Annotated in this window: 114 protein-coding genes and 1 riboswitch (2 of these 115 running past the window's edge); of the genes, 70 read left to right on the top strand and 44 right to left on the bottom strand. The window is 59.6% G+C overall.

Features of this window, described 5'->3' with window-relative positions:
* The 11 genes from G505_RS20170 to ubiE form a co-directional block, all read right to left on the bottom strand.
* A protein-coding gene (locus G505_RS20170) for a hypothetical protein (protein ID WP_035384939.1) crosses the window boundary here: on the bottom strand, positions 1-1,480 show its 5' portion. The gene continues 1,166 nt to the left of window position 1, outside the view; only the first 1,480 of its 2,646 coding nucleotides appear in the window; it begins with the start codon at positions 1,478-1,480; the stop codon falls past the left edge of the window.
* An 83-nt stretch (positions 1,481-1,563) separates the two neighbouring features.
* A riboswitch (cyclic di-GMP riboswitch) is annotated at positions 1,564-1,643 on the bottom strand.
* 194 nt (positions 1,644-1,837) lie between these two features.
* Positions 1,838-2,377, bottom strand: coding sequence for a thioredoxin family protein (locus G505_RS0100800; protein ID WP_051215769.1), 540 nt, complete (start codon positions 2,375-2,377; stop codon positions 1,838-1,840).
* A 164-nt stretch (positions 2,378-2,541) separates the two neighbouring features.
* Positions 2,542-3,513 (bottom strand): porphobilinogen synthase, encoded by a 972-nt coding sequence (hemB, locus tag G505_RS0100795; RefSeq protein WP_425402164.1) that lies wholly within the window; start codon positions 3,511-3,513, stop codon positions 2,542-2,544.
* Between the two features lie 152 nt (positions 3,514-3,665).
* Positions 3,666-4,442, bottom strand: coding sequence for a TatD family hydrolase (locus G505_RS0100790; protein ID WP_028107854.1), 777 nt, complete (start codon positions 4,440-4,442; stop codon positions 3,666-3,668).
* Positions 4,439-4,951, bottom strand: a complete 513-nt coding sequence (locus tag G505_RS22210; protein ID WP_051215768.1) for a hypothetical protein — start codon at positions 4,949-4,951, stop codon at positions 4,439-4,441. The genes G505_RS0100790 and G505_RS22210 overlap by 4 nt, the downstream gene beginning before the upstream one ends.
* A gap of 40 nt (positions 4,952-4,991) precedes the next feature.
* Positions 4,992-5,744, bottom strand: coding sequence for a twin-arginine translocase subunit TatC (tatC, locus tag G505_RS0100780; RefSeq protein WP_028107853.1), 753 nt, complete (start codon positions 5,742-5,744; stop codon positions 4,992-4,994).
* 2 nt (positions 5,745-5,746) lie between these two features.
* Positions 5,747-6,139, bottom strand: coding sequence for a Sec-independent protein translocase protein TatB (gene tatB, locus G505_RS0100775; RefSeq protein WP_028107852.1), 393 nt, complete (start codon positions 6,137-6,139; stop codon positions 5,747-5,749).
* A 6-nt stretch (positions 6,140-6,145) separates the two neighbouring features.
* Positions 6,146-6,373 carry a Sec-independent protein translocase subunit TatA gene (gene tatA, locus G505_RS0100770; RefSeq protein WP_028107851.1) on the bottom strand — a complete coding sequence of 76 codons (228 nt, stop codon included), beginning with the start codon at positions 6,371-6,373 and terminating at the stop codon, positions 6,146-6,148.
* Between the two features lie 65 nt (positions 6,374-6,438).
* Positions 6,439-8,073, bottom strand: coding sequence for a ubiquinone biosynthesis regulatory protein kinase UbiB (ubiB, locus tag G505_RS0100765; RefSeq protein WP_028107850.1), 1,635 nt, complete (start codon positions 8,071-8,073; stop codon positions 6,439-6,441).
* Complete coding sequence (locus G505_RS0100760) at positions 8,070-8,672, bottom strand: ubiquinone biosynthesis accessory factor UbiJ (RefSeq protein ID WP_028107849.1); 603 nt, start codon at positions 8,670-8,672, stop codon at positions 8,070-8,072. Before G505_RS0100760 ends, ubiB begins: the two co-directional genes overlap by 4 nt.
* Before the next feature lie 12 nt (positions 8,673-8,684).
* A complete protein-coding gene (gene ubiE / locus G505_RS0100755; RefSeq protein WP_028107848.1) occupies positions 8,685-9,437 on the bottom strand; it encodes a bifunctional demethylmenaquinone methyltransferase/2-methoxy-6-polyprenyl-1,4-benzoquinol methylase UbiE in 753 nt (250 codons plus the stop codon).
* A gap of 158 nt (positions 9,438-9,595) precedes the next feature.
* Here ubiE and G505_RS22930 point away from each other — a divergent pair, with 158 nt between their 5' ends.
* Positions 9,596-10,261 (top strand): transglutaminase-like cysteine peptidase, encoded by a 666-nt coding sequence (locus G505_RS22930; protein WP_035384938.1) that lies wholly within the window; start codon positions 9,596-9,598, stop codon positions 10,259-10,261.
* On the top strand, positions 10,258-12,183 hold the full coding sequence (locus G505_RS0100745; RefSeq protein ID WP_028107847.1) for an EAL domain-containing protein: 1,926 nt from the start codon (positions 10,258-10,260) through the stop codon (positions 12,181-12,183). Before G505_RS22930 ends, G505_RS0100745 begins: the two co-directional genes overlap by 4 nt.
* Here G505_RS0100745 and G505_RS0100740 read toward each other — a convergent pair.
* Positions 12,146-13,207, bottom strand: coding sequence for a formimidoylglutamase (locus G505_RS0100740; RefSeq protein WP_028107846.1), 1,062 nt, complete (start codon positions 13,205-13,207; stop codon positions 12,146-12,148). The genes G505_RS0100745 and G505_RS0100740 overlap by 38 nt on opposite strands.
* 2 nt (positions 13,208-13,209) lie before the next feature.
* Positions 13,210-13,695: a ribonuclease E activity regulator RraA gene (rraA, locus tag G505_RS0100735; RefSeq protein WP_028107845.1), complete on the bottom strand. Its 486-nt coding sequence runs from the start codon at positions 13,693-13,695 to the stop codon at positions 13,210-13,212.
* Between the two features lie 342 nt (positions 13,696-14,037).
* Here rraA and G505_RS0100730 point away from each other — a divergent pair, with 342 nt between their 5' ends.
* The 3 genes from G505_RS0100730 (at position 14,038) to G505_RS0100720 (ending at position 16,054) form a co-directional block, all read left to right on the top strand.
* The gene (locus G505_RS0100730; RefSeq protein WP_028107844.1) at positions 14,038-14,286 is read left to right on the top strand and encodes a YgjV family protein; all 249 of its coding nucleotides are present in this window, start codon (positions 14,038-14,040) and stop codon (positions 14,284-14,286) included.
* Between the two features lie 174 nt (positions 14,287-14,460).
* Positions 14,461-14,979: a phosphatase PAP2 family protein gene (locus G505_RS0100725; RefSeq protein WP_028107843.1), complete on the top strand. Its 519-nt coding sequence runs from the start codon at positions 14,461-14,463 to the stop codon at positions 14,977-14,979.
* Between the two features lie 13 nt (positions 14,980-14,992).
* On the top strand, positions 14,993-16,054 hold the full coding sequence (locus G505_RS0100720) for an MJ1255/VC2487 family glycosyltransferase (protein WP_028107842.1): 1,062 nt from the start codon (positions 14,993-14,995) through the stop codon (positions 16,052-16,054).
* A 320-nt stretch (positions 16,055-16,374) separates the two neighbouring features.
* Here the strand turns inward: G505_RS0100720 and G505_RS0100715 are convergent, their stop codons facing one another.
* The 7 genes from G505_RS0100715 to priA all read right to left on the bottom strand — a co-directional run bounded on the left by G505_RS0100715 (position 16,375) and on the right by priA (position 24,173).
* Positions 16,375-16,764: a gamma-butyrobetaine hydroxylase family protein gene (locus tag G505_RS0100715; protein ID WP_028107841.1), complete on the bottom strand. Its 390-nt coding sequence runs from the start codon at positions 16,762-16,764 to the stop codon at positions 16,375-16,377.
* A 17-nt stretch (positions 16,765-16,781) separates the two neighbouring features.
* Positions 16,782-18,107 (bottom strand): ATP-dependent protease ATPase subunit HslU, encoded by a 1,326-nt coding sequence (gene hslU, locus G505_RS0100710; protein ID WP_028107840.1) that lies wholly within the window; start codon positions 18,105-18,107, stop codon positions 16,782-16,784.
* A 5-nt stretch (positions 18,108-18,112) separates the two neighbouring features.
* Complete coding sequence (hslV, locus tag G505_RS0100705) at positions 18,113-18,643, bottom strand: ATP-dependent protease subunit HslV (RefSeq protein WP_028107839.1); 531 nt, start codon at positions 18,641-18,643, stop codon at positions 18,113-18,115.
* Between the two features lie 224 nt (positions 18,644-18,867).
* Complete coding sequence (locus G505_RS0100700; protein WP_051215766.1) at positions 18,868-19,464, bottom strand: tRNA-uridine aminocarboxypropyltransferase; 597 nt, start codon at positions 19,462-19,464, stop codon at positions 18,868-18,870.
* Positions 19,465-19,510: 46 nt separating this feature from the next.
* Positions 19,511-20,062 (bottom strand): SPOR domain-containing protein, encoded by a 552-nt coding sequence (locus G505_RS0100695; RefSeq protein ID WP_028107837.1) that lies wholly within the window; start codon positions 20,060-20,062, stop codon positions 19,511-19,513.
* Between the two features lie 3 nt (positions 20,063-20,065).
* Positions 20,066-21,817 (bottom strand): arginine--tRNA ligase, encoded by a 1,752-nt coding sequence (argS, locus tag G505_RS0100690; RefSeq protein ID WP_028107836.1) that lies wholly within the window; start codon positions 21,815-21,817, stop codon positions 20,066-20,068.
* 160 nt (positions 21,818-21,977) lie between these two features.
* Positions 21,978-24,173 (bottom strand): primosomal protein N', encoded by a 2,196-nt coding sequence (priA, locus tag G505_RS0100685; RefSeq protein ID WP_028107835.1) that lies wholly within the window; start codon positions 24,171-24,173, stop codon positions 21,978-21,980.
* Positions 24,174-24,415: 242 nt separating this feature from the next.
* Here priA and rpmE point away from each other — a divergent pair, with 242 nt between their 5' ends.
* The 3 genes from rpmE to G505_RS0100670 all read left to right on the top strand — a co-directional run bounded on the left by rpmE (position 24,416) and on the right by G505_RS0100670 (position 27,094).
* Positions 24,416-24,631, top strand: coding sequence for a 50S ribosomal protein L31 (gene rpmE / locus G505_RS0100680; protein WP_028107834.1), 216 nt, complete (start codon positions 24,416-24,418; stop codon positions 24,629-24,631).
* Between the two features lie 523 nt (positions 24,632-25,154).
* Positions 25,155-26,402, top strand: coding sequence for a malic enzyme-like NAD(P)-binding protein (locus G505_RS0100675; protein WP_028107833.1), 1,248 nt, complete (start codon positions 25,155-25,157; stop codon positions 26,400-26,402).
* A 152-nt stretch (positions 26,403-26,554) separates the two neighbouring features.
* Entirely contained in the window at positions 26,555-27,094 is a 540-nt protein-coding gene (locus G505_RS0100670; protein ID WP_028107832.1) for a porin family protein, read from the top strand.
* A gap of 62 nt (positions 27,095-27,156) precedes the next feature.
* Here G505_RS0100670 and metJ read toward each other — a convergent pair whose 3' ends face one another.
* Entirely contained in the window at positions 27,157-27,474 is a 318-nt protein-coding gene (metJ, locus tag G505_RS0100665; RefSeq protein WP_028107831.1) for a met regulon transcriptional regulator MetJ, read from the bottom strand.
* Between the two features lie 181 nt (positions 27,475-27,655).
* Between metJ and metB the strand changes: the two genes are divergently transcribed.
* The 5 genes from metB (at position 27,656) to G505_RS0100640 (ending at position 35,735) form a co-directional block, all read left to right on the top strand.
* A complete protein-coding gene (gene metB, locus G505_RS0100660) occupies positions 27,656-28,810 on the top strand; it encodes a cystathionine gamma-synthase (RefSeq protein WP_028107830.1) in 1,155 nt (384 codons plus the stop codon).
* Positions 28,807-31,176, top strand: coding sequence for a bifunctional aspartate kinase/homoserine dehydrogenase II (gene metL / locus G505_RS0100655; protein WP_028107829.1), 2,370 nt, complete (start codon positions 28,807-28,809; stop codon positions 31,174-31,176). Before metB ends, metL begins: the two co-directional genes overlap by 4 nt.
* Before the next feature lie 31 nt (positions 31,177-31,207).
* Positions 31,208-32,089 carry a methylenetetrahydrofolate reductase gene (gene metF, locus G505_RS0100650; RefSeq protein ID WP_028107828.1) on the top strand — a complete coding sequence of 294 codons (882 nt, stop codon included), beginning with the start codon at positions 31,208-31,210 and terminating at the stop codon, positions 32,087-32,089.
* Positions 32,090-32,373: 284 nt separating this feature from the next.
* Complete coding sequence (locus tag G505_RS0100645) at positions 32,374-33,948, top strand: methyl-accepting chemotaxis protein (protein ID WP_028107827.1); 1,575 nt, start codon at positions 32,374-32,376, stop codon at positions 33,946-33,948.
* Between the two features lie 212 nt (positions 33,949-34,160).
* Positions 34,161-35,735, top strand: a complete 1,575-nt coding sequence (locus tag G505_RS0100640) for a methyl-accepting chemotaxis protein (RefSeq protein ID WP_028107826.1) — start codon at positions 34,161-34,163, stop codon at positions 35,733-35,735.
* Positions 35,736-35,783: 48 nt separating this feature from the next.
* Here the strand turns inward: G505_RS0100640 and G505_RS0100635 are convergent, their stop codons facing one another.
* The gene (locus G505_RS0100635; protein ID WP_051215765.1) at positions 35,784-36,821 is read right to left on the bottom strand and encodes a DcaP family trimeric outer membrane transporter; all 1,038 of its coding nucleotides are present in this window, start codon (positions 36,819-36,821) and stop codon (positions 35,784-35,786) included.
* 598 nt (positions 36,822-37,419) lie between these two features.
* On the opposite strand from G505_RS0100635, the gene G505_RS0100630 reads away from it, so the two are divergent.
* Entirely contained in the window at positions 37,420-38,811 is a 1,392-nt protein-coding gene (locus G505_RS0100630; RefSeq protein WP_028107824.1) for a multiheme c-type cytochrome, read from the top strand.
* 60 nt (positions 38,812-38,871) lie between these two features.
* Here the strand turns inward: G505_RS0100630 and G505_RS20155 are convergent, their stop codons facing one another.
* Positions 38,872-39,825 (bottom strand): RluA family pseudouridine synthase, encoded by a 954-nt coding sequence (locus tag G505_RS20155; RefSeq protein ID WP_051215764.1) that lies wholly within the window; start codon positions 39,823-39,825, stop codon positions 38,872-38,874.
* 132 nt (positions 39,826-39,957) lie between these two features.
* Positions 39,958-41,574 carry a methyl-accepting chemotaxis protein gene (locus tag G505_RS20150; RefSeq protein ID WP_051215763.1) on the bottom strand — a complete coding sequence of 539 codons (1,617 nt, stop codon included), beginning with the start codon at positions 41,572-41,574 and terminating at the stop codon, positions 39,958-39,960.
* 590 nt (positions 41,575-42,164) lie between these two features.
* On the opposite strand from G505_RS20150, the gene G505_RS23165 reads away from it, so the two are divergent.
* Positions 42,165-42,605 carry a CAP domain-containing protein gene (locus tag G505_RS23165; RefSeq protein ID WP_169628177.1) on the top strand — a complete coding sequence of 147 codons (441 nt, stop codon included), beginning with the start codon at positions 42,165-42,167 and terminating at the stop codon, positions 42,603-42,605.
* Between the two features lie 6 nt (positions 42,606-42,611).
* Here the strand turns inward: G505_RS23165 and G505_RS0100610 are convergent, their stop codons facing one another.
* Positions 42,612-42,872 carry a hypothetical protein gene (locus tag G505_RS0100610; RefSeq protein WP_028107822.1) on the bottom strand — a complete coding sequence of 87 codons (261 nt, stop codon included), beginning with the start codon at positions 42,870-42,872 and terminating at the stop codon, positions 42,612-42,614.
* A 334-nt stretch (positions 42,873-43,206) separates the two neighbouring features.
* Between G505_RS0100610 and G505_RS0100605 the strand changes: the two genes are divergently transcribed.
* The 3 genes from G505_RS0100605 (at position 43,207) to G505_RS22925 (ending at position 46,935) form a co-directional block, all read left to right on the top strand.
* Positions 43,207-44,451 (top strand): beta-barrel domain-containing protein, encoded by a 1,245-nt coding sequence (locus G505_RS0100605; RefSeq protein WP_028107821.1) that lies wholly within the window; start codon positions 43,207-43,209, stop codon positions 44,449-44,451.
* A complete protein-coding gene (locus tag G505_RS20145; protein WP_051215761.1) occupies positions 44,451-46,628 on the top strand; it encodes a peptidase domain-containing ABC transporter in 2,178 nt (725 codons plus the stop codon). Before G505_RS0100605 ends, G505_RS20145 begins: the two co-directional genes overlap by 1 nt.
* Positions 46,629-46,713: 85 nt before the next feature.
* A complete protein-coding gene (locus tag G505_RS22925) occupies positions 46,714-46,935 on the top strand; it encodes a hypothetical protein (protein ID WP_157508939.1) in 222 nt (73 codons plus the stop codon).
* A 799-nt stretch (positions 46,936-47,734) separates the two neighbouring features.
* Here the strand turns inward: G505_RS22925 and G505_RS0100590 are convergent.
* Positions 47,735-47,992, bottom strand: coding sequence for a hypothetical protein (locus tag G505_RS0100590; RefSeq protein WP_051215760.1), 258 nt, complete (start codon positions 47,990-47,992; stop codon positions 47,735-47,737).
* A 100-nt stretch (positions 47,993-48,092) separates the two neighbouring features.
* The gene (gene uvrA, locus G505_RS0100585) at positions 48,093-50,927 is read right to left on the bottom strand and encodes an excinuclease ABC subunit UvrA (RefSeq protein WP_028107819.1); all 2,835 of its coding nucleotides are present in this window, start codon (positions 50,925-50,927) and stop codon (positions 48,093-48,095) included.
* Between the two features lie 213 nt (positions 50,928-51,140).
* Between uvrA and G505_RS0100580 the strand changes: the two genes are divergently transcribed.
* The 3 genes from G505_RS0100580 (at position 51,141) to ssb (ending at position 53,948) form a co-directional block, all read left to right on the top strand.
* Positions 51,141-52,502: an MFS transporter gene (locus tag G505_RS0100580; protein WP_028107818.1), complete on the top strand. Its 1,362-nt coding sequence runs from the start codon at positions 51,141-51,143 to the stop codon at positions 52,500-52,502.
* 23 nt (positions 52,503-52,525) lie between these two features.
* Complete coding sequence (locus tag G505_RS0100575; RefSeq protein ID WP_028107817.1) at positions 52,526-53,227, top strand: type IV pilus assembly protein FimV; 702 nt, start codon at positions 52,526-52,528, stop codon at positions 53,225-53,227.
* A 64-nt stretch (positions 53,228-53,291) separates the two neighbouring features.
* Positions 53,292-53,948, top strand: coding sequence for a single-stranded DNA-binding protein (gene ssb / locus G505_RS0100570; protein WP_028107816.1), 657 nt, complete (start codon positions 53,292-53,294; stop codon positions 53,946-53,948).
* A gap of 67 nt (positions 53,949-54,015) precedes the next feature.
* Here the strand turns inward: ssb and G505_RS23420 are convergent, their stop codons facing one another.
* Entirely contained in the window at positions 54,016-54,330 is a 315-nt protein-coding gene (locus G505_RS23420; protein WP_028107815.1) for a hypothetical protein, read from the bottom strand.
* A 28-nt stretch (positions 54,331-54,358) separates the two neighbouring features.
* On the bottom strand, positions 54,359-54,562 hold the full coding sequence (locus G505_RS0100560; RefSeq protein WP_035384937.1) for a hypothetical protein: 204 nt from the start codon (positions 54,560-54,562) through the stop codon (positions 54,359-54,361).
* A gap of 101 nt (positions 54,563-54,663) precedes the next feature.
* Here G505_RS0100560 and G505_RS0100555 point away from each other — a divergent pair, with 101 nt between their 5' ends.
* From G505_RS0100555 to G505_RS0100380, 35 genes are all read left to right on the top strand, one after another.
* Positions 54,664-55,989, top strand: coding sequence for a hypothetical protein (locus G505_RS0100555; protein ID WP_157508936.1), 1,326 nt, complete (start codon positions 54,664-54,666; stop codon positions 55,987-55,989).
* Between the two features lie 464 nt (positions 55,990-56,453).
* Entirely contained in the window at positions 56,454-56,873 is a 420-nt protein-coding gene (locus G505_RS0100550) for an organic hydroperoxide resistance protein (RefSeq protein ID WP_028107812.1), read from the top strand.
* Positions 56,874-57,106: 233 nt separating this feature from the next.
* Complete coding sequence (locus G505_RS0100545) at positions 57,107-59,020, top strand: EAL domain-containing protein (protein ID WP_028107811.1); 1,914 nt, start codon at positions 57,107-57,109, stop codon at positions 59,018-59,020.
* Positions 59,021-59,288: 268 nt separating this feature from the next.
* Positions 59,289-60,014 (top strand): type IV pilus biogenesis protein PilM, encoded by a 726-nt coding sequence (locus tag G505_RS0100540; protein ID WP_028107810.1) that lies wholly within the window; start codon positions 59,289-59,291, stop codon positions 60,012-60,014.
* On the top strand, positions 60,004-60,606 hold the full coding sequence (locus G505_RS0100535; RefSeq protein WP_028107809.1) for a PilN domain-containing protein: 603 nt from the start codon (positions 60,004-60,006) through the stop codon (positions 60,604-60,606). The genes G505_RS0100540 and G505_RS0100535 overlap by 11 nt, the downstream gene beginning before the upstream one ends.
* Positions 60,603-61,274, top strand: a complete 672-nt coding sequence (gene gspM, locus G505_RS0100530; protein ID WP_028107808.1) for a type II secretion system protein GspM — start codon at positions 60,603-60,605, stop codon at positions 61,272-61,274. The genes G505_RS0100535 and gspM overlap by 4 nt, the downstream gene beginning before the upstream one ends.
* Positions 61,225-61,542 carry a hypothetical protein gene (locus G505_RS20140; RefSeq protein WP_157508931.1) on the top strand — a complete coding sequence of 106 codons (318 nt, stop codon included), beginning with the start codon at positions 61,225-61,227 and terminating at the stop codon, positions 61,540-61,542. Before gspM ends, G505_RS20140 begins: the two co-directional genes overlap by 50 nt.
* Positions 61,543-61,559: 17 nt before the next feature.
* Positions 61,560-63,221 (top strand): pilus (MSHA type) biogenesis protein MshL, encoded by a 1,662-nt coding sequence (gene mshL / locus G505_RS0100520; protein ID WP_028107807.1) that lies wholly within the window; start codon positions 61,560-61,562, stop codon positions 63,219-63,221.
* Positions 63,222-63,225: 4 nt separating this feature from the next.
* The gene (locus G505_RS20135) at positions 63,226-64,143 is read left to right on the top strand and encodes an ExeA family protein (protein WP_035384934.1); all 918 of its coding nucleotides are present in this window, start codon (positions 63,226-63,228) and stop codon (positions 64,141-64,143) included.
* Positions 64,140-65,342: a tetratricopeptide repeat protein gene (locus G505_RS0100505; protein WP_035384933.1), complete on the top strand. Its 1,203-nt coding sequence runs from the start codon at positions 64,140-64,142 to the stop codon at positions 65,340-65,342. Before G505_RS20135 ends, G505_RS0100505 begins: the two co-directional genes overlap by 4 nt.
* Positions 65,339-67,093, top strand: coding sequence for a GspE/PulE family protein (locus G505_RS0100500; protein ID WP_028107804.1), 1,755 nt, complete (start codon positions 65,339-65,341; stop codon positions 67,091-67,093). Before G505_RS0100505 ends, G505_RS0100500 begins: the two co-directional genes overlap by 4 nt.
* A gap of 1 nt (position 67,094) precedes the next feature.
* Positions 67,095-68,315, top strand: coding sequence for a type II secretion system F family protein (locus G505_RS0100495; protein ID WP_028107803.1), 1,221 nt, complete (start codon positions 67,095-67,097; stop codon positions 68,313-68,315).
* Positions 68,315-68,791 carry a hypothetical protein gene (locus G505_RS0100490; protein WP_028107802.1) on the top strand — a complete coding sequence of 159 codons (477 nt, stop codon included), beginning with the start codon at positions 68,315-68,317 and terminating at the stop codon, positions 68,789-68,791. Before G505_RS0100495 ends, G505_RS0100490 begins: the two co-directional genes overlap by 1 nt.
* A gap of 99 nt (positions 68,792-68,890) precedes the next feature.
* Positions 68,891-69,487: a prepilin-type N-terminal cleavage/methylation domain-containing protein gene (locus G505_RS0100485; RefSeq protein ID WP_028107801.1), complete on the top strand. Its 597-nt coding sequence runs from the start codon at positions 68,891-68,893 to the stop codon at positions 69,485-69,487.
* A gap of 31 nt (positions 69,488-69,518) precedes the next feature.
* A complete protein-coding gene (locus G505_RS23415) occupies positions 69,519-70,025 on the top strand; it encodes a type II secretion system protein (RefSeq protein ID WP_035384932.1) in 507 nt (168 codons plus the stop codon).
* 92 nt (positions 70,026-70,117) lie between these two features.
* Positions 70,118-70,591, top strand: coding sequence for a prepilin-type N-terminal cleavage/methylation domain-containing protein (locus G505_RS23410; RefSeq protein ID WP_028107799.1), 474 nt, complete (start codon positions 70,118-70,120; stop codon positions 70,589-70,591).
* A 19-nt stretch (positions 70,592-70,610) separates the two neighbouring features.
* The gene (locus tag G505_RS0100470; RefSeq protein WP_028107798.1) at positions 70,611-71,090 is read left to right on the top strand and encodes a pilus assembly FimT family protein; all 480 of its coding nucleotides are present in this window, start codon (positions 70,611-70,613) and stop codon (positions 71,088-71,090) included.
* Positions 71,080-71,568 (top strand): type II secretion system protein, encoded by a 489-nt coding sequence (locus G505_RS20130; protein WP_051215759.1) that lies wholly within the window; start codon positions 71,080-71,082, stop codon positions 71,566-71,568. The genes G505_RS0100470 and G505_RS20130 overlap by 11 nt, the downstream gene beginning before the upstream one ends.
* The gene (locus G505_RS20125; RefSeq protein ID WP_028107797.1) at positions 71,568-71,930 is read left to right on the top strand and encodes a PulJ/GspJ family protein; all 363 of its coding nucleotides are present in this window, start codon (positions 71,568-71,570) and stop codon (positions 71,928-71,930) included. Before G505_RS20130 ends, G505_RS20125 begins: the two co-directional genes overlap by 1 nt.
* Positions 71,927-72,286, top strand: a complete 360-nt coding sequence (locus tag G505_RS0100455) for a hypothetical protein (RefSeq protein WP_028107796.1) — start codon at positions 71,927-71,929, stop codon at positions 72,284-72,286. Before G505_RS20125 ends, G505_RS0100455 begins: the two co-directional genes overlap by 4 nt.
* Positions 72,276-72,707 (top strand): hypothetical protein, encoded by a 432-nt coding sequence (locus G505_RS22205; RefSeq protein ID WP_051215758.1) that lies wholly within the window; start codon positions 72,276-72,278, stop codon positions 72,705-72,707. The genes G505_RS0100455 and G505_RS22205 overlap by 11 nt, the downstream gene beginning before the upstream one ends.
* A gap of 12 nt (positions 72,708-72,719) precedes the next feature.
* The gene (locus tag G505_RS0100445; RefSeq protein ID WP_157508929.1) at positions 72,720-75,437 is read left to right on the top strand and encodes a DUF6701 domain-containing protein; all 2,718 of its coding nucleotides are present in this window, start codon (positions 72,720-72,722) and stop codon (positions 75,435-75,437) included.
* Between the two features lie 204 nt (positions 75,438-75,641).
* Positions 75,642-76,682 carry a rod shape-determining protein gene (locus tag G505_RS0100440; protein WP_028107794.1) on the top strand — a complete coding sequence of 347 codons (1,041 nt, stop codon included), beginning with the start codon at positions 75,642-75,644 and terminating at the stop codon, positions 76,680-76,682.
* Between the two features lie 18 nt (positions 76,683-76,700).
* Entirely contained in the window at positions 76,701-77,549 is an 849-nt protein-coding gene (mreC, locus tag G505_RS20115; protein WP_035384931.1) for a rod shape-determining protein MreC, read from the top strand.
* Positions 77,542-78,024: a rod shape-determining protein MreD gene (mreD, locus tag G505_RS0100430; protein WP_028107793.1), complete on the top strand. Its 483-nt coding sequence runs from the start codon at positions 77,542-77,544 to the stop codon at positions 78,022-78,024. The genes mreC and mreD overlap by 8 nt, the downstream gene beginning before the upstream one ends.
* A gap of 2 nt (positions 78,025-78,026) precedes the next feature.
* Positions 78,027-78,590 (top strand): Maf family protein, encoded by a 564-nt coding sequence (locus G505_RS0100425; protein WP_035384930.1) that lies wholly within the window; start codon positions 78,027-78,029, stop codon positions 78,588-78,590.
* 33 nt (positions 78,591-78,623) lie between these two features.
* The gene (gene rng, locus G505_RS0100420) at positions 78,624-80,096 is read left to right on the top strand and encodes a ribonuclease G (protein WP_028107791.1); all 1,473 of its coding nucleotides are present in this window, start codon (positions 78,624-78,626) and stop codon (positions 80,094-80,096) included.
* On the top strand, positions 80,093-83,998 hold the full coding sequence (locus G505_RS0100415; protein WP_028107790.1) for a YhdP family protein: 3,906 nt from the start codon (positions 80,093-80,095) through the stop codon (positions 83,996-83,998). Before rng ends, G505_RS0100415 begins: the two co-directional genes overlap by 4 nt.
* Positions 83,999-84,006: 8 nt before the next feature.
* Complete coding sequence (locus G505_RS0100410) at positions 84,007-84,819, top strand: carbon-nitrogen hydrolase family protein (protein ID WP_028107789.1); 813 nt, start codon at positions 84,007-84,009, stop codon at positions 84,817-84,819.
* 25 nt (positions 84,820-84,844) lie between these two features.
* Positions 84,845-86,293: a metalloprotease TldD gene (gene tldD / locus G505_RS0100405; RefSeq protein ID WP_028107788.1), complete on the top strand. Its 1,449-nt coding sequence runs from the start codon at positions 84,845-84,847 to the stop codon at positions 86,291-86,293.
* Between the two features lie 169 nt (positions 86,294-86,462).
* Entirely contained in the window at positions 86,463-87,830 is a 1,368-nt protein-coding gene (locus G505_RS20110; RefSeq protein ID WP_051215757.1) for a TolC family protein, read from the top strand.
* Complete coding sequence (locus tag G505_RS0100395; protein ID WP_028107787.1) at positions 87,827-88,801, top strand: HlyD family secretion protein; 975 nt, start codon at positions 87,827-87,829, stop codon at positions 88,799-88,801. Before G505_RS20110 ends, G505_RS0100395 begins: the two co-directional genes overlap by 4 nt.
* Complete coding sequence (locus G505_RS0100390; protein WP_028107786.1) at positions 88,798-89,871, top strand: ABC transporter permease; 1,074 nt, start codon at positions 88,798-88,800, stop codon at positions 89,869-89,871. Before G505_RS0100395 ends, G505_RS0100390 begins: the two co-directional genes overlap by 4 nt.
* Positions 89,868-91,022: an ABC transporter permease gene (locus G505_RS0100385; protein ID WP_028107785.1), complete on the top strand. Its 1,155-nt coding sequence runs from the start codon at positions 89,868-89,870 to the stop codon at positions 91,020-91,022. The genes G505_RS0100390 and G505_RS0100385 overlap by 4 nt, the downstream gene beginning before the upstream one ends.
* Before the next feature lie 36 nt (positions 91,023-91,058).
* The gene (locus G505_RS0100380; RefSeq protein WP_028107784.1) at positions 91,059-91,913 is read left to right on the top strand and encodes a TonB-dependent receptor; all 855 of its coding nucleotides are present in this window, start codon (positions 91,059-91,061) and stop codon (positions 91,911-91,913) included.
* Between the two features lie 53 nt (positions 91,914-91,966).
* Here the strand turns inward: G505_RS0100380 and yjgA are convergent, their stop codons facing one another.
* Positions 91,967-92,491 carry a ribosome biogenesis factor YjgA gene (gene yjgA / locus G505_RS0100375; RefSeq protein ID WP_028107783.1) on the bottom strand — a complete coding sequence of 175 codons (525 nt, stop codon included), beginning with the start codon at positions 92,489-92,491 and terminating at the stop codon, positions 91,967-91,969.
* Positions 92,492-92,611: 120 nt separating this feature from the next.
* Between yjgA and pmbA the strand changes: the two genes are divergently transcribed.
* Positions 92,612-93,952 (top strand): metalloprotease PmbA, encoded by a 1,341-nt coding sequence (gene pmbA, locus G505_RS0100370; protein ID WP_028107782.1) that lies wholly within the window; start codon positions 92,612-92,614, stop codon positions 93,950-93,952.
* 95 nt (positions 93,953-94,047) lie between these two features.
* On the opposite strand, the gene G505_RS0100365 is transcribed toward pmbA, so the two are convergent.
* The 11 genes from G505_RS0100365 to G505_RS0100315 form a co-directional block, all read right to left on the bottom strand.
* Complete coding sequence (locus tag G505_RS0100365; RefSeq protein ID WP_028107781.1) at positions 94,048-94,320, bottom strand: HPr family phosphocarrier protein; 273 nt, start codon at positions 94,318-94,320, stop codon at positions 94,048-94,050.
* Complete coding sequence (rapZ, locus tag G505_RS0100360) at positions 94,298-95,164, bottom strand: RNase adapter RapZ (RefSeq protein WP_028107780.1); 867 nt, start codon at positions 95,162-95,164, stop codon at positions 94,298-94,300. The genes G505_RS0100365 and rapZ overlap by 23 nt, the downstream gene beginning before the upstream one ends.
* Entirely contained in the window at positions 95,161-95,607 is a 447-nt protein-coding gene (ptsN, locus tag G505_RS0100355; protein WP_028107779.1) for a PTS IIA-like nitrogen regulatory protein PtsN, read from the bottom strand. The genes rapZ and ptsN overlap by 4 nt, the downstream gene beginning before the upstream one ends.
* A 2-nt stretch (positions 95,608-95,609) precedes the next feature.
* Entirely contained in the window at positions 95,610-95,897 is a 288-nt protein-coding gene (hpf, locus tag G505_RS0100350) for a ribosome hibernation promoting factor (RefSeq protein WP_028107778.1), read from the bottom strand.
* A gap of 23 nt (positions 95,898-95,920) precedes the next feature.
* Positions 95,921-97,372, bottom strand: a complete 1,452-nt coding sequence (locus tag G505_RS0100345) for an RNA polymerase factor sigma-54 (protein ID WP_028107777.1) — start codon at positions 97,370-97,372, stop codon at positions 95,921-95,923.
* Between the two features lie 67 nt (positions 97,373-97,439).
* On the bottom strand, positions 97,440-98,171 hold the full coding sequence (gene lptB / locus G505_RS0100340; RefSeq protein WP_028107776.1) for an LPS export ABC transporter ATP-binding protein: 732 nt from the start codon (positions 98,169-98,171) through the stop codon (positions 97,440-97,442).
* Entirely contained in the window at positions 98,168-98,710 is a 543-nt protein-coding gene (lptA, locus tag G505_RS0100335) for a lipopolysaccharide transport periplasmic protein LptA (protein ID WP_028107775.1), read from the bottom strand. The genes lptB and lptA overlap by 4 nt, the downstream gene beginning before the upstream one ends.
* A complete protein-coding gene (gene lptC, locus G505_RS0100330; RefSeq protein ID WP_028107774.1) occupies positions 98,697-99,251 on the bottom strand; it encodes an LPS export ABC transporter periplasmic protein LptC in 555 nt (184 codons plus the stop codon). The genes lptA and lptC overlap by 14 nt, the downstream gene beginning before the upstream one ends.
* Positions 99,248-99,796, bottom strand: coding sequence for a 3-deoxy-manno-octulosonate-8-phosphatase KdsC (gene kdsC / locus G505_RS0100325; protein WP_084643723.1), 549 nt, complete (start codon positions 99,794-99,796; stop codon positions 99,248-99,250). Before kdsC ends, lptC begins: the two co-directional genes overlap by 4 nt.
* Positions 99,797-99,801: 5 nt before the next feature.
* On the bottom strand, positions 99,802-100,776 hold the full coding sequence (locus G505_RS0100320) for a KpsF/GutQ family sugar-phosphate isomerase (protein ID WP_028107772.1): 975 nt from the start codon (positions 100,774-100,776) through the stop codon (positions 99,802-99,804).
* Between the two features lie 17 nt (positions 100,777-100,793).
* Positions 100,794-101,756 (bottom strand): calcium/sodium antiporter, encoded by a 963-nt coding sequence (locus tag G505_RS0100315; RefSeq protein WP_028107771.1) that lies wholly within the window; start codon positions 101,754-101,756, stop codon positions 100,794-100,796.
* A 295-nt stretch (positions 101,757-102,051) separates the two neighbouring features.
* Here G505_RS0100315 and G505_RS0100310 point away from each other — a divergent pair, with 295 nt between their 5' ends.
* The 9 genes from G505_RS0100310 to G505_RS23405 all read left to right on the top strand — a co-directional run bounded on the left by G505_RS0100310 (position 102,052) and on the right by G505_RS23405 (position 108,610).
* Positions 102,052-102,855 carry an ATP-binding cassette domain-containing protein gene (locus tag G505_RS0100310; protein ID WP_028107770.1) on the top strand — a complete coding sequence of 268 codons (804 nt, stop codon included), beginning with the start codon at positions 102,052-102,054 and terminating at the stop codon, positions 102,853-102,855.
* Complete coding sequence (mlaE, locus tag G505_RS0100305) at positions 102,852-103,634, top strand: lipid asymmetry maintenance ABC transporter permease subunit MlaE (RefSeq protein WP_028107769.1); 783 nt, start codon at positions 102,852-102,854, stop codon at positions 103,632-103,634. Before G505_RS0100310 ends, mlaE begins: the two co-directional genes overlap by 4 nt.
* A 1-nt stretch (position 103,635) precedes the next feature.
* Entirely contained in the window at positions 103,636-104,103 is a 468-nt protein-coding gene (gene mlaD / locus G505_RS0100300) for an outer membrane lipid asymmetry maintenance protein MlaD (protein WP_028107768.1), read from the top strand.
* Positions 104,104-104,114: 11 nt separating this feature from the next.
* A complete protein-coding gene (locus G505_RS0100295; protein ID WP_028107767.1) occupies positions 104,115-104,753 on the top strand; it encodes an MlaC/ttg2D family ABC transporter substrate-binding protein in 639 nt (212 codons plus the stop codon).
* Entirely contained in the window at positions 104,750-105,037 is a 288-nt protein-coding gene (locus tag G505_RS0100290) for an STAS domain-containing protein (protein ID WP_028107766.1), read from the top strand. The genes G505_RS0100295 and G505_RS0100290 overlap by 4 nt, the downstream gene beginning before the upstream one ends.
* A gap of 19 nt (positions 105,038-105,056) precedes the next feature.
* Positions 105,057-105,308 carry a BolA family protein gene (locus G505_RS0100285; protein ID WP_028107765.1) on the top strand — a complete coding sequence of 84 codons (252 nt, stop codon included), beginning with the start codon at positions 105,057-105,059 and terminating at the stop codon, positions 105,306-105,308.
* A gap of 16 nt (positions 105,309-105,324) precedes the next feature.
* Complete coding sequence (gene murA, locus G505_RS0100280) at positions 105,325-106,584, top strand: UDP-N-acetylglucosamine 1-carboxyvinyltransferase (protein WP_028107764.1); 1,260 nt, start codon at positions 105,325-105,327, stop codon at positions 106,582-106,584.
* A 131-nt stretch (positions 106,585-106,715) separates the two neighbouring features.
* Positions 106,716-108,140: an AlkA N-terminal domain-containing protein gene (locus tag G505_RS0100275; protein ID WP_028107763.1), complete on the top strand. Its 1,425-nt coding sequence runs from the start codon at positions 106,716-106,718 to the stop codon at positions 108,138-108,140.
* The gene (locus tag G505_RS23405) at positions 108,137-108,610 is read left to right on the top strand and encodes a methylated-DNA--[protein]-cysteine S-methyltransferase (RefSeq protein WP_028107762.1); all 474 of its coding nucleotides are present in this window, start codon (positions 108,137-108,139) and stop codon (positions 108,608-108,610) included. The genes G505_RS0100275 and G505_RS23405 overlap by 4 nt, the downstream gene beginning before the upstream one ends.
* A 32-nt stretch (positions 108,611-108,642) precedes the next feature.
* Here G505_RS23405 and degS read toward each other — a convergent pair whose 3' ends face one another.
* The 3 genes from degS to G505_RS0100255 form a co-directional block, all read right to left on the bottom strand.
* A complete protein-coding gene (degS, locus tag G505_RS0100265) occupies positions 108,643-109,719 on the bottom strand; it encodes an outer membrane-stress sensor serine endopeptidase DegS (RefSeq protein WP_035384927.1) in 1,077 nt (358 codons plus the stop codon).
* A 97-nt stretch (positions 109,720-109,816) separates the two neighbouring features.
* Positions 109,817-111,178 (bottom strand): Do family serine endopeptidase, encoded by a 1,362-nt coding sequence (locus G505_RS0100260; RefSeq protein WP_028107760.1) that lies wholly within the window; start codon positions 111,176-111,178, stop codon positions 109,817-109,819.
* A gap of 76 nt (positions 111,179-111,254) precedes the next feature.
* Positions 111,255-111,644 carry a Z-ring associated ZapG family protein gene (locus G505_RS0100255; protein ID WP_028107759.1) on the bottom strand — a complete coding sequence of 130 codons (390 nt, stop codon included), beginning with the start codon at positions 111,642-111,644 and terminating at the stop codon, positions 111,255-111,257.
* 139 nt (positions 111,645-111,783) lie between these two features.
* Between G505_RS0100255 and zapE the strand changes: the two genes are divergently transcribed.
* The 4 genes from zapE to petA all read left to right on the top strand — a co-directional run.
* A complete protein-coding gene (gene zapE / locus G505_RS0100250; RefSeq protein ID WP_028107758.1) occupies positions 111,784-112,893 on the top strand; it encodes a cell division protein ZapE in 1,110 nt (369 codons plus the stop codon).
* Between the two features lie 238 nt (positions 112,894-113,131).
* Positions 113,132-113,560, top strand: coding sequence for a 50S ribosomal protein L13 (rplM, locus tag G505_RS0100245; RefSeq protein ID WP_028107757.1), 429 nt, complete (start codon positions 113,132-113,134; stop codon positions 113,558-113,560).
* 16 nt (positions 113,561-113,576) lie between these two features.
* Positions 113,577-113,969 (top strand): 30S ribosomal protein S9, encoded by a 393-nt coding sequence (gene rpsI / locus G505_RS0100240; protein ID WP_028107756.1) that lies wholly within the window; start codon positions 113,577-113,579, stop codon positions 113,967-113,969.
* A gap of 284 nt (positions 113,970-114,253) precedes the next feature.
* Positions 114,254-114,255, top strand: partial view of a ubiquinol-cytochrome c reductase iron-sulfur subunit gene (gene petA, locus G505_RS0100235; protein ID WP_028107755.1) — a 2-nt sliver only. The gene runs 589 nt beyond the window's last position; a 2-nt sliver of its 591-nt coding sequence is all that appears in the window; the start codon is cut by the window's right edge — 2 of its three bases fall inside, at positions 114,254-114,255; the stop codon falls past the right edge of the window.

Raw genomic sequence — 114,255 nt, 5'->3', positions numbered from 1 at the left:
AGACCATCTTCGGCTCTGCGCTATTGGCATCGTTCATCAGTTCGGCCAGGGTCTGGACCGGACCGGTTGGCAGAACCACCTGGTTGCACCACTGAACTGTGGCGTCACACTGCGCCCGGTAGGGCAGCATGGCACGACTGTCGAGTTGTTTGAAGGTCATCTGGTAACCACTGGCGCCCTCAGGGAACAGCTGATCACCACTGAATTGTGTCTTCCACTCATGCTCGCCCTGGGCGTAGCGCTTCAGCTTCAGGTCGGCAAGATCCAACTGCTGAGACCAGACCTGCTGGCGACCATCCATATCGGAACTGACGATGACGGAGCCATCCTCCTCCTGGGAGACCACCTCCACCTGGTCGCTCATCTCTGCCCAGGCGTCCCCTTTCCACACCAGCATGTCGCGCTCTTCCTCTTCGGTCACCTCGACAAAGCCGGCATCGGGGCCATCGTAACGGAAGCGATTGAAGGTGATCAGTGACTCCACTTTCTGGATCTGCTGGTAGCCCAGCTCCCGCTCCTTGATGCACTGGTTGGTGCTGGCGTCGAAGAACACCTCGGAGTGACCATCCAGTTCGAACATGCCACCGTCAGATTCGAGCAGGGTCAGCAGACTGGCCTCTTCGAGGTCGCCGCGCTCACGCTTGCGCTCCACCCTGTCCTGAACCTCGTCAGGATCCAGGGGCAGTTCGCCGGCAACTTCGTCGGCGATGGTGTCGGCGTCGGGTTCCTGGCCATTGGCCTCGGCTTCATCGACCCGGTTCACCAGGCGCTCCAGGTTTTCGGTGAGGGTCTCGGCGATGGCATCCGCCACCTCGTTGTCTTCGGCATCACCGCCGGTGCCGCCATTCTGTTCGACGGCGTGCTTCGCCTTGGCAGTGACCCGGGCGACCACCTGGGCGACCCGGTGCAGTCGTTTGTAGCCGTCGCCATTGGCCTGTTGCTGCTTGCCGGCGATGTAATCTTCCACCAGGCTCAGATCTGAACCCAGTATGCCCAGGGTCTGTTCCAGGGCTGCTGCTGCGGTCTCCTGGTCCACACCGGCTCTGTCCATCTCGGAGGCGAGCAGGGTGGTCAGCGGGCTGACAAACTCCACCACACCGGCCGGTGCCGTCATGGTGTAGCCCTGGGTAAGGACCTCGCCTGGGTTGTCTTCATCCTCGGTCTGGCCGGCGATCACCTTCACCAGCATCTGCACCTGGCTGAGATCCAGGTCCGCATCCAGATTCTCGAAACTGTACTGGCCTCCGGCCTGGGTCAGGGTGCTGGGCTCGTCGGCATCGCATTCGCCGTTGCGGTTGAGGTCCAGACACACCTGGGCGTTGACCAGATAGCCATCGGCGGTGGCACCGGAGAGGCTCTGGCCTGGCTGGGGTTCGGGTTGAGGGGCCGGGGCGGAGTCAGAGGAGCCGCCGCCGCAGGCGGTGAGTTGGGTCAGGGCCGCTGTCAGCGACAGGGCGATAAGGTGGCGCTTGAACTGCATAAATCTACCATCTCCAATGGTTGATCCTATCCAAACGCTGTCTTTGGCTGTATGGAGCCCCAAAAACAAACAGGGGGCCCTCCGCTGGAAACCCCGCTATCTCGCTTGGGCGAGACCGGAAGCTTTGCGTCCCAACCTCGCGGTTGGTTTGCCATTGTCAGCGTAACGAAAATCGAACCCAAGGCTCGGTTTTATCTTGGGTCGGGTCCATTAGAGCATGGTGGAGTGAGGGTGTCAGCGGGTGTACTTGATGCTGAGATTAAGTGACGAGCGCCTGTAAATATTATCTTTACAAATCAATGCATTGAAGTGGGGCTAAGAGGCCGAACCAGTTGAGCTGATTCGGCCTGAGGGGGGCTATTTGAGGATCTTGGCCAGATCCTGCTCCAGGGAGTGCTCAGGGGTCTCGACGATGCGGCCGATCTCCTTGCCATCCTGGGTCACCATAAAGGTGGGGATGCGTTTGAACTCGTAGGCGGCGGCCAGGTTCTGTGGGTCCGACTTCTGGCGGTCGACACCGATGTAGCGAACCGACAGTTTGTCGTTGTTCACCAGCTCCATCAGCTTGGCGAAGCGTGGGGTTTCGCGGTGGCAATCGGGGCACCAGGTGCCGATGATCACCACAATTTCGGTGGGGGTGTCCACCGTTTTCAGGGCATCCACCCAGCTGGCGTCGGGTGCGTAGCTGTCGAAGTTCTCTCCGTAGCCGGGGATCGCTTCCATAATATCGGCCATGGCCAGTTCACCGGTCAAAATCACCTCCTGTTTCTCCTCTTGGGTGCAGGTGGCGAAGGGACCTTTCTGGCCCTCTTCGAAACCACAGCCGGAGTTTGCCACAGCGGAGGTACTCATCAAAGCGGGGGCCAGCATCATAGCCAGCAAAGTTGTCTTTTTCATGGTGCTCTCATTCTCTCTATCCTGCTGTTCAGTCTGACTCAGAATTGCCGGCTATGTTCTTCCAGAATTGTGGAAACGTGACCGGGATCGGTGAAAACCGACCGGAAGCGAGCCAATGAAAAAGGGGAGCCGAAGCTCCCCTTGATGCGGTCAGGCCGTCAGCCTTACTTCTCGTTCAGCCACTGGGCCACACGCTTGGCGAAGTAAGTCAGGATGCCATCGGCGCCGGCTCGCTTGAAGCACAGCAGGGACTCCATGACGATCTTGCGCTCGTCCAGCCAGCCGTTCTGGATGGCGGCCATGTGCATGGCGTACTCGCCGCTCACCTGGTAGGCGAAGGTGGGCACCTGCAGCTCGCTCTTCACCCGGCGGACGATGTCCAGGTAGGGCATGCCGGGCTTCACCATCACCATGTCGGCGCCCTCTTCGATGTCCATGGCCACCTCTTGCAGGGCCTCATCGGAGTTGGCGGGATCCATCTGGTAGGTGTGCTTGTTGCCGCCTTTCAGGTTGCCGGCGGAGCCGACCGCGTCGCGGAAGGGACCGTAGTAGCTGGAGGAGTACTTGGCGGAATAGGCCAGGATCTGGGTGTTGACGTGACCCGCCGCTTCCAGGGCGTCACGGATGGCGCCGATGCGGCCATCCATCATGTCGGAGGGGGCCACAACGTCTGCGCCGGCTTCTGCGTGAGACAGGGCCTGCTTCACCAGCACTTCGGTGGTGATGTCATTGAGGATGTAACCCTCGTCGTCGATGATGCCGTCCTGACCGTGGGTGGTAAAGGGATCCAGCGCCACATCGGTGATCACCCCCAGCTCGGGGAACTCACGCTTCAGGGCTCGGACCGCTTTCTGCGCCAGACCTTCAGGGTTGTAGGCCTCTTCCGCGCCCAGGGACTTCTTCTCCTGGGGAGTCACCGGGAACAGGGCGACGGCAGGCACACCCAGCTCGACCAGTTCACGGGCTTCTTCGATCAGCAGATCGATGGAGAGACGCTCGACGCCGGGCATGGAGTCGACCAGTTCTTTACGGGCATTGCCCTCCAGAACGAACACCGGATAGATCAGATCGTTGACGCTCAGCTGGCTCTCGGCCATCAGGCGGCGGGAGAAGTCATGGCGACGCATCCGACGCATACGGCGGCGGGAAAAAGGTCCGGTTACAACGGTCACTTGCAGCTCCTTATAATGGGGGGTATCGCCAAAGACCGATCACAGTGTGACGGGGGTCAAAGCCGATATGACGGCGTCAATATTAGCAAACTCTACTCCTTAAGGCAGGAGCTTAATCACACTTGAAACAGGCGCTTGGCATTCTGTAGACAGTGTTGGGACAGCGTATCCACACTTTGGTTGCGCAGCTCGGCCACTTTATTGGCAATGTGCGGCAGCCATCTCGGTTCATTGCGCCGGGTCTTGGGTTTGGGACGGATATCCCTGGGGATCAGGTAGGGGGAGTCGGTCTCCAGCAGCAGCCGATCATCCGGGATCTGTGGCACCAGTCTGGCCAGCTCAGCGCCCCGGCGCTCGTCACAGACCCAGCCGGTGATGCCGATGTAGAGATCCAGTTCCAGGGCCTGCTGCAGTTCCTGTTCGTTGCCGGTGAAGCAGTGCAAGACACCGCCGCTGAGGTCCCCCCGTACTTCACCGACCATGGCGGTAAACTCGTCTCCGGCATCCCGGCAGTGCATCAGTGCCGGTTTGCCCAGGTCGCAGGCTAGCCTCAGTTGGGCCTCGAAGGCGCGACGTTGGTCTGCCCTGGGGGAGAAGTCCCGGTTGAAGTCCAGCCCACACTCCCCGACGGCAACCACCTTGGGGTGGCGGCACAGCGCCTCGATCTGCGGCAGGCTGGTGGCGTCGAAGCGGCTGGCGTAGTGGGGATGGATGCCGGCGGTGATGGCGATGCCTGGGTAGTGGTCGGCCAGCGACTGGAGCCGTTGCGCCTCCTCCAGGTCACTGGCCAGGCCGATCAGGGTGTCCACCCCGGCGTCCCGGGCCCGGGCCAACACCAGTTCAAGGTCGTCCCTGAACTGGCTGGAGGTCAGATTGACGGCGATGTCGATCATTGCAGGCGTTTCACCCGGGCGCTCTTGCTGCTGCCCTCCTGGCTGAGCATAAAGGAACCAAGCGAAGCCTTCTTGATGGTGATCGGTTTGTCTTTCTTCAGGCGGAAGCGCTTGGAGTCGATCTGCTTCCACACCTGGCCGTTGTCCAGGGTAACGATGAACTTGCCGTACGGATCCTGCTGCAGCTTGCTGACGGCGGCTTCGATCGCCTCCGGCTCTTCGGGGCGCTTATCGCTCAGACCAAAGCGCTCGTCGGTCGCGTCAGGCGACGCGGCCTGGGGGGCGGCTGGCTTGGTGGGGGTGCCGGCCCGGACGGGCTTACCCAGTTGGTCGAAACACACCAGGCGGTCCAGTTTGTCTGTCTGGCTGGCGCAGTTGACCACGGCCTCGGCGGCCTTGTCATAGCAGGCCAGGCGTTGGATCTGGTCTTGGATGGCGTGGCAGGCCGCATCGGCGGCGGAGACAGTTGCTGGGGCTAGCAACAGGGAGAATACGGCGGTCTTTAGCATAACTGGTCCTTGATTAAACGTAAGGACCGCCGTGACTGGGCTACTCTTCGGTAGGCTCCTCTTGAACGTCTTCTTCATCGTCCTTGGGTTGGTAGAGACGGGAGAAGAACACGCCACCCTCAAACAGCAACAGCATGGGCAGGGCCAGCATGGTTTGAGAGATGATGTCCGGCGGCGTTAACAGCATACCAACAACGAAGGCGCCGACAACAATATAGGGGCGATTTTTCTTGAGGTCGTCCGGGGTGGTCATGCCGGTCCACACCATCAGGATCACCGCCACCGGAATTTCGAAGGCGAGGCCGAAGGCAAAGAACAGCTTGAGGACGAAGCTCAGGTAGCTGTTGATGTCCGTGGCCACCTGCACTCCTTCCGGAGCAACGCTGGTGAAGAAGCCGAACACCACGGGGAACACGATGAAGTAGGCAAATGCGATGCCGCCGTAGAACAGGATGGAGCTGCTGAACAGCAGAGGGAAGACCAGCTTCTTCTCATGCTTGTACAGACCCGGGGCGACAAAGGCCCACACCTGATACAACACGTAGGGCATGGCGATGAACAGCGCCACAAACATGGTCAGCTTGAACGGGGCGAAGAAGGGGGACGCCACGTCCGTTGCGATCATGGAGGCGTTCTCCGGCATCACCTCCAACAGGGGCAGCGACAAGAAGTTGTAGATGTCGTTGGCCCAGTAGGCGAGGCTGGCGAACACGAGCAGGATGCCGCCTATTGCGTGCAACAGGCGGTTTCTCAGCTCGAGCAGATGACTGATTAGGGGTTGCTGCTCGGACATACTTACTCTGCGGTTTTACCCGGTTCAGCGGCTTTCTTTTCGCTGATCTCGGGTTGTGGCGAGACAGTGGGGGTGGATGCGTCGGGCTTGCCTTCGTCTGTCTGGTAGGGGCGGTTCACCGATTGCGCGGCGGAACGAAGCTCCTCGATAGACTGTTTCAGGCCGGGATCCAGAGACTCGAGCCCTTTGGACTCCGCCTTCTTCAGATCCGACTGCAGCTGCTCGATCTTCAGCTCTTGCTCGAGCTCATCCTTCACCGAGTTGGCCATGCGCTTGATGGTGCTGACCCAGCGGCTGATGCTGCGCACCGCCACTGGCAGACGTTCGGGCCCCAGAACCACCAAGCCCAGAACGGCAATCAGGACCAGTTCAAACAGGCCGATACCGTCGATCATAGTGGTTTAGGCCTGTTCTTTGTTTTTCTGCTCGGCAGTGGTGTTGTCCTCTGCTTTGCTCTCTTCGATCGCTTTCTTTTCTGCCGCGCCCTTGTCTTCGTCGCCCATGGCTTTCTTGAAGCCCTTTACAGCGCCGCCCAGATCAGAGCCCATGCCGCGCAGCTTCTTGGTACCGAACAGCAGTACCACGATGAGTGCGATGATAAGAAGTTGCCAAATGCTGATGCCGCCCATGTTGTCTCCGGGGTTTTTTACAGGTCAATAAACGATGTTCAATGTAACAAGTATCGGCGACATTTTCACTGGTTGTTAAGTCGCCACCCTTTGGCCCAACAGGCCAGCCCGGTCAGGGCAAGGGTTATAGAAGGCCAGATTGTACTGAATTTCCCTATCAATAGTGTGCCCGAGATCAACAAAACCGAGCCAATAATGAGGAAGTAGTGACTATTGTGAATTGTTCGACGCTGATTTATGTAGCGCTCCATCAAACCTTGCGGATGTCGCAATAGCGCCTTGCTCAACTGTAAATTGTCGTGGATGAGATCCGGCATCTCCGGAAGCTTCTCCAGCCAGAAGGGCAGGGCCTCTTTTACCCGCTTCATTTGGGCCGATGGCCCCAGCTGTTCCGCCATCCATTGTTCGAGGAAGGGCTTGGCGGTTTGCCACAGATCCAGCTGAGGGTAGAGCTGACGTCCCAGCCCCTCGATGTAGAGCAGCGTCTTCTCCAGCAGCACCAGCTGAGGCTGCACCTCCATCTCAAATTCACGGGCACAGCGGAACAGCTCCACCAGCAGGTGGCCGAAGCTGATCTGTGACAGCGGTTTGTTCTCGAGAGGCTCAAGCACCTTACGCAGCGCCTTTTCAAACTCCACCGGATTGGTGTCGGCGCTGATCCAGCCGGAGTCGATGTAGACCTGGGACAGGCGTGAGTAGTCCTGATTGAAGAAGGCCAGGAACACATCCGCCAGGTAACGCTTGTCGTTTTCGGTGAGACTGCCGACGATGCCGCAGTCGATGCCGATGTACATCGGGTCATCCGGGTGCTCGCGGCTGACGAAGATGTTGCCCGGGTGCATGTCGGCGTGGAAGAAGTTGTCCCGGAACACCTGGGTGAAGAACACCTCGACCCCACGCTCCGCCAGCAGTTTCATATTGGTGCCCTGAGCCTTGAGGGCCTCGATGTCGGTCACCGGGATGCCATGAATCCGTTCCATCACCAGCAGCTTGCGTCGACACAGCTCCGGATAGACCCGGGGAATGTAGAGGGCGGGGGAGCCGGCAAAGTTGTCCCGCAGACGGCGGGCGTTGCTGGCTTCCTGCACCAGATCCAGCTCCGCCAGTATGGTCTTGCGGTAGTCTTCCACCACCTCTATGGCGCGCAGAGGCTTTCCTTTACGGGTGTTGTTAACCAGCCGGGCACCCGTCTCCATCAGGGTCAGGTCTGCCAGGATCACCGCTTCGATGTCCGGGCGCACCACCTTGAGAATCACCTCATCTCCGGTACTGCGCAGGGTGGCGGTGTGCACCTGGGCCACCGAGGCGGAGGCCAGAGGGGTGATGTCGAAGTGATCGAACAGGGTAGAGATCTCATGCCCAAGGGCAGACTCGATCTCCGCCTTGGCCAGCTCGCCGTCGAAGGGGGGGACCTGGTCCTGAAGTTGGGCCAGGGCATCGGCGAACAGATCCGGCAGCAGGTCGCGTCGGGTGGACAGCATCTGGCCGAACTTGATGAATACCGGCCCCAGGCTCTGAAGGGCCAGCCGCACCCGTACCGAGGGGTGGGCATCCAGGGACTTGCGCCCGACCCAGAACAGGCTCGCGTCCATCAGCTTCAGGGGCAGGGGACGACGCTGCTCCGGCAGCAGTTCTATCAGGCGGTACTGGCGGAAGGTGCGGGCCACCTGATAGGCCCGCTTGATGGCGCCCCAGCTCATGAGCGGGACTCCAGCGCCGCCAGCCTGCGGGCCAGGGCCTGGGTGCGCTGTTCCAGCTCATCCACCTGACGGCAGAAACGGTTGACCTCATCGGCGGCGGGAGAGACCCGTCGCTCCTCCACCAGGTAGTCCCCCAGGTGGCTCTGGGTAGCGTTGATCTGTTTCTTGCCCATGGCAAACAGGCTCTGGCCCAGGTTCTGTACCCGGTAGGCCATGCCGTCGCCCAGCACCTTGCTCAGAGGTTCGGTGATGTCTGGTTCGATGCCGGTCAGCACCTGCGCCAGTTTACCCACCAGCTGCATGTCGCCACTGATCTCCAGCTTGTTCTGCTGCACCAGCTCCGACAGGGGCGCGCCCTGCTGAATATCCGCCAGCACCGACAAACTGACGGTCAGGGTGGCCTGAGGGTCACCGCCGTAACGGCTGTAAACCTGGATGGGGTGATTGAGGATCAGGAAGAGCGGCCAGGGCAGCTCCGCCAGTTGCAGTTCCACAACCTGTCCACGGCAATCGGCCAGGGGACGGGGATCGGGATGGTACGTCAGCAGGTGCCCCAGCGCCGCTTCCAGGCTGCCTGCTACCAGGGTCGCAAGGTGCATATTACCTCAGGGTCAGAACTTATAGCCGCGGTGCAGGGCTACCACACCATTGGTCATGTTGACGTAGTCTGCCTGGTCGAAACCGGCGTCCAGCATCATCTGCTTCAGGGTCTCCTGGTCCGGGTGCATACGGATGGACTCGGACAGGTACTGGTAGCTTTCGGCATCGCCGGCCACCATGGAGCCCATGCGGGGGATCACCTGGAAGCTGTAGAAATCATAGGCTTTCTGCATCATCGGGTTCAGGGGCTTGGAGAACTCCAGAACCAGCAGCTTGCCACCTGGCTTGAGGACGCGCTGCATGGAGGCCAGTGCCTTGGCCTTCTCGGTAACATTACGCAAACCGAAAGCGATGGTGATGATGTCGAAGTGGTTGTCCGGGAAGGGCAGGGCTTCGGCGTTGGCCTGAACATAGTTGACGTTGCTCACCACGCCCTGGTCCTGCAGCTTGGCACGGCCCACTTTCAGCATGGAATCGTTGATGTCCGCCAGCACCACCTCGCCCTTCTCTCCCACCAGCTGGGAGAACTTGCGGGTCAGGTCGCCGGTACCACCGGCCAGATCCAGCACTTTCATACCGGGGCGGGCAGCGGCGCACTCGATGGTGAAGCGTTTCCAGTACCTGTGTACGCCAAAGGACATCAGGTCATTCATCAGGTCATATTTGGATGCGACGGAATGGAATACGTCGGCCACCATCTCGGCCTTCTTGTCGGCTTCCACCGTCTTGTATCCGAAATGGGTCTTGTCCCCGTTGTCTGCCATGAGCGGGCATTCCTATGTTTGCTAGCTGGAAATTGGACACAGTCTACACTTTAAAGCAATGAACAGAAATGGTGCGGGATCAATCTGTAACCCTTATCACTGTGGCGCACGACAGTGACCGGACTCATAGGGACAGACGGGCCACAGGACACAGGGATGTGAGAGTTACAGTATGGCTTCTCCTTTTGCTGCTGCCGAGCCTGCCCGGGTGGGGGCAGGAGGTGCCTCAATGGCGCGACTTCTTCCTGCCTGAGCGCCTGGTTCCCATCGAAAGGCGCTTTGGTGAACAGGGACTTACCCAGGTCCATGAGCTCAAGGCCTTCATCGAGGCCAGGCTGGCGATGAAGCTGCCGCCTCATGAGCATCTTGCTGCGGTCAATGATCACTTCAACCGTTACCACTTCGTCCCGGATGCCACTCACTGGAACCGGGATGATTACTGGGCGACGCCCTTCGAGTTTGTGGCCAGTGGCGGGGGCGATTGTGAAGATTTCTCCCTGGCCAAATTCTTTACCCTGAGGGTGCTGGGCCTCTCCTCTGAACACCTGAGGCTGATGTACGCCAAGGCTCTGGATCTGAACCAGGCGCATATGGTGCTGATCTACCTTGAGACCGACAGCGCCATGCCTCTGGTTCTGGACAATCTCAACCCCAAGATACTGCCCGGTGATCAGCGTCCGGATCTGCTGCCTGTCTATGCCTTCAACGGCGAAGGATTATGGCGGGCCAGGGCCTTCGATCAGGGGGTGCGCCTGAAACAGGGCAACAACGGCATACTGCTGTGGCAGGACCTGCTGCAGCGACTGGCAGGAGACTCCTCATGACCCTATTCCGACTCCTTCTCATCTGCCTGATCCTGTTGGTGGCCTCCCTGACCGCCACCACCCTGCTGCTGTTTGTCCGCGGCAGCCAGGCCTACCTGGTGGAGCAACTGGCCAGTCATGGTCAGGACACCGCCACCTCGTTCGGGCTGTCACTGTCGCCTGTGCTGGCCAAGGGGGATTGGGTGCTGGCCGAGTCGATGGTGGACGCCATCTTCGACCGGGGTGACTACGCCTCCCTGGAACTGATTGGCCGAGACAACAGACTGGCGCGCCAGATTGCCGGGTCCCCGGAAACCGCCCCTGGCTGGTTTCGGGAGTGGATAGACCTCAAGGTGCCGATCCGGGAGACCGAGATCAATGCCGGTTGGCAGTTGGTGGCAACCCTGCGGGTGGAGGTCAATCCCGAACCGGCCCTGGTGCACCTCTACCGCATCTCCCTCAATGCACTGCTGGTGGCTCTGGTGGTGGCGGCGGTGGCCATACTCACCGGCGCCTGGGGCCTGCGCTGGATCCTGGCGCCGCTGAAGTCGGCGCAGGCTCAGGCGGAGGCGCTGCGGCGGCGCAGCTTCCTGCGTCAGCACAAGCTGCCCTGGCTGCTGGAGCTCAAGGCGCTGACCCGAACCATGAATCGTATGGTGGAGAACAGCGAACTCCAGTACCGACAACAGTGCAAACGGATGCGTCAGTTGCAACAGAACTGCTTCATCGATGCCGAGACCGGTCTGGGTAACGGCACTCGCGGCCGGGACCGGTTGGATAACCTGCTCAAAGACCGGGAGGTGGAGCAGGGGGTGGTGGTGCAGGTGCACCTGTCGGGTCTGGAGGGCCTGGAGCGCAGTCGCGGGGTCGCTGCCCAGCAGCCGCTGATGGCGGGCATCACCGAACTGCTGCGCCAGCAGCTGGCCCGCTTCCCCCTGGGGCGCCTCTATCGTATGGGCCAGGCTGACTTTTGGGCCCTGTTGCCGGGCATCGAACTGCAGGACTGGCTGCCTCAGGCAACGGAACTGGAGCAGCAGCTGTGCCAGCGGTTGCAGCAGGCGGGGGCCACCAGAGCGATGGTGGCGTCCGAAGCCTTCGTGTTTGGTGGTGAGGTGGCCGAGGTGGAGCAGCGGCTCCACGGCCAGTTGCAGCGGTTGCTGGCCGGTGAGCCAGGGCCGGCCTCTGCCGTGGTACCCAGTGATCAGCGTGCCCAGAGCCAGCGGCTGGATGCCATGCTGGAAAATCCGCCCAGATTGCTGGCTCATCAGGTGATCGATCGAGAGGCGCAAACGCTCTACTACGAAGTGCTGACCCGCTTCCACGATGGAAAGCAGTGGCGCACGCCCGGGGCGGTGGTGGTGCTGGCCCAGAGGCTGGAGCGCCAGGTGGAGGTGGACCTGTTGGTGCTGGAAACCCTGCTGTCGCAGCTGAGACAGGCGCCGGTTTCCCAGACCCTGGCGCTGAACCTGACCACGGCGTCCCTGCTGTCTCAGCATTTTATCAGCCGACTGCAGGAAGCCGCCCGGGAGGCGGCAGGCCTGGGAGCCACCCTGGCGGTGGAGATCCCGGAGCAGGCGGCACTGGCCTATCGCGATGGCTGCCGCCACTTTGTGCTATTGATGCAGCAGGAGGGGGTTCCGGTCTGGCTGGATCACGTGACTCCGGCGGGATTGGCGGAGCTGGAGTGCCTGCCGGTGGAGGGGATCAAACTCGATCCGGCCTACAGCCGGCATATGAACCAGGAGGGCAGTTACGAGTCTCTGTTGCCCCTGATGGTCACCGCGGCCCACGCCCGCAGCGTACTGGTGGTGGCGGAGCAGGTGGAGGAGCACTCAGTGGCTGAGCGCCTCCACGACTTTCAGGTGGATGGGTTACAGGGCTTTGCCTTTAGCGGCCCGGTTCCCTTCAGTGAATTGCCGAGAGGCGACCACTCAGATAGCTGAACACCAGTTCGCTCAGGGCCTGGCCTATCTGTCGGCGACCGGCGTCCACTCCGGCGGGGTGACAGGCAGGCGCCCCTTCCGCCAGGTGCAGGTAGGCACAGGGATGATGCTTTGCCAGGTGAAAAACGCTGTGCAGGGCATCGGTCAACGGGATGCCGGCAACGGTTTCCGCCGAGCTGGCCAGGCCGGCCACCGCGTCCAGGTCCAGCTCCACCCCAAGTGGGCGGCCTGCCAGATGCAGGTCGTCGCTGATCCTCTCCAGGGCCTGGGCCAGGCTCAGTTCCCGTCGAACCCAGATCGCCTGATAGCTGGTCCAGCGTTTGTCGCTCTCCTGCAGGGCGGTCAGGCTGGCGCTGTTGTTCTTCAGTTCATGCAGGCCCAGTACGTGATAGTAATCCAGGGCCCCCTGTTCGTGGGCATAGGCGAAGCCGTTGCCACTGTGGCGTCCCTCGGTGGCTCGAAAGTCACTGTGGGGGTCCAGGTTGACCGCGGAGAGGGGACCATCGATCGCCTCACTGGCGCCCGCCAATATGGGGTAGGCGTTGTTGTGGCCTCCACCGATGACGATAGGTTCCAACCCGGCTGCGACCACCTGGGCGATCACCGGTTTGAGCAGGGCATCCAATTGCTCGGTAAGCTGGCGAAGGGTGGCCAGTTGCTGAGGGGTGTCGCTGGAGAGGCCATGGGCCTGTTGCTGCAGGGCATCGGTGCGGATCTCCCCAAGCAGCAGGATCTGCTCTCCCCCCAGAAAGGGATTGGATTGCAAATTGGCGAACTGGCCGAGGAAGGCGTGCCAGGCATCGGTGGCCCCACCACGTCCCAGGTTGGCTCTGGGACCCAGATCCTCCGGCACACCAAGCAGCACGTAGTTGGCACCCTGCTGTTTGGCCTCGGCCAGAACCTGAGGCAGGGTGGGTCCGGGCAGCTCGCCGGCCAGCAACCAATGTTCGCCCTGATGGGCTTCGCCAGCACGGTGAGACAAAAACCGCGCCAGATAGGCGCGGTCAGCCAGTTGCAGGGGCATGATCAATCGATGTCCAGTGGGTCAGGTGACAGGATGATGCCGGTGGAATCGGCGTAGACATGATCTTCCGGCAGGAAGGTCACTCCGCCAAAGTTCACCGGGACATCCACGGCACCCTCGCCGGTCTGATAGGCGCCGACAGGGATGGGGGCCAGGGCCTGAATGCCGATGTCGATATCTTCCAGGGCATCCACTTCACGGACGCACCCATAGATGATCAGGCCTTCCCAGTTGTTGCGGGCGGCCAGTTCTGCCAGAGAGGCGTCCACCAGGGCACGGCGCAGAGAGCCGCCGCCGTCCACCAGCAGGACCTTGCCGGTGCCGTCCTGTTCAAGGGTTTCGGCAATCAGCACATTGTCTTCGAAACACTTGATGGTGTGCAGCTCTCCTCCAAAGGAGTTACAGCCACCGAAGTTGCTGAACATGGGTTCCACCACGTCCACCTGTTCGGCGTACAGATCGCATAGTTCAGAAGTGTTGTAGTGCATGATGCCCTCCTCGCGTAACCGGTGCAGCTCAAGTATAACCGCAATTTTTCCCGTTGAAATGCGGCTTTTGTGGCAGAACTCATTGTTTGTTAATCGACTTTTAGTAATCTTTGCCGTCCGCCGAAAACGAAGTGTTGTAAATTGACGAAATAAATCAACCTCAAGGCGGTTTTTGGCGTGATCGAGATCACGTTAAATGCATAAATGTATTGATGTTAACAACTTGTTTGCTACCATTTCTTACAGTTTGATTAATGATTCACCAGACAGTTCGGGGCACGGAACCCCCAGCACCAGTCAGGGTTGAGGGGATCAGTCAGTCGCTTTCTTAAGGTTAATACTATGGAACTGAACCTGGTTGAAGTCGTCGGTCACATGGCCTCCGTTATGGTTGCCATCTCTCTGATGATGAAAAACATTGTTCGCCTGCGTGTGCTGAACTTCATCGGTTGCTCTCTGTTCGTTATCTACGGTCTTATCATCGACGCATCTCCGGTGTGGACCATGAACGCCTTCGTGGCCAGTGTAAACGTCTACTACCTGGTTAAGATGTTCCGCGAGCAGAAATCACCCCAGGCAGAGGGGGCGTAAGCCACCTCCTGCTGAAAAATGGGTCGCCAATGGCGGCCCTTTTTTGTGCCCCCTTCCCCTCTCAATACGCCGTACCAGCCGTTCCGGCTGTCACCGAATTGACCCTCCTCTGTCATGGTCGTGTCATTGCCGTCACCTAAGGTCTAACTCATCGACTCGACGAGGCTGGCTCCGATGTGGCAACGACTGGATGACTGGGACAAGCGCTGTTTCCTGATACTCAACCGCGCCGCTGACCGCCCCCTGTGTCAGCGGGCGGCGCGTCAGCTGTCCCGCAGTGGCGACGGGGCCGGCTATGGGCTGTTTGCCTTGGTTGCGGCTGTTGCCGATCCCCATCAAGGGCCGCTGCTGTTCGGCCTGCTGCTGATGGCCTACGCCATCGAACTGCCTCTCTACTGGATCCTGAAAACCCGGCTGCGCCGAGCCCGCCCCTGTCAGGTGGTGATGGGGTGCCGGGCCCTGGTGGACCCTCACGACAGATTCAGCCTGCCCTCAGGCCACAGTGCGGCAGCCTTTCTGTTTGCCACCATACTGTGCTGGTACATCCCTGAACTGGGCCTGGGGTGCTTCCTGTGGTCCTCCGGCGTTGCCTGGGCCCGCATTGTCCTGGGGGTCCACTACCCGGGTGATGTGGTGGCCGGGGCTTCTCTGGGGACCATGGCGGCCCTGGTCAGTCTCAACATGTTGCTCTAGGAATCGACGTTAAATGCGAATTTTGTACGGAATTCAGGGGACGGGAAATGGCCACCTGACCCGCGGGCGGGTGATGGCGCCGGCCCTGGCGGCGGAGGGGATCGAGGTGGATTACCTGTTCTCCGGCCGCCCCAGGGAACAGTTTTTCGATATGGCCCCCTTTGGCGAGTTCGACTGCCGTGCCGGGCTGACTTTTGCCACCAAGGGGGGCGAGGTGAGCATGTGGGGCACCTACAGGCAGAACAGCCTGCGTCAGTTCTGGCGTGACGTCAGGGGGCTGGATCTGAGCCGTTACGATCTGGTGCTGAATGACTTTGAACCCATCAGCGCCTGGGCGGCACGCCAGCAGGGCAAGGAGTGCATCAGCGTCAGCCACCAGAACGCCTTTCAGCATAAGGTGCCGGTGGCCGGTCAGCGCTGGATAGACAGGATGATCATGGAGAAGTTTGCCCCGGCCACCATCCACCTGGGCTGTCACTGGCACCACTTTGGCTGCGATCTGCTGCCCCCCTTCATCGAGCCTCCCGAGTCCGAGGCCAGGGATGTGGGGCACCTGCTGATCTATCTGCCATTCGAGGAGCCGCAAGCGATCGCCGCCCTGTTGGCCTCCGTGCCCGAGATTCAGTGTCACGTCTATCACGGCAAGCCCGCTCCGGTTAACCTGCCAGACCACCTTCATTGGCACGGGTTCGAGCGTGCCGGATTTCACCAGCACCTGATCGGCTGCGCCGGGGTGGTGTGTTCCGCCGGCTTTGAGTTGGTGTCCGAAGCCCTGGTGCTGGGCAAAAAACTGCTGCTCAAGCCGCTCAAAGGGCAGTTCGAGCAGAAGTCCAATGCCCTGGCCCTGGAGCTGCTGGGGGCCGCCCGCACCATGGAGCGGGGAGACCGAGAGGAGATTCGGGCCTGGATCGCCTCCAGCGCCCCGGAGGCGATCCACTACCCCCAGATGGGCCAGATGCTGGCTCGGTGGCTGGCCAAGGGGGAGTGGCACAAGGTGTCTGAACTGTGCCAGCAGGCCTGGAGTGAAGCCAGGCTGCCGGAGAGCTGGAACCACAAGTGGGCCTACGCCTATTAGGGCGTGTTGACCCTTGCTGAATATTTTTGCGCTATATCCAAGCTTCAAGGGCATCAATGCGTTAGCTTTTTACTCCAAACGAAGTGGTGCCCTGGTTAGCAAAGCGCCCTTCGGGGCCGGACTGACGACGACTACTCGTCGGCGTTCGATTTTGACGTAGAACAACTATGCCTACAACCGAACTTCTTGATTAGTCGTCGTCATCCTCGGCCAAATTCTAAACACCAAAGATAAACACGCCCTAGGTGTTGTTGTTAGCGCGCACCAAAAAAGGAGCCGAACGGCTCCTTGTTTATTCTGGCGCGATGGTGACCTTGGTATCACTTGTCGCTGTAGTGGATCTGCACATCCAGCAGGGGCTCCCGGCTGCCTTTGGCGGCCTTGAGCCGCTTGAGGTAGTCCTCCCACATACTGCTCTGATTCATGGCAAAGGCGTAGAGGATGTCCCAGGAGAACAGCCCGGAATCATGGCCGTCATCGAACACCAGTTTCACCGCGTAGTTGCCCACCGGCTCTATCTTGTCGATGTTGACCATCTTCTTGTTGGTCACCAGCACGGGGTTGCCGTGTCCCTGCACTTCCGCAGAGGGGGAGCAAACCCGCAGCAGCTCACAGCTGAGCTGGGCGGTCTCGCCATTCTCAAACCCCACCTCCAGGATGCGGGACTGGCGCTTGAGTTTCAGTTTGGTCACCTTTGGGGCCTGACGCATGATCCACTCCTTGTCGGTTAGAGGATGAAGCGGGAGAGATCTTCGTTCTCTACCAGCATATCCAGATGGGCGTTTACATAGGCGGCATCGATGGTCAGGGTCTCGCCACCCTTGTCTGAGGCATCGAAGGAGATCTCCTCCATCAGCTTCTCCATCACGGTGTGCAGGCGTCGGGCGCCGATATTCTCGGTGCGCTCGTTCACCTGCCAGGCCGCCTCGGCGATGCGCTTGATGCCATCGTCGGTAAAGGCGATGGTCACCCCTTCGGTGGCCATCAGCGCCCGGTACTGCTCGGTGAGGCTGGCATTGGGTTCGGTCAGGACGCGCACGAAGTCTTCGGCGGACAGAGCGCCCAGCTCAACCCGGATGGGCAAGCGGCCCTGAAGCTCGGGGATCAGATCCGACGGCTTGGCCAGCTGGAAGGCGCCGGAGGCGATAAACAGAATGTGGTCGGTCTTCACCATGCCGTGCTTGGTGTTGACGGTACAGCCCTCGACCAGGGGCAGAAGGTCGCGTTGCACCCCTTCCCGGGAGACGTCCGGGCCCGAGGTTTCACCCCGCTTGCAGATCTTGTCGATCTCATCCAGAAAGACGATGCCGTTCTGCTCTACCGCTTCGATCGCCTTCTCTTTCAGCTCTTCCGGGTTGACCAGTTTGGCCGCTTCCTCGTCGATCATCAGCTTCATGGCGTCGCGCACCTTCATCTTGCGGCGCTTGCTGGGCTGGTTGCCCAGGTTCTGGAACATGGATTGCAGCTGGCTGGCCATCTCCTCCATGCCCGGCGGGGTCATGATCTCCACACCGGCCGAAGACTGAGCCACATCGATGTCGATCTCCTTGTCGTCCAGCTGCCCTTCGCGCAACTTCTTACGGAAGGTCTGGCGGGTGGCGCTGTCGGTCTTGTTGTCTTGGGACCACTCATCCTTGGGCTTGGGCAGCAGGGCGTCGAGAATGCGCTCCTCGGCGGCCTCCTCGGCGCGGAAGCGGTTGCGTTCCACCTCCATGTCCCGGGTCATCTTGATGGCAGAATCGGTGAGGTCGCGGATGATGGTCTCCACCTCCTTGCCCACGTAACCCACTTCGGTGAATTTGGTGGCTTCCACCTTGATGAACGGCGCCTTGGCCAGCTTGGCCAGGCGGCGGGCGATCTCGGTTTTACCGACACCGGTAGGACCGATCATCAGAATGTTCTTGGGGGTCACCTCCTGGCGCAGCTCTTTGTCCAGCTGCATACGGCGCCAGCGATTGCGCAGGGCGATGGCTACCGCCTTTTTGGCGCCCTCCTGCCCGATGATGTGACGGTTCAGTTCGGAAACAATCTCTCTTGGGGTCATCTCGGACATGGTGGTTAACCCTTGGTAGTCAATTCTTCAATGGTGTGGTGCTGATTGGTGAACACGCAGATGTCACCGGCGATTTGCAGGGACTTGGCGCAGATATCCCGGGCGCCCAGCTCTGTGTTCTGCACCAGGGCCAGGGCCGCCGCCTGGGCGTAGTTGCCGCCGGAGCCGATGGCGATCGCCTCGTATTCCGGTTCCACCACATCGCCGTTGCCGGAGATCAGCAGGGTGGTCTCGGCGTCGGCCACAATCAGCATCGCTTCCAGCTTCTGCAGGGATCGTTCGGTGCGCCAGGCCTTGGCCAGTTCCACCGCGGCCCGGGTCAGTTGCCCCTGATGGGCGCTGAGTTTGGCTTCCAGCAGCTCAAACAGGGTGAAGGCATCGGCGGTGGCGCCGGCGAACCCGGCCAGGACCTTGCCGCCGCTCAGCAGGCGAACCTTGCGAGCGTTACCCTTCATCACTGTATTGCCGAGGGAGACCTGGCCGTCACCGGCAATGACAACTTTGTCGCCGCGGCGAACCGAAACAATGGTGGTCATACTCAATCCTTATCTGTCGTCGGGCCCGTGCCCGACAGGGGAATCTTCTCTTGCGTTGAGATAGATGTGGGGACGGCCCCCCCCGCCTTCAACCCCGAAGCGATTGATTTCGTGATTCCAGTTTGAACTGGTGATCTCGGTATTAACCTTTGGCCGGGTTGGGGGATTGATCAAGGGAGAAGTTGTGAATGGCGTGATCCCAGGGTGATTACGCCCCGGACTCATTATTCATAGCGCTGGCGTATCGATTCCGGCATATGGGCCAGTTGGCTCTGCTTGAGGGCTTCGAAGGCGGTGAGCAGGGGCCTGGTGTCGCAGCGATCGATTCTGGTCAGGGCATGGGCAATGGCTTCCAGGGTCGAGAGGCTGTCGGCACGGCGCGCCTTACGAATCTGATAATTGCCCTGGGGCAGGTCGCCAAAGCTGACCCTGGGCAAGGATTGCAGCCAGGGATTGAGCTGCAGCATCCGGTGCACCTTTTTCCAGGTGCCATCCAGCACCAGCAGGTGGCCAGGCTGGCAGTCGCTGCCCATGGACTCCAGCGGTGTGGCCTCCGTACCTGGGTAGAGCAGCCACACCGGCCGGTTGTCCCGCTCCAGTGCCTGCCTGAGTCCGGCAAAGTCTGTTTCGGTTTCGCCATCGAACAGGGTGCAGTGTTCCAGCACCAGGGAGCACAGGTGGGCGGTGCCCTTGGCGGATTTCGCTTCTGAAGGGTGGCGCAGTATGGTCACCCGGTGGCGACTGGCGCAGTGACCCAGGGAGGGACACAGGCAGACGCTCTGGGGGCGCAGACAGCGTGGACACTGTTGGCGTTGACTCATCGTTTGTTACCCATAGAGAAGGACCGCCCTAAGGCGGTCCGACAACTCAGTTCCACAGCCAGATCTGGCAGGTGTTGATGCCACCCCGCTGCAGGGCGTGACGATCGCTCTCTGCCAGGCGCTTGCGCTCGTAGGGGCCCAGCCTGACCCGGTACCAGACGCCATTGCTGCCCTCTGTGCGGCGAATCTCAGATTCCAGCCCCATGAAGGCGATGCGGGCCTTCATGGCATCCGCCTGATCCCGAGTGCGGAAAGAGCCGCACTGCATCTGGTAGGGACCTTTGAGCTCCTGTTTGGGCACCTCAACCTCCACCTCTTTTTCCGGCAGGGTTTCGATGTACTCCCAGGTCTCCTTGGGCTTCTCCGGCAGATCGGGCTCTGTCCTGGGCTTGGGCTTGGGCGTGATCACTTCCGGTTTGGGTTCGACCACCGGCGCCTCGTCCGAGGCACCCTGGATACTCCATAGGAAGTAGCCGAAACCGGCGATCAGCGCCAGTACCACCAACAGCCGAATCCAGGGGAAGCTGGACTTCGGAGCAGCCTTGCGGCCACGGCTGCGGGGCTTACGCCCCCGCTTGGCGTAGTCGCGGGTGGCCATGGATTACATCCGCTCCAGGGTGTTGATCCCCAGCAGGCTCAGACCCACCTTGAGGGTGTTGGCGGTGGCCGCGCACAGGCGCAGGCGGCTGGCCTTGGTGGCTTCGGCCACGTCATCCTTGTTGATGGGGCAGGCTTCGTAGAAGCTCATAAAGGCGCCGGCCAGCTCATACAGGTAGGTGCACATCAGGTGAGGGGCACCCTTGGCGGACACACTCAGGACGGCGTCGTTGAACTGCACCAGCTTCTGGGCCAGAGCCTCCTCCTTCTCCGCGTCGATCACCACCTCACCGGTCAGGGCATCGGCGCTGACGCCGGCCTTACGGAAGATGGACTGGATGCGGCTGAAGGCGTACAGCATGTACGGTGCGGTGTTGCCTTCGAAGGTGAGCATGTTGTCCCAGTCGAACACATAGTCGGTGGTGCGGTTCTTGTTCAGATCCGAATATTTCACCGAGGCCATGGCCACGGTGCTGGCGATGGTCTCCAGTTCGTCACCCAGCAGGTCGGGGTTTTTGTCACCAATCAGCTTCACCGCGCGCTGATGGGCCTCTTCCAGCAGGTCTGCCAGCTTGACGGTGCCGCCGGAGCGGGTCTTGAACGGCTTGCCGTCCTTGCCCAACATCATGCCGAAGGCGCAATGCTCGGTGCTGGTGGTTTGTGGCAGGTAGCCGGCCTTGCGGGCGATCAGCCAGGCCTGCTGCAGGTGCTGCGCCTGACGGGAGTCGATAAAGTAGAGGATGCGGTCGGCATCGAAGTTGTCCACCCGGTATTTGGCGGCGGCGATGTCGGTGGTGGTGTAGAGGAAGCCACCATCACGCTTCTGAATGATCACGCCCATGGCGTTGCCGTCTTTGCCCTTGAACTCGTCGAGGAACACCACCTTGGCGCCGTCATCTTCCACCGCCAGGCCTTTCTCGGTCAGATCGCTGACGATCTCGGGCAGCAGCGGGTTGTACAGGCTCTCGCCCATGATGTCGTCGTTGCTCAGGGACACACCCAGACGGTCGTAGATCGCCTGGTTCTGAGCCATGGTGATGTCCACCAGCTTGCTCCACATGGTGCGGCAGTACTCGTCGCCACCCTGCAGTTTCACCACGTAGTTGCGGGCGCGTTCGGCGAAGGACTCATCGTCGTCGTAGTGCTTCTTGGCTTCCCGGTAGAAGGCTTCCAGATCGGACAGGTCCATATCGGAGGCACTCTCGTTCTCCATCTTCTCCAGGTAGGCGATCAGCATGCCGAACTGGGTACCCCAGTCACCGATGTGGTTGGCACGGATCACCTTGTGACCCAGGAACTCCAGGGTGCGGGTGACCGCATCGCCGATCACTGTGGAGCGGATGTGGTGTACCGCCATCTCCTTGGCCACGTTGGGGGCGGAGTAGTCGGTGACTATGGTCTGGGGCTGGGCCAGCGCGGCCACATTGGCGCGACTTTGGTCGGTGGCGATCTTCTCCACCTGCTTGCCCAGCCAGCCACTGTCCAGGAAGAAGTTGATGAAGCCAGGGCCGGCAATCTCTACCTTGGAGACCAGCTCGGAGGCGGGCAGGGTATCGATGATCGCCTGGGCCAGCTCACGGGGATTCTTCTTGGCTGGCTTGGCCAGCATCATCGCCAGGTTGGTGGCCAGATCGCCATGGCTCTTGTCTCGGGTTCGGTCTACCTGAACTCGGGGCGCTGCGTCGGCGGGAATGATCTCGCGCTCTTTAAGCAGGGTTACGGTCTGTTCAAGTAATTGCTGGATATGTTCTTTCATTGCGACACCGAAAAACTGATGGGGACTGGCCGCATAACGGCTGATGAATCAAACCGCACATTTTAACGCCTAACTATGGCAATACCAACGGTTTGTTTGCCGGTTTAACCAGATAAAACGGGCGTTACCGGGCAGGAAGGCAGTCGGGCGCGGTGAAGGCCTACAAAAGATCCTGGGGATCCCGCTCCAGATGCCAGCGGCAGCGCTTGCCCGAGGCCAGCTGCTCGATGGCTGGCAGGGCCAGATCCAGCGCCTGCTGCAGCCGTTTCCTGTCGTTGGCCAGCAGCAGGGTGTGAAAGCGGAATTTTCCCGCCTTGCGCTCCATGGGGGCGGGCATGGGACCGACCCGCTGCAGGGGCAGGTCACCGAAGCATTGATTGGCCTCGTTCAAAAACTGCTGGGCCTGTTGCGGGTGGCTGGCTTCCGCCCGCAGGATCGCCATCTGGCCCGCAGGGGGCAGCAGGGCATCCATTCGCTCCTTCAGGGCGGCGTCGGAGAATGGGCCATAACCCTGGGTGGTGAGCTGGTGCAGCAACGGGTGGTCAGGCTGATGGGTCTGCAGCAGTACCTCCCCGGCTTTGCTGGCCCGGCCGGCACGGCCGGCCACCTGGATGTAGAGCTGAGCCAGGCGTTCGGCGGCGCGGAAGTCGGCGGAGAACAGGGCGCCGTCCACATCCAGCAACCCCACCAGGGTGACGTCGGGGAAGTGGTGACCCTTGGCCAGCATCTGGGTGCCAATCAGGATCCTGGCTTCGCCACGGCGGATCTTCTCCAGCAGGGCATCCAGACTGCCCTTGCGCGAGGTGGTGTCCCGGTCGATGCGCACCACCGGGTAATCGGGGAAGCGCTGGCTCAGGGCCTGCTCCAGCTGTTCGGTGCCCACACCCTGGGTAAAAAGCTGGGTGGAGCCGCATTCGCTGCACTGGCGGGGGAGCCGCTTCTGGCTGCCGCAGTGATGACACTGCACCAGGCCGCTGCCCTGGTGCACCGTGTAGAAGGCATCACAGCGGCTGCAACCGTGCAGGTGGCCGCATTCGTGGCACAGCAGTGCCGGGGCGAAGCCGCGGCGGTTGAGAAACAGCATCACCTGATTGCCCGCTTCCAGGTGACGGGTCATCTCCTTCAGCAGCTCGTGTGAGCAGCCGGCGTCCAGGTTCTGCAGCCGCAGGTCGACGATCTTCTGCTGCACATGGCGGGCGACGCCGGCGCGCTCGGTCAGCTGCAGTCTGCGGTACTTGCCGGTGGCCACATTGTGCAGGCTCTCCAGCGAGGGGGTGGCGGATCCCAGGATGATGGGCACTCCCTCCAGGCTGGCGCGCATCACCGCCAGATCCCGACCGTGATAGCGAAACCCTTCCTGCTGTTTGAAGCTGGCGTCATGCTCCTCGTCGATGATGATCATCCCCAGGCTGGGCAGGTCGGTGAACAGGGCGGAACGGGTACCGATGATGACCCCCAGGGCACCGGCCCGGGCCTGCTGCCACACCTGCAGCCGCTCGCTGTCGTTCAGGGCGGAGTGCAGCACCCCGATGGGCACTTGGAAGCGGCGCCGAAACCGGGAGATGGTCTGGGGCGTCAGGCCGATCTCAGGGACCAGCACCAGTACCTGTCGGCCCGCCTTGAGCACCGGCTCCATCAGGTGGAAATAGACCTCGGTCTTGCCTGAGCCGGTGACCCCTTCAAGCAACCAGGGGCGGAAGCCGCCGCCATCGCCACTGATCGTGGCCACGGCGATCGCCTGCTCCCGGTTGAGGGTTTGTGGATCCTCGCCCAGGGCAAATGCCTGGGGCCAGGAAAGGTCAAATTCAGGCGCTTGCTCTATGGATTGGATCAGCGCCTTCTCCTCCAGCGCCTTGAGCGCCTGTCGGCTGAACTCCAGCTTGCTGACCTGGCCATCCTCCAGCTTGCCCTGGGTTTGCAGGTAGGCCAGCAGCCGCTGCTGCTGAAACGCCCGCTTCAGGGAGTCCAGGCTGACTGCCTGGCCCGCGTCGGTGGGCCGCCACAGCTTGATCGGTTCGGGGGCGGCGCTCTCACCCTGGCGAAGTTTCACCGGCAGCATCTGGCTGAGGACCATTCCCAGGGGACTGAAGTAGTAGCGGGCGGCCAGTTGCGCCAATTGCCACAACCGCTCGCTCACCACCCGTTCCCTGTCCAGGGAGCGGAGTATGGGTTTGAGCTTACTGTCGTCCATTTCGCTGTGCTCACTCAGGCTGACCACCACCCCAACCTGGGTCTGGCGACCGAAGGGCACCTCCACCCGGCAGCCGATGTCGGGCAGGGGCTGTCCCTCGGCGGGAAGGTAGCTGAACAGTTGCCGCAAGGGCAGGGGCAGGGCGACCTGAATGTACACGAATATGGATCCTGGATTACTGATGTAGGGGGATTTTTTCTAGGTGGTTGCTTCCCCGGGGGCAACGAATTGCGTTGACCTGGTGGATACCCTATCAGAGGCGGCATAATCTTACTATGCAGAGCATTTCTCTCCTTGCGGGGGTTGATTGCATCGTGTACTATTACGCGCCTTTAATTTATCACTAACGACGTATGGTGTCCGGCTTTGGATCGGATAGCGATACGGCCTTAACTGAGGTTTTCCCCATGAAACAAGGTATTCATCCTGAGTACAACGAGATCACTGCCAACTGCTCTTGCGGTAACGTGATCAAGACCCGCTCCACCGTAGCCAAGGACCTGCACCTGGACGTATGTTCCGAGTGTCACCCCTTCTACACCGGTAAGCAGAAGGTTCTGGACACCGGCGGTCGCGTAGACAAGTTCAAGAAGCGTTTTGGTGCTCTGTCTTCCAAGAAGTAAGCCGAATCGCATCGAAAAAGGGCGCCTCAGGGTGCCCTTTTTTGTGCCTGGCTCCCGGACCTCATCCTTGCTCTCGGTCTTCAGAGTGAGATCGGAGCTGGCGGAGCCGGGACGCTGAGGGTCAGCTGCCTCCAGCATCGCCTCAGGCTCACCCTCTCCCACTCTCTTTATGGGCTCCCTCCGGAAAATTGGCCCCTAACGAATCGCACCGGGCTTGAGAAAAGGTAAATTTTTATTGGTCAGTCCAATTTCCCGCAGGGTCCTGATTGACCCCCAAAATTGTCGCCATAAAGAGTCTATCTAATTAAATTCACTGAATAATATTCCTGGGTCTATTAATCACTTTTCCTGAAATATGTTTACCAATTCTTTTACTTTTGAGCCTTTGGCAATGAAACTGGTCAGAACTGCTTGTTATATCAAGTATTAATAACAAGATTGGTTGCAAAATCAGGCAATAGGAGTAAGGTTTCAGGCGACTGTACCCCCCTTCCCAAATTAAGTAGTGACTGGAATTAAGAGAATGGCAGACCTTCGCGAACAAGCCCTCGAGTATCACGCCCAACCTGTCCCTGGAAAGATCAGCATCTCGCTGACCAAGCCTGCGGAAACCCAGACGGATCTGGCCCTGGCCTACAGCCCGGGTGTGGCAGAGCCTGTTCGGGAGATCGCGTCCAACCCAGCCGATGCCTACAAATACACCAACAAAGGCAACCTGGTGGCGGTGATCTCCAACGGCACAGCGATCCTCGGCTTGGGCAACCTGGGCCCCCTGGCCTCCAAGCCGGTGATGGAGGGCAAGGCCCTGCTGTTCAAGCGCTTCGCCAACATCGACTCCATCGACATCGAGGTTAAGCACCGCACCCAGGAGGAGTTCATCGATACCGTGGCCAACATCGCGGACACCTTCGGTGGCATCAACCTGGAGGACATCAAGGCTCCGGAGTGCTTCGAGATCGAGAAGCAGCTGATTGAGCGCTGTCAGGTGCCGGTGTTCCACGATGACCAGCATGGTACCGCCATTGTGACCGCTGCCGGTCTGCTCAACGCCCTGGAGATTCAGGGTAAAGAGCTGTGTGAGTCCACCATCGTCTGCCTGGGCGCCGGAGCGGCGGCCGTGGCCTGCATGGAGCTGCTGATCACCTGTGGCGCCGTGCGTGAAAAGATCTACATGCTGGATCGTAAGGGCGTGCTGCACACTCGCCGCGATGACCTGAACGAGTATAAGAAGCTGTTTGCCAACAACACCGACAAGCGCACCCTGACCGATGTGATTCAGGACGCCGATGTGTTTGTCGGGGTGTCGGGTCCCGATCTCATCAGTGAAGAGCAGGTGAAGCTGATGGCGGACAAGCCGGTGCTGTTTGCCTGCTCCAACCCGGATCCGGAGATCAGGCCTGAGCTGGCTAAGGCCGCCCGCCCTGATGTCATCATGGGCACAGGTCGCAGCGACTACCCCAACCAGGTGAACAACGTGCTCTGTTTCCCCTTCATTTTCCGTGGCGCCCTGGACGTACGGGCCCACGCCATCAACGATGAGATGAAGGTGGCGGCGGTGGAAGCGATTCGTCAGCTGGCCAAGGAACCTGTACCTCAGACCGTGCTGGACGCCTATGGCGCCACCGAGATGAGTTTCGGTTCCGAGTATGTGCTGCCCAAGCCGATGGATCCTCGTCTGTTGCCCCGGGTGGCCAAGGCGGTGGCCAAGGCGGCCATCGACTCAGGCGTGGCCGAGCTCGAAGAGCTTCCCGCCCACTATATGATCGACTGATTGCTCTTCATTTTTTATCAGGGCAGCCCCAGGGCTGCCCTGTTTGTTTCTGAGACAAAAAGAGCAGTGATTTCATCGTATCTATCTGTTCTTTATTAATTTACCATTGCAGCCACTAACGCAACTAAGTCGATATTGATTAAGGAAGTGCTGTGAAAAATTCTGTTCTGGCAAGTGCCGTTCTGGCAATGACGATCTCCGGTGGTGCCCTGGCAAAAGAGGGGGCTTACGTCGGGGGGAGCTTGGGCAGTGCCAAGCTGGATCCTTCCGAGGACAGCACCGCCACCAGTTTTGGCGGCTATGGTGGCTACAACTTTACCGAGTGGTTTGGCATCGAGGGTTCCCTGTTCGGCACCACTGAGTTCAAACAGGGCGATGATGTCGAGGTTAACGGCGCGGCCTTCAGTGTGGCTCCCCGCTTCATTCTGAACCTGAATGAAGAGTTTTCCCTGTTTGCCAAGGCTGGTCTGTCTAATACCCTGGTTACTGTGGATACCCCAATTGGCGATACTGACTTCGACGGCATTGTTTTCTCCTGGGGCGTGGGTATGGACTGGAGCGTCGGAGAACACCTGGGCCTGCGTCTGGCCTATGAGATGAATGACGGCGAGCTGGAACATGAGGATTTTAGTTCCGTCGATGTGGATATCGAGCTGTCCCAGGTCTATCTGGGGGTTCATTACCACTTCTAAGGTGGCACAAACTGAAAAAGGGATACCCATGGGTATCCCTTTTTTTTCAACTTTGTGGAGTGTTACTCCATCTCTTCCCAGTCAATGCCCAGGGCTTTCATCTGGCGCTTGGCGGACTCCGGAACGGTGTCCGGATGGTCCTTTCTCAGGTCGTTGTCCTCAGGCAGAGGCTGACCGGTAAAGGCGTGCAGGAAGGCTTCACAGAGCAGTTCGCTGTTGGTGGCGTGACGCAGGTTATTGACCTGACGACGGGTACGCTCATCGGTCAGCAACTTCAATACGCCCAGCGGGATGGAGACGGTGATCTTCTTCACCTGCTCGCTCTTTTTACCATGTTCCGCGTAGGGGCTGATGTAGTTGCCGTTCCACTCAGTGCTCATTGCCTTTGCCTTTGACTTGGGTTTACGGGTGCAAATTGTAACTGCTCTGATTTCTGAGTCAAATTGTAGATATCTTGACCTATAAACGTTTAGACGTCTAAAAGTCTTGACGCCCAAATTTGGATCGACTAATTTGGACGTCCAGACATCTTGAGCGCACAGAATAACCAGGAGCCACGGAATGAGTACTCATAAGCCCGCCACCATAGTTGCCCGTGAAGGGATTGATACCGACCTGACTCATGGTGCCGTGGTGCCACCTGTCTACCTGTCCACCAACTACACCTTTGCCGGCTTCAATGAGCCGCGCCAGTACGACTACACTCGCTCCGGCAACCCCACTCGGGACAGCCTGGGCAACGCCCTGGCACAGCTGGAGGAGGGCGCCGGCGCGGTGATCACCGCCACCGGCATGGCGGCGGTCAACCTGGCGGTGAGCCTGCTGAAGCCTGGCGAGCGCCTGGTGGTCCCCCATGATTGCTATGGCGGCAGCTTCCGACTGTTCACCAGCCTGGCTGCCAAGGGGGCGTTCGAGCTGTCCGTGGTGGATCAGGGGGATGAGCAGGCCTTGGCCGACGCCCTGGCGCAGAGCCCGAAGATGGTGTGGCTGGAGACCCCAAGCAACCCGCTGCTGCGGGTGGTGGACGTAGAGAAGGTAGCCAGGGAAGCCAAGGCGGCCGGCGCCCTGGTGGTGGCGGACAACACCTTCCTCTCCCCCGTGCTGCAGAAGCCTCTGAATCTGGGGGCGGACATCGTTGTTCACTCCACCACCAAGTACATCAACGGTCACTCCGACGTGGTCGGTGGTGCCGTCATTGCCCGCGAGCAGGAGTTGGCGGACACCCTGGCCTGGTGGGGCAACTGCCTGGGCATTACCGGTGCCCCCTTTGACTCCTTCCTGACCCTGCGCGGCTTACGAACCCTGCCGCTGCGTATGCGTCAGCACCAGGAGAATGCCGAAGCGGTGGTCGCCCTGCTGGAAAGTCACCCTGCGGTGGCCAGGGTGCACTATCCCGGTCTGGCGTCCCACCCAGGTCATGAATTGGCCAAGCGTCAACAGAGCGGTTTCGGCGCCATGCTCAGCTTCGAACTCAACGGAGGCGAGCAGCAGGTGCGTGACTTCCTGGCTCAGCTGGAGCTGTTCTCCCTGGCGGAGAGCCTGGGCGGGGTAGAGAGCCTGGTGGCGCACCCTGCCACCATGACCCATGCTGCCATGGCCCCGGAAGCCCGCCGCGCCGCCGGCATTGAAGACACCCTGATTCGCCTCTCCGTGGGCATCGAAGACAGTGAAGACCTGGTGGCGGACCTGCGTCAGGCTCTGGAGGCTCTGAGGTGACGGTGAAACAGCTACACAAATTCGGTGGCTCCAGCCTGGCGGACGCCGAGTGTTACCACCGGGTCGCCCACATTCTCCAGACCCACGGCCAAGCCGGGGACCTGGTGGTGGTCTCTGCCGCCGGCAAGACCACCAATGCCCTGCTGGAGCTGCTGCGACTGGCGCGTCATGGCCACAGCTTCACCGAAGAGCTGGCCCGGTTGAAGGCGTTCCAGCTGGGGCTGGTCGCTGACACCCTGGGGGAGCCGGGGCAGCCGTTGGCCGACCAGGTGGCGTCCGACATCGACCACATCGATCGGGCCCTGACTGCCGAACCCAGAGACTGCGCCGCCATTCAGGCGTTCGGTGAGTTGTGGTCTGCCCGCTTGCTGGCGGCCCTGCTGAGTACGCTGGGCGCCCCGGCGACCGCCCTGGATGCCAGGGATTTCCTGTTGCTGGATGACAGTGTTCAGCCCCGGCCGGATTGGAGTCGGTCCGCCGAGAATTTGCATCGTTATCTGGCTCAGCGCCCCAATCAGCGAGTGGTGATCACCGGTTACTTTGGCGTCAATGCTCAGGGTCGTACCCGCCTGCTGGGGCGCAATGGCTCAGACTACAGCGCCACCCTCATCGGCGCCCTGGCCGAGGTGACCGAGGTGACCATCTGGACCGATGTGGCCGGCATCTACAACGCCGATCCCAACCTGCTGGCGGACGCCCGTCTGCAGGCCAGCCTCAGTCTGGATGAGGCGGATCAGCTGGCGCGACTGGGTTCGCCGGTATTGCACAGCCGCACCCTGCAACCGCTGCGACAGGTAACGCTGGCCCTGAATGTGCGCTCCAGCTACACCCCGGACAGCCCATTCACCCGCATCCTGCCCAGGGGCAACGAGCAGACTGAGCCAGTGGTCACCAGCCTCAGCCGGGTGACCCTGTTTCGCTTCAAAGGCAAAACCGCGGCTTTCCATCAGTTGTGTGACTGGCTGGCGCAGCAGGGCTTGCCGCCCCTGGCCCACTATGACCAGCCGCTGGCCCTGGCCTTGACCTGTGAGCAGGCCAAGGCCCTGGGCGATGAGTTGGCGGGGCAGGCGAATCGACTGGGTCTGACTCTGCTCAGCAGCGGCGATGATTACGGTTTGGTGGGGTTGGTGAGTCAGCACCCTGGCCGGCTGGCAGGAGCCTTTTCCCGTCTGCTCAGTCGCAGCGCCTTGCCCTGTTGTCGCCACGATCAAGCCCTGGTGACCCTGGTGCCCGCCCGCGAGGTCACTGCCCTGGTGGAGTCGATTCACCGCCGCTGCGCCGGTCCCCGCAAGCGCATCGGACTGGTGCTGGCAGGCAAGGGCAACATCGGCTCCGCCTGGCTGGACCTCTTTGCCTTGCAGCAACAGCAGCTCAACGAGGAGTTTGAGGCGGAGATGCGCCTGGTGGGGATCATCGGCTCGCAGCATTACCTGATTGATGAAGCGGGCATCGAGCCCCTAAGTGGCCTGGCCCGTTATCAGGATGAAGCCCTGGAGTTCGCCTCACTGGAGTGGTTGGACAAAGCCGCCGCCATGGATCTGGACGAGGTGGTGTTGCTGGATATCACCGCCTCCGCCACCCTGGCGCTGCACTATCCTGAGATTGTGGCTGCCGGCCTGCATCTGGTCAGTGCCAATAAGCAGGCGGGCAGCGGGCCTGGCGCCTTCTACCGGGAGCTGCAGCGTCAGCTGTCCAACTGCCATCGCTACTGGCGTTATAACGCCTCGGTGGGGGCGGGACTGCCGGTGTTCTACAGCATCGATGATCTTAAGCGCAGCGGCGACGCCATCACCTCGGTGTCCGGGGTGTTTTCCGGCACCCTGAGCTGGCTGTTTGACCACTTCGACCAAGGCGGCCCCTTCTCCGAGCTGGTGCTCAAGGCCAAGGCCGAGGGGCTGACCGAGCCCGATCCTCGAGACGACCTCTCCGGACGAGATATGCAGCGCAAGTTACTGATTCTCGCACGCGAACTGGGGCTGAACCTGGAGCTGGAGCAGATCGAGCTGGAGTCCTTGGTGCCGGAGGCGCTGGCGGATCTGCCTCTGGAGCAGTTTCTGACGCGCATCGGTGAGCTGGACCCTGTGATGCAGGCCGCCGCCGAGACCGCCAAGCAGAACGGCCTGGCCCTGAGATACGCCGCCAGCCTGACCATAGAGGCGGGTAAGGTGCAGGCCCGGGTGGGCCTGGAGCAGGTGGCGCAAAGCCACCCTTTTGCCAACCTGCCTGCAGGGGACAATCAGTTTCTGTTCCTCAGTAAGCATTACCCCAATGGCCTGGTAATCCAGGGGCCTGGGGCTGGACGGGAAGTGACCGCCGCCGCGGTTCAGTCCGATTTTGTTGCCATTTGCCGACGTCTGCTGCACTGAGCCGGACGCACGTTTTACGGGAGTAGTATCAATGGGATTTCATCACGCACAGCAATTAGAAGCCCTGAACGAGCGTTTGAGCCACCTGAAAGATATCCAGGTTTCCTTCGAGTTCTTCCCCCCCTCCACCGAGGAGATGGAACAGACCCTGTGGAACTCGGTTGAGCGGCTGGCACCACTGAAGCCCCGCTTTGTTTCCGTTACCTATGGGGCCAATTCCGGGGTTCGGGATCGGACTCACAAGGTGATTGAGAAGATCCACAGTCAGACCGACCTGGTGGCGGCTCCGCACCTGACCGTGGTGGACGCCACCGAGGAGGAGCTGCGTGGCCTGGCCAATCAGTACTGGGATCAGGGAGTGCGCCACATCGTCGCCCTGCGTGGCGACCTGCCGGAAGGTCAGGGGCGCCCCGATCGCTTTGCGGTGGACCTGGTGAAGCTGCTGAAGGAGGAGCATGACTTCGAGATCTCCGTGGCGGCCTACCCGGAAGTGCACCCCGAAGCCGCCAGTGCCCAGGCTGATCTGATTAACCTCAAGCGTAAGGTGGACGCCGGAGCCAACCGTGCCATCACCCAGTTCTTCTATGACATCGAGGCCTACCTGCGCTTCCGCGACCGTTGTGCCGCCGCCGGCATCGATGTGGAGATCGTCCCCGGCATTTTGCCGGTGACCAACTACCGTCAGCTGCTGAAGTTTGCCGGGTTCACCAATGTGCATGTGCCCAACTGGCTGCACCACATGTTTGATGGCCTGGACGACGACCCGGCAACCCGCAAACTGGTGGGCGCCAACGTCGCCATCGAGATGGCCAAGGTGCTGGCCAAGGAGGGGGTGAGGGAGTTCCACTTCTACACCCTGAATCGGGCCGAGCTGAGCTACGCCATCTGCCACGCTCTGGGTGTGCGGCCCTAAGTGTCAAACGGCTGCCATACGGCAGCCGTTTTCCTATCTGGGATGAGTGACAAATCCATGACGCCTGGGCCTGTCAGGCGACATCAGGGTGTGTTCAAGTTTTGTTCTGGCTGATGGATAAGTGTCGCTAATATTCGCCTTTGTGCATGCGAAAGATGTTGTGATTTCGCTCGAAAATTTAGCGGGTTGCCTATGGATACGCAGGTGTAAGTTTGACAGCGGTCAAGTTCTTGAATCGGGGCAACTGTCAAAATGCCGACACCCTACAAAAGAACAGTCATCTCATGCGCAACAATCAACCGGTTACCCAGAGAGAGCAGCCAGTCAGCCTGGACTCCATCCTGCTTTCCACCACCAATCTGGATGGCGACGTCAAGTACGCCAACCAGGACTTCAGCGACATCTGCGGCTACACCTTCGATGAGCTCCATGGTGAGGAGCACAACATCGTGCGTCACCCGGATATGCCGCCGGTGGCCTTCGAGTCCATGTGGGATACCATCAAGTCCGGTAACCCCTGGATTGGGGTGGTAAAAAACCGCTGCAAGAATGGCGACTACTACTGGGTTAACGCCTATATCGCCCCGGTCTATGAAGAGGGCAAGCTGCATGAGTATCAGTCGGTGCGTCGTAAGCCCACCTCAGAGCAGGTGGCGCGTGCCGATCGCATCTATAAGGCGGTGAATGCCGGTAAGACTCCCAAGGAGCTCAAGCCCAGCATGGTGGGTTTTGGCGGCAAGCTGATGTTGTGGACCCTGGCGGCCACCTCCCTGACTGCGGCTGGGGCCGTCTATTCGCCCATTGCGGCGGGGCTGGCCGGTGCCGTCGTGGCGGCCCTGGGAATTTACAGCCTGTTGTCACCCTTGCGTAAACTGGTGGGTACCGCCACCAGCATCATCGATGATCCGGTGGCGCGTGGGGTGTACGCCGGCCGTCAGGATGAGATTGGTAAGGTGGATCTGGCGATGCACTTCCTGGTGACCGAGACTGGCGGCGTAGTAGGGCGCATGGCCGACTCCGCCGGTTCCATCAGTGAGCAGAGCACCGAGCTGACTTACACCATCAATGAGACCCGTGACCGGGCGGATCAGCAGAGCCAGCAGACCAGCCAGGCGGCCACCGCCATGGAGGAGATGACCGCCAGCTTTGCCGAGGTGAACAACAACACTCAGATTGCCGCCGAGGAGATGGGGCGCAGCCACCAGGCCGCCGAGCAGGGCCATGACCGTCTGGAGACGGTGATCGAAGCGATCAACAAACTCAGTGAAGAGGTGGGGCATTTCTCCGAAGTGGTGGCCTCCATCGAACAGGACAGTCGCGAGATCAACGGCGTGCTGGAGGTGATCCGGGGCATCGCCGATCAGACCAACCTGCTGGCGCTGAACGCCGCCATCGAGGCGGCCCGTGCCGGAGAGTCCGGTCGCGGCTTTGCCGTGGTGGCCGATGAGGTGCGTCAGCTCTCCAGCCGCACCAGTGAGTCCACCACCCAGATCGAGGAGATCGTCTCCAAGTTCCAAGAAAGCACCCGCCGAGCCACCGAGGCGATGCAGGCGGGGCAGACCCAGGCCAGCCGCTCAGTGGAACTGGCCGAGGAAGCGGACGCCGCCTTCGAACAGCTGCGCGCCTCCATCAACCGCATTGCCGAGATGTCCGAACACAATGCCACCGCCATGGGCCAGCAGACCACGGTGGCCAGCGAGATCAGTCAGGCGATTCAGGTGATCAGCGAACTGGCCCAGGAGAGCCTGGAGCAGACCGAGCTGGCCAAGGATCGCAGTGAGCAGATGAACCGGTTGGCGGATAAGACCCACGGCCTGTCCCAGCAGTTCTGGAAACAGAGCGTTCAACGCGAATACTGAGTTCGGAATTTTCGAATATAATCACCACCGCGGGTTGCGCTAGCACCCGCGGTTCTGTTCACAAAGCTGTCATAAATGGCCGCCTTTTCTCCCCTTTCCCACTGATTTCGTTGGTTAGCTCATTTAACCTGCTTATAACGTGACATGAGTCATATCCCGGTTCGAAGGGGTTTGCCAGAATGGCGCGTCTAATAAAAAAAGCCCCGATAACCATGCGCAATAATCAACCGGTTACCCAGAAAGAGAAGACGCTCAGCCGTGATTGCATCCTGCTGTCCACCACGGACCTGGATGGCAACATCAAGTACGCCAATGAGACCTTCATTGAGGTCGGGGAGTACTCATTCGAGGAGCTGCACCGTCAACCCCATAACATTGTTCGCCATCCGGATATGCCGCCGGCGGCGTTTAAATCGTTGTGGGAGAGAGTAAGGTCAGGTCAGCCCTGGATGGGGGTGGTGAAGAACCGCGCCAAGAGCGGTGATCACTACTGGGTCAATGCCTATGTGGCGCCGGTGTATGAGAACGGCAAGATTCATGAGTACCAGTCGGTGCGCCGCAAGCCCACCGATGCGCAGGTGGCCTCGGCAGAGCGGATCTACTCGGCGATCAATCAGGGCAAGACACCGAAAGAGTTGCGCAAAGACGTTCTGGGCTTCGGTGGCCGACTGATGCTGTGGGCCGCCGCCGTGAGCGCCGCCACCGCCGCCGGAGCCGTGTACTCGCCTGTGGCCGCCGGTGTCGCCGGTGGCCTGCTGGGCATGGCGGGCATCTACGGCTTGCTGGCGCCCTTCCGCGCCCTGGTGGACACCGCCACCAACATCATTGCCGACCCCATTGCCCAGGGCGTGTACACAGGTCGCCAGGATGAGATTGGCAAACTGGATCTGGCGATGCACTATCTGGTGACCGAGACCGGTGGCGTGGTCGGCCGCATGGCGGATTCCGCTGGCTCCATCAGCGAGCAGAGCCTGAACCTGACCTCCACCATCAACGACACCCGCGAACGAGCCGACAGTCAGAGTCAACAGACCAGCCAGGCGGCCACCGCCATGGAGGAGATGACCGCCAGCTTCGCCGAAGTGAACAGCAACACTCAGACCGCTGCCGAAGAGATGGGCCGCAGTCACACCGCCGCCGAGCAGGGTCATGATCGTCTGGTGACGGTGATCGAGGCGATCAACAAGCTCAGCGAAGAGGTGGGTCACTTCTCCGAAGTGGTGGCCTCCATCGAGCGTGACAGCCGTGACATCAGCGGCGTGCTGGACGTCATCCGTGGCATCGCCGAGCAGACCAACCTGCTGGCGCTGAACGCCGCCATCGAGGCGGCCCGCGCCGGTGAGTCCGGTCGTGGCTTCGCCGTGGTGGCCGACGAAGTGCGTCAGCTCTCCAGTCGCACCAGCGAGTCCACCGCCCAGATTGAAACCATCGTCAATAAGTTCCAGGAGAGCACCCGTCGTGCTACCGAGGCGATGCAGGCGGGCCAGACCCAGGCCAGCCGATCCGTGGAGCTGGCCGAGGAAGCGGACGCCGCCTTCGAGCAGCTGCGCGCCTCCATCAATCGCATCACCGAGATGTCCGAGCACAACGCCACTGCCATGGGTCAGCAGACCACGGTGGCCAGCGAGATCAGTGGGGCGATTCAGGTGATCAGCGAACTGGCGGAGCAGAGTCTGGAGCAGACCGAGATGGCCAAGGATCGTTGCGAGCAGATGAGCCGCCTCTCCACCAAGACCCACGGCCTGTCCCAGCAGTTCTGGAAGCAGAGCGTCCAGCGCGAATACTGAGCCCTATCAGACAGAGAAAAGCCCCGGCCATCCGGGGCTTTTTTGTGGCTAGAAGCGGTAGAGGGCGGTGGCCTGCAAGTAGCTGGAACCGCCGCGCAGTGGCTGACTGTAGTCGGTGTCCTCATCCTGCACCTCGATGTGGCCCAGTTCCAGCCCCAGGTCCAGGTAGGGCTCGGGAGAGGCGAACAGGTTGATGCCCAGGTGGGTGCGGTCCACCTTCTCCACATCGGTGACGATCTTGCCCACAAACAGGGTGGAGCGCAGGGTGTCATTCCAATGGTGCTGGTAACCCAGCATGGCGGCGGCGGTGGTTTCCAGCTCGCCGTGGGCGATGTCCTTGGCGGCGGAGGTGCCGACGTAGCGTCCCAGGTTGCCATGGTGAAGTTGCAGCTGCAGCTTGTCCTGACCCAGAGACAGGCTGGCTGAGACAGAGCCACCCAATCCCAGCTCCGCCAGTCCATCCGGGTCCAGATAGCGGGCCAGGCCACTTAGCGACAACTCCCCCCAGTCGCCTTGCCAGTCCCGGCGCAGGATCAGGTCCGGCATCCAGTCGTTGTTGTCATCGATGCTCTGGCCATCGGACTGGGTGCCGTAGGTCTTGGGATTCTCCAGGGCCAGCTGCCAGTGCTCGCCCTGGTAACGCAGCTGGGCCTGACGCACCATCGCCTCGCCCACCAGCGGGCCACCCAGGTTGGTGGTTTCCGGGAAGCTGGCGCTATTGACCAGGGTGGACCAGGTCTGGCCTGCCAGGACGTCGCGGTAGGCCAGGTAGGCGTGACGCAGGCGGGGACTGTAGGAGTTGGAGACCACGGTGTTGCCCTGGGCCGAGCCGGCAAAGTCCACCTCGATAACGGCACTGAGCCTGGCCTCTTTCAGGGCCAGACGAATACGGCTCTCCTGACCGCTGAACTGGGTCTTGGCGCTGTCCTGCTCCGCCGGGGTGTCGGCGCCGGTCCAGATGCCGGCGTAGGGGATGTCGCCGTGAACCGACTTGAGATCGGCCTTGATGAAGCCATTCAGCTCAATGTCGGTGGCGCAGCAGAGAGGGGAGGCCAGCGTCAATGCGGCCAATATCAATTTCTTCATGATTCCTAGCGAGTCCGGGGCGCCGTCTCGGGGGAGGCGGCCTAAAAAAGAGAAAGGCTCCCCGACGTGCATCGATGAAGTGAGTGGCAGGGAACAAGGGGATAAACCCTGCAAAACGCTGATGCCAGAGTGTGAAGTCGCGAGTTGGACACTCATGCACACTGCCGGGGAGCAAAAACACCAACAGCAGGGCGGCCCGTTTCGTTGAGCCGACCCTGTTCTGACTGGCGGGAGTTACTCTAAAGGGCCCGGGCAACACCCTGGGTGAGGGCAGTCACATTTCCTCTGGACGAGAAAGGTTTTTCTTGAGGCCACTAGGGAAACTTTTTTCACCTGTTGCCAATACTTTATGTCGATCCACTTCACGGCCTGCACTGCCGCGATGTGGCCCCGCTCTCGTCCTGGCCATCCCGTAACCTGTTTTCGTCATAGTGTGTGCCCGGCAGCAGAGTGCGGGTGAGAGTTGGCGTACTATGATTACCGACCTATCCAATTGGATTTAAAGAGTATTTTTGACTCATATTCAAAGGCCGGTCAACAGAATAATAACCTTCGCCGTGATGCAGTACCCGAGAGCGGGATTATCAGGAAGAAAATGATGAAGTTGGAACTGAAACTCTTACCGGCGCTGCTGTGCGCCGCTCTGCCGATGCTGGCCCAGGCCTCAGAGACCCAGCCCTACGCCCCCTCCTACCTCAGCGTGGTGGGCGACAACGCCCCACAACTGAAGGATTGGAGCGACCCCAAGCGTTGTAAAGGGTGCCACCCCCGTCAGTGGGAAGGCTGGCAGGGCTCCATGCACTCCATCGCCTTCATCGACCCGGTGTTCCAGGCCGAGTGGGCCCTGGGCGACCGGGAAACCGACGGCGCCACCAAGAACCTGTGTGGCGGTTGCCACACCGCCGTGGGCACCGTCACCCAGAAGGTGGAGTTTCACCCTGAGACCGGCAAATACGGCGCTTTCACCACCGAGAAGATGGCCACCACCGGGGTCTCCTGCGACGTTTGCCACAGCGTCGAAGACACCAACATGCGCCACACCTCCATGGGCGAGCATGGCAACGCGTCTCTGGCCCTGGCCAATGACGGCATCAAGCGCGGCCCTCTGACAGACCCCAAGGCCCGGGGCCACAAAGCCAAGTACAGCGAACTGCACACCAAATCGGAGTTCTGCGCCAACTGCCACAACGTGTTTAACCCGGCCCACGACTTCGCCCTGGAACACACCTACCAGGAATGGAAGGAATCCGAGTACGCCGCCAAGGGGATTCAGTGCCAGGACTGTCACATGGTGCCGGTGGACGCCGCCATCCGTGTGGCCGATGAGATGAAGCCGGTCTCCGAGCTGGCGGATCATGGTCTGGGTGGGCCGGCGGCCCGAGGCGGTAAGGAGCGCGCCCTGGTGCACGACCACGGTTTTGTCGGTGGCAACGCGGTGCTGGCACCTCTGCTGGGCGTCAAGAACGGTGAAGAGCACGCGGTCGAGGCGATAAAGCGCCTGCAGAGTGCGGCCTCTCTGGACGCCAAGGTGGTGCAGCAGGACGACCAGGCCACCCTGCAGCTGACGGTGCACAACCGCCGCGCCGGCCACGCCCTGCCGACCAGCCTGACCTTCATCCGCCAGATCTGGCTCGAGGTGGTGGTGCGTGATGACGCCGGTCATGAGCTGCTGCGCTCCGGCACCCTGACGGACGAGAACTTGCTGCCAGAGGGCACCGTGGTGTTCCAGGATGCCTCGGTGGATGAGAAGGGTAAGCCGGAACACAAGCCTTGGAAGGTGGCTCGCTTCGTCCAGGAGAACACCATTCCCGCCAAGGGCAACAAGACGGTGGAATATGGCTTTGAGCTGCCCGAGGGTGGTTACAGCGTCGAGGCCAAGCTGCACTACCGCTCTTTCGATCAGAGCGTGGCAGACTTTCTGCTCAGCGACAGGGTGGTGGTGCCTTCGGTGGTGATGACCAGACTCAGCCAACACTTTGCGGCTGAGTAAGGGCTAACCTACAACCCAAAAACAAACCCGGCTGATTGGCCGGGTTTGTTGTGTCTGGGGCTACAGCAGAGGCAATCCCCTAGCTTGGCAGAACTGTCGCCAGGGCTGGGACTGATGCGTGTCAGTAAGTGCTTGCTTACCTTCTGTGTCGCTTTTTATGGTGATCTCTTTGGCCAGCAACAGGTGGTGAGGGGCACCCAGCGCCTGTTCGTCGGCGTCGGTGACCGCATCCTCCAGCCGTTTCAGGTAGTAGCTGCCACCGTTGGAATAGATCTTATCTCCGACGATGGGGTGACCCAGGTGCGCCAGGTGGGCGCGGATCTGGTGTTTACGACCGGTGACCAGTTCGCACTCCACCAGGGCGCAATCACTGCCCCTGGCCAGCACCCGGAATCTGGTGTGGCTCTGCTTGCCTTTTTCCTGTTCACCGCACACATGCATCTGGCAGCGAATGGGGCTGTCCTCTCTGGTGCCCAGGCGGCACGTCAGTTCCTGCTGATCCCAATCAGGCTGGCCCCACACCACCGCGTGGTAGACCTTGCGAACCATCAGCTCCTTTAACCTGGGTTGCCAGCGGCTGGCGGCGGCCTTGTCTTTGCCCAGCAATACGATGCCGCCGGTTTCCAAGTCCAGTCGATGCAGCAGATGGGCATCGGGCCAGTCACTCTCGCGGCGCACCAGCGCCACCAGAGTGTTGATGATGTTGCGGGTGGTGCGGCTGACCGGCAGACCATGGGGTTTGTGTACCGCGATGATCTCGTCTCCCTGCCACAGCAGTTTCCAGCCGGTGTCCACCGGGGACTCGAAGTAATCACCAATGCGATAGCTCAGCTGTTGCCCCGCCTCAAGCACGGGGTCCCCTTCGGCCTGAACGCCGTCGACGCAAACGGCGCCCTCATCGACGAAGGCCTGCCAGGTTTGCTGATTCAGATAGGGAAAGCGGGCGCGCAAAAAGCCATACAGGCGCTGGCCTGCATCGCTGGGGGTAATGGTGTCGTTAAAGCTGGTGGTCAAAGGGCGCCCTCCTGAAGAGGGGGCAGTGTACCTTAAAGGGGGCACGCCCAACACTGCGGCACCTCACCGGGGAGCGTGCACCGAAGGCCGAGAGACTCGGCCAAGCGCCGAATCTCTTCGAGAGTGTTGTGATCAGGCGATCTTGAATTGACCGACCTGGTTGTCCAACTGCTCTGACAGTTCACCTACCTGGTTGCTGGCGGCACTGGAGCCCTCTGCATTCAAGGCCGTCGACTTAGCCTCGTCACTGATGTTGACGATATTGCGGTTGATGTCTTCGGCCACTGAGGTTTGCTGCTCGACGGCGGTGGCGATTTGGGTAGCCATGCTGGAGATGGTGGCTACCGATTGGGTGATCTGGGCCAGAGCTTCACCGGCCTGGGCTGCCTGGCGGGTGCTGTTCAATGCCTGTTCCTGGCTCATCTGCATGGCGGCGGCGGCATCCCTGGTGCCGCTTTGCAATTGGCTGATCATTTGCTGAATCTGGTCGGTGGATTCCTGGGTACGTTTGGCCAGGGCCCTCACCTCATCGGCCACCACGGCAAAGCCTCGTCCCTGCTCCCCGGCACGGGCCGCTTCGATGGCGGCGTTCAAGGCGAGCAGGTTGGTCTGGTCGGCGATGCCAATGATGACGTCGAGGATGGTACCAATGTCACCCACATTGGTTTCCAGCCTCTGCAGCACCTGAGCCGCGTGGTCCACACCGTTGGCCAGGTTGTTGATGGAGGCGGTGGTCTGGTTGACGACCGCATCGCCCTCGAGGGCATGCTCATTCGATTCCTTTGCTGCCCGTGCGGCTAACTCGGCGTTGTTGGCCACTTCGGTTACCGTCGCCTGCATCTCATTCATGGCCGCGGCCACCTGATCGGTTTCCGATTGCAATTGCATCATCCCTTGCAGGGTCTGATTGCTGGACTTGGTCAACTGGACTCGTGCCGAGGCCATCTGCAGAGTACTCTGATGGAATTCGCCGAGAAGTTCACGAATGTTGCCGACAAACTGGTTAAAGCTGCGGGCAACGCTGGCGATTTCATCGCTTCCTGAGTCGTCCAGGCGGACGGTCAGGTCTTTGGAACCGGAGGCGATGCCTCGCATGGACATTTCCAGCTCGGCCAGTGGCGTCAATGTGCGGCGATACAGCAGGGCCATCACACCAATGATAAACAGGCCTATGAGGATGCTGCCCCAAAGTAACGCCTGCTCGGCATCCCGAGTGGACGTGAGCGTGTGTTCCATCGCTTGCTGCAACTCGGCATCCAGTGACTGAGAAAGCTGATCGAGATTGTCGGCCAGAGTGCCGGATGCATCATCGAAGCCACCACTGCCCTTCATCAGCTTGTTGCCCGCTTCGGTGCCGAGATTCAGGTAGGCGTTGGCCATATCGACCCCGGCGTGGTGAAGCGCGGTAAGCTGCTGCTTAAGAAGGGTGGCGTCCTGGGTTAGCTCCGGAGCAAACTGGACCAGTTTGTCCAGGCTCTGCATGGCGCCCTCCAGACTGGCATCGGCTTCCGCCATGGCCTCGTCACTGCGGGTGGCTCCGACGTCGGTCAGAAACTGCTGAATCTGAACCACGTAATAGCGGCTGTCCTTAAGGGCAAACACGGCGTTGACCAGGCGTTCCTCGTTGGCGATGCCGCTCCTGGTTTGGGTGAGTTGGTTATGGGTGCTCCAGAACAGAACGGCCAGTGCCAGCAGGGTGAGCGCGATCGTCAGTTGAAGCATGCCCTTAATGGAGATGTGAAGGTTCATAAAGGTCCGTTCTATCGGGAATGATTTCTATTGACTCAAAGTAATTCTCTCGACTACACAGTAACCTCAGGTGGTTCTCAAGTTTTTTACGTAGGTTTATTTGCGAATGTGAACAAAAACAGTCTTTGAATAATGTTTGCGAAAACAACCGTCTAAGGATAAAGATTTCAACCCTTGCCGATTCTGCGGAGGAGGGCGAATTAAATATAGGTGTTGTCCAGAGGGAATAATATTAACTATCTACGAGCCATTTATATTCAAAATGAGAATGGATATACCTAACATTTGTTTTTGACAATATTCTAAGGGAAATAATGTCGGCATTGAGTTGTTGGGGGTTTATAGTTACATGGGAAACTATGTCTTGCCAGTACCGTGTTACAGGCAGGTGCTCTCGGTTGGTTCAATGGTTAACGCCAGTGTGGAGAAGGAGGGCTAAGGTTATAGGTGGGATCTGCACCATCAGGAGTGAGCCGATTATGGTCAAGTGGGATCAGACACGGTGCGAGTGCGCCGCAGCGCTGCTTTTAGTCATGTCTGCGATAGCCGCCGCGAACGATACCTTGCCCGGCCCGCAAGAGACTACTTCGGTGCAGTACCTTGCATGTACCGAGGATATTGGCTCTCTGTTGGAGCAAATCAATGCCATCAGGGCCAAAAGGGCCAATTGCGGTGGCATCTATATGGAGCCGGTGACAGCACTTCGTCAGAGCACTTTTCTGGAACATGCCGCCTTCGAGCATGCCTACAGCATGGCGACTCATAACTTCCTCAGCCATACCGGACGCGACGGCGCCGACGTGGGCCAGCGGGTTCGTTCCTATGGATATGAGTGGCAGCTGGTGGGAGAGAACATTGCGGCAGGGCAGCCGACGGTGGAAAAAGCGATGGAGGAGTGGTTATCCAGCCCAGACCATTGCCGGAACCTGATGTCGCCGGACTACAGAGAAACGGGTTTCGCTTGCGTGGCCAATCCGGGGACTGAGTATCGCTTTTACTGGGTGCAGGTATTCGCTGCACCATTTGATTAGCAATGTCTAACTGAGCCTGCGCTTCTTGCCGTCTGAACCAGGCAGGCAGTTGGCAATGGGAATCACTAACCCCCGTGTGCGCCGGATGTATTCGGCGGCAATCACTCCAGGCACCAGCCCTGCTAAGGCCCACCAGCCCACCAAAGTCAGTTCCAAGTGATCGGCGACGATGCAATAGACACTGCCCAGCAATGCACACAGCAGAGCCGGAGCCACAGCGACTTCCAGCCACAACATCACAGCGAGCAGGCGCTCAAACGGGCGCATCCAAGGTCCTTTTGGTCGAGAGTAGGGTAAGGATGAGTCGATTTTAGTCGTCGAATCGCGGTAGGGATATACCTATAAAGTCCAAAGAGAAGGGGGACTTGGGTCTTGCATCCAATTTGATTCAGCTTTGTTACCAAAATGTATGTAGCTGAGCTCCCACAAGAAATTTAGTTCTATATGTAATGTGCATAGGAAATCACCCGTACGTCACAACTAGTCATAACAAAATAGAGGAGAGGTCATCAGGTGATAATTTGTGATTACTCTAATCGTCATAAACACCACTGCTAATTTCGACGCAAGTTCGATGTAATTGTGAGCGGAGGTTGAACAGATGTCTCTTTTTCGTCGTCAGGCTGTCGAGGCCCAAGGAAAGCGGCTACAAGGCGAGGTGTGGCTTTCCCAACCTTTGTCACTGCATGTGTTGGCTTCGACTTTGCTTTGTATTGTCTTGTTGGTGGGGACCTTTATTGCGTTGTCAGATTATGCGCGAAAAGAGACAGTGAAAGGTTATCTTAAGCCGGACAAAGGAATGGTCAATGTCTATGCTGATGGGGCAGGTGCAGTAAGGCGACTGCATGTTAAAGAGGGTGAAGTCATTCGTAAGGGTCAGCCCTTGGTGACTATTTCTAAAGTGCGCTCTTTAGCGTCGGGAGGAGAACTGGAGCATTCCTTGACTGAGGAGATTTCACAGCGGCTGGTATTGATTCAGAAAGAAAGGGATAAAAGAAAAATAGTCATGGAGTTAGAGGAAAACAAACTGCATGAAGAATCAAAGTCGCTAGAGCTATACTTAAATACCCTTCAGACTCAACGAAAAACATTGCTTCAAAGGTTGTCACTGAAAACCAAGTTGTTCGCAAGAGCTGAATCTTTATATAAAAAGCAGTTTATTTCACACGTTGAATACCAGAGTCAGAAAGAGCAACTGCTACTTGTTCGTCATGCCGTGGAACAGGCTGAGTCTGACATTGCTAATGTGAGAATGAAGCAAAATCAGACTAAGTTAAAATTAGAAGACCTTCCGCAGCGAAGCCAACTTGAACAAGTAGAGCTGGATAGGCGTCGTGTATCACTTCTTCGTCAGCAGAAAGAGGTGGAGAATAGATTTCGGTACGTAATTCGTGCCACCACTTCTGGAGTAGTTACTGCAATCCGTATTTCCGATGGAGAGTTCTTAAAGTCAGGAGTGGCCTTGCTTAGTATTCTGCCGGAGGGAGCAGTTTTGGTCGCGGAGCTGTTGCTCCCAAGCCGCTCTGCAGGATTTGTTAAGAGCGGTGCTATTACGAGGCTTAGGCTTGATGCATTTCCTTATCAACGATTTGGCTCTATTGAGTCCACTGTTAGTCAAGTCGACAAGGCGATTTTAACTTCACACGATGTCCGATTACCGATCGAATTAGGAGAATCTTTTTACCGCGTTCGGGCAAATCTACCTAAGCAAAGTATCGATGCTTATGGGTACGCTATTCCCCTGAGAAGTGGGATGTTACTTGAAGCTGATATTATCTTAGAGCGTCGATCGCTGATGCAGTGGCTACTCGATCCCATCTATAGCCTGAAAGGGAGGATCGGCTGATGTCTGATGCTGTAAGTACAGACTCTCTGGATTTTACTGGCATAAGGCGAGTACCGGTGATCCTTCAGGCTGAAGTCGCGGAGTGTGGCTTAGCCTGCCTTGCCATGGTAGCAAGTTACTTTGGGAGAAAGGTTGACCTCCCAGCGATGAGGAAGAGATTTAGAGCCAACCTGAAAGGAATGAACCTTCAGGAGATGGTAGAGGTTGCTAATTCGTTGGGGTTGGCAAGCAGAGCCCTGAAATGTCCATTGGAGGAGATTGGTAAGTTAAAAACTCCATGTGTAATTCACTGGGACATGAACCATTTTGTTGTGTTGAGCAAAGCCAGTAAAGCAGTGGTGACTATAATTGACCCTGCTACGGGTCGTAAGCAAATGAAGTTAAATGAGTTTGCAGATCATTTTACGGGAATTGCACTGGAGCTCACGCCGACGTCTGATTTTACACGAAAAGATGACCGAGAAAGAATGACGCTGAATCAGCTTTGGACCAAGATGGTTGGTTTTAAAAGAAGTTTAGTTTCTCTTCTTGCAATGACTTTATTAATTCAGTTGCTTTCATTGTTGTCGCCCTACTATATGCAATGGGTGGTTGATGAAGTTTTGTTAAGTAGAGATTCATCTCTTTTGAAAGTGCTTGCGATAGGTTTTTCTTTGTTGGTTATCATAAATGTCGTTGTTTCAGTTGTCCGTAGCTGGCTAATCGTGAGGTTGTCCGCTCAGTTTAATTTTCACCTAGGTGTAAACCTACTTCATCACCTTTTTCGGCTTCCAATGAGTTTTTTCGAGTCCAGGCATATAGGGGATTTGGTTTCTAGGTTTGGTTCTTTAGCTCAGATACGAGAGAGGTTGACTACAGGACTAGTTGAAACATTTGTTGATGGGATAATGGTACTTACAGTCTTGATTGTGATGTTTGTTTATGATGTTAGGTTAACCTTCATTGTTTTAGCTGCTGTTTGCCTTTATGCTATCTTAAAACTGACTCTATATCGCTCTTTGAAAAGGACCACAGAGGAGTCTATACGAGCTTCGGCAGCAGAGCAAAGTACCTTTTTGGAGAGTATTAGAGGAATACAAACAATTAAATTGTTCGGACGAGAGTCTCAGAGGCAAAATCTCTGGCAGAACCAGTATGCAGAAGTAATCAATGCAGATATCAGGCTGGGGAAATTAGAAATTAGCTTCGATTCTGTCAATAAACTGCTTTTTGGACTAGAGAATGTGGTCGTAGTTTATGTTGCGGCACTTGCAGTAATGGATGGAGTCTTGAGTGTTGGAATGGTCCTGGCCTACATGGCTTATAAACAACAACTCACTCAGCGTGCCTCCAACTTTCTTGAGCAGCTGATGATCTTTCGGATGTTGAGGCTACACATTGAGAGAATCTCTGATATCGCTTTGGCTGAAGAGGAGAAGCATAGGGAAGGAACGGATACTCTGGATCAGGCTCAGGGTGGCTTAAGAATTCGTGGTCTGGAATATGGTTATGAACCTTCGCAGCCCCCTTTGTTTGAACAGTTAGCTTTTGATGTCATGCCGGGAGAGCATGTTGCGATAGTTGGGCCGTCAGGAAGCGGAAAAACAACGTTGATGAAGTTGCTCCTTGGGCTTATAGAGCCAAATGCTGGAAGCATCTATTTGGATGGAGTAGAGATTCGAGGGCTTGGCAACAGGCGTTATCGGGCGGAGGTCGCAGCTGTGATGCAGGACGATACACTGCTTACTGGCTCTGTGGCAGACAACATAACATTTTTCGACCCTGAGCCAAATATGTTATGGATGCAAAAGTGTGCACAGATTGCGTCCATTCATAATGAGATACAGAAGCTACCAATGGGCTATAGCAGTTTAGTTGGAGATATGGGAAATCAATTTTCAGGTGGCCAAGTTCAACGAATTTTGCTCGCTCGGGCTTTGTATAAGCGACCAAAAATTTTGTTTCTGGATGAAGCTACTAGCCACCTGGACCTAGAGAATGAAGCAAGAATATTACATGAGATCAATGGGTTGACTATGACTAGAATAGTGATTTCCCATCGTCCGGAGACAGTTAAGAACGTCACTAGGGTATTGGTGATTGACTCTGGTTGCATTTCTGCAGTCGATGTCGCTAATTGGGAGACTGGTCTTATAAAGAATTTAGGCTCAACTGAGGGCCTAAATCAAGGGTCCTAACACCCTTGAGCTGGCGCTTGGTTTATAAGCAAACTATGTTTATGTATCAAGCTTATTTAAACATGGATGTAAAATAGGATGTGATATGAAGGAATTGCAATCGGAACAGTTGGGCTCAGTTACTGGTGGCTCTTTTAGCCCTGGCGAGCTTGCTGGTGCTATGGGGGCAGGGTGTGTTACCGCAGTAATGGGGGCTTCTATAGCTACAGGTGGTACATCAAATGTGGCCTTTGGTCAGGTTTGTGCTGCTGGAGCAGTTATTGGTGGCTTTGGGTACTTGTTTGGTAAATTCATTGAACAATACTAAACTTTATCGGAGGGGAGGTCATTAGGCCTCCCGATGAAATATGACAAACATTATTTATAGCTTTTCATTTGTTTTTTTTGCCACGTCATTTTTTAATGATGTTATCTTCAATATAGATTCTAGGTTGTATGTATATATTACTTCAGCACTCTTAACCATTCCTGTGGTTTACTTTTCTAAAAAAAATCTTAGGGATGGAACAGGTTGAATTGGGGATTTATTGTGAGATTTATTTGCCCAAGTTGTAAGGTGAGGCTAAGTCATAAATGATATGCTTCACCTTGCATAGGAAAAATCTGGTATTTATTCACCTTAAGATAAAGATATTGCTTCAAAGGCTATGTGTGGAATTGTCTACTCTTCCTCATTTGCTACCATGATATTATTTGAGCAAGTGATGGAATTGAAAGTCCATTATGAGAATGGTTGGCGGCAATAGGGGAGGCCATAATGCTATGATGTGCAAAATCATTAGCTTTCTGAGAGTGATACTTTTCTGGCTTTCTTTGATTTGTATTTTTGTTTTTATTTCTGCGGCAGGGTGTGAGTATAAAGCAAAAGGTTTTTCTTATGATTTCTTGGAATGCATTATGTGGGTTGGTTTAGCATTAATGTATACGTCAATATTCTCTAAGGAAGTAAAGTATTGAAAAATGCTGTATTCACATCATTGTTCGGTCTTAACTGGACAACTGACTAAATTAACACTAGAGTTTTTTGTTGAACCTTGCCTTTTGAATAGTAATTTTGTATCTGGGTTACATTCTGTATGGATAAGTCTGTCGATTTTTATTTAAGCTTAAGATTTGTAGTCTGAATTAACCAGTTTATTCCGCTTTAACCCCCGGTACACGTTCTTGCACAGCTTCGCCAGGCGGGAGATGTCCCCCAGCTTGGGCGTTTCGCCGTGTTCCAGTCGGGTTTCCCAGTCGCACAGCTCAGTGTCCACCAGTTCCAGCAATTTCTTCGGGCAGCCTACACAGGTGTCGCCACAGATCTCCGCTTCGGGCACGCCAAAGGGGAAGGCGTCCCTTACCTGTTCAATCAGTTGGGCCATGGCGGTGCGGCAGTCGGGTTTCACTGTGGTTGCTGTGCTCTGAAAAAGAAAAGGCCCAGTCTCGTTGACTGGGCCTTTGTCGTCAATGCGTGGTTGGCGCTTAGGCCAGCTTCGGCAACATCGGCTTGAGGAAGCGGGCGGTGTGGGACTCTTTGTGAACCGCCACCTCTTCCGGGGTGCCGTGCACCAGAATCTCGCCGCCACCGGAGCCGCCTTCCGGGCCCAGATCCACAATCCAGTCCGCAGTCTTGATGACGTCCAGGTTGTGTTCAATGACCACCACGGTGTTGCCGTGGTCGCGAAGGCGGTGCAGTACGTCCAGCAGCAACTGGATGTCCTGGAAGTGCAGGCCGGTGGTGGGCTCATCCAGAATGTACAGGGTCTTGCCGGTATCGCGCTTGGACAGCTCTCGGGCCAGTTTCACCCGCTGGGCTTCACCGCCGGAGAGGGTGGTGGCTGACTGGCCCAGGCGAATGTAGGACAGGCCGACGTCCATCAGGGTCTGCAGCTTGCGGGCGATGGCGGGCACCGGGTCGAAGAACTCGCGGGCTTCCTCGACGGTCATCTCCAGCACCTGGTTGATGTTCTTGCCCTTGTAGTGCACTTCCAGGGTCTCGCGGTTGTAGCGCTTGCCCTTACACTGGTCACAAGGCACGTACACGTCCGGCAGGAAGTGCATCTCTACCTTGATCACCCCATCTCCCTGACACGCCTCGCAGCGACCGCCGCGGACGTTGAAGGAGAAGCGTCCTGGCTTGTAGCCACGGGAGCGGGCTTCATGGGTGCCGGAGAACAGCTCACGGATTGGGGTGAAGATGCCGGTGTAGGTGGCCGGGTTAGAGCGCGGGGTACGACCGATGGGGCTCTGGTCGATGTCCACCACCTTGTCGCAGTTGGTCAGCCCCTTGATGGCGGTGTAAGGCGCCGGTTCTTCCACGGTGGCGCCGTTCAATTCCCTGTGGGCAATCTTGTAGAAGGTGTCGTTGATCAGGGTGGACTTGCCTGAGCCGGACACACCGGTGACGCAGGTCATCAGGCCACAGGGGATGGTCAGATCCACGTTCTTCAGGTTGTTGCCTCGGGCGCCAGTCAGCTCGATGACCTTCTTGGCGTCGTAGGGGGTACGCTCCTCGGGCACGGCAATCTGTTTCTTGCCAGACAGGTACTGGCCGGTGAGTGAGTCCTTACTGTCGCAAATGGTTTTGTAGTCGCCCTGGGCCACCACCTGACCGCCATGCACCCCGGCGCCGGGGCCAATGTCCACGATGTGGTCGGCGGTGCGGATGGCGTCCTCGTCGTGTTCCACCACGATCACCGTGTTGCCCAGATCCCGCAGGTGGGTGAGGGTGGCCAGCAGGCGTTCGTTGTCTCGCTGGTGCAGACCGATGGAGGGTTCATCCAATACGTACATTACCCCCACCAGGCCGGCGCCAATCTGGCTGGCCAGGCGGATGCGCTGGGCTTCGCCACCGGAGAGGGTCTCGGCGGAGCGGTGAAGGGTCAGGTAATTCAGGCCCACGTTCACCAGGAAGCCCAAACGGTCGTTGATCTCCTTAAGCACCTTCTCGGCAATCTGTGCCCGCTGGCCCTGCAGTTCGATGCTACTGAACCACTCCAGCGCCTGACCGATGGACCACTCCGACAGAATCGGCAGGTTGATCTCCTCGATGAACACGTTGCGCGCCTCTTCCCTCAGGCGGGAGCCATCACAGCTGCGGCACTTGGTGGTGCTGATGTACTTGGTCAGCTCCTCGCGCACCGAGTTGGATTCGGTCTCTTTGTAGCGGCGGTTCATGTTGTTGAGGATCCCCTCGAAGGGGTGGTTGCGGGTGACCACATCGCCGCGATCGTTGACGTATTTGAAGGCGATGCTGGTGCGGCCGGAACCATTAAGAATGACGTCCCGCGCTTTCTTGGGCAGGTCCTCGAAGGGTTCATCCAGGTCAAACGTATAGTGCTCCGCCAGGGACTTGAGCATCTGGTAGTAGTAGAAGTTGCGCTTGTCCCAGCCACGGATGGCGCCTTCGGCCAGGGAGGCGGTGGGGTTAGTGACCACTCGCTGTTCGTCGAAGAACTGCTGCACCCCCAGACCGTCACAGCTGGTGCAGGCCCCAGCGGGGTTGTTGAAGGAGAAGATGCGCGGCTCCAGCTCGGCCATGGCGTAGCCGCAGATGGGGCAGGCGAAGTTGGCGGAGAACACCAACGGTTCAGCCTCGGCGTCGTCCATGGCCGCCACCTTCACCACACCGCCGGACAGCTCCAGGGCGGTCTCGAAGCTTTCCGCCAGGCGTTGGGCCAGGTCGGGGCGCACCTTGAAGCGGTCGATCACCACTTCGATGTCGTGTTTGACGTGCAGTTCCAGCGGCGGTGGATCGGACAGGTCGCACACCTCGCCGTCGATGCGGGCGCGGATGTAGCCCTGGGCCGCCAGGCCCTCCAGCAGCTTGGTGTGTTCGCCCTTGCGTCCCTGAACCACCGGCGCCAGCAGCATCTGCTTACTGCCCTCCGGCAGGCTCAGTACTTTATCCACCATCTGGCTGACGGTCTGGGCCGCCAGAGGCTGCCCGTGAGTGGGGCAACGGGGCTCGCCGACACGGGCAAACAGCAGACGCAGGTAGTCATACACCTCGGTGATGGTGCCCACGGTGGAGCGCGGGTTGTGGGAGGTGGACTTCTGTTCGATGGAGATCGCCGGCGACAGGCCCTCGATGTGGTCCACGTCTGGCTTCTCCATCAGCGACAGGAACTGACGGGCGTAGGCGGAGAGGGATTCCACGTAGCGCCGCTGGCCCTCGGCGTACAGGGTATCGAACGCCAGAGACGACTTACCTGAGCCGGACAGGCCGGTAATTACAATAAGCTGGTCTCGGGGTAGGGTCAGGGAGATGTTTTTCAGGTTGTGGGTGCGGGCGCCGCGAACGTCAATCTGATCCATGATGCTGCCGGTTGGAAAAAGAATTTGAGCAGTATCGCATATTCTCTATTCGCTGGGCACTTCAAGGAAATCGATGGTCTTAATCTGCATTGTAAAGGCGAGTTTTCGGAATAGTGGGACAATCAGTGCCGAATCGACCCTGTGAAGGTGAGAAAGCTCTGTTAAACTGTCGCCCCTCTGGCGCCGAGAAAAACAACGATTTTGAGGAAGTAGATTGTGAGTAATGGGTTAAACCCAACAGAACGCAGAGCGGCCTTTACCCTGGCCAGCGTGTATGGGCTGCGGATGTTCGGTCTGTTCCTGATCATGCCGGTGCTGGCGATCTACGGCCAGCACCTGGAAGGCTTCTCTCCCATGTGGGTGGGCCTGGCCATCGGTGGCTACGGCCTGACTCAGGCACTGCTGCAGATCCCGGCGGGGATGCTGTCCGATAAGATCGGTCGCAAGCCAGTGATCACCATAGGCCTGATCCTGTTTATCCTCGGCAGCCTGGTGGCCGGCATGGCGGAGTCGATTCAGATGGTGACCGTGGGTCGTGCCCTGCAGGGCATGGGTGCGGTGGCGTCGGCGGTGCTGGCTCTGGCCTCGGATCTGACCCGTGAAGAGCAGCGTCCCAAGGTGATGGCGGTGATCGGCTCCTTCATCGGCCTGGCGTTTGCCGTCAGCCTGGTGGCGGGTCCGGCGCTGGCTGAGACCATGGGCCTGTCCGGTCTGTTCTACCTGACCGCGGTGCTGGCGTCTGCCGCCCTGCTGGTGGTGCACGGCCTGGTGCCCAACGCGGTGCGTCAGGCCCCGACCGGTGATGTGGTGGCGGTGCCCAGGCGTTTCCTGAAGATGCTCAAGCATGGTCAGCTGGTGCGTTTGGACATCAGTATCTTCGCTTTGCACTTCATCATGTGCGCCCTGTTCGTGGCCCTGCCCATCGCTGTGGTCGACAGCGGCCTGCAAGCCACCTCTCACTGGATGCTGTATCTGCCCGCGTTGCTGCTCTCCTTTGTCTTTATGGCACCGATGATCATCTACTCGGTGCGCAAGCAGGACAGCCGCCGCCCCTTCCTGATGGCGATGTTGTTGCTGGCCGGCTCCATGCTGATCATGGCCTCTGCCCATCACAACCTGTGGATCCTGGGTGCGGCCACTCTGGTGTTTTTCACCGGCTTCAACTATCTGGAAGCCTCACTGCCGACCCTCATCTCCCGCCTGAGTCCGGCCGGGGACAAGGGCTCAGCCATGGGGATCTACTCCACCAGCCAGTTTATGGGCGCTTTCTTCGGCGGTTCCATCGGCGGTGGCATGTACACCATCTTCGGTGCCGAAGGGGTATTCCTGGTGTGCGCAGGCTTGACCCTTATTTGGTTTATCCCCATGCTGGGACTTAAAAATCCCAAGTCCGTCAAGAGCATCACCATGGATGCTCATATCAATGACGACGCCCACGCCCAGGCGCTGGCGGGAAGACTGCTGACGCTGCCCGGTGTCGCCGAGGTGACCCTGATCCTGGATCAGCAGGCCGCCTATCTGAAGGTGGAGTCGGAGTTCGATATCGAGCAGGCAAGGCAGGTACTGGCGGGCTAACTTTAGTCAACTCGGAGGACAATATGGTCAGAGGTTTGCTCCTGGCACTGCTGTGTTGGGTGAGCGCCGTGTCGGCGGCTCAGAAGGTGGATCACCTGAGTGTGAACCAGGTGGTGTCCCGCTCCAATGAGCCTCTCAACCTGACCATGAACGTTGTCGGCGACCCCTTCGTGGTGCAGCAGTTGCGCTTCTTCCTGCTGCAGAACGGCAACCGCTACCCCCTGGCCCGGAAAATGGATGGCGATTTCCTCATCCATCTGAACTCACAAGTGCCCGCTCGGGGCTCCCGTATCCAGGTGGTGGTCACCAGCCTGTTTCAGGATGAGCCGGACAAGCTGATCTACTTCAACATTGATCTGGACCCTGCCTCAGGAGGGGTGCCCACGGTGACCCGCAAGGTGGCTCAGGATGCCTCTGTGGCCAAGGCCACCGAGGTGGCGCCCAAGCCGCCGAAACCCCGTAAGCAGGAATTGAAGCTCTGTCCCATGGAGGGGCGCTCTTTCTGGAGCATGGCCCGGGAGACGGCGCCGGCTTTGGGCGTGGGCCACTATGGCGCCATGTTGGCGCTATTCCAGACCAATCCGGAGTGTTTCCCGGGTGGAAATCCCAATCAATTGATCTGCAAAGAACTCAGGTGTCCGGACCCCGATTCTCTGCGGGAGTGGCAGGATGAAGCCGCAGCCAAAGCTCGCTTCAAGGAGCTGATGAAAGCCTCTGGCAAGTGATGATTCCGGCCCTGTGCTGTGGTAACCTTTGCCGATTACAACAAGTTCAACATTGGAGACAACGATGGCCAGCCGTGGCGTCAATAAAGTGATTCTCGTTGGTAACCTGGGACAGGATCCCGAGGTTCGTTACATGCCAAACGGTAATGCCGTGGCGAACATCACCGTAGCAACCAGTGAAACCTGGAAAGACCAGCAGGGTCAGCAGCAGGAGCGCACTGAGTGGCACCGTGTTGTGATGTTCCGTCGTCTGGCCGAGATCGCCGGTGAGTACCTGCGCAAGGGCTCCAAGGTTTACCTGGAAGGCAAACTGCAGACTCGTAAGTGGCAGGACAACAATGGCCAGGACCGTTACACCACCGAAGTGGTTGCGGAAGAGATGCAGATGCTGGATTCCCGTGGCGGCCAGCAAGGCGGCGGTTTCCAGGGCGGCCAGCAAAGCGGCGGCTTCCAGGGCGGCCAGCAAAGCGGCGGCTTCCAAGGAGGCCAGCAAGGTGGTGGTTTCCAGGGTGGCCAGCAAAGCGGCGGTTTCCAGGGTGGCCAGCAAAGCGGCGGTTTCCAGGGTGGTCAGCAGCAGTCTGCTCCCCGTCAGGCAGCCCCTCAGCAAAAGCCTGCCGCTGCGGCTCCTCAGCAAAAGCCTGCCGCGCCTCAGCAGCAGAACCAGCAGCAGAGCTACACCCCGGATCTGGACGACGGTTGGGACGACGATATCCCATTCTAAAACCGGCCCGGTTTCCTAGCGAATATCAAAAAGCCCCGTCACTGACGGGGCTTTTTCGTTTCGGCACTCAATCCCAGAGCTTGCTGATGCCCCAGGCGGCTGCGGCAATCAGTGCCACAGGCGCGGCGGCGGTCAACACGGCGCCGGTGGCCATGCCTCCCCCAAGCACTCCTCCGGCGGTGGCCATGCCCGAGGAGATGGCGGCGGCACCTGAAGTGCCGGCCGCCCCCAGAGTCGAGGCTACCGCTGCCCCGGTGGTGCCGGCAGTCGCCGACATGATGGTGGCGGCGGAGCCCCCGGCGACGGCGGACGCGGTAGTTGCGGCGGTTCCTGCGGTGGCGGTGGCGCCGGCGGCGCCAATCACGGATGAAGTTTTGGACATAAGGATTCCCCTTTGAGTGATGTTGGTATTAACAGGAGGTGGCTTCCATGCGGCGCAACTGGCTCCGCAGGTTGAGATAGGCGCGGCGATCACTAGGGGTGGCCGGAATGACGGCGATTTTGCCCCAAGGGGTGATCAGCTTGCCGTGCTTACGCCCCTTTCGGAAGGTCCAGCCCTTGGCGATGAACTGTGTCACCAGGGCGGCGATGCTGGGTTCTCTGCTGTATTTCATCTGATGCTCCAAGAGCTGACTAACTCGATGAAATCAGGATAAAATGGCCGCAAGAAACCTAAAAGGTACAATTTGGTTGTACCAAAATGGGAAGTGTTGTTATGCCAAGAATCGACCACAGGGCCATGGGGGTCCACCACGCCTTGGATCTGATGGTGTCGGCTCAGATCCGCTTGTCACCGGAGCGGGACCTGGAGCGCTACGCCTGGCTGTTAAAGCTGACTGACCGGCTGTCACAGAAGCTGGAGGCGCAGCCGGAGAAACACCGGCCTTATCTCGCTCACTACGTGCTGTGCTTGTTCCAGTCTGAGGTGTGCGAGCGCCACGTGAAAGCGACTCATTGGCAGCAGTTTATGACCCAAAACGCCGCGGGCAGCACCGGCATTGAGGAGAATAAGATCAAGGCGCTGCAAGAGTACAACGCCGACTTTCGCCGGGCCCTGGTTCGCAGCCTGCTGCAAACGCTTACTGAGAGAGCCGGGCTGGATTTTTCTCTGGTTGACACCTTGTGCGGTGAGTTGTTGGATGATGCCGACCTCACGTCGCAACAGGTCGCCCCTGAGTATCTGCTGGATCTGGTGATGAATGCCTATCTGGTCTCCGACCCCTTGGCGCCGCTGAAGCTGCTCAGCTATGGCGTCAGTAAGGGCTTTCTCCGTACCGAAGCGATCCACCCCAGTGATGAGGTGCCGGACCACTTTGCCGAGCCCATTGTTCGACTGGCGTTGTGGCGGGAGTTTCAGACTGTGGCTCATAGGGTGTGGGAGACCGAATTTCGTCGCGGCATCAAGGAGGAGACTCGAGACTTTGACTCTGAGTTGTTGATTGATGAAAAGCCTGTAGCGCTCACGCACACCAGCCGCAAGCTGACCGTCGACATGGCGCTGATGGAAACGCCGGCAGGTCAGCGGCTGATTCGCTCTCTGTTTGTCGGGCCAGGAGCGCAAGGCTCTGCGATGGCGGTGGCCCCCATGACCAAGATGGATCAGTCACGCCAGTCATTGGCCAAGCTTCTGGAGTATGTTGCTTCAGACCGATCCCGGCAGCTGTTTGTGGATAAGCAGGGGCGGGACTACCGTTTCGGCAAAATGCTCTCCATGACCTGTGCCCTGCAGTTCCACCTGTTCCTGTTTGGTCAACGCGAGAGGCTGGACTTGCCGGTGTTCTCCGGCGGTGATGAGCAGAAAGCGAGCATGGCAACGGAGCTGTCCAAGAGGTTGCGACAGAAGTTTGGTATCAGCATCAGTGCCAAAACGCTGTATCAGACTCACAAACAGGATCGAGAGGGCCTGTATCCGGCACTGTGGCGCCAATGGCAGATCTTTGCGCTGGTGCACTCAATCAATGTGGCCAATTGGTATGAGCATCAGTGTTACTGCAGTTGCATTCAGGAGCGGGTTGCTCAGTTGTCTCAACGCCAGTCTTGAGTGAACAGGTGGAAGCGAGGGGCCTGTTCAGGTTGTTGTCACTTAAAGGAAATTGCGGAGTGGATCTCAAAAGTGCCAGCCAACAGCGTGCCCGGTAATGATAATCATTGTTATTCGCATTGGTTGGCTGTAGCTTTGCTTTGTCGCTTTTCAATCTCAGGTCAGGCGGCATGGAACACTCCCCACTGAGCCCCGGTGCCCTATTGGTCGGGTGCCTGCTCCCCCTTAATGCGGACTGCCTGCCGCGGATGGGGTGACGGCTGGGCGGGAATTGCATATATCCCTTTCACATTTGCCTGTTTGTTGAAAGAAACGCGCAGCTGGGGGAGTGTTCCCCTCTCTATTGAGAGCCGTTCGTCATTAATTCTCCCTTGTATCACCTTTTGGTGACCATTCAAGCCTACCCTTAGAGGCGGCGGCCTGTTGATCCGGGCCGCATTTTCTCTGAACAGGAGGCGATCTTTATGGATGTGCTTTATAAGGCAAGTGTGACCACCACAGGTGGCCGGGACGGCTATGCCCGCTCCAGTGACGGGCTGCTTGATTTACCGCTGGCGACGCCCAAGGAGCTCGGGGGAGCCGGCGGTCGTGCCACCAATCCTGAACAGTTGTTTGCGGCGGGGTATTCCGCCTGCTTCATCGGGGCGCTCAAGTTTGTCGCTGGCCAGGAGGGGATGGAGATTCCCGAAGATACCAACATCTGCGCCGAGGTCGGCATAGGCCAGATACCCGGCGGATTTGGCCTGGATATCGATCTGTATATTCACCTTCCCGGGCTGGATCAGGGGGCGGCGAACGCCCTCACCGAAAAGGCCCATCAGGTGTGCCCCTACTCCAATGCGACCCGGGGCAATGTGGAGGTCAGGTTGCAGGTGTCGGTGTGATTTGAAGGCAAAAGGGTTTAAGGAGCCGTTTCTCAGGGACGATCTTTTTGTTTAACGGCTCTAAATTCCGGTTTCAAGGCCGACACTTTTCCTTACATATAGGTAGGGATTCCCGCCGCATTGCGGTAACTTAGGCAAAAACGAGCGGAGATCTGCCAGTCCCGCTCTGTACCAAACACAGTATTGAAGTGATTAAGCCCGGCAGCACAAGACCGGGCCTGACAGGGGCGTCAATGACAACAACCAGGGAACAGACCCAACGACTGCTCTCATTTTGGGTGGCTTCACTGAGCATCGTGGTATTCGCGCTGATGGTCAGTGCGTGGACCGCGGCGTTTTCCCACGCCAATCGCAATCAGCAACAGAATGTTCAGGCCCTGGCGGCCACCATGGAGCGCCAGTTTTTCCGCAACTCCGATCTGGCCGCATTGGATCGCTGGTTGCCGGATCTTCTGGTCAGCTACGAATTTTCCCGTTTTCGTCTCGAGCGGGACGGCAACGACCTGTATCACTGGCAAGCTCCCTATCCTTTGCAGCGCCATCAAAGCCACTTCGAGGTACGTCTCTCCAATGACGTCAGCATGCAGGTGGTGATGCCTGCGCCGCAGATATTGATGGGGTTCAGCGCCCGGGAGTGGGTGGTGATCGGGGCAGGCTTGCTGGCCTCCCTGGCCATGGTGCTCATCGGTTACTTCTGGCTGACCCGGGAGATGAACGGGGTGGAACTGCTGGCGGCTCGAGGCAGGCGCATTCTTGATGGGGAATTGGGCTTGGCTGCCCGGCGCAACAGAGCGGAGCGGCCCATCAGCGTCGCTAAGGCTCTGGGTAAGCTCCATCGTGCCTGGCAGGAGGAGAAGGCGGCCAAGCGCAAACTGGATCACTTCATTCGGGCCAACACCTTCCTGGATGCCGAGCTGGGCATTGGCAACCGCTCCTTCTTCGAACACCGGCTTCAGGCCCAGGCTGAGGGTGAGGAGATCACCCAGCAGGGAATGGTGGCTCTGTTGCAGTTCACCGGACTCGAGGGGTTGCCTGTGGCTGAGCGCAAGAAGGTGAAGCGCCAGTTTATCGAGTTGGCCCGTCCGCTGATTGCGGAACACTTCGACACGGTGTTTGCCAGCCGCAACTCCCTGGAGCTGGCACTGATGGTGCCGCAGCTGCCCTTGAAAGAGTGCGAGGGGCTGGTTTCCAAGTTGATGAAGTGCATCGAGATGATCACCCTGCCTAAGGGGGTCTACCGGGATGAGCTTATCTATATCGGCGTGGCCTACTACAACCGCGGCGATACCCCGGATCAGGTGCTCAGAGAAGCGGAGATGGCGCTGAAAGCCGCCCTGCTTCAAGGGGAGAGTGGCTGGTTCATGTACGACAAGGGGGCCGTGGACCGAGAACTGGCCCAGGGGTCGGTGCGTTGGCGCAGCATGATTGAGAATGCCCTGGCCAGAGATGGACTGGTGTTGTTTATGGCGCCGGTCCTGACTCAGAAAGGGGAGCTGGCGCACCTGGAGGTGTTCAGCCGCATGCGTTCGCCCCAGGGTGAACTGCTTCGCGCCACGCTCTATCGCACCATGGCCTGGCGTTGTGGTTTTATCCCACAGATTGAATTGCGGTTGGTGGAGATCGCCCTGCGCAAGTTGCGGGATCACGATTGGCCGGTGCGGGTCTCCCTGAACATCTCCGCCGAGTCTCTGCTGCACGAACGCTTCATCAAGCGACTCAAGATGCTGTTGGCCAGCTACAGCAGTCGCCGCCAGCAGCTGATTTTGGAGATCAATGAGCGAGAGCTGGTGACTCAGGCGGATCAATTGGAGAAGCCCCTGAGTCAGCTGAAGTCGGTGGATTGCCTGCTGGCTGTGGATGGCGTAGGCCAATCGGTTGAGAAGCTGGACTATGTGGAGCGATTCGGTGTGGACTTGATCAAACTTCACAACAGTCTGGCCCAGAGGGTTCATCTTCGCCCCGAAAATCAGTTGTATATCGGCAGTGTGGTGAAAAGCCTGGAGCAGGCCAAGGTGATTATCCTGGCCGAGGGGGTTGAGCTGGAGGAGGAGCGCGAGCGCCTGGAAGAACTTGATGTGGTTGGATATCAGGGTGCGCTGGCCGGAAAAGCCAGTGATAACCTGGATGCATTGAAGCAAGCGTTCTGATTTTTTGACGCTGACGCATTTCTGACAGGGATGATGGTTAGCATAAGGTCTTGTGATACTATTGCCGCATATGCATTTATACTGAAAGCGCTGCTCAATAATCTAATTCAAATAATCTTCAACTGGCGGGTTTATGGGGATATTTTCCAATCGGTCTCAAGAGCCGATTTACATTGGTGGATATTTATCAGGCAATCTGTGCCATCTGGCCGCTAAGGAACTGCGCCTTTCACCCGTGTCTGTTGAGAGTGCCGAAGGGTGGCGATCTTTGCTGAATCAGTTGCCTAAAGGCCAGAAAACGTTCCGTTTACTGCTCTCTTCTGACTGCTACGAAGTGATCACCGTCGACCGTCCCAATGTGAATGAGTCCGAGCTGGTCGCCGCCCTCACCTGGTCGGTGAAAGATCTCTCTGCCATCCCCCTTGAGCATCAGCAGATCGATTACTTCGAGCTGAAAGTTCAGCCTGCCGGCCCGAAAAAGCTGCAGGTGGTGGTGGCGGACCGGCGCAAGATCCAGCCTCTGTTGACGTTGCTCAACAGCTTCAAGGTGAAGATTGAGCTGATCACCATCGAAGAGATCGCCCTGACCAATCTGATGCCCAAGGATGAGCGCCCCCATCTGATGCTGTGCCAGCTTCGGGAAAACCAGCTGAGCCTGTTGGTCTCCGTCGGCGGCGAGTTTGTGCTGCAGCGTCTTATCAGCGGGGTGGTGTTTGCCGAAGAGCAGGACGAGATGACCCGGCAGATGCAATTTGACTCTCTGACGCTGGAGCTGCAACGTTCGCTGGATTACCTGGATCGTCAGCTGAGAATGCCCATGCCCTCCAGCATCTCCCTGCTGCTGCCTGTTGAGCTTCAGCAGTGGCTTGAGCCCCGCATCCAGACTCTGTTTGAACTGCCGGTTGAGTCCATTGCCACCGTAGACCGGAACGTGCTGAATTGCATCGCTGCGGCTGTCCTGGAGGAGTCTCCGGAGGTGCAGGATGAAGCATAGAGTCAACCTATTCCGAGAGGACCTGCTGCCGATTGAGCTTCGGCTGAGCTTCAATCGCATGCTGGTGGCCACGCTGGTGGTTGTTGTCGGCTTGTCCGCCCTGGCTGGATGGCTGAGCTATGAGACCAGCCGGACTCAGACGAAACTGACGGCGCTCCAGAGTCAGCAGAGCCAGACGGAGGAGCAGATTAAAACCCTGACCGCCGAACTGTCGGCCCGGCAACCGGACCAGCACCTGCTGCAGCAGGTGGACCTGCTCCAGCGTCAACTGGAGGCGATGGATCTGCTGTCGGCTGAGCTGGATCGGCGCAGCGTGATGGCCAACCCTGGTTTCTCCAACCTGATGCGGGACCTGGCCCAGAGCAGTGATCAACAGGTGTGGCTGCAGCGCTTTGGCGTTTCCGACAGTGGCATCTTGCTGCAGGGGCTGGCCCAGTCTCCGGCGGCAGTGCCTCAGTGGCTGGGGCAGCTTGGCCTGAAGCCCTCTCTGCGCGGCCGATCGCTGAGCCAGTTCAACATCAGCGGTAATGACACCGGCCCGGTGACCTTTACCGTGGGGCACGAAATTGAGACCGAGGAGGCCAGGCCATGAAGCAGCTGGATCGGTTGAGACAACAATTTGAGTCCCTGACCTCCCGGGAGCGGGTGCTGGTCTTTGGTGCCCTGCAGGTGATGGTGCTGGCCATCGGGCTTTTGATGGTGGCCGAACCCATGTGGCTGAAGCTGCAGCAGATGCGCAGTTCGGTGACTCAGGTGGAGAGTCAATTGCCTCAGTTTAAAGCCCAGGTTCTTGAGCTTAATGATCGCCTGACCCTGGACGTAAACGAGTCCAGTCGCGCCAGGCTGCAGGCGCTCTCTTCGGAGATCGAGCAGGCACAGGCGGCCCTGGGGGACCGGGTGATTGGTCTGATTCTGCCGGAGCAGATGCCCTCGGTATTGGCGCAGATGCTGACCAGCGCTTCCGGGGTGGAGCTGGTGTCGCTGGTGTCGAACCCCTCCGAGCCTCTGGCGGCGGGCAGTTCTCTGTATCAGCATGGTCTGACCCTGAAGCTGAAAGGGGAGTTCTTCAGCCTGATGAAGGTATTGGGCAAAATGGAGTCTCTGCCTCAGCAGTTTTACTGGCAGAAAGTGGATTATCAGGTGGAGTCCTACCCCATAGCGGTGATGACTCTGGACATTTACACCCTCGGAACTGAGAAGGAGTTGATTCGTGTTGGTACGCGTCCTCGCACTGACTTTGAGCTTTTCTCTGGTCGCTGATATTCAGGCCGAGTCCCTGAGGGATCCGACTAAGCCGCCCACCTGGGCGGCTCAGGCCCCTCAGGCGGCAGCGCCGGTGGCGTCCAATGGCCAGTTGCAGTCCATTCTGGTGTCCAAAGATAAGCGAGTCGCCATCATAGGTGGTCAATCTTTCGAGACGGGAGCCGCCCTGATGGGATCGAAAATAAAAAGAATTGAACGAGATGCAGTCTGGCTGGCGGATGGACGCAAGCTGGTGCTGTTTCCCAAGCTAGGTGTCCAACTATGAGAAAAATCAGGGATTCGATGACCCTACTTCGTTGCCTGCCACTGGCGGCCGTGCTGTTGGCCGGCTGTCAGTCTCTGCCGGAGGACCGACAGGACCCGGTGGACTCCAAGCAGGCACTGAACAGGGCGCTGGAGGAGCAGCAAGCCAAGAGCAACCAGGTGGCCCCCCCCATGGCGCTGCCGACGGACGTTGCCCGGGAACTGGCGGTGCCGCGTTTGCCCGATAACCGCCGGGCTCAGCCCCTGGTGGATGTGGCGGCCAAGGATGTGGATGCCCAGGTGTTTTTCGCCAGTCTGGTGGAGGGCAGCCGTTACAGCGTGGCGGTGCACCCCGGCGTGCAGGGCACCATCTCCCTGAACCTGAAGCAGGTCACCATCGACGAGGTGCTGAAGACCGTCGAGGATATCTACGGCTATGATGTGCGCCGCAGCGGCCGGGTGTTGCAGGTCTTTCCTACTGGGATGCGTTCCGAGACCTTTGCGGTGAACTATCTGCACATGAAGCGTGCGGGCCTGTCGGTCACCAGTGTGAATTCCGGTCGCCTGACCGATGACAACAACAACGACAGCGGCAACAACAACTCCAACAACAGTTCCAACAACAACTCCAACTCCTCCAATGACAGTGGTAACGGGGAGTCCAATAACAACCAGAGCGCCAATGGCACCCGCATTGAGACCCTCAGTGAGACCGACTTCTGGACCGAGTTGAAAGAGAGTGTCACCACCCTGGTGGGCTCCGGGCAGGGCCGTTCCGTGGTGATGCTGCCTCAGGCGGGTCTGGTGACGGTTCGCGCCAACCCGGAGGAGCTGCGTCTGGTGGGCGAGTTCCTGGGACAGGCTCAGGAACACATGCAACGCCAGGTGATTCTGGAGGCGCGCATTCTGGAAGTGCGACTGAACGACGGCTTCCAGCAGGGGATTCAGTGGACTCTGCTCGATGATGGACAGGGCGCCAGCAACGTTTGGTCCGGTGGCACCACCGGTGGTGAGTTTGGCAACCAGGTCACTCAGGCGCTGGGCAACCTTACCAGCCTGACCTTCTCCAACTCCGACTTCAATGCGGTGATCAATCTGCTGGATACCCAGGGCGATGTGGATACCCTCTCCAGCCCCAGGGTGACCGCCACCAACAACCAGAAGGCGGTGATCAAGGTGGGCACCGATGAGTACTTCGTGACCGAGATTTCCAGCACCACCACGGTGGCGGGCAATACTGCCATCAACAACCCGGAGATCGAGCTGACTCCCTTCTTCTCGGGCATCGCCCTGGATGTGACGCCGCAGATCTCCAAAGAGGGTGAGGTGTTGCTGCACGTCCATCCTTCGGTGTCAGACATCTCTGAGCAGGTGAAGACCATCAACGTATTGGGTGACCAGGTGGAGCTGCCCCTGGCCCAGAGTGACATCCGCGAGTCTGATACCTTGATTCGCGCCAGCAGCGGCGACGTGGTGGTGATCGGCGGCTTGATGAAGACCTTGAAAGAGGACATCGAGTCCAAGGTGCCTCTGCTGGGCGACATTCCTGGCCTGGGGATGTTGTTTACCAACACCGCTCAGCGCGAATCCAAGACCGAGCTGGTGATTTTGCTCAAGCCTACGGTGATTGAGAGCGGCACCTGGAAACAGCAGCTGGAGCAGTCTCGTTCACTGATCGACACCTGGTACCCAACAAACTGAGTTTATGTATCTGTATCACTTTGGTTTAAGGGAGTTGCCATTCTCCCTTACGCCCAACACTCAGTTCTTTATGCAGATAGCGCCCCATGTGGAGGCGCTTCAGGTTCTGCACACCGCTTTGGCGGCGGGTGAGGGGTTTATCAAGGTGACCGGCGAAGTCGGCACGGGTAAAACCCTGTTGTGCAGAAAGATGCTGAATGAGCTGGGCGACCAGTATCAGGTTGCCTACCTGCCCAATCCCTACCTGAAAGCCGATGAACTGCGTCAGGCGGTGGCCGCCGAGCTGGGCATCGTTCCCAAGGGCGATCAACACCACCTGACCGAGGCGATCAGCCACAGGCTGATGGAACTGGCCGGTCAGGGAAAGCGGGTGGTGCTGCTGCTGGATGAAGCCCAGGCGCTGCCCGATGAGAGCCTGGAGGCTCTGCGTCTGTTCACCAATCTCGAAACGGAATACGCCAAATTGCTGCAAGTGGTGCTGTTCGGTCAGCCCGAATTGGAGCAGCGGTTGGCGGAGAGTAAGTTCCGTCAGTTGCGACAGCGGATCACCTTCGGCTATAAGCTGCGGGGGCTGACCCTGGAGGAGAGCTGTGGCTACGTGGAGCACCGGCTGGCCGTTGCGGGATATCAGGGTAAACCCCTGTTCAGTTGGCAGCAGATGACCTGGTTGCACCGGGCGTCCAGTGGCATTCCCCGGCTACTGAATGTGCTCTGCCACAAAACGCTGATGCTGGCCTATGGGGCCGGAGCGCGGGACAAGGTCAGCAATGAGATGGTTCGTTTGGCGGTGTCCGACACCGAAGCGGCTCAGACTCTGCTTCCCTGGTGGCGAGAGAACCTGCTGATGGTGCTGTCGCTGACCATGTTGGTTTTGGCGGGAACAGGATTGGCGCTGAGCCTCTATCTGGAGGGGCCCCTATGAGCGTCATCAACAAGATGCTGAAAGACCTGGACCAGCAGCAACGTCAGAGAATACTTCAGCCGAACCTGGCCAGCGCGACCCTCTCTCAACAGGGGCAGAGCAAACGCAGTGGCTGGTGGCTGATACTGCTGCTCAGCCTGGTGCTGACTCTGGTGATCTGGGTGGGGCTCTGGCCGAGGTTGCAGGCTCGGTTGGCGCCAGCGGTCCAGCCACAAACGGATGTGGCCGTGAGCCAAGCTGATTCTCTGCCCGGTGAAGCCACAGAGACGGCCGAGGCGCCAGACACGATTGGCGCAGTCGGTGACGTTAAAGCGTCGCCCAGGTCCGAGGCACTGCCTCAGGCGCAGTCCAGGCCCAGGGGCCAGGCCGAACAGTTGGCCGATGACCCTCAAGAGACGAAGATGACTGCCGCCAAGACGGAGGCGCCCTTCACTGAGCCTGCCGGGGTATCGAAGCCGGTGACCCTGGATCTGGCTGCTGCCCAAACGGTCGGAACTGCGGATATTGAGGCGGTAGCTGTTATTAAGGAGGCCAGGGTGGAGGAGATCGCTGAGCCCCAAACGCCTTTGACGGCTGAAGAGCCTGCGCCGAGCACAGAGCCTCACGCCAAACCTCAGGTGATGGTGGTGGCTCCGGCCAAGCTCTCCCATGAGCAACAGGCTCAGGCACTCTACCTGCAAGGCAAGGAGCAAGGGGGGACCGATGCACTGCGTCAGGCCCTGGCGCTGGATGAGTCTCTGCACCAGGCCAGGGTGTTGCTGGCTCAACGTTTGGCCATCGCCGACCCCGGGGAGGCCCTGGTGATGCTGGCAGAGGCGAGTCGTCGCTGGCCAGCCGAGCCGGACTACGCCCTGACCGCGGCCGAAGTGGCTTTGGGCTCCGGTGCCCGGGAGCAGGCTGCCTTGTGGCTGGGTCAACTGAATCAACAACCCCTGTCCCTGCCGATGATGGCCCGACGGGCGGATCTGGCCAGGGAGCTGTCGATGCTGACCCTGGCAGTCAGTGATTACCGGGGACTGGCCAATGCCGATCCCCAACAGGGACGCTGGTGGCTGGGCCTTGCCCACAGCCTGGACCGGCTTGGAAATTATGGCGAGGCGGCCTCCGCCTATCGCCAGGCGTTGTCTACCCGCTCTTTGTCGGACAGCGCCAGAAGATACATCGAGCAGCGCTTGCAACAGCTTGGAGACGCAGGATGAAACCTCAGTTAAAACAGCGTTTGGGTGATCTGCTGGTCAGTCAGCAGATCATTACCGAAGAGCAGCTGACTCAGGCGCTGACCGCCCAGCGCAGTGGTGGCCGCAAGCTGGGACGTACCCTGATCGATCTCGGGTTCATCGGTGAAGAGCAGTTGCTCTCTTTCCTGTCCCGGCAGATGAATGTGCCCTTCGTGGACATCAGTGAACGCCGGCTGGACCCCAATGTGGTCAAGCTGATCCCGGAGATGCACGCCCGTCGCTTCCGGGCCCTGGTGATCGACGCCGATAACACCAAGGCGACGGTGGCCATGAGCGACCCGGCGGACCTCGCCGCTTACGATGCCATCGTCCCCATGCTGTCGCCCCGCATGGTGGAGCTGGCCCTGGTGACCGAGGGCCAGCTGTTCGAGGGTATCGACAGCCTCTACCGCCAGACGGATCGCATCGCCTCCATTGCCGGCGAGCTTCAGCAGGAGCACCAGCAGGAGCAGGAGTTCGACCTGGCCAGTATCACGGCCCAGGATGCGGACAACGAAGCGACCGTGGTGCGGCTGCTCAACTCCATCTTCGAGGACGCCATCCGCATCCGGGCATCGGATATTCACATTGAGCCCGGTGACAAGGAGCTGAGGATTCGTCAGCGGGTGGATGGTCAGTTGCAGGAAACCGTCCTGACCGAATATGGCATCTCCAGTGCACTGGTGCTGCGGATCAAGCTGATGGCCAGCCTGGATATCTCCGAGAAGCGGATCCCCCAGGATGGCCGATTCCATTTCGAGGTTGGCAAGCATCAGCTTGATGTGCGGGTGTCCACCATGCCGGTGCAGTTTGGTGAGTCGGTGGTGATGCGACTGCTGGATCAGTCTGCAGGTCTGCTGGAGTTGGAACAGACCGGGATGCCGGCGGAGATCATTGCCAGGCTGCGTCATCAGATAAACCGGCCCCATGGCATGATCCTGGTGACCGGGCCGACCGGTTCCGGTAAAACCACTACCCTGTATGCGGCCCTGAATGAGCTGAACAAGCCCAACGCCAAGATCATCACCGTGGAGGATCCGGTGGAGTACCGGCTGCCGCGGGTGAACCAGGTGCAGGTAAACCAGAAGATCGGCCTGGGTTTCTCCGAAGTACTGCGCACCACTTTGCGTCAGGACCCGGACATCATCATGGTGGGTGAGATGCGAGACCAGGAAACCGCGGAGATCGGCCTGCGAGGGGCGATCACCGGTCACCTGGTGCTGTCGACCCTGCACACCAACGATGCCATCACCTCCACCCTGAGACTGATCGATATGGGGGCGGCGCCCTACCTGGTGGCCAGTGCCCTGAGGGCGATCATCGCCCAGCGACTGGTGCGCCGAATCTGTTCCCGTTGTGGCGAGCTGCACACACTTCCGCCTTCAGAGCTGGCCTGGTTGCGTCATATCCAGCCCCATGTGGCACACGAATCCCAGGGTTACCGCAAGGGACGAGGCTGCCAGTACTGCAACCATACCGGCTATCGAGGCCGTATCGGTGTGTTCGAGATGCTGGAGCTGGATGAGCCGATGGTGGAGGCCTTGCGTAAGGGCAGCCCGGATGAATTCGCCGCCGCCGTGCGCACCAGCGGTCAGTTCCGCCCGCTGGTGGACAGTGCTCTGGAGTATGCCGCTCAGGGGATCACCAGCATCGAGGATGCCATGCGTCTGGCAGAGGATGTCAGTGAGCTGGCCTCACCCCTGATAGACCGTGCCCACGAGATGAGAGACTGATATGGCGCACTACCGGTATCAAGGGCGGGATAGCAGTGGTGCCCAGGTGGAAGGGGTGCTGGAAGCGGCCAATGAGAGTGCCGCCGCCGATCAACTGATGCGGCGCTCAATCGTGCCTCTGCGGATTGAGGTGAAGCGCGAACCCCAGGGAATTGACCTCAGGGTGCTGTTCCGCCGCAAGGTGAAGATGGCGGATCTGCAGATGTTCACCCGGCAGATGCTGTCTCTGACCCGCTCCGGGATTCCATTGCTGCGTGCCATTACCGGCCTGGCGGAGTCCAGCCACTGTAAGGTGCTGTCTGAAGCCCTCAAAGATGTGGCCAGCCAGCTGACCTCGGGTTATGCCTTGTCGTCGGCACTCAATCAACACCCCCATGTGTTCAGTGAACTCTATGTGGCCATGGTGCACGTGGGGGAAAACACCGGTCAGCTGGATCAGGCGTTTGAGCGACTTTCTCTGCACCTGGAGATGGAGCAGGACACCAAGCGACGGATCAATGCCGCCTTGCGTTACCCCATCCTGGTGTTGGCTTTTATCGTGCTCGCCCTGGTGGTGATCAACATCTTCGTGATCCCTGAGTTCGCCAAGATGTTTGCCAAGTTTGGTGCCGACCTGCCCCTCCCGACGCGAATATTGATCGGCACCTCGGAGTTTTTCCTGAACTATTGGCCACTGTTGCTGTTGGGTCTGATTGGGCTCAGCGTCGGCTGGCGCATGTGGCTCAATACGGATAAGGGGCGCTGGACCTTCGACCGCTTCAAGCTGCGTATGCCCATTGTCGGCAGCATTCTGGACAGGGCGACCCTGTCCCGTTTTGCCCGCAGTCTGTCGATGATGCTGCGTGGTGGGGTGCCGGTGAACCAGTCCCTCTCTCTGGTGGCGGATGCGGTGGACAATCGCTTCATGCACGACCGCATCGTCGAGATGCGACGCGGTATCGAGGGCGGTGAGTCCATTACCCGTACGGCGGCACACTCCCAGCTGTTTACTCCTCTGGTGTTGCAGATGCTGTCGGTGGGGGAGGAGACCGGGCGCATCGATGAGCTGCTGGATGACGCCGCCGAATACTACGAGCGTGAGGTGGATTACGATCTCAAGACCTTGACCGCCAGGATTGAGCCGATACTGCTGATCATTGTGGCGGCCATGGTGATGGTGCTGGCCCTGGGCGTGTACCTGCCCATGTGGGACATGTTCAGTGCCTACAAGGGCGGAACCTGATGAATCTGCATCAGAGGGTGGAATTGCGCTTAAAGCGCGATTTTTCCCGGTTGCTCACCCTGGTGGTGGTGTTGGTGATGATCTTTCTGCTGCTGCGGGGCTGGAACGACAAACAGCCTGAGATTGACAGAAACCTGGCCTACATCATGCAAAGTAGGCTGGTGACCAGCCTCAATCTGGCACGGGTTAGCTGGATGCAACAGGGCAGGCCTAAAGAGATTTCTTGGGTTGCTCCGGCCTCCGAACGTGAGTCGGGACCGCTTCAGGCGAGGGTGCGTATGAATGACCGGGGTTGGCCCGACCCTGACAGTAATTGCGCTGACTGGTGGTCCATGATGATGGGAAGGGAGCTGTCCAATGGCAATATTACCCTGCGTAACGATGGCAGGAGTTGCTGGGTCAGTTTTCACTCACAGCCGTTTCTAAGGTATGATTCGGCGACAGGCAGCGTCATTTTGTTGTCGCAAGACGAATAATCGTCACTTTCGACACATAAGATTTTGTTTTGGGTACCCTAAGGGTACACTTTGTTTGGGATCACGTTTTTAAGCTTGAGCGACAGAAGGACGCGTAACATGAAGAAGCAGACCGGTTTCTCCCTGGTTGAATTAGTTATTGTAGTGGTGGTACTGGGCCTGCTGGCGGCCGTGGCGCTTCCTCGTTTTATCGACATCACCGATCAGGCCGAAGATGCGGCCTCCGAAGGCCTGGCTGGCGGTTTTGCCTCTGCCGTGGGCATTACCCGTGCTCAGTGGGAAGTGGAGGGCCGCCCTGGCACCAGCGTGGGACGAGTGGTCCTCGATGGCCAATACGTGAATGTGAACGCCTACGGCTATCCCTCCGGTCAGCAGGGGCAAGCGCCCACCGGCATGAACGCCACCCGCTGCCTGAATGTTTTCAATGAAGTTCTGCAGAGCCCGCCTCCGGCCGTATTGCGCAGTGCGAGCGCCGCGGCACTGGCCGATGCCCGCTACGCAGTGGATGTGAGCGATGGTACCGGCGGCAGTCTGGTGATCCCCGGTGGCACCGACATTACCGGTCTGGACGAGTGCTACTACGTTCAACTGGCCACTCTGGACACCGCCAACATGCCAGCCAGCTTCGATGGCAGCCAAGGAAAAGGCTTTAAATACAACCCTGGTACTGGCCAGGTTGTGACCTTCTCCAACTAAGACTTGTTGTAACTAGCACGGAATTAAGATTATGAACGCACAACGTGGTTTTACCCTGATTGAATTGGTGGTGGTGATCATCGTTCTGGGTATCCTGGCAGTCACCGCTGCGCCTAAGTTTATCGATCTGCAAAAAGATGCCCGCCAGGCAACCCTGCAAGGTGCCAAGGGCACGCTGCAAGGTGCCAATGCGTTGATCTACTCTAAAGCCGCCATCAACAGTGACCTGGATAAGAACTGCGCTGCGGCTACCAAGCCTGATGGTTGTGACGACATTGATGTTTCTGGATCCGCCACCAAGGTTACGCCGGTATACGGTTCCGTGGCCGCCGATGCGGATCAGATTCAGGCCGCCGCTGAACTGAGCGGTGATGAGTGGGATCTGGACGACAGTACCACCAGCGGCACCGTTTACATCACTCCAGACGGCGTAGCTGTGGTAACCGGCGCGGATAAATCCAAGGCTTGCCAGCTGGAATATGTGCCCGCCACCAGCAGTGTTTCTGCCAAATACACTCTCGAAGACGGCGGCTGTTAATAAAAATGACAGAGGGGAGGCTATGTTTCCCCAGTGATACTCTCTCGTCGAGGTTCAGCCTCGACGACTTTTGATGTTTTAGGGATCTGATTATGAAGCGACAGTCCGGTTTTACCCTGATTGAACTGGTGGTGGTGATCATTGTGCTGGGTATCCTGGCAGTAACCGCCGCACCTAAGTTCATCAACCTGCAGAATGATGCCCGCAAAGCCACTCTGGATGGGATGAAAGCCTCGGTTCAGGGGGCCAACTCCCTGATCTACGCCAAGGCGGCCATCGATGGCATTGAGAAGACCAGTGGTAATGTAGGCGCTGTGGCAACGACTAAGGGTTATATCGATGCGACCTACGCCGCTCTGAATAATGCGGTCGAGGCTGAGTTTGGTAGCGCCAAGTTAGCGGACGGTGACACTGCGGCTACCGCCGAATGGGGTATCTGGGAAGATACCACCAACAAAGCCGCTGTTATTGTGCCCGACGGCTTCACGGCAAACGGTACCTGCAAGCTGACCTACACCAATAATGACGGTGCAATTAGCTACGTTATTGTAAGCACCGGCTGTTAATCCAGTCAGGGCATAGCCTATGGGGCGACAGAATCGCGGTTTTACCCTGATTGAGCTGGTGACCATTATCCTTCTGGTCACCATACTTTCTGTCGCCGCCATGACCCGGTTCCTGGGGGCAGACCAGTTTGCGGTCCGCGCCGCCCAGGACCAACTCCTCTCAGAACTCTCCTATCTGCAACAACTCTCCCTGGCCGGACAAAACTGCCAATTGAGCGTGGCCCCTCGCGGCTTCTGGCTGCCTGCGTCCTGTGGCTCTCCCGCCCGGCAGAGCCGGCAGGAGCAATGCGATTCCGGGGATACCATCACCAATGGCGTCTGCCTCAATGATGGCGTCGGCCTGAATATGGCGGGCAGTACCACCTTCACCCTGGGGATGGATGACTTGGGCAGAGTGACCGGCTGCACCCTGACCGGCGGCATCTGCCGTCTGACCCTCACCGGAACAGAAACCCTTGAGGTGTGCATCGAATCCGAGGGGTACATCCATGGCTGCTAATACCCGCGGATTTACCCTGTTGGAGATGGTGGTGGGCATGGTGGTGATGGCCATCGCCCTGGTGATGCTGGCCACCCTGCTGTTTCCCCAGGCCGAGCGGGCGGCTCAGAGTCTCTATCAGGTCCGCGCCGCCCAGCTTGGGCAGGCGGTGATGGGAGAGTTGATGGGGCGGCAGTTTGACCGCAACACCCCCAACGGTGGCGGGCAAGTCACCAACCTGAACTGCACCAAGGTCACCACTGGCAACGACCCTACGGCCTGGGCCTTTGTGGAGGATTACAATGGCTATCGTGGCAGTGCCGATGATCTGTTGGGAAACAGTTCCTATGAGCGCTTCGGCTTGGAGGTGGATGTCAGCTGCAACACCGCCGCAGTCGGCAGCACCAACTGGTCTGGTGGCGCCAAGGTGATCGCTATTACTGCCGTTGCGCCGGATGGCAGCCGTTACCCCTTCCAGATGGTGAGGGGGAACTTCTGATGCGAGTTCGCGGCTTCACCCTGATGGAACTGTTGATCACCATGTTGCTGCTCAGCATCGTCTCCATCGGCGTCTCCAGCTTTGTCACCTATGCCACACGCATCTATGCCGACAGTCAGGCCTGGTCGGAGTCGATCAGTCAGTATCGTTATGGCTTGCAGCGCCTCTCCCGGGAGCTTCGGGATGCGTTGCCGGGCAGTGTGGCTGTCGGTGCCAGCGGTACCAGTCAGTGCGTGACCTTCCGCCCCATTATCGACAGCGGCCATTTCATTGAGGCGCCGGTGCACAGCAATGCCCGCCAAGTCTCCATTTTTGCCCTGCCTTGCTGCACCGCAACCCACTGCAATGCCTGCCACAGGTGACCGCGTCGAGTTGCAGCAGCGGAGTCTGCAGTCTGACTCTGGATCGGGATCTGATTCAGGGGGACTTCTCCGTAGGCAAACGCTTCTTTGTGGCGGGCAACAGCGTCAGCTATTGCCTGAGTAGTACCGGCAATCTCAGCCGGACGGAAAACGGCGCCACCAGCCTGATGGGGGAAGGGTTCGGCAATAATCTGGGTGGCTGTGATCTGTCGGACAGAGACAACGAGCAGTGCCCCTTCACCCTGCTTCCCCCCAGCCTTGCCCGGAATAATGTGGTTAAGTTGCAATTCTGGCTGACCGAGGCCGGTCAGTCCCAACGTTTTGCTCAGGAGGTCCAGGTTGAGAATGTCCCCTGACAAGCAGCGTGGGTCCACCCTGATCATTGCCCTGTTTATCGTGGTGGTGATGTTGATGCTGGGGGTGACCCTGGTGCAGATGCTGGACAGCCAGGATGACCAGATGGTGCTGGAGGTCAATGGCACCCGCACCTGGTCTGCCGGCCAGGCCGGTCTGGATTGGGGGCTGGCTCAGGTTCTCAATCGAGGTGCGGTGGCGGCAGATGCCGCCTGCGCTGCTGCCAGCGCAACCTTGAGCGGTGGCACCGGCTTGCCGACTGGCGCCGGTCTGGGGAACTGCCGGGTGCAGGTGAGTTGCATTCACACCGCGTTTACCCTGGATGGCGATGTGCGCAATCGTTTCATCATCAGCTCCAACGCCAACTGTGGGACCGGGGGCCTGGCCGTCAGCCGTGCCTTCGAGTCTCAGGCATTCGATTAGGTGAGGATCGCTATGGCACGGTTGAGCGCGATAATCTCAATACTTCTGCTGGTCTTGCTGTGCGCACTGCCACAGGCAGACGCGAAGCCCAAATCCAGAAGTTACATCGACATGGACGCCCACCCCACTGAAAGCCTCAAGGTGATGATCAACGAGATCAATGTGGATCGCGGCTATGTCGAGCTGTTTTTCCGTGAGACTCTCACCGATTCCACAGGCTGGCAGATCCAGTGGGCCAGTGCGGGAAGTCAGGGAACCTCAGTCGCTTTGGGGTGCGGAGATAACAGCTGCCAGGCCAATACTTTCAAGGTGTTTTACGGCTTCAGCTTTCACCCCAATCACATCGAAGTGATGGTCACTGCCCCGGCCAGCCCGACAGGCTCCAATAACGCTGTCGTGCACTATGTGCGATCATCAAACAATGCCAACAGCATCAAGAATAAGCAGATTTGGAGCGTTGAGGACAGCGTCGCCACCGACGTATTCAAAAACGGCAGTCTCACCGATATTTGTGCCAAGCCCGATGGCAGTGCGCTGGATCCGGATTGGGATCGGTGTGAACCCAGCGAAGGGACCTCCAATGATGGTGGTGTGGTGCCGCCCATTTCCGTGTTTCCCCGTTTTCAGCACCCGGACAGTACCATCACCTGTCAGGGGGCGGAGATTGGTGTTGACCTGTGCAGCAACGCCGATTGCTCCAGCGTCGACAGCACCAACTCCCTGGTGATCAGCCTGTCCCCGGACAGCGGGGTGACCTGGGAGAACCTGACTCGCGGAACCAGTGGCCAGTCACTCGAGGTGTGGCATGGCGATCGACTGCAGTTATGGGCGGCCAGCTCCGGCACAGTGACCATCGGAGCCGTGGGCCAGAGTTATCTGTGTCTCAGTGACAGCGGTGGCAGCAGCTGCAACATCGAATTTAAGGAGAGTGGCATTGACCTGAGCGTCTTACTGAACAATGCCAAGCAATCGGGTTTGACCGCTTGTCGCAATGACTACGATCTGCACCTGGCGTTGCTGGAAACCGATGCCGCCAACCCCAGGCGGTGCCTGCCGGTTACCAGCAGTGAGCGGGTGACGTTCAGCTTCGCCTATGTTGAGCCCTCTCAGCCTCAGGTTGAGGCAACCCTCGCCGTAGGCAGCGCGGTGCTCAAGGAGGGGCAAACCAAATCGCAGAGCCTCTCTTTTGATAACAATGGCGAAGCCACGATTCCAATCCAGTATGACGAGGCCGGCAGGCTTAACCTCACCGCTACCCTGGGCCGAGGGCAGGGTAGAGTGACCCTGAGCGGGGAATCCAAGCTTGACTGGCTGCCAGCCGGGCTGCATATCACTGCCGGCGATTCCCTGTGCACGGCGGGCGACGAGAGCTGCAACCCCCTGATGAAGGCGGGCAACAGCGTGGATGTGGACGTGACCGCCCACTGCTGGGTGGCCAACGACGACGGCAACTTTGGTAACAACCCCGGGACCCTCAACTTCCGCCACAGTGGCATCGATCTGGAGCCGGAGTTGGTGGCGCCCAGCGGCGGTCAGAACAGCGCGGATCTGCCTGCGGATGCCAGCGGCAATGCGGTGATTGGCAATGATGGCAGCGGCACCGTGGCCCGGATCCTGGACGAGGTGGGGGTATTCCGCTTCGTGCCCAAGAACGACATCGACTATCTGGGTCATCAGCTGGCCAAGAGCAGCATCAGTTCGGCCAACATTGGCCGGGTGACGCCGGCCTATCTGGGCGCCGAAACCACCAACACGATACTGGGTGCCTACTGCAACAGTTTCAGTTACCTGGGGCAGCCAGTGCCCTATACCGCCATGCCTGTTTTGACGGTGACCGGCTATGCCATCGACGGCAGCGTCACCAATAATTTCGATTCGGCGTTCTGGAATCTGCCCAACCCCATGAGTTCCAGAGCCTATGGCACCCAGAACGCATCGGTCACGGTGCAGGAGCCTTCGGGGATCGCCGTAACCGAGGCGGACGCCAATGATCTCGATGGCAGTCGCCGCTTCAGCGTCAACAAGAGCTGGATCAGTTTTGTCAGGCCGGTTTCTCCGGTTGCGCCCCTGGGGACCACGGCGTCCGGCAGCCAGACCACATTGAGTCTGCCCTCTTCGTCCTTCACCGTCAGCGGCGATCAGCTGTGCCTGGGGCAATGGGGAGACTGTCAGGGCAGCGCCTTTACTACTGAGAGTGGCGGTGCCAGCCTGGGATACATCCAGGGCCCGCAGCTACGATATGGCCGAGCCGTGCTGGCCAGTGCCTATGGCAGTGAAAATCAGGTGGTGCGCATGCCCCTGACCCTGGAGTACTTCAACGGCCAGCAGTTTGCCACCAACCTGCTGGATACCGGTTTCTATGGGGATGGACGGGCCCTGGACAGCGGCTCTCCCGCCACCTCAGGCAGAGTAACCCTCAGCGGTTCTTTGAACCCACTGCCGACGACTTCCGGCCAGGCGTACTCCCTGTCGGGCGTCTTCGAATCGCTCTCCATCGCCGGGACCGGAACGGTGACCAAGCCGCCGCTGTCCCTGGAGTACCATCTGGAACACCCCTTTGCCAGCCAGGCCGGTTGCACCTTCCCGGAGGCGGCCTCGATGGCGCCAACCTGGCTGCAGTGGTATTGGGACAAGGATCATCCCTCTGTGCTGCAGAATCCCAGCGCAGAGGTGACCCTGGGACGGTATCGCGGTCACGATAAGGTGATCTACCGCCGAGAGCTGTTCTGAGGATTCTGAGAAACTTAACCTATCAAAAAGGCGCTTTTTAAGCCGCGACAGAACCTTGGTGTCGGAAAATTGGAGCAAGTCGTTTTTTCGACACTGTGAAAGAACCAGTAACCCCAGTGGTAAAGCGGGTTGTGGATTGGTCGGGGCGTTGGTAAAGTTAGCTGATTTTCGCATTTCTTACCGTTTCGCATACAGGGCTGGTACATGTTCAAAAAGCTTCGTGGAGTTTTCTCCAACGACCTATCTATCGATTTAGGTACCGCCAACACGCTGATCTACGTAAAAGATCAGGGAATCGTCCTGGATGAGCCATCCGTAGTGGCCATTCGCCAGGAGGGACCCAACGCCAAGAGCGTTGCAGCCGTTGGTAGTGCAGCTAAGCGTATGCTGGGGCGTACCCCAGGCAACATCAAGGCAATTCGCCCCATGAAAGACGGTGTGATCGCCGACTTTATGGTGTGTGAGAAGATGCTGCAGTACTTCATCAAGCAGGTGCATGACAGCGGTCTGTTCCGCCCAAGCCCTCGGGTGCTGATCTGCGTTCCTTGCGGTTCCACCCAGGTTGAGCGTCGAGCCATCCGCGAATCTGCCCTGGGTGCCGGTGCCCGCGAAGTCTACCTGATTGATGAGCCCATGGCGGCAGCCATCGGTGCTGGCCTGCCCGTATCCGAAGCCACGGGTTCCATGGTGGTGGACATCGGTGGTGGTACTACCGAGGTGGCGATCATCTCCCTGAACGGTGTGGTGTACTCTGCGTCTGCCCGTGTGGGTGGTGACAAGTTCGATGAGGCGATCATCAACTACGTGCGCCGTAACTACGGCAGCCTGATTGGTGAAGCCACTGCCGAGCGGATCAAGCACGAGATCGGTTCCGCCTACCCGGGTGATGAGGTTCGCGAAATCGAAGTACGCGGTCGCAATCTGGCCGAGGGTGTGCCACGCAGTTTCACCCTGAACAGTAACGAAATTCTGGAAGCCCTGCAGGAGCCTCTGTCCGGCATTGTCAGCGCCGTGATGACCGCCCTCGAGCAGTCTCCGCCAGAACTGGCTTCCGACATCTCCGAGCGCGGTATGGTGCTCACCGGCGGTGGCGCCATGCTGCGTGACCTGGACCACCTGCTGCAGGAGGAGACCGGCATCCCAGTGGTGATCGCCGATGAGCCTCTGACCTGTGTGGCCCTGGGTGGTGGTAAAGCCCTGGAGATGATCGACGTCCACGGCGGTGACATCTTCGCCGAAGAGTAATTGGCGGATCACCGCTGAATGAAACCCTTCTTTATCCAAGGTGCGTCTCCGCAATACCGCCTGTTCATGGCGGTATTGCTTTCTCTCGCCCTGATTTTGGCCAACGACCGGTTGTTGCCCCTGCGCTCTGCCATGGCAACCCTGGTCAGCCCGCTGCAGTACCTGGCAAATCTGCCCGCCCTGGTGCTGGATGAGCTCTCCACCAACCTGTCTACCCGGGCAGAGCTCCTCAAGGAGAACGATCGCCTGCAGCAGCGTCAGTTGCTGATGAGTGAGCAGCTGCTGAAGATGGCCAACCTCCAGGAGGAGAACGCCCGCCTGCGTGCCCTGCTGCAATCCCCCACCCGCAAAGATGCCCGCCGCATGGTGGCCGAGGTGATGTTTGTGGATCGTGATCCCTTCAAGAGCCAGGTGCTCATCGACAAGGGGCTCAACGAAGGGGTGTATGTTGGCCAGCCTGTGCTGGACGACTCCGGCGTGGTGGGGCAGGTCACCGAGGTGGCCCAGACGACGGCCCGGGTACTGCTGATCGCCGACTTTACCCACGCCATTCCGGTGCGGGTGGCCCGCAACGACGTGCGTGCGGTGGCCCACGGCAGCGGCAAACTCAACCAGCTGGAGCTGGCCAATGTGCCCATGAGCACCGACGTCCGGGTGGGTGATCTGTTGATCTCCTCCGGCTTGGGACAGCGCTTCCCCGAAGGTTACCCGGTGGCCACCGTGACCCAGGTGGTTCGGGATGAAGGGATGACCTGGGCCCAGATCAGTGCCGAGCCCGTGGCCCACCTGGAACGAATCCGTTATCTGCTGCTGCTGTGGCAGAACGAAGTACAGGGCAATACGCCTCAGGAGAACACAGATGGATAAGCCACGGCGTTACGGCATCATCTGGATCAGCATCCTGATTGCCCTGTTCCTGCAGATCATGCCCCTGCCTCAGCTGGTGGCGGACTGGCGCCCGGACTGGGTGATGCTGGTACTGGCCTACTGGACCCTGGCGCTGCCCCACCGGGCGGGCATCCTGACCGCCTTTGTGGTTGGCCTGCTGCTGGACGTGCTGCTGGGGGCCACCCTGGGGGTGCGCTCGCTGGCGCTGTCGGTGGTGATCTATCTGGTGGTGCTGCAATACCAGAAGCTGCGTCACTTTGCCTGGCTGCAGCAGATGAGCGTCATCGCCATGCTGAGCCTGCTCAGCCATCTTCTGGTATTCTGGGCAGAATATCTGCATAGCGGTGTTCAACTCTCCTGGGAATACCTGAAGCCAGTGGTGATTACCCCGCTGCTGTGGCCCTGGGTCTTCTGGTTGCTCAGGCGTACCCGCCGTCACTACAAGGTTAAATAGTCATGATCCTGCCAAACTGCTTCCTGGCTTCCTCCTCTCCGCGTCGGAGAGAGTTGCTGGGACAGCTGGGCTGTCACTTTGAATGTGTCAGCCCGGAGATCGATGAAACCCCGCGAGCCGGGGAGAGTCCAACTGATTATGTGGCCCGTCTGGCCAGGGAGAAAGCCCGCGCGGGCGAAGCCCTGACCGATGGCAGCCGTCCCGTGCTGGGATCCGACACCGTGGTGGTGCTCGACGGCCGGATTCTGGGTAAGCCTGTGGATCAGGCGGATGCCATCGATACCCTGGCGGCGCTGCAGGGGCGCAGTCATCAGGTGATGACCGCCGTGGCTCTGGTGCAGGGTGAACGGCTGGAGCAGACCCTGGTGACCACTCAGGTCAGTTTCAGCGCCATGACCCAGGAACAGGTTCGCGACTATGTAGCCAGCGGTGAGCCCATGGACAAGGCGGGCAGCTATGGTATCCAGGGACTGGGCGGCGCCTATGTGAAGGCGATAAACGGCAGCTACTCTGCCGTGGTGGGCCTACCCTTGGTAGAGACCCGAGAACTCTTATCCCGTTTTTAAAAACTTGGAGGTCAGGTGCATCCCTCATCAGTCATCGGTACCGAACTACTGATCAACGTCACCCCCACCGAGAATCGGGTGGCACTGCTGGAACGCGGCCAACTTCAGGAGGTGCACGTCGAGCGGCGTGGCCGACTGGGGATCGTGGGCAACATCTATCGCGGCAAGGTGACCCGGGTGCTGCCTGGCATGCAGGCGGCGTTTGTGGACATCGGCCACGAGAAGGCGGCATTTCTTCACGCCTCCGACATCATTCCCCACACCGAATGTGTGGCGGAACCTGAGCAGAAGCAGTTTCAGGCTCAGGACATCGCCTCTCTGGTGCGCCCGGGCCAGGACATCACCGTCCAGGTGACCAAGGATCCGCTGGGGACCAAAGGCGCCCGGCTGACCACGGACATTACCCTTCCCTCCCGCTATCTGGTGTTCATGCCCGGTGCCGCCCACGTGGGTGTGTCTCAGCGCATTGAGTCTGAGGAGGAGCGGGAGCGTCTGAAGAAGCTGGTGGGCCAGTTTGTGGACACCGACGGTGGCTTCATCATCCGTACCGCCGCCGAAGGCGCCTGTGAGAAGGAGCTGGCCCATGACGCCGCCTTCCTGCGCCGGGTCTGGCGCAAGGTCAGTGAGCGCCTTCAGCGTCCCGGCGGCAAGGTGATCCCCCTGTATGAGGATCTGACTCTGCCCAGACGCCTGCTGAGGGATCTGGCGATCTGCAACATTGAGCGGGTGCAGGTGGACTCCCGCACTGCCATCAAGGAGCTCAGTGAGTTTGCCCAGGAGTTCGTGCCCGATGTGGCGCCGGTTCTGGAGCACTTTACCGGCCCCTCTCCCCTGTTCGATCTCTACGATGTGGAGAACGAGATCCAGCGGGCGTTGGAGCGCAAGGTGGAGCTGAAAAACGGTGGCTACCTGATCATCGACCAGACCGAGGCGATGACCACCATCGACATCAACACCGGCGCTTTCGTGGGCCACCGCAACCTGGAAGAGACCATCTTCAACACCAACTTGGAAGCGACCCGAGCCATTGCCCACCAGCTGCGCCTGCGCAACCTGGGTGGGATCATCATCATCGATTTTATCGACATGACGTCGGAAGAGCATCGTAACCGGGTCCTGAGTACCCTGGAGGCCGCCCTGGCTGTGGACAGGGTGAAGACCAGTGTCAGCGGCTTCTCCCGCCTGGGCCTGGTGGAGGTCACCCGCAAGCGCACCCGGGAAAGCCTGGAGCATGTGCTGTGTGGCGAATGCCCGGTGTGTAAGGGCACCGGTACCCTGAAAACGGTGGAGACCGTCTGCTACGAGATGTTCCGGGAGATCATCCGGGTGGACCGTCAGTATGACGCCGATGAGTTTTCCGTCTACGTCGCGCCGGCGGTACACGATGCCCTGATTGGCGATGAGGCTCACAGCCTGGCTGAACTTGAAGTCTTTATCGGCAAACGCATCCGTCTACAGCCCGAACCCCTCTATGCCCAAGATAAGTTCGACGTGGTGATGATGTGACCCTGGGCCCCGGATTCCGGCGACTGCTGAGCTTCTGTTGGTACACCGCTGCAACCCTGATCGTGCTGTTTGCACTCACGGTGGCGGCGGTGCGTACCCTGCTGCCTGAGCTGGACGCCATCCGGGATGAACTGACTGCCCAGCTGAGTGCCCAGAGTGGTCTGGAACTGGAGTTCGGCCGCCTGGGGGCCAGCTGGAAACCCAAGGGACCTCAGCTGGTTATTCAGAACTTTCATCTGCCCGCCCAGGAAGATCTCGACCTGGACGTGAGGGTCGAGGAGGCGGTGGCCCAGCTGGACTTCTGGGCGTCGCTGACCGACCTGGATCTGCGCTTCGACCAGGTCAGCTTTTCCGGGGTTGAGGTGCGCCTGTTGGGCCAGCTCAATACCGGCAGCGGCTCCGGTTCCGGCGGCGCCATCGATGCTTTCAAGCGCACCTTCCTCCACGGTCTGCGCCAGCTGAACCTGGAAGATGCCCGGATTTACCTTCCCCTGTCCGAGCAGGAGGGGGAGCCCATTCATATCGCCAACCTGCAGTGGCGTAACCAGGGCAACCGTCACCTGGGTGAGGGCCGCCTCTACCTGGACAGTGACAGCAACCAGGATGAAACCCTGAGACTGGCCCTGGAGCTGCGCAGCGACCAGGATGAACTGTTCGGTCGCGGCTATGTGCAGGCGGCGCAACTGGATATCGGCGACTGGCTGGCTCGGCAGATGGGCAGTGACAGTCGTCAGTTCTCCGGGGTGCTGAACATGGAGTCCTGGGTGACCTTCGATGAGCACGGCCTGCGCCGCGGCCAGGTGGAGTTCGGTGAGAGTGACTTCAGCTGGCAACAGCCGGAACCCCAGCGGATGGCCATCAGCGGCGGCCGACTGGTGTGGTCGCCCACGGAAGCTGGGGGCCTGCTGGCCAGCCAGGATCTGCAGCTGCAGAGCAATGGACAACCCTGGCAGCCGACCCATTTTGCCCTACGCCACGGCCAGGGGGATCTCAGCCTTTGGTTAAGTGGGCTGCAGCTGGATAAGCTCAAGCCCCTGCTCGGGGTGATCCCCGGGATCAAGAGGCGAGCCCTGTCTGACATGCTGGCCGCCAATGGCCGCGGTGAGATTCAACAGATCCGCGCCCAGCGGCGGGATGGCCAATGGGCCCTGGCCGCCGATCTGGCCGATCTGGGCTGGGACATGAGTGGCAAGGTGCCGGGGGTTGCCGGCGTCAATGGCCGGGTGACCTGGAGCGGCGCCCAGGGGCATCTGCACCTGCCCAGCCAGAAAGCGGCACTGTACTGGCCCTGGCAGTTCAGCCATACGGTCAAGTTCTCCGAGCTCAGCGGCGATCTCTTTGTAACCCATGAGGATGGCTGGGCCGTCACCACAGACAACCTGCGCCTCGATGGCGACATTCTCCAGGCGGATCTCGAGGCGGCTCTGTTGCTGCCCGTTGATCAGCCGGTTCGGCTGCAACTCTACGGCAATGCCGGGCTGAAGCAGATGGCCGAGGCAGACAAGCTGTTTCCCCGTAAAGCCATGGGTGAGGGGCTGTCCGACTACCTGGCGGCGGCGATTCAGGGGGGGCACACCGATGACGCGCAGATCCTCTGGCATGGCGACTTTGCCGACTACCCCTACGCGGGCGGCGAAGGGGTGTTCCAGGCGGGCTTTACCATGCAGCAGGGCCAGTTCCAGTTTCTCGAGTCCTGGCCTGCGGTCACCGACATCACTCTGGATGCCCTGTTTGAAAACATGCGCATGGACATCTGGCTGCGCCAGGGGCTGCTGGACAGGGTGCCGGTGGAAAATGCCCATGTGTTTATTCCTGCCCTGAACCGCAGCGCCACCCTGACCGTGGCCGCCTCGGTGCGAACCGATGCCGCCGCAGCCAGCGAGCTGATGGCCAAATCCTCTCTGGGCAGCACTGTTGGCACCACCCTCAAGGAGCTGCAGATCGGGGGTGATGTGGCCACCAGCCTGGACCTCACCTTCCCTCTGGGCAATGCCGTCTCGGACCAGTCGCCCAGCATTCTGGGCCGGGTCGCCCTGTGGGACAATCCCATCCATATTCGCGCCCTCTCCACCGAGCTCTCTTCGGTTCGTGGCGAGTTGAGCTTTGACTCGGACAAGGTCACCTCGGAAGGCTTGCAGGCACAGATCTTCAATCAGCCTCTGACTCTTAAGGTGGATACCGGCAACGATGGTGATGTCTACCGTGCCCAGGTGGATCTCAGTGGCCGCTGGCACACGGACAACATCCCGACAGGGCAGAGCTTCCCCCTGTTTGAACACCTCGACGGCGATGCTCACTGGCAGGGCAAACTGGAGATGAATTTCCGCCAGGACGGGGCGTACGCCTATCAGGCCAAGGTGGAGACCAACCTGGAAGGGCTGGAGGTGGACTTGCCTGCCCCGGTGGGCAAGAGTGCCTCCACACCGATCCGCACCGTGCTCGAGGTCAACGGCGATCAGACTGGGGCCCGCCTGATGGCGACTCAGGGAGTACGGGTCGGTTATCTGGCGGAGTTTGAAGTGGACAGCATGGGGTTCCACTGGCCCAGATATCAGCTGGCCATCGGCAAACGCCCAAGCCTGATTGGGGTGGGCTCGGGTGCCATCGACCTGGCGATGTCCCAGGTCAAGCTGCAGGAGTGGCTGCCCCTGATCACCGGTTTTGTGACCACCACGGGTGACGGGTCTCAGGGGGTGGTGCCTCCCCTGACCCGGGTGAGTGGCTCCCTCTCCCGTCTGGATATTTTCGGGCTGCATTTCGATCAGACGCTGCTGGAGGGGTGGCCGGAGGAGCAGGGTTGGCGCTTCAGGGCTGAGGCGGATCAGATGCGAGGGGATATCCTCATCGGCCGAGACTGGCAACAGGACGGCCTGCGCATCGAGGCGGACCGTTTGCAGATGGAGTGGGACAGCAAAGCGGGGCCCGGCGAGCCTGAAGCGGCCTCCCTCATCGCCCAGATGCCGGCAGTGCAGGCCAAGGTGGGCAGTTTTCATATCCGCGAGCTGGACCTGGGTGAACTGACGCTTGCCACTGTCCATGAAGCCGGGGGCTACCGGGTGCAGGAGCTGATGCTGTCACGACCCGAATATCAGCTTCAGGCCGAGGGCTTCTGGCAACCACAAGGTGAGCTGACCCGCTTTGATCTCACCGGTTCGCTGGAAAGCGAGGATTTCGGCAAGATGAGTTCGGTCATAGGCCAGCCCCTCGGGGTGGAGGAGTCCACCCTGGACGCCCGGTTCGACGTGAGCTGGCAGGATGCCCCCTGGTCCATGGATATGCCCAGCCTGGACGGCGACCTCGAGTTCGCCTTCGGCAAGGGGCATCTGTCGCAGGTGTCCGATAAGGGAGCCAGAATTCTCTCCATGTTCAGCCTGGACTCCCTGTTGAGGAAGCTGTCGCTGGACTTTACCGACGTATTCGGCAAAGGCTTTTACTACACCAGCTTCGATGGGTCCATCGAGTTCGACAATGGGCTGGCCAGCACCCAGGACACCGAGCTGGATGGGGATGCGGGGGTCATGAAGATTCGTGGCAGCTCCAATCTGGTGAACCGGGAGCTGGATTACCGCATCACCTTCTCCCCCGCCCTGACCGCCAGTGTCCCCGCCGTGGCCCTGATGTCCGGCGCCTCGCTCACCGTCGGGGTCGGCGCCTTTGCGGTATCCAAGATCCTGGAGCCGGTGATTGAGGTGATTACCCAGCTAAACTATAAACTTACCGGTACCTTTGATGACCCGGTTCTGGAGGAGCTGGAACGGGACAAGCGGGAGATCCGCCTCATCGAAGAGGAGCCGCAGCCCGAGCCCCAGTCTCAGGTGACGCCCAATACCCAGGCACCCGATTACATGGAAGCCCTGCCGGAGCCCTTGCCTGAAGGTGAGAGCCGCACGGTAGGCCAGTAGGAGAGTCTATGCGGCTGTACGCCCTGCAGTGCTGTTCCACCGCCGATCCCGAGGAAAACCTGGCACGGCTGCGACCGCAGCTTGCCCTCCTGGGCGCCGAGTCCGGCGACAAGTTGGTGGTGCTGCCCGAGTGTGTGTTGGCCTTCGACGGCCCCAAGGGACAATGGCAGGCATTGGCCGAACCCCTGGGGGCGGGGCCCTTGCAGGCCAGGATGGCGGAACTGGCCAGGCTGGCCAGCTGCACCCTGGTGGCCGGGACTCTGCCGATTCTGGCTGACGATGGCCGCGCCTACGCCGCCTCACTGGTGTTTGATCAGCAGGGGCGGCGAGTGGGCCGTTACGACAAACTGCATCTGTTTGATGTGACTGTCGGAGACAACACCGGCCACTACCGCGAGAGCGACACCACCCACCCTGGTCGGCAGATTGAGGTGATCGACACACCCCTGGGGCGAGTGGGACTGGCGGTGTGTTACGATCTGCGTTTCCCCGAACTGTTTCGGGAGATGACGGCTCGAGGGGCAGAGATATTGGTGCTGCCCAGTGCCTTTACCCGGGTCACCGGTGACGCACACTGGGAGGCGCTGATCAAGGCCCGCGCCATCGAGAACCAGGTGTACATGGTGGCCGCCGGCCAGGTCGGGGTGCACGTCAATGGCCGACAGACCTGGGGTCACTCGATGATTGTCGACCCCTGGGGCGAAGTGCTGGCCGATGCCGGCGAGAAAGAGGGGATGATTGACGCCCCCTTCGACAGAGAACGTATTCAGGAGGTGAGGCAGGCGATGCCTTGCCTCAATCATATTCGGTTGCCCCTGTAGAGCAGCCCAAGGAACCAAGGACGCCATGACTTTAGAGAAAGCCAGCGCTACCCTGCTGCAGCCCGCCGGGCTGGACCTCAATGATCTGGAGCGGATACTGTCTCGCATCCACAGTCACAAACTGGATTACTCCGACATCTATCTGCAGTCGGCCCGCCATGAATCCTGGGTGCTGGAGGATGGCATCGTCAAGGAGGGCAGTTTCAACATCGAACAGGGTGTGGGCATCCGCGCCATCGATGGCGAGAAGACCGGTTTCGCCTACGCCGATGAGGTGACCCTGGACTCCCTGCAGCAGTCCGCCGACGCGGCCCGCGGCATCGCCGCCAGTGGCGGTGAGGGCAGGGTCAATGCCCTGGCCGGCAGCGGCAGTGCCAAGCGCTATCCCGCCATCGACCCCATAGACACCTGGGAACAGCAACAGAAGCTGTCGCTGCTCCAGGAGATGGACGCCTATGTCCGGGCTCTGGACAGCCGGGTACAGCAGGTGATTGTCAGCCTCAGCGCCGCCTATGAGGAGGTGCTGGTGGCCGCATCCGATGGCACCCTGGCCGCCGACGTGCGCCCCCTGGTGCGCCTGAACTGCTCCGTCATCATGGTGGAAGGGGATCGCCGCGAGCGCGGCAGCGCCGGCATGGGCGGTCGGTACGGCTTCGAGCAGCTGGACGTGACCGACGATCAGGATCGCCGCCGTGCCCTGCAACTGTGTCATGAAGCGGTGCGCCAGGCCGAGGTGAATCTGCGGGCGGTGGATGCCCCCGCCGGTGAGATGCCCGTGGTCCTGGGCCCCGGCTGGCCCGGAGTGCTGCTGCACGAGGCGGTGGGCCACGGCCTGGAGGGGGATTTCAACCGCAAGGGTTCCAGTGCCTTCGCAGGCCGCATCGGTGAGAAGGTGGCCAGCGAGCTGTGCACCGTGGTGGACGACGGCACCCTGGAGGGGCGCCGCGGCTCTGTCAGCATCGATGACGAGGGTACCGAAGGCCAGCACACCGTGCTGATCGAAAACGGCATCCTCAAGGGCTACATGCAGGATAAGCTCAATGCCCGACTGATGGGGATGGCCCCGACCGGCAATGGTCGCCGGGAATCCTACGCCCACATGCCGATGCCGCGGATGACCAATACCTACATGCTGGGGGGAGACAAGGAGCCGGGTGAGATCATCGAGTCCGTGCAGCGCGGCGTTTACGCCCCCAACTTTGGCGGTGGCCAGGTGGACATCACCTCCGGCAAGTTCGTGTTCTCGGCGTCCGAAGCCTACCTGATTGAGAACGGCAAGATCACCACCCCCATCAAGGGGGCGACCCTGATTGGCAATGGCCCGGAAGCGATGCAGACCATCTCCATGGTGGGCAATGACCTCTGCCTGGACAAGGGGGTAGGCGTTTGCGGCAAAGAGGGCCAGAGTGTGCCTGTGGGGGTGGGCCAGCCCACCCTCAAGCTGGATCGCCTGACCGTGGGCGGCACAGACTAAGCTTGTCTGCGGTACAGACATGCGGGGCCCTGATGGGCCCCGTTTTCGTTGGTGTCTGCAAAAAAACCTAAGATCTCAGTCTGCTTAGAGATCAGACGAGTGGAAAAGCACTCGACTGTGAAACTGGAAGGAGTAAGATCTAGAGTTTCGACTCTAACTTGGACAGACGATGAGATATTGGATCTGTGCCCTGCTGTGCCTCAGCGGCTCCCTGTCTGCTCAGCCCATGAGCCTGCACCAGGCCTGGCAGCGGGTGGAGAGCGTCAGTGACAAGCTGCAGGCTCAGCAGCAGGCTCACCAGCGGGCCGAAGCGGAGCTGGGCGTGGCGCGGCAGTTGGGTGACCCCAGCCTCACCCTGAGAGGCAGCTACCTGCGGCTGGACAGGCCGGTGGAGCTGGATGCCAGGGCGATCAACCCTCTGGGGACACTGCTGACGGCGCTGCCGGCGGGATTGCTTCCCCCTTTGCCGGATTCTGCCTGGAAGACCGAGATCACCGATCGTGACATCTACCATGCCAGCCTGCAGGCGGTGTGGCCCCTCTACGTGGGGGGGCGCATCGAGGCGGCCCAGAGCATCAAGGCCGCCGAAGCGGAGCAACAGAAGCAGCAGACGCGGCTGGACGCTCAGGAGCGCTTCACCACTCTGGTTGAGCGTTACTTCGCCCTGGCGTTGACCCACAAGGTGGAACAGCTGCATCAGGCGAGGCTGAAGACCCTGAAGCAGCAGCTGCACAACGCCGAAGCGCTGCAGCGTCAGGGGCAGGTAGCCGAAGTGGAGACGCTCAACGCCCAGGTGGCGATGGAGCAGGGTGAGGTGGCCCTGTCCCAGGCCAGCCGACGTCGCACCCTGGCGCAGATGGCCCTGGATACCCTGCTGCAGCAGAAGGGCAGCCAACTGAGTCAGCCACTGGCCTTGCCGATGCAGACCCCGGACCTGGACGGCTGGCATCGACAGATGCTGGACACCCACCCCGCGTTGGCGCTGTTCGGTGCCAAGGAGGCCCAGGCCAGAGGGGCCATCGAGGCCGAGCGAGGTCGCTATAAGCCGGAGTTGGCACTGGTGGGCAACTACAGCTTCGATGTGGACGAGAGCCTGCTGTCCGAACTCGAGCCGGAGTGGATGGTTGGGGTGACTTTAAAGGTGCCCATCTTCACCAATGATGGGCGAAACGACCGGGTTCGTGCCGCTAAAAGCGCTCAACTCCAGGTGCAACACCTCAAGGCGCAGACCCAGCAGGATCTGGACCTGCTGATGGCCTCCAGGGAACAGCAACTGACCCAGGCCCAACATGAGTATCGTGCCCTGGCCAGCGCCGAGTCCCTGGCCAAGGAAAACCTCAGACTGCGTCAACTGGCGTTTGCCCAGGGGCTGGGCACCTCCATCGATCAGGTGGACGCCGGAGACAAGCTGCTGGAAGTACAGACCGCCCGCGCCGCGGCCCAGTACCACTACCTGGTGGCCCTGGGGCAACTGGCGGCCATGAGCGACAACCAGTCGCTGCTGTTCCAACTTCTGATGAGTACTGAAACCCAATGAAACGACTGAACCAACTCTTTGGCCTGCTGGCGCTGTTGCTGCTGGCGGGTCTGGCCGGACGGGCCGCCTGGACCCTGAGCCAACCGGATGCCAAATTCATCCAGGGCCAGATTGAGGCCCGCCAATATCACGTCTCCTCCAAGGTGCCCGGCCGCCTGGAGCGGATTCTGGTGCACCGTGGTGATCAGGTGGCGCGGGGCGATCTGTTGTTCGCCATCAGCAGCCCGGAGCTGGAAGCCAAGCAAACCCAGGCCAGAGCCGGTCTGGAGGCGGCCGAAGCGTTGAAGGCCCAGGCGGACAATGGCGCCCGTCGTCAGGAGGTGCTGGCGGCTCGGGAGCAGTGGCATAAAGCCCAGGCAGCCGCCGAGCTGGCCCGGGTCACTTTCGACCGGGTTGAGGCTCTGTTCGATGAGGGCGTAGTCGCTCGCCAGAAACGGGATGAGGCCTACACCCAGTGGCAGGCAGCCCGGTTTACCGAGAGGGCCGCGGAAGCGGTTTACCAGATGGCGGAGGAGGGCGCCCGTCAGGAGACTCGAGACGCTGCCGCCGGCAAGGCACTGGCTGCACGGGGACAGCTGGACGAAGTGCAGGCGGTTCTGGCGGACAGTCAGATGCGAGCCCCCCGCACAGGCGAGGTCAGCCAGGTGTTGCTGGATGAGGGGGAGCTGGCTCCGACGGGGTTCCCCGTGGTGACCCTGGTGGACATGAGTGATGCCTGGGCCCTGTTTAATGTCCGTGAAGACAGCCTGGCCCGCTTCCCTGAGGGTGAAATGGTACAGGTGCGCATCCCCGCCCTGAACGGCAGCTTCCCCTTCCGGGTGCGTTACCGGTCGGTGCTGGGGGATTACGCCACCTGGAATGCCACCGAATCCGGCATGGCATTCGATCTGCGCACCTTTGAGGTGGAGCTGGTGCCCACGGACGCCATCCCCGGCCTGCGAGCCGGGATGACTGCGCTGATCGAGCAATGACCAAATCCATCGTCATCCTGCTGCACCGCAGTTTCCGGGATCTGCTGTCGGATCCCTGGCAGGTGAGCCTGATGACCTGGCTGCCGGTATTGCTGGCGCTGTCTCTGTGGGCGGTATTCGCCCGCAGTCTGCCCACTCAGCTGCCTGTGGCCTGGACAGATATGGACAACACCACGGTGAGTCGGGCCCTGGGTCGGCAGCTGCAGGCCAGCCCGGCCATCGGCCTGGTGGCCTACGCCACCGAGGCGGACGCCGAGCGGGCGATGCGCCGCGGTGAAGTGTATGCCCAGGTGGTGATCCCCCCCAGGTTTGCTGCGGACCTGGTGGGTGGCCGTCAGCCCCAGTTACCCGTCCGCTATAACGCCCAGTACCTGCTGATGGGCAAGCGGCTCTACTCCGCCGCCGCAGGGGCCATTCGCGGCGGCTTGGCCCAGGTCGGGGCTCAGGGCGCCCTCTCCGAGGGCACGCCAACCGAGTCGCTGCCTGCGGTAATGGCGCCGGTGAATGTCTCCATGACCCCCATGTTCAACCCGGACCTGGGGTATCTGCCTTTCCTGCTGCCCGGCCTGCTGCTGGCCCTCTACCAGTTGCTGGTGAGTGCCACCCTGGTGAATGCGGTGGCCAGAGGCAAGCGCGGTCTGCCGCTGCGGATCCTATTGCTGCTGCTGTGGTGGTGGCTGATGGGGGGGATTGGGCTGTTGGTGCTCTACTCCGGACTTGACCTGCCCATGGCGGGATCGATGCTGATCCTCTGGCTGGGGATGATTCCTCTGCTGGGGGCCATCGCCGGCATCATTTTGCTGGTGGCCATGGTGGTGGATGATCCGGTGCGTGCCACCAGCGTAGGAGGGGCCCTGTTTGCCCCGGCGTTCGCCTACATGGGGATCAGCTTTCCCCTGGAGTCGATGCCGGCGGCTGCCCAGATCTGGCGGGTGCTGATGCCCAGCACCCACTACCTGCCGTTGATGCTGCAGGCGGGGGCCAACCACAACTGGTCCGCCACCTGGCCCCTGCTGATGATGTCGCTGTTGCTGGTTCCTGTGGCCTGTCTCTACAGGAGGATGCCATGAGCTGGTGGCAACTGTTTAAGCGCGAGTGGCTGGGGCTGTTGGCGGATAAGGCCGCGATGCTCACCGCCATCGGCGGCATCCTGTTCTATGCGGTGATCTACCCGCTGCCCTACGCCAATCATGTGGCCCTGGATCAGCCTGTGGCGGTGGTGGACCTGGATCAGAGTGCCACCAGTCGCCAGCTGCTGCGAATGTGGCTGGCCTCCCCGAAGGTGGCGCTGACTCAGGTCTATCCGGACCAGAGTGCCGCGGAGTCCGCCCTGACCGAGGGGGAGCTTAAGGGGATGATCGTGATTCCCCATCAGTTTGAGCGCAACCTGTATCGCGGCGAGCAGGTGCAGTTGGCCGCCGCTGGAGACGGCAGTTTCCTGTTGCCTTACAGCAACCTGGCGACCGTCGCCCTGCAGGGAGCCGGCTACCTGAGTGCGTCGGTGCGGCTTCAGCGCGGGGTGGCCTCAGGAGGGGACATCGCAACGGAGATGCGTCGATTGCAACCGGTGCAGACCAAATTCCAGCCGGTATTCAATCCAGGCATGAGCTACTCCAGTTATGTGTTGCCCGGAGCCCTAGTGCTGATTCTCCACCAGACCCTGCTGATGGTGGCGGCGATGTTGGGCGCCAACAACTGGAATACCCGCGGCGACTGGCCCGGCTATCCCACCGTCAGCTGGTTAAGTGCCCGGGCGGCGATGCTGGCCTGCCTGTATCTGCCCTCCTGCATTCTCTATTTTGATCTGGTGCTGCCCTGGCAGTCGGTGGTCATGGCGGCCCCCTTCGTGACCATGGTCGGTGTGCTGACCCCTTTCCTGCTGGCGACGGCCCTGGCGGGGGTGGCCATCAGCACCCTGTTTCAGCGTCGTGCCGTGCCGGTGCAACTGATGGTGCTCACCGGCATGCCCATCCTGTTCACCAGCGGCTTTGTCTGGCCAACGGACAGCATGTCCGCGCTGCTCAGCGGGCTGTTTGCCTGGCTGCCGGCCCAACCGGCGATGATCGCCATGATCAAGGCGAACCAATTGAATCTGGGGTTGTCTGGATTGGGGTATGAGTTGTCCTCTCTCTGGCTTCAGGTGCTAGCATGGGGCATTCTGGCCCTGTTGGGGCTGAAACGACGTCAGGCTCTGGGCAGCGATGATCCCACCGACGTTTGAAGCGTATCATGTTGTTTTGATTAACAAGGAATCGTGATGAACTGCCGTTATCTTGGATTATTGTTGCTGGCCTTCGGCGCCAGTGCCAATCCGCCCGCCATGACCTTCACCCCCTACACCGTGGCCTTTCCCTCGGCGTCCCTCGAGGACAACGGTAAGGTGGGGCAGGAGATCTATGGCTTTACCCTGGATAAGCGGGGCCGCCTCAATGACCAGTGGCTGATGAGTTGGCAACTGGAGGCCGCCTACAGTGACTTCGACTTCAACCGCGGTTCATTGATGGACGGACGCCTCGAGGCCTGGGATAACGTCAAGACTCTGGGAGGGGGGGTGAACTTCACCAAGCCCAACCGCACTGGCCTGACCTGGTTCCTGGGCCCTAGAGTGCAGTGGTCCTATGCAGACACAACCTCTTTCGGTGATGGCTTCGGTTATGGCCTGCTGGCGGGAGCCAGCTATCCGGTCAGCGATACCCTGACCCTGGGATTTGGCGGGGGCTACTTCAATGACCCCTATGATGTGCGCTGGATGCCGGTGCTGTTCATCAAGTGGCAGATCACCGACAAACTCAAGCTGGACAATCCCTTCGAGCCCGGCTTTGCCGGTCGCGGTGGCCTGGAGCTGTCCTACCGGTTGAACCCCACCTGGGAGTTCGGTGCGGGAATGGCCTACCGGAGCCAGAATTTCGCCGTGGATGAAGGGGGCATTGAGATTGAACAGCCACTGAGTTTCCTGCGGGGCAGCTTTACCGCCGAGGGTGGCTGGCGAGTGTCTGCCTACCTGGGGCATCGCTCCGAAGGGGAGTTCTCCCTGAAGGGGCCCAACGGTGGGGACAAGCGGGATCTGGCGTCGGAAAGCGCCTTGGGCGTGGTGGTGACCACCCACTTCTGAGGTGGCTCAGCGAAAAAGCAGGGAGGCATTTGCCTCCCTATTGATACTCGTATCTACTCTTCCATGTACTGGCGAATCAGCTTGAACAGCTCCCGGGAGGCCTTGGGTGGCTTGCTCGCCTTGGCTTCCTTGGCAGCCTGGCGAATCAGCTGACGTACCCGCTGGCGCTCCTCTGCCATGGCCGGCACTTCGGCAAACAGTTCCTGGATGGCGTCGTCACCCTCGGCAATCAGCCGGTCGCGCCACTGCTCCATCTTGTGGAACTCCTGGTTGGCCTGGTTGTGCTTGTTGCGGATCTTATCCAGGGCGGCCACCAGAGGCTCGGGATCCCGGCTGCGCAGCAGCTTGCCAATAAACTGCAGCTGACGACGGTGAGCTTCGTTTTTCCCCTTCAGGCGTTGGGCCAGGGCAACGGCGTGTTCGAGCTCTTCGTCCAGGGGCACTTTGGCCAGGTCGTTTTTGCCCAGGGCCACAATCTCATTGCCGATCTTCTGCAGCTGTTCCGCTTCCCGCTTAAGCTCCGATTTGCTGATCCACTCCTCTTCCTGGAGCTCCGGTTCCGGGCGTTTTGCTGCCATAGTTACTCTCCTCAAAATCTTGTCTGCCTATTCTAACAGGCTATGAAGCGTCATGCCCCTATCGGAGCGGGGGCGGGGTTTGCTATCCTTTCTTGCAACTGAATTTTATGGAACCGACGAGTGACCCAAGTCAGCATTGAAGCCCAGCGTCAGCAGCTGGAGGAGGCGGTAGCCCTGGCCCTGGATGAGGCCAAAAAACTGGGGGTGTCTGCCGCAGAGGTGGCCATCAGTAAGCAGCAGGGCTTGAGCGTCTCGACCCGCATGGGTGAAGTGGAGACCGTAGAGTTCAATAAGGACGGTGCCTTGGGCATCTCTCTGTACCGTGATGGCGCCAAGGGCAATGCCTCCACCTCGGATCTCAGCGCTCAGGCGATCGTCGATGCGGTGCGTGCCGCCGATGGCATCGCCCGTCATACTACGGCAGATCAGCATAATGGCCTGGCCGAAGCCGAGTTGATGCCCTCGGAGCTTCCCGACCTGGATCTCTACCACCCCCATGCCCTGACCCCGGAGGAGGGGATCGAGCTGGCGACCCGCTGCGAGCAAGCGGCACTGGCCAGTGAGCATGGCATTGAGATGTCCGATGGTGCCAGTTGCAACAGCCACGCCGGCATCAAGGTGTATGGCAACAGCCATGGCTTCATCGGCAGTTATGCCTCCTCCCGCCACAGCCTCTCCTGCGTGTTGATTGGCAAGGATGATCAGGGGATGGAGCGGGACTACGATTACACCGTCGGCCGCCGATTCGGCGATCTGATGAATCCGGAGACCCTGGGTGTGAGTGCCGCCGCCAAGGTCAGCGCCCGCCTGGGCGCACGCAAGATCGACACCTGCGAAGTGCCGGTGCTGTTCTCTGCTGAGACCGCCACCGGCCTGGTGGGGCATCTGGTGGGCGCCATCAGTGGCGCGTCGCTCTATCGTCAGTCCTCCTTCCTGCTGGACAGCCTCGGCAGCCAGATTCTGCCCGAATGGTTCTCCATCGATGAAGACCCCCATCTTCCGGTGGGCCTGGCCAGCGCCCCCTTCGATGGCGAGGGGGTGGCCACCCGAGCCAGGCAGATCATTCGTGATGGCGTGCTGGAGTCCTACCTGCTGACCGCCTACTCTGCCCGCCGCCTGGGGATGACCACCACAGGCCACGCTGGCGGCATCTATAACTGGCAACTGGCCAGCAATGGCGGTGACCTGGCGTCCATGCTGAAGCAGATGGGCACCGGTCTCTACGTCACCGAATTGATGGGGCACGGGGTGAACGGGGTGACCGGCGATTACTCCCGTGGCGCCGCCGGCTTCTGGGTGGAGAACGGCATCATTCAGTACCCTGTGCATGAGATCACCATTGCCGGCAACCTGAAACAGATGTATCGGGATATGGTGGCGGTGGGTACCGATGTGGATCCCCGCACCAGCATCAAGACCGGTTCCATCTTGCTGAGCGCCATGAAGGTCGCTGGCAACTGATCGGCACAGCGCTGCAGAAGAGATAAAAAAAACCGGAGTCCAGACTCCGGTTTTTTATGTGCAGTGCATCCACTTGGCATGGGGGGGATGTGTGCTTACTCTGATTCGTCGAACCGACCGCTGAACAGCTGGGTGACCGCTTCCAGGGCGGGCTCGGCGTCACTGCCTTCGCAGATCACCGTCACCTCCTGCCCCTGACAGGTTTGCAGCATCAGCAGACCCAGCACACTGTCGGCGCTGGCGCTCTGGTCCCCATGGACCACCTGGATGCGGGCGTCGTAGTTGTGGGCAAGCTGTGCCAGCCGGGTGGCGGCGCGGGCATGCAGGCCCAGCTTGTTGACGACTTTAAGGGTTCTGGTCAGCTTCACGTTTGTCCAGTTCACGGTGACGGACCGAGGTCTGCTTCTGTCGCTGACGGAAGCGCTGTTCCAACTGCTGGGCGATGTAGACACTGCGGTGCTGGCCACCGGTGCAACCGATGGCGATGGTCAGATAGGCGCGGTTGTTGCGTTCCAGCATCGGCAGCCAGTTGAGCAGGAAGTTTTCGGTGTGTTCGATAAAGCGCGCCACCATCCACTCCTTGGCGAAGTAACGCTGTACCGGCTTGTCCAGACCGGTGAGGGGGCGCAGGGCCGGATCCCAGTGGGGATTGGGCAGGAAGCGTACGTCGAACACGTAGTCGGCATCCTTGGCAATGCCGTGCTTAAAACCGAAGGATTCAAACACCAGCAGCAGTTCCCGCTCCGCCTGGCCCAGCAAACGGGTGCGTATCTCATCGGCCAGCTGGTGTACCGACAGGCCGTCGGTCATAAAGCTGTGGTCGGCCAGAGTGCGGATCGGCGCCAGCAGCTGGGTCTCCGAGGCGATCGCTTCGGCCAGGGAGGTGCCTCCACGGGAAAGGGGGTGAAGCCTGCGGGTCTCACTGTAGCGTTTAATCAGGCTGGCGTCGGAGGCATCCAGAAAGTAGATTTGCTTCTCTATGGAGTCGGGCAGATGGGTCAAAATCTCAGGAATCTGTTCCGCCTGGTCCGGCAGGTTGCGAATATCCAGGCTGACCGCCAGGGTGTCGCATTGACCCAGCATCTCCTCCACCAGAGAGGGGAGCATGGCCGCAGGCAGGTTGTCGACACAGTAACATCCCAGGTCTTCGAGGACCCGAAGTGCGACGGATTTGCCGGCACCGGAACGTCCGGAGAGGATGATCAGCTTCACGTGGTCACCAGGGCATAGAGCTCCGAGTCGTTACTGCATTTACGCAGGGCCCGGCAGGTCTCTTTGTCCTGCAGGGTCTTGGCCATGGCGGCCAGGGTGGCCAGGTGCTCCTGTACGGCGTCCTCAGGGACAAACAGGGCAAACAGCAGGTCCACAGGCTTACCATCGATGGCGTCGAAAGGGATCGCTTCATCGCACTTGATGAACACGGCAATGGGGCGATCGATGTTCGCCAGCCGGCCATGGGGCAGGGCAATCCCTTTGCCGATGCCGGTGCTGCCCATCTTCTCCCTGGCCAGCAGACTTTCAAACAGTTGCTGAGGGTTCAGGTTGCCGTGAAGATCGCCCGCCAGCTGGGAGATCATCTCCAGGGCGCGCTTCTTGCTAAGGCCCGGAGCGGCGATGGTGGCGCACTCCGGGCTGAGTAACGTGGATAGTTCCATGATTAATGGCGTGAAATTTTCTCTTTGTGCTTGATAACCTGACGGTCCAGCTTGTCGATCAGGCCGTCGATGGCAGCGTACATGTTGTCGTGGTGGTGGGTCGCGTACACTTCGCGGCCACTCAGGTTCAGTTTGGCTTCGGCGGTTTGCTGTGCTTTCTCCACATTCAGCACCACGTAGACATTGGAAATATGGTCAAAGTGGCGCTCCAGCTTGTCGAACTTGGTGTGCACATAATCTCTCAGAGCGGTTGTGATCTCGACATGGTGACCGGTCAGATTGATTTGCATATAGGTTCCTCCTTTTTAGCTGGTTACAGCTGTTTCCGCTGATTGGATGGAGCGATGCCCAGGGCTTCCCTGTACTTGGCGATGGTCCGTCTCGCCACCTTGATTCCCTGTTCTGCCAGCAGCTCCGCCATTTTACTGTCGCTCAGAGGTTTCTTAGGATTCTCTGCAGCAACCAATTTTTTAATTAAAGCACGAATTGCGGTGGATGAGCACTCGCCGCCACTGTCGGTGCTGACATGGCTGGAAAAGAAGTATTTCAGCTCGAAGATGCCGCGGGGGGTATGCATATACTTCTGGGTGGTTACCCGGGAGATGGTGGACTCGTGCATATCCACCGCTTCGGCCACATCGTTGAGCACCATCGGCTTCATCGCTTCGTCGCCATACTCCAGGAACCCTTGCTGGAACTGGACGATGCAGTTGGCCACCTTGAGCAGGGTATCGTTACGGCTCTCCAGGCTCTTCAGGAACCACTTGGCCTCTTGCAGGTGGCCGCGGACGAACTGGCTGTCCGCCTGGTTTCGACTGTTGCGGCTCAGGGCTGCGTACTGTTCATTGATGCGGATCTTGGGCATGGTGTCCGGATTGAGTTCCACCACCCAGCGTCCTTTGCGTTTGGAGACCGCCACATCGGGGATGACATACTGGTCATTGTCGTTGACCAGGGCACTGCCGGGGCGGGGGTTGAGGGTCTGGATCAGATCCATCGCCTCCTTGAGCTCCTCCTCCTTGAGGCGGGTCTTACGCATTAGACCGCGAAAGTCGCGGTTGGCCAGCAGATCCATATGTTCCTGAATCAGCATCTTGGCCTCTGCCAACCAGGGAGTGGCGGCGTCAAACTGACTCAGTTGCACCAGCAGGCACTCTGCCAGATCCCGGGCACAGACGCCGACCGGGTCGAAGCGTTGCACTCGCTTGAGCACCGCTTCCACTTCATCCAGCTCTACCTCGTCGTCGCCCATGGCCTCGAGAATGTCCTCGGCGGTCTGGGTCAGGTAGCCGCGTTCGTCGGTGGCATCGATGATGGCCACCGCAATGGCGCGGTCGGTATCGGACATGGGGGTCAATTCCATCTGCCACAGCAGATGACCCTGCAGGCTTTCTCCGGTGCTGCCCTGGAAGGGCATGTCATCTTCCCGGCTGGCCATGGGGGCCGGGGAGGAGGTGTAGTATTCGTCCCAGGAGGTGTCCACCTGAAGGTCATCCGGCATGTCGGTCTGACTCAGGGCCTCACTGGTGTCCAGGCTGGCGGCTTCCGGTGCGGGCTCCAGCTCGTCCCGGGAAGCGCTGTCCGGGGTGTCGGGGACGACTGGGCTGAGATCCTCCTCGACCTCAAGCAGGGGATTGGCATCCAGAGCCTCCTGAATCTCCTGCTGGAGATCCAGAGTCGACAGTTGCAGCAGACGAATGGCCTGCTGCAGCTGCGGGGTCATGGTGAGCTGCTGTCCCAGCTTTAGCTGTAGAGAAGTCTTCATTTACAACAACCTGTCCTTATTCCTTCTAGTTCTTTCCGGTTGTATTCCTGAACGAGAGTCCAAATTACTATAGCTTGAACTGGTCGCCCAAGTATACCGAGCGCACCAGCTTGTTCTCGAGGATGGCGGCGGGTTCGCCCTGGGCGATCAGCTCGCCGTGGCTGACGATATAGGCGTGTTCACAGACGTCCAGAGTCTCGCGGACGTTGTGGTCGGTGATCAGCACGCCCAGGCCACGATCCCTCAGGTGCTGGATGATCTTCTTGATGTCGATCACCGAGATGGGATCGACGCCGGCGAAGGGCTCATCGAGCAAGATGAACTTGGGATCGGCGGCCAGGGCCCGGGCAATCTCTACCCGGCGGCGCTCGCCCCCGGAGAGGCTCATCCCCAGACTGTCGCGGATGTGGGTGATGTTGAACTCTTCCAGCAATTGCTCCAGCTTCTCCACCCGCTGAGACTGGCTCAGCCCCTTGCGGGTCTGCAGTACCGCCATCAGGTTGTCGTACACCGACAGTTTTCGGAAGATGGAAGACTCTTGCGGCAGGTAGCCAATGCCCTTGCGCGCGCGGCTGTGCATCGGCAGCAGGGTGATCTCCTCACCGTCGATGAGGATGCGTCCACGGTCGTTCTGCACCAGGCCCACCACCATGTAGAAGGTGGTGGTCTTACCGGCCCCATTGGGACCAAGCAGGCCGACGATCTGGCCGGTGCTGACCTCCAGGCCGACATTCTTGACCACTTCCCGGCCCTTATAGGCCTTGGCCAGTTTCTCTGCGGTCAGGGTTGAGCGGGTCATTGCTGTTTCTCACCCTCTTTCTTCTCCTTGGGCTCGGCCAGGGATTTCAGGTCGGTTTCTGCCGGCTGGAAGATGGTGGTGATCTGCTCATCCTTGTTGCCTTCGGCCACCAGCATCTGCTTCTCCAGGTCGTACTGGATGGTGTCGCCCTGAACCAGGCTGCCGGATTGGCGCATCTCCGCTTTCCCTTTCAGGGTCAGAATGCGTTTCTGGATGTCATAGCGGATCTCGGCGGCTTCGGCCTGGGCCAGCTTGCCATTCTCCATCATCTGCTGATAGGTGGCCGGCGTGCCGGAGGCGATCAGGGTGGTGACCACCTTGTTGTCGGTGGCTTCGGCACGCAGCTCGTCGGCGTTGATCAGCAGGGTGCCCTGGGTGATGCGCACCCGGCCGGAATAGATCAGCATGCCGTTGGGCAGATCCGCTCGGGAGTTATCGGCTTTGACCTCCACCTTTTCGTGAATGTCGCTGTCCAGGGCTGCGGCGCCGGTGCTGCCCAGCAGCATCATGGCGGCCAGAAGCAGTTTAATGGGTTTCATAGATGGCATTTACCTGACTCTTTAATTCAATCCGGTTCAAATTCAGATCCGCCCACAACCCTTTGGCGGTGATGTTAAAGCCCTCGCCATTGCCCCGGATCTGGCGGTTGGAGGTCATGATCATCGTCTCCAGGTCCAGTTCCAGATAGTCGGTGGTGATGGTCTTGAGTGGTTCATTGGGCTCGATGGCTGTGATGATAACATCATTTTCCAGTACCACGTGGCGGCCGTCGCTGAGTTGCCCCTGAGTGGCCTGTACCCGCCACTGACCCTGACTGTCTTCAGGGTAGAGCAGATAGTCCGGCTCCTGCAGGCGGGTAAGCGCCAGGGCCTGGTAGTGCTCCATCTGGTCGGCATTGATCTCGGCACTGAGGCGGCCCGATTCCGAATAGATGCGGCTGCGCAGATTCTCGGCGACGAAGTCCGGCTGGTAGCTGGGCTTGACGTCCACCTTGGCCTGGTCCTTCATCACCATGGAGCGCCACGTCAGCAGGATGGCGGCGCCGAACAGGATGGCAATGGCTATCCCTTCGCGCTTCATACGCTCATCCCTTTGGCATCCTTGAAGGTGCCCTGGGCCTCCATGATCAGGTCGCACAACTCACGGACGGCGCCAAAGCCGCCGCGGGTGCCGGTGATCAGGTGCGCCTGGCGCAGCAGCAGGGGGTGGGCATCGTTGACGGCAACGGACAAGCCTGTGAGCGCCATTACCGGGGCATCCACCAGATCATCGCCAATGTAGGCGCACTGTTCATCCTCCAGACCCAGGGTGGTTTTCAGCTCCTCATAGGCGCTGACCTTGTCTTCCACGCCCTGATAGATGTGGGTAACCCCCAGGGCGCTCATCCGAGTCTGAACAATCTCGGAGCGGCGGCCGGTGATGACGGCCACCTGAACGCCGGTGCCCTGCAGAGCTTTGATGCCAAAGCCGTCTCTGGTGTGAAACGCCTTGAGCTCTTCACCCTGGTTACCCAGGTAGATGCGGCCATCGGAGAACACGCCGTCTACGTCACACACCAGCAGGCGGATGCTGGCAGCACGGTTGAGGTTGTCCTGAGAGACGGGGCCATAGAGGGTATCGATCATGGTCATCAGAGTACTCCCGCTTTGAGCATGTCCATCATGTTGAGGGCGCCAACGGGGCGACCCTGGTCGTCGATGCGTACCAGGCCATTGATCTTGCGCTCCTCCATCAATTTGAGGGCTTCGGCGGCCAGGATGTTGTCCGCCAGGGTGATGGGGTTGGCGGTCATCACCTGGCCTATGGTGCTGTTGTGGATCTCCACCCGGGCATCCAGCACCCGGCGCAGATCGCCGTCGGTGAAGATGCCGGTAAGGCGCCCCTGGTCATTGACCACGCAGGTCATGCCCAGCCCCTTGGCAGAGATCTCCAGCAGGGCTTCGGACAGGGACACTTGCTCCTCTACACAGGGCAGGTGTTCGCCCCTGTGGGTCAGATCGTCGACGCGAAGCAGCAACTTGCGCCCCAGGGCACCCCCAGGGTGAGACAGGGCGAAATCGTCTGCGGTAAACCCTTTGGCCTGCAACAGGGCGACCGCCAGGGCATCGCCCATCACCAGGGTGGCGGTGGTGGAGGAGGTGGGGGCCAGACCCAGGGGACAGGCCTCCTTCTCTACCTTGATGCACAGGTGCACCTGGGCAAGGCGGGCCAGGCTGGAATCGGGTTTGCCGGTCATGGCGATCACCGGGATCCCCAGACGGCGAATCACCGGCATCAGGGTCATGATTTCACTGGCTTCGCCGGAGTTGGAGATGGCCACCACCACATCGCGCTCGGTGAGCATCCCCAGGTCGCCATGGCTGGCCTCGCCGGGGTGGACGAAGAAGGAGGGGGTGCCGGTGCTGGCCAGGGTGGCGGCAATCTTGTTGCCCACGTGGCCGGACTTGCCCATCCCCATGACGATCACCTTCCCCTGGCAGGCCAGGAGCTGTTCACAGGCGGCCACAAAGCTGTCGTCGATGTATTGCTGCATCCCCTGCAGGGCTTCAATCTCCACATCGATCACTTCGCGTCCCCATTGACGCAATTGAGAGGGGTTGGTCATGGTGTTGCTTTGCTCCTTTAACCCGCCTGACTAAACAGCATGCCCTGATAGGCAATAAATACAACCAGAAGGATAATTCCTTCGATGCGGCCCAGTACCTGACGCTTTTTCATCCACAATAGCAGCAGAGGCGCCAGGCTGGTGGCCAGCATCATGTAGAGGTCCCGGCCGGCGGCGTTGGCGTCCACCTGGCCCGGGGCCAGCAGTGCCGGGATTGCCAGCACCGCAAGAATATTGAACAGATTGGAGCCCACCACATTGCCAATGGCCAGGTCGTCCTCATTTTTCAGGACACCGGCGACGCAGGCGGCCAGTTCCGGCAGGCTGGTGCCCACGGCGATGATGGTCAGGCCGATCACCAGATCGGACATGCCGAACCATTGGGCAATGCCCACGGCGCCGTCCACCATCCAGCCCGAGGCCAGCGGCAGCAGTGCCATCCCCAATGCCAGCCAGAGCAGGGCTTTGGGGGTGGAGAGATCCTTGGGAATCTCATCATCGCTCTCCTGAGCCAGGGGGTCGGTGTCCCGGTTCTGCCAGGCCTGAACACAGAGAAACCCGAGGATGACCACAAAGGCCACCAGCAGCACCAGGCCGTCGCTGCGGCTCAGCTCCAGATCGCTCAGCAGGTAGCCGGCCAACAGGGTGCCCACCATCATCAGCGGCATTTCACGCTTAAGGGTGGTGCTGCTCACCACCAGGGGGCGGAGCAGTGCGGTGGCGCCGAGAATGAAGGTGATGTTGGCGATGTTGGAACCGAGAACGTTACCTATGGCGGTATCGCCGCGCCCCTCCAGGGCCGCGGTGGCGGACACCATCATCTCGGGGGCAGAGGAGCCCATGGAGACGATGGTGAGGCCGATGATCAGCGAGGGCAGACCCAGGTTGCGGGCGATGCCGGCGGCGCCGTAAACGAATCGGTCGGCGCTCCACACCAGCAGGGCAAGCCCGCCGGCCAGAAGTAACAGGTTGAGCAACATGGTTGAAAAAATGCCTGGCAGTATAAGAGGCGCATTGTCGCCCGAACATTTTGAAAAGAAAAGGGCGTCCCCCGTTGTTGAGCGCAAATTTTGCGGTGGATAAACTGGGTACAGGGCGCAGCAGAGGCGAAAACCGGCGTCGCCGTACTGAAACTCCAGGGAAGGATTGGTGTCTGAACTGAAACTGAATCATGGGGGGCGGACGCTGTTTTGTTGTTAAATTTCTTCCCGATTCTTGGTAATCTGACCCATTACAATCTGAAGTCGTGTCTGAAATTAGGGAATGACGTTCTAAGTGGATACTCAACACAACCTGATCGAGGTTGAGGGGCTGACCTTCAGTCGCGGCAGTCGCCGCATCTTCAAAGGGCTGGACCTGGTGATCCCCAAGGGGAAGGTCACGGCCATCATGGGCCCCAGCGGCATTGGCAAAACCACTCTGCTTAAATTGATTGGCGGCCAGCTGCAGCCAGATTCCGGGCGGGTTCTGTTCGACGGTGAAGATCTGCATCAAGCCGGTCGTCAGGAGCTGTTCAAGATGCGCCGCCGGATGAGCATGTTGTTCCAGTCCGGCGCCCTGTTCACCGACATGTCGGTGTATGACAATATTGCCTTCCCCCTGCGTGAGCACACCCGGCTGAGTGAATCACTGATTCGCAAGCTGGTGCTGATGAAGCTGGAGGCGGTCGGACTGCGTGGGGCCGCCAGCCTGATGCCGTCTGAGCTCTCTGGAGGCATGCAGCGCCGTGTCGCCCTGGCCAGGGCCATCGCCCTGGAGCCGGATCTGGTCATGTACGATGAGCCTTTCGCTGGTCAGGACCCCATCTCTATGGCGGTGCTGGTGAAGTTGATCAAGGAGCTGGGCCAGGCCCTGGAGTTGACCTCTGTCGTCGTGAGTCACGATGTGCAGGAGGTGCTCTCCATCGCCGATTACGCCTATGTGATTGCCGATGGGCAGGTGATTGGGGCTGGCGACAGCCAGAGCCTGTTGTCCAACGACTCCCCTCAGCTGACCCAGTTCCTCAAGGGACTGGCGGACGGCCCCGTGGCCTTCCATTACCCGGCTCGGGACTATCAACAGGAGCTGATGCACAAATGATTCTCGAATCCGTTGCCCGACTAGGCGCTGCGGGGCTGGATAAGATCAGCTCCCTGGGCCGGGCAGGCTTGATGTTGTGGGGAGCCCTGGTGCACCGCCCGCAGCCCGCCAAGATGTGGCCACTGCTGGCACGCCAGATCTACAACGTCGGGGTGCTGTCCATGTTGATCATCCTGGTATCCGGGCTGTTTATCGGCATGGTACTGGGCCTGCAGGGCTACACCATCCTGGTGGACTTCGGCACCGAGGACAGCCTGGGCCCCATGGTGGCCCTGTCCTTGCTGCGTGAACTGGGTCCTGTGGTGACTGCGCTGCTGTTCGCCGGCCGGGCCGGCTCCGCCCTGACCGCCGAAATCGGCCTGATGAAGGCCACCGAGCAGCTGGCCAGTCTGGAGATGATGGCGGTGGATCCGCTGCGCCGGGTGATTGCGCCTCGCTTCTGGGCCGGGGTGATCTCCATGCCGCTGCTAGCACTGATGTTTGTCGCCGTGGGTATCTGGGGTGGTCACCTGGTGGGGGTGGAGTGGAAAGGGATCGACGACGGTGCCTTCTGGTCCATCCTGCAGGCCTCGGTGGAGTGGCGCCAGGATATAGTGAATTGTTTGATTAAATCTGTCGCCTTTGCAGTGGTCGTGACCTGGATCGCCACCTACAAGGGCTACAACGCCGTTCCCACGGCCGAAGGATTGGGAAGAGCCACCACGGACACCGTGGTACACGCCTCCCTGGCCGTATTGGGACTGGATTTTCTGCTGACTGCTTTGATGTTTGGAAACTAGCATGACGAATAAAAAACTGGAGTTGGCCGTGGGTGCATTCCTGGCGGCCGGATTGATTGCCTTCCTGGTGCTGGTGTTCAAGGTGGCAGACATCGATCCCCGGTCTCACACCAATGTGTATTACCTGACCGCCAAGTTCGACAACATCGGCAGCCTCAAGGAGCGCTCGCCGGTGAAGGTTGGCGGCGTGGTCGTGGGCCGGGTGGCCAAGATTGACCTGGATCCCGACCTGTTGATTCCCGAGGTGACCCTGGCCATCGAGACCCGATTCAATCAGTTCTCCGACAACAGCAGTGCCTCGATTCTGACCTCCGGCCTGCTGGGTGAGCAGTACATCGGTCTCACCCCGGGATTCATCGATGATGAGTCTGAAATTCTGGAGGATGGCGGGCGTCTGGAGGACACCCGCAGTGCCATGGTTCTGGAGGAATTGATTGGCCAATTCCTGTACAGCGCCGGTAAAGAGTAACGGAGGATCAGATGATTAAGCGGATTCTACAACTGGGTCTGGTTCTGCTCGTGGCGGCGGTGATGCCGGCCAGGGCCACCAGCTACACCAACCCCTACGAAATGATGCAACAGGTGGCGGACAAGGCATTCAGCCGCCTGGCACAGGAGCGCGGCGAACTCGAACAGGATCCGGCCAAGGTGCGCGCCCTGATCGATGAGGAGCTGCTGCCCTACATCGATTACAAGTACGCCGCCTACAAGGTGATGGGCCAGCAAGCCCGCAGTGCGACCAAGGAGCAGCGTCTGGCGTTTACCGAGCAGTTCAAGGAGTACATGCTGGCGACCTTCGCCAATGCCTTTAACAAGTACAATGACCAGACTCTGGAGTTTGCGCCGGAGCAACCCTACGAGGATGCCAAGATCGTCGCCATCAATGTGAAATTGATCGAAGATCGTCGTGAACCGGTGGATCTTCAGTTCAAGGCGCGTAAGAACAAGAGTGGCCATTGGAAAGTCTTTGATCTGGTGGCGGAAGGCATCAGCCTGCTGGCTTCTCAACAGGCCGAGCTGGGCGGATTGATTCGTCAGAATGGCATCGAATCTGTGACGGCACAGTTGGCGGAGCGCAATCGACAGGGTATTGTTGCCACCACAGGACAGAGCCAATGAGCGCAACCGCGACCGTCCAGGGAGCCCGCCTGAGCCTTAACGGCCGGCTGGACCTGGACTCCGTGCCCTACTTTTCCGAGCCGGGGCATAACCCCCTGACCGATGCCATCACCGAGCTGGATTTGAGTGGTTTAAGCCACTGCGACAGCGCCGGTGTGGCCCTGCTGTTGCAGTGGGTGTCTGAGGCCCATGGGCAGGGGCGGCCCCTCAGCCTGGTGTCGGTACCGGGCAAGGTGAAAGCGCTCCTCGAGCTCTACGATATCGAATTCTTAACACTCGCCTGAGGGCGAGAGGGAGAGGGAAATGCAGAACAGTGAAGTGGCCGATCTGTTGAAGGGCACCATGGCCCTGGATGAGGTTATCGTGACCTCAGAAGGCACCCATTACAAGGTGATTGCCGTGGGCGACGTCTTTGACGGAATGAGCAAGGTGAAGCGTCAGCAGGCCGTGTATGGCCCGCTGATGGAGAGGATCACCGATGGCACCCTGCACGCCTTGACCATCAAGGCATTCACGCCAGTGGAGTGGCAACGCGAAAAAATGTTCAACCTCTGAGTGTGATTGATTCAGCGTGGATAAACTGCAAATTCGGGCAGCCGGCCCCTTAGCCGGCGAAGTCACCATCTCTGGTGCAAAAAACGCCGCTCTCCCCATTCTGATGGCCACTGTGCTGGCGGATGATGAGATGCGCATCGGCAATGTTCCTGCCCTGAGGGACGTCAACACCAGTGCACAGTTGCTGCGTCAACTGGGTGCGGAAGTCAGTGAATTGAAAGAGGGGGTGATTGCGATCCGCCCTCAGACCATAGATCAGTATGTGGCGCCCTATGACCTGGTGAAGACCATGCGCGCTTCCATCATGATTCTCGGTCCGCTGCTGGCCAAGTTTGGCCGCGCCGACGTCTCTCTGCCTGGCGGCTGCGCCATCGGTGCTCGCCCGGTCAACCTGCACATCCACGGTCTGCAACTGATGGGCGCCGATGTGGTGGTGGAAGAGGGGTACATCAAGGCTCGGGTCGATGGCCGCCTGAAAGGGGCGACCATCCTGATGGACATGGTGTCGGTGACCGGCACCGAGAACCTGATGATGGCTGCGGCCCTGGCGGATGGGGTGACCATCATCGAGAACGCGGCCCGGGAGCCCGAGGTGGTGGATCTGGCAAACTGCCTGAACGCCATGGGCGCGGATGTTCGCGGCGCCGGTAGCGACACCCTGGAGATTCACGGTGTGGAGCGCCTGTCCGGCATCCACTACGACGTGATGCCTGACCGTATCGAGACCGGGACCTACCTGGTGGCCGCCGCGGCCACCGGTGGCCGCATCGTCTGCCGTCGCGCCGCTCCGGACACCATGGATGCCGTGCTGCTGAAGCTGGAGGAGGCCGGCGCCTCCATCGAGCGTGGCGACGACTGGATCGCCCTGGATATGCAGGGAGAACAGCCCAAGGCGGTGGACATCAAAACGGCCCCGCATCCGGCGTTCCCCACGGACATGCAGGCACAGTTCTGCGCTCTGAACGTGGTGGCGGAGGGCGTGAGCAAGGTGACTGAGACCATCTTCGAGAACCGTTTCATGCACATCCCCGAGTTGCAGCGCATGGGTGCCGGCGTCGATCTGGAGGGTAACACGGCCCTGATCAAGGGGGGCGCCCGCCTGACCGGTGCCCAGGTGATGGCCACCGATCTGCGCGCGTCGGCCTGCCTGGTGATCGCCGGCTTGGTGGCCGAAGGCACCACCATAGTGGATCGCATCTACCACCTGGACCGCGGCTACGAGAAGATCGAAGCCAAGATGGCGGGTCTGGGTGCCAATGTGGTGCGCCTAAAGTAGTGCCCAGTGTTGTGTCCATCAAACGGGAGCCTCAGGGCTCCCGTTTCTGTTTTGGAGGTTGCAGCAAGGGACTATAGGGTGAGGTCCGGATCTGGCTTATGCAGTGCAAGGGCTGTGTTAAGCTGGCGGTCATGAAACTCACCCATGACCAATGTGAACAGGCTCGCCTGGCCCGTGACAGCCGTTTCGATGGCCGCTTTTTTACCGCGGTGAAAAGCACCGGCATCTACTGCCGGCCTGTGTGTCCGGCGCCCGCGCCCAAGCCTGAAAACGTGGAGTACTTCGACAACGCCGCCTCCGCGGCGGCGGCAGGGTATCGCCCCTGCTTGCGTTGCCGCCCTGAAAGTGCGCCGCTGAGCCCCGCATGGCGAGGCAGTGAAACCACGGTGGAGCGGGCCCTTGGTCTGATTCATGCGGGCGAGCTCGACGGCCCCCTGGCCCCGTTCGCCGAACGCCTGGGGGTCAGTGATCGCCATCTGCGTCGTCTGTTTCAGCGTCACCTCGGGGTGTCGCCGCTGAACTACGCGTTAAACCACAGGCTGCTGTTCGCCAAACAACTGCTGGCCGAGAGTCCGCTGCCGGTGATGGACGTTGCCCTGGCGTGTGGATTCCAGTCCCGCAGACGATTCAATGATGCGTTTGCTCGTCAGTTCCGACTGACGCCGAGTCAGGTTCGACGCGGAGAGGCGGGGCAGCCCCGGGGGTGTTGCCTGACGCTGAACTATCGGCCGCCCCTGGACTGGGCCGGGATCATCCGCTTTCTGTCCGACCGGGCCCTGTCCGGTGTCGAGGCGATCGAGGGCCAGGTGTACCGGCGTACGTTCCGCTGGCAGCAAGGCTGTGGCTGGTTTGAGGTGGCCCCCATTCCAGGAAAGGATGCGTTGGCGCTGACCCTGCATTGTGATCAGCCCAGGGCGATACGGCCGGTGGTGCAGCGCATCAGGCAGATGTTCGATCTGGAGCTGGACCCGATGCAACTGAGCCGCCAGCTGGCGCAGGACCCTCTGCTGGGTGCGACGTTCCAGCAAGGCAAGGTGGTGCGGTTACCGGGAATCTGGAGTGAGTTTGAGGCCCTGGTGCGGGCCATCGTGGGGCAGCAGATCAGCGTGAAGGGAGCCCGGACCATATTGACCCGGCTGTGTGAGCGCTTCGGTGCACCCAGTGAGGGGCCGCAGCTGGGCTGGCTGTTCCCACAACCGGCGGAGCTGGCCGGAGCGGAACTGTCGGGGTTGGGACTGACTCAGACCCGGGCAGCGTGGATCCGTGACATCGCCCTGCACTACAGTCAGGGGTTCACTGCCGGGGAGGGGGACCTGGCCAGCCGGGTCGCCCGACTGAAAACCCTGAAAGGGGTCGGGGACTGGACCGCCCACTATGTGTGCATGAGGGCGTTTGGAGAAAGCGACGCTTTCGTGGCCTCGGATCTGGGCTTGTATCATGCGTTGGGGCTGGAGAAGGGCACGCCAAAGCAAACCCTGGCGCTGGCGGAGACGTGGCGCCCCTGGCGGGCCTATGGAGTAATGGCTTTATGGCGGAGTTTAGGAGATCAGCAATGAAATTCGACATCTGGGGCAGCCCCTGGGGGGAGATCCTGGCGGCGGTGACCGACAAGGGACTGGCGTTGCTGGCGTTTCAGCAGGGGGCCCAACCGGTCACCCCTGAGCCGCACTGGCAGAGGGATGCCGACGCCCTGGCCCAGGTGCGTCGGCAGTGCCAGCAATACGCGGCTGGGGAGAGGGAGTCGTTTGCTCTGCCCCTGGACATGCCGGGAACCGAGTTTCAGCGCCAGGTGTGGCAGGCATTGACCACCATTCCCAGCGGCGAGACCCGCAGCTATGGTGACATCGCCAGGCAGATCGGCCGGCCCAAGGCGGTGCGAGCGGTCGGAGCCGCCAATGGCCGCAACCCGGTGGCCCTGGTGGTGCCCTGCCACCGGGTGATCGGGGCCGGCGGCAGCCTGACCGGCTATGCCGGCGGTCTGGCGATCAAGCAGGCGCTGCTCAATCACGAACAACGGGGACAGTAAAAAGGGGCCCGAGGGCCCTTTTTATCGAAGAATTATCTCTCCAGCCCCTGATAGGGGGGCTTTTCGCCGATGGTTACCGGCAGCTGCAGCTTCTTGCCTTCTCTGAGCAGGGTCAGGTTCACCTCTGTGCCCGGCGGGGTCTCAGCGATGTCGTCCATCATGGCATTCACCCCGCGCAGAGGCTGGCCATTGAGCTCGACCACCACGTCCCACTTGGCCAGGCCGGCACGCGAGGCCGGGCCGCCGGGATCGATGCCGGTCAGCACCACACCCGTTCGGTCGGTCAATCCCAGGGACTGACTGCTGTTAAAGTCCAGATCCTGGGCGGCCACGCCAAGGTGGCCCCGAATCACCCGGCCATCCTTGATCAGCTTCTGCATGATGTTATTGGCCAGCTGCAGCGGGATGGCGAAGTTGATCCCCAGTCCGCTCTCACCGCGAACGTTGTAGTTGGCGGTGTTGACCCCCACCAGGTAGCCATCGGCGTCCACCAGGGCGCCTCCGGAGTTGCCCTGGTTGATGGCGGCGTCGGTCTGGATAAAGTCCTGGTATTGAGAGCTCAGACCGGTGCGGCCACGGGCGCTGACAATCCCCTGGGTGATGGTCTGCCCCAGGTTATAGGGGTTACCAATGGCCAGAACCGCGTCCCCCACCTCTGTGGTCCGCTCGAGATCATAGGGGATGGTCGGCAGACTCTGCCCCTGGGTATCCAGGTAGAGTACGGCAAGGTCGGTCCAGGGATCGGCGCCAATCATCACCGCCGAACCCCAGCGGCCATCCTGCAGCGCCACGTAGATCAGGTCCGCACGGCTTACCACGTGGTAGTTGGTCAGCACATAACCGTCTTCGCGCATGATGATGCCGGACCCCAGGCCCGCGCCGGTGGATTGGCTGGGCATCTGGGCATTCTGAGTACGGGTGTAGATGTTGACCACTGCCGGGGAGGCACGCTTTACCGCATGAGAGAAGCTGTTGCGGCTGACCTGGCTGGTGGGCCAGTTGAGCTCAGGCAGTTGCTGACGCAGGTTGGGAATAAGCAGAACGATGGCTGACGCCAGCACCAAACCGGCCAGAATGGGTTTTGCGATGTAGATGAGTAGCCGTGCCATAGTGCTCAGGGTCCGATGAAAAACAACAGGATATCATATCGTCTCAACGGGATAAAAAACGCCGCGGACAAGCCGCGGCGTTTTCTCTGTGTCAAGGTCAGCGAAGGATCAGGTACATGTTGGCATCATCCCGACGGATATTCAGGGCCAGGGCACCTTCATAATCCTCCAGCAGGCCGCGCAGCTCCTTGAGACTCTGCACCCGCTCGCGGTTGACTCCCAGGATGATGTCGCCCTTGCGCAATCCCTGACGGGCTGCCGGGGAACGCTCTTCCAGGTCGGTGATTGCCACCCCCTGGATGCCGTCCTGACTGTAAGTTGACAGCTTGGCGCCCTCCAGAGCGGGATGCACCACACTGGCTTTCACATTCTCCCCTTCCGCTTCGCTCAGGGTGACGTTGAAGTTCTCCTCGTCGCCGTCGCGGATGACACCGATCTTCACCTTGGAACCCGCGCCCATGGTGGCCACCTTGGCGCGCAATTCGGCGAAGGTGCGGATCTTGCGGCCATTGACGGAGACGATGATGTCCCCGGCCTTCAGGCCCGCCTTGTCGGCGGCAGAATCGGGCACCACCTGACTGACAAAGGCGCCATGCTGAGACTCCAGACCAAACAGTTTGGCGGTTTCGTTATCCAGCTCGCGCCCCAGCACTCCGAGTACGCCGCGGCGTACTTCGCCGAACTCGATGATCTGCTCCGCCAGACCCTTCACCATGTCGGAGGGGATGGCGAAGCCGATGCCGACGTTGCCGCCACTGGGGGCCAGGATGGCGGTATTGATGCCAATCAGTTCACCGTTGAGGTTTACCAGGGCACCGCCGGAGTTACCACTGTTGATGGCGGCGTCGGTCTGGATGAAATTCTCCAGGCTTTCGATGTTGAGGCCGCTGCGCCCCAGGGCGCTGACGATGCCCGAGGTGACGGTCTGACCCAGGCCGAACGGGTTACCAATGGCCACGGCAAAGTCGCCCACACGCAGTTGATCGGACTTGGCCAGCTTCACTTCGGTCAGATCATCGGCCTCCACCTGCAGCAGGGCCACGTCGCTGCTTTGATCAGAGCCAATCAGCTTCGCTTCAAACTCCCGGCCGTCGGCCAGGCTGATGAGGATCTTGTCTGCACCATCGATGACGTGGTGGTTGGTGACGATGTAGCCATCGTCCGCATCGATGATCACACCGGAGCCCAGGCCACGGAACGGACGTTCCTGAACCCGCTCTCGTGGTGCGTTGGGACCGAAGAAGTAACGGAAGGGTTCGGGGATCTCCTGTCGGGAGACCTGGGTTCCTGACACGGAAACCGACACAACGGCGGGGCCCACCTGCTCAATCATCGGGGCCAGGCTGGGCAACTGCTGTCCGTCCACGGCCATGGGCAACGCCGCCTGGCTGGTGGCCGGGAACAGAGAAAGGCCGGCAGATAATAAAGCGGCGGTCAAAACAGCGACAGACTTTTTCATCTATAAAAACTCTCCGTATATCAGCAAATTTGTCTACTTGCTTTCGGACAGTCCGCCGCCGTTTTAGTTCCGCTTGTTAACTTACTTTTTTACGGGGTGTAATGATTCCGTGAGAGCCCTGAACATAGTCGTTGGGCTGGAACTCTTCATTGTCGATCATCACTGGCTCCGGCTCATGCAGGGGCAGTTGGGCTGTGGAGAGTTGCTCGTTAAACAGGTGTGACGCAGAGTCGTTCCACAGTTTATTGGCCTTATCCAGGTTCTGGCTGAGCTGCAACAGGGTGGCGTGGGACTGCTCAAAGTAGTCCGCCATCTCCTGACGTTGCTGCTCCAGGTCAAACTTGGCCTGCTCCAGAGCCTGCTTCAGTTGCGGGGCTTCTTCCGCACTGCCGCCGCTCTTCCAGCGAATCAGATAGCCCACCCCGGCACCGAGGATGAAGGCCAACACAATCCAAACTTCGTTCATAGTTACTCCATGGCGACCCCTGCGCTTGGGTCTGAATACTTGAGGGCATTGTACTTGTTATAGAACAACTATACATCGGCTGCGCCCTCCGTGGTACCATGCGAGCCCAAAGCTTAGACCAGTTGAGAGGGCCAAGGACGTGCCGCAGGCGACCCCCCTAGAGCGTTATCAGGCGGATCTGCAACGCCCAGATTTCCATGAAGATCCTGCCCAAAGGCAGGCGGTTGAACATCTCCAGTCTCTGTATGAGAAGCTGATTCAGCGGCAGCAGGCCCCCAAACCGGGATTGCTCTCCAGGCTGTTTGCCAGGGGGAAGGAGCCGACCCAGGTTCAGGGCCTCTACTTCTGGGGGGGCGTCGGCCGGGGGAAAACCTATCTGGTGGACACCTTCTATGAGGTGCTGCCTGTCGAACGCAAATTGCGCATCCATTTCCACCGTTTCATGCACCGGGTACACCGGGAGCTGAACCGGCTCAAGGGGCAGGCCAATCCTCTGGAGGCGGTCGCCGATGCTCTGGCTGCCGAAGCCGAGGTGATCTGCTTCGATGAGTTTTTTGTGTCGGACATCACCGACGCCATGTTGCTGGCGGGCTTGCTTCGGGCCCTGTTTGAGCGGGGCGTGGTACTGGTGGCCACCTCCAACATCCCCCCTGCCCAGCTCTATCGTAACGGGTTGCAGCGCGCCCGGTTCCTGCCGGCCATCGATCTGATTGAAACCCACTGCCTGGTGGTCAATGTGGATCATGGCATCGATTATCGCCTGAGGGCGCTGGAGCAGGCAGAGATCTTCCATTATCCCCTGGATCGGCAGGCGGACACCAATCTGCACTGTTACTTCGAACAACTGGCCCCGGAGGAGGGACGGGTCGGGGGCACCATCGAAGTGGAGGGACGCTTCATTGCGGTTCGCCGGGAGGCGGACGGGGTGCTGCTGGCGGATTTCCTCGCCCTGTGTGATGGCCCCAGAAGCCAGGTGGACTATATGGAGCTGGCCCGTTGCTACCACACGGTACTGATGAGCGGCCTCTCCGCCATGGGGGCGCAGTTGACCGGGGACGACATCGCTCGCCGTTTCCTGGCCCTGGTGGATGAGTTCTATGAGCGGGGCGTCAAGCTGATCATCTCCAGTGAGGTGCCTCTGGAGCAGATCTACGCCGGTGGCGGCCTGGAGTTTGAGTTCCGCCGCTGCCTGAGCCGGTTGCAGGAGATGCAGAGTCACGACTATCTGGCCCGCCCCCACTTGCCATGATTTTGGCCCACCGACCTTGATGGCGGGCCAAAACCACCGTTTTCCTGCAAAAAACGGGTGATTTTTGGCTCGCCTTACTCTATAATTCGCGCCCTGCCCACGTTACGAATGGTTGATTATTCAACCAGACACTCGGTTTGCGACGTGTTCGAAGGGGCACGGAAGAAACCAACATAGCGTGCAGTGTCGGCCCCGACATTGTACTGATGTGTAACAGCTAATTTGGGTTATTAGTTAGATGAAAACCTTTACTGCAAAACCAGAAAGCGTTCAACGTGACTGGTTCGTCATCGATGCCGATGGCAAAACTCTGGGTCGTCTGGCCACTGAAGTTGCTCGTCGCCTGCGCGGCAAGCACAAGCCTGAGTACACCCCTCACGTTGATACCGGTGACTACATCGTAATCATCAACGCTGAGAAAGTTACCGTTACCGGTAACAAGGCTCAGAACAAGATGTACTACAGCCACTCTGGTTACCCTGGCGGTATCAAAGAGATCAACTTCGCTGATCTGCAGGCTCGCAAGCCTGAGATGATCATCGAGAAAGCGGTTAAGGGCATGCTGCCGAAGGGTCCTCTGGGCCGCGCCATGTTCCGTAAGCTGAAAGTGTACGCCGGCGCCGAGCACGCACACGCTGCTCAACAGCCTCAAGTACTAGACATCTAATACGGAGATTTTGGCAATGGCACAAACTCAATACTACGGCACTGGCCGCCGCAAGAGCTCTACCGCTCGCGTATTCATCAAAGCTGGCAGTGGTAACATCACTGTAAACAAGCGTACTCTGGACACCTACTTCGGTCGTGAGACTGCTCGTATGGTAGTTCGTCAGCCTCTCGAGCTGGTCGAAATGCTGGAGAAGCTGGACATCTACGTAACCGTTCAGGGCGGCGGTACCACTGGCCAAGCCGGTGCTATCCGTCACGGTATCACCCGTGCCCTGATGGAGTACGATGAGACTCTGCGTCCTGTTCTGCGTAAAGCTGGCTTCGTTACTCGTGACGCCCGTGAGGTTGAGCGTAAGAAAGTTGGTCTGCGCAAAGCACGTCGTCGTCCTCAGTTCTCCAAGCGTTAATTCGCCCGGAACTTCGGACTGGAAAACCCGCTGCCTGGCAGCGGGTTTTTTTATGCGTCTCGCAAAGTGAGGCGCAATCTGCTGTTTTGTAAACTTATCTTGAATTCATGTTTCCAAATTATTGTTATTCAGAACAATATCCCCACGGAAAGTATGATCTATCTCTAATTTTTCTATATAATGGGCGCGCAACCGAGCTTTAGCGGTACCAAAAGACCACTTTGGGGTTACTCCCTGCTCGGAAAGACTAAAAAATAAGCAGACCCTAATGGGAGATTTAGTGGAT

It is taken from the genome of Ferrimonas futtsuensis DSM 18154, from assembly GCF_000422645.1.
Lineage (GTDB): Bacteria > Pseudomonadota > Gammaproteobacteria > Enterobacterales > Shewanellaceae > Ferrimonas > Ferrimonas futtsuensis.
The sequence above is the reverse complement of the archived record's forward strand: the minus strand, read 5'-3'. Positions and strand labels throughout refer to the sequence as shown.

Coding starts and splice junctions, on each gene's coding strand:
- G505_RS0100800 (WP_051215769.1), bottom strand. CDS start 2,377: ATGAAAAAGACAACTTTGCTGGCTATGATGCTGGCCCCCGCTTTGATG.
- hemB (WP_425402164.1), bottom strand. CDS start 3,513: ATGCGTCGGATGCGTCGCCATGACTTCTCCCGCCGCCTGATGGCCGAG.
- G505_RS0100790 (WP_028107854.1), bottom strand. CDS start 4,442: ATGATCGACATCGCCGTCAATCTGACCTCCAGCCAGTTCAGGGACGAC.
- G505_RS22210 (WP_051215768.1), bottom strand. CDS start 4,951: ATGCTAAAGACCGCCGTATTCTCCCTGTTGCTAGCCCCAGCAACTGTC.
- tatC (WP_028107853.1), bottom strand. CDS start 5,744: ATGTCCGAGCAGCAACCCCTAATCAGTCATCTGCTCGAGCTGAGAAAC.
- tatB (WP_028107852.1), bottom strand. CDS start 6,139: ATGATCGACGGTATCGGCCTGTTTGAACTGGTCCTGATTGCCGTTCTG.
- tatA (WP_028107851.1), bottom strand. CDS start 6,373: ATGGGCGGCATCAGCATTTGGCAACTTCTTATCATCGCACTCATCGTG.
- ubiB (WP_028107850.1), bottom strand. CDS start 8,073: ATGAGCTGGGGCGCCATCAAGCGGGCCTATCAGGTGGCCCGCACCTTC.
- G505_RS0100760 (WP_028107849.1), bottom strand. CDS start 8,672: ATGCACCTTGCGACCCTGGTAGCAGGCAGCCTGGAAGCGGCGCTGGGG.
- ubiE (WP_028107848.1), bottom strand. CDS start 9,437: ATGGCAGACAACGGGGACAAGACCCATTTCGGATACAAGACGGTGGAA.
- G505_RS0100745 (WP_028107847.1), top strand. CDS start 10,258: ATGACCCTATTCCGACTCCTTCTCATCTGCCTGATCCTGTTGGTGGCC.
- G505_RS0100740 (WP_028107846.1), bottom strand. CDS start 13,207: ATGCCCCTGCAACTGGCTGACCGCGCCTATCTGGCGCGGTTTTTGTCT.
- rraA (WP_028107845.1), bottom strand. CDS start 13,695: ATGCACTACAACACTTCTGAACTATGCGATCTGTACGCCGAACAGGTG.
- G505_RS0100730 (WP_028107844.1), top strand. CDS start 14,038: ATGGAACTGAACCTGGTTGAAGTCGTCGGTCACATGGCCTCCGTTATG.
- G505_RS0100725 (WP_028107843.1), top strand. CDS start 14,461: ATGTGGCAACGACTGGATGACTGGGACAAGCGCTGTTTCCTGATACTC.
- G505_RS0100720 (WP_028107842.1), top strand. CDS start 14,993: ATGCGAATTTTGTACGGAATTCAGGGGACGGGAAATGGCCACCTGACC.
- G505_RS0100715 (WP_028107841.1), bottom strand. CDS start 16,764: ATGCGTCAGGCCCCAAAGGTGACCAAACTGAAACTCAAGCGCCAGTCC.
- hslU (WP_028107840.1), bottom strand. CDS start 18,107: ATGTCCGAGATGACCCCAAGAGAGATTGTTTCCGAACTGAACCGTCAC.
- hslV (WP_028107839.1), bottom strand. CDS start 18,643: ATGACCACCATTGTTTCGGTTCGCCGCGGCGACAAAGTTGTCATTGCC.
- G505_RS0100700 (WP_051215766.1), bottom strand. CDS start 19,464: ATGAGTCAACGCCAACAGTGTCCACGCTGTCTGCGCCCCCAGAGCGTC.
- G505_RS0100695 (WP_028107837.1), bottom strand. CDS start 20,062: ATGGCCACCCGCGACTACGCCAAGCGGGGGCGTAAGCCCCGCAGCCGT.
- argS (WP_028107836.1), bottom strand. CDS start 21,817: ATGAAAGAACATATCCAGCAATTACTTGAACAGACCGTAACCCTGCTT.
- rpmE (WP_028107834.1), top strand. CDS start 24,416: ATGAAACAAGGTATTCATCCTGAGTACAACGAGATCACTGCCAACTGC.
- G505_RS0100675 (WP_028107833.1), top strand. CDS start 25,155: ATGGCAGACCTTCGCGAACAAGCCCTCGAGTATCACGCCCAACCTGTC.
- metJ (WP_028107831.1), bottom strand. CDS start 27,474: ATGAGCACTGAGTGGAACGGCAACTACATCAGCCCCTACGCGGAACAT.
- metB (WP_028107830.1), top strand. CDS start 27,656: ATGAGTACTCATAAGCCCGCCACCATAGTTGCCCGTGAAGGGATTGAT.
- metF (WP_028107828.1), top strand. CDS start 31,208: ATGGGATTTCATCACGCACAGCAATTAGAAGCCCTGAACGAGCGTTTG.
- G505_RS0100645 (WP_028107827.1), top strand. CDS start 32,374: ATGCGCAACAATCAACCGGTTACCCAGAGAGAGCAGCCAGTCAGCCTG.
- G505_RS0100640 (WP_028107826.1), top strand. CDS start 34,161: ATGCGCAATAATCAACCGGTTACCCAGAAAGAGAAGACGCTCAGCCGT.
- G505_RS0100635 (WP_051215765.1), bottom strand. CDS start 36,821: ATGAAGAAATTGATATTGGCCGCATTGACGCTGGCCTCCCCTCTCTGC.
- G505_RS0100630 (WP_028107824.1), top strand. CDS start 37,420: ATGAAGTTGGAACTGAAACTCTTACCGGCGCTGCTGTGCGCCGCTCTG.
- G505_RS20150 (WP_051215763.1), bottom strand. CDS start 41,574: ATGAACCTTCACATCTCCATTAAGGGCATGCTTCAACTGACGATCGCG.
- G505_RS0100610 (WP_028107822.1), bottom strand. CDS start 42,872: ATGCGCCCGTTTGAGCGCCTGCTCGCTGTGATGTTGTGGCTGGAAGTC.
- G505_RS0100605 (WP_028107821.1), top strand. CDS start 43,207: ATGTCTCTTTTTCGTCGTCAGGCTGTCGAGGCCCAAGGAAAGCGGCTA.
- G505_RS20145 (WP_051215761.1), top strand. CDS start 44,451: ATGTCTGATGCTGTAAGTACAGACTCTCTGGATTTTACTGGCATAAGG.
- G505_RS22925 (WP_157508939.1), top strand. CDS start 46,714: ATGAAGGAATTGCAATCGGAACAGTTGGGCTCAGTTACTGGTGGCTCT.
- G505_RS0100590 (WP_051215760.1), bottom strand. CDS start 47,992: ATGGCCCAACTGATTGAACAGGTAAGGGACGCCTTCCCCTTTGGCGTG.
- uvrA (WP_028107819.1), bottom strand. CDS start 50,927: ATGGATCAGATTGACGTTCGCGGCGCCCGCACCCACAACCTGAAAAAC.
- G505_RS0100575 (WP_028107817.1), top strand. CDS start 52,526: ATGGTCAGAGGTTTGCTCCTGGCACTGCTGTGTTGGGTGAGCGCCGTG.
- ssb (WP_028107816.1), top strand. CDS start 53,292: ATGGCCAGCCGTGGCGTCAATAAAGTGATTCTCGTTGGTAACCTGGGA.
- G505_RS23420 (WP_028107815.1), bottom strand. CDS start 54,330: ATGTCCAAAACTTCATCCGTGATTGGCGCCGCCGGCGCCACCGCCACC.
- G505_RS0100560 (WP_035384937.1), bottom strand. CDS start 54,562: ATGAAATACAGCAGAGAACCCAGCATCGCCGCCCTGGTGACACAGTTC.
- G505_RS0100555 (WP_157508936.1), top strand. CDS start 54,664: ATGCCAAGAATCGACCACAGGGCCATGGGGGTCCACCACGCCTTGGAT.
- G505_RS0100550 (WP_028107812.1), top strand. CDS start 56,454: ATGGATGTGCTTTATAAGGCAAGTGTGACCACCACAGGTGGCCGGGAC.
- G505_RS0100545 (WP_028107811.1), top strand. CDS start 57,107: ATGACAACAACCAGGGAACAGACCCAACGACTGCTCTCATTTTGGGTG.
- G505_RS0100535 (WP_028107809.1), top strand. CDS start 60,004: ATGAAGCATAGAGTCAACCTATTCCGAGAGGACCTGCTGCCGATTGAG.
- gspM (WP_028107808.1), top strand. CDS start 60,603: ATGAAGCAGCTGGATCGGTTGAGACAACAATTTGAGTCCCTGACCTCC.
- mshL (WP_028107807.1), top strand. CDS start 61,560: ATGACCCTACTTCGTTGCCTGCCACTGGCGGCCGTGCTGTTGGCCGGC.
- G505_RS20135 (WP_035384934.1), top strand. CDS start 63,226: ATGTATCTGTATCACTTTGGTTTAAGGGAGTTGCCATTCTCCCTTACG.
- G505_RS0100505 (WP_035384933.1), top strand. CDS start 64,140: ATGAGCGTCATCAACAAGATGCTGAAAGACCTGGACCAGCAGCAACGT.
- G505_RS0100500 (WP_028107804.1), top strand. CDS start 65,339: ATGAAACCTCAGTTAAAACAGCGTTTGGGTGATCTGCTGGTCAGTCAG.
- G505_RS0100495 (WP_028107803.1), top strand. CDS start 67,095: ATGGCGCACTACCGGTATCAAGGGCGGGATAGCAGTGGTGCCCAGGTG.
- G505_RS0100490 (WP_028107802.1), top strand. CDS start 68,315: ATGAATCTGCATCAGAGGGTGGAATTGCGCTTAAAGCGCGATTTTTCC.
- G505_RS0100485 (WP_028107801.1), top strand. CDS start 68,891: ATGAAGAAGCAGACCGGTTTCTCCCTGGTTGAATTAGTTATTGTAGTG.
- G505_RS23415 (WP_035384932.1), top strand. CDS start 69,519: ATGAACGCACAACGTGGTTTTACCCTGATTGAATTGGTGGTGGTGATC.
- G505_RS23410 (WP_028107799.1), top strand. CDS start 70,118: ATGAAGCGACAGTCCGGTTTTACCCTGATTGAACTGGTGGTGGTGATC.
- G505_RS0100470 (WP_028107798.1), top strand. CDS start 70,611: ATGGGGCGACAGAATCGCGGTTTTACCCTGATTGAGCTGGTGACCATT.
- G505_RS20130 (WP_051215759.1), top strand. CDS start 71,080: ATGGCTGCTAATACCCGCGGATTTACCCTGTTGGAGATGGTGGTGGGC.
- G505_RS20125 (WP_028107797.1), top strand. CDS start 71,568: ATGCGAGTTCGCGGCTTCACCCTGATGGAACTGTTGATCACCATGTTG.
- G505_RS22205 (WP_051215758.1), top strand. CDS start 72,276: ATGTCCCCTGACAAGCAGCGTGGGTCCACCCTGATCATTGCCCTGTTT.
- G505_RS0100445 (WP_157508929.1), top strand. CDS start 72,720: ATGGCACGGTTGAGCGCGATAATCTCAATACTTCTGCTGGTCTTGCTG.
- G505_RS0100440 (WP_028107794.1), top strand. CDS start 75,642: ATGTTCAAAAAGCTTCGTGGAGTTTTCTCCAACGACCTATCTATCGAT.
- mreC (WP_035384931.1), top strand. CDS start 76,701: ATGAAACCCTTCTTTATCCAAGGTGCGTCTCCGCAATACCGCCTGTTC.
- mreD (WP_028107793.1), top strand. CDS start 77,542: ATGGATAAGCCACGGCGTTACGGCATCATCTGGATCAGCATCCTGATT.
- G505_RS0100425 (WP_035384930.1), top strand. CDS start 78,027: ATGATCCTGCCAAACTGCTTCCTGGCTTCCTCCTCTCCGCGTCGGAGA.
- G505_RS0100410 (WP_028107789.1), top strand. CDS start 84,007: ATGCGGCTGTACGCCCTGCAGTGCTGTTCCACCGCCGATCCCGAGGAA.
- tldD (WP_028107788.1), top strand. CDS start 84,845: ATGACTTTAGAGAAAGCCAGCGCTACCCTGCTGCAGCCCGCCGGGCTG.
- G505_RS20110 (WP_051215757.1), top strand. CDS start 86,463: ATGAGATATTGGATCTGTGCCCTGCTGTGCCTCAGCGGCTCCCTGTCT.
- G505_RS0100395 (WP_028107787.1), top strand. CDS start 87,827: ATGAAACGACTGAACCAACTCTTTGGCCTGCTGGCGCTGTTGCTGCTG.
- G505_RS0100390 (WP_028107786.1), top strand. CDS start 88,798: ATGACCAAATCCATCGTCATCCTGCTGCACCGCAGTTTCCGGGATCTG.
- G505_RS0100385 (WP_028107785.1), top strand. CDS start 89,868: ATGAGCTGGTGGCAACTGTTTAAGCGCGAGTGGCTGGGGCTGTTGGCG.
- G505_RS0100380 (WP_028107784.1), top strand. CDS start 91,059: ATGAACTGCCGTTATCTTGGATTATTGTTGCTGGCCTTCGGCGCCAGT.
- yjgA (WP_028107783.1), bottom strand. CDS start 92,491: ATGGCAGCAAAACGCCCGGAACCGGAGCTCCAGGAAGAGGAGTGGATC.
- ptsN (WP_028107779.1), bottom strand. CDS start 95,607: ATGGAACTATCCACGTTACTCAGCCCGGAGTGCGCCACCATCGCCGCT.
- hpf (WP_028107778.1), bottom strand. CDS start 95,897: ATGCAAATCAATCTGACCGGTCACCATGTCGAGATCACAACCGCTCTG.
- G505_RS0100345 (WP_028107777.1), bottom strand. CDS start 97,372: ATGAAGACTTCTCTACAGCTAAAGCTGGGACAGCAGCTCACCATGACC.
- lptB (WP_028107776.1), bottom strand. CDS start 98,171: ATGACCCGCTCAACCCTGACCGCAGAGAAACTGGCCAAGGCCTATAAG.
- lptA (WP_028107775.1), bottom strand. CDS start 98,710: ATGAAACCCATTAAACTGCTTCTGGCCGCCATGATGCTGCTGGGCAGC.
- lptC (WP_028107774.1), bottom strand. CDS start 99,251: ATGAAGCGCGAAGGGATAGCCATTGCCATCCTGTTCGGCGCCGCCATC.
- kdsC (WP_084643723.1), bottom strand. CDS start 99,796: ATGATCGATACCCTCTATGGCCCCGTCTCTCAGGACAACCTCAACCGT.
- G505_RS0100320 (WP_028107772.1), bottom strand. CDS start 100,776: ATGACCAACCCCTCTCAATTGCGTCAATGGGGACGCGAAGTGATCGAT.
- G505_RS0100315 (WP_028107771.1), bottom strand. CDS start 101,756: ATGTTGCTCAACCTGTTACTTCTGGCCGGCGGGCTTGCCCTGCTGGTG.
- mlaE (WP_028107769.1), top strand. CDS start 102,852: ATGATTCTCGAATCCGTTGCCCGACTAGGCGCTGCGGGGCTGGATAAG.
- mlaD (WP_028107768.1), top strand. CDS start 103,636: ATGACGAATAAAAAACTGGAGTTGGCCGTGGGTGCATTCCTGGCGGCC.
- G505_RS0100295 (WP_028107767.1), top strand. CDS start 104,115: ATGATTAAGCGGATTCTACAACTGGGTCTGGTTCTGCTCGTGGCGGCG.
- G505_RS0100290 (WP_028107766.1), top strand. CDS start 104,750: ATGAGCGCAACCGCGACCGTCCAGGGAGCCCGCCTGAGCCTTAACGGC.
- G505_RS0100285 (WP_028107765.1), top strand. CDS start 105,057: ATGCAGAACAGTGAAGTGGCCGATCTGTTGAAGGGCACCATGGCCCTG.
- G505_RS0100275 (WP_028107763.1), top strand. CDS start 106,716: ATGAAACTCACCCATGACCAATGTGAACAGGCTCGCCTGGCCCGTGAC.
- G505_RS23405 (WP_028107762.1), top strand. CDS start 108,137: ATGAAATTCGACATCTGGGGCAGCCCCTGGGGGGAGATCCTGGCGGCG.
- degS (WP_035384927.1), bottom strand. CDS start 109,719: ATGGCACGGCTACTCATCTACATCGCAAAACCCATTCTGGCCGGTTTG.
- G505_RS0100260 (WP_028107760.1), bottom strand. CDS start 111,178: ATGAAAAAGTCTGTCGCTGTTTTGACCGCCGCTTTATTATCTGCCGGC.
- G505_RS0100255 (WP_028107759.1), bottom strand. CDS start 111,644: ATGAACGAAGTTTGGATTGTGTTGGCCTTCATCCTCGGTGCCGGGGTG.
- rplM (WP_028107757.1), top strand. CDS start 113,132: ATGAAAACCTTTACTGCAAAACCAGAAAGCGTTCAACGTGACTGGTTC.
- rpsI (WP_028107756.1), top strand. CDS start 113,577: ATGGCACAAACTCAATACTACGGCACTGGCCGCCGCAAGAGCTCTACC.